At 53.8% G+C, this 88,332-nt stretch carries 79 protein-coding genes, 4 tRNA genes, 1 other RNA gene and 1 CRISPR repeat array; of the genes, 33 read left to right on the forward strand and 51 right to left on the reverse strand.

The window, feature by feature from the left end; translation table 11 throughout:
• Positions 1-213: 213 nt before the first annotated feature.
• A complete protein-coding gene (clpB, locus tag GM556_RS07035) occupies positions 214-2,814 on the reverse strand; it encodes an ATP-dependent chaperone ClpB (protein ID WP_155573856.1) in 2,601 nt (866 codons plus the stop codon).
• A gap of 195 nt (positions 2,815-3,009) precedes the next feature.
• Positions 3,010-3,612 carry a YqgE/AlgH family protein gene (locus GM556_RS07040; protein WP_099027405.1) on the reverse strand — a complete coding sequence of 201 codons (603 nt, stop codon included), beginning with the start codon at positions 3,610-3,612 and terminating at the stop codon, positions 3,010-3,012.
• Between the two features lie 84 nt (positions 3,613-3,696).
• Here GM556_RS07040 and GM556_RS07045 point away from each other — a divergent pair, with 84 nt between their 5' ends.
• Complete coding sequence (locus GM556_RS07045; protein WP_155573857.1) at positions 3,697-4,458, forward strand: SDR family NAD(P)-dependent oxidoreductase; 762 nt, start codon at positions 3,697-3,699, stop codon at positions 4,456-4,458.
• Positions 4,459-4,476: 18 nt separating this feature from the next.
• Here GM556_RS07045 and GM556_RS07050 read toward each other — a convergent pair whose 3' ends face one another.
• Together GM556_RS07050 and GM556_RS07055 are read right to left on the reverse strand one after the other, a co-directional pair.
• Positions 4,477-6,282 (reverse strand): DEAD/DEAH box helicase, encoded by a 1,806-nt coding sequence (locus GM556_RS07050; RefSeq protein WP_155579706.1) that lies wholly within the window; start codon positions 6,280-6,282, stop codon positions 4,477-4,479.
• Between the two features lie 132 nt (positions 6,283-6,414).
• On the reverse strand, positions 6,415-7,050 hold the full coding sequence (locus GM556_RS07055; RefSeq protein ID WP_370513609.1) for a class I SAM-dependent methyltransferase: 636 nt from the start codon (positions 7,048-7,050) through the stop codon (positions 6,415-6,417).
• Positions 7,051-7,187: 137 nt separating this feature from the next.
• On the opposite strand from GM556_RS07055, the gene dapF reads away from it, so the two are divergent.
• Genes dapF through ftsY form a run of 3 tightly spaced genes read left to right on the forward strand, consistent with a single transcriptional unit; the run spans position 7,188 to position 10,179 of the window.
• On the forward strand, positions 7,188-7,997 hold the full coding sequence (gene dapF / locus GM556_RS07060; RefSeq protein WP_155579674.1) for a diaminopimelate epimerase: 810 nt from the start codon (positions 7,188-7,190) through the stop codon (positions 7,995-7,997).
• Positions 7,994-9,220 carry a MiaB/RimO family radical SAM methylthiotransferase gene (locus tag GM556_RS07065; RefSeq protein ID WP_155579675.1) on the forward strand — a complete coding sequence of 409 codons (1,227 nt, stop codon included), beginning with the start codon at positions 7,994-7,996 and terminating at the stop codon, positions 9,218-9,220. The genes dapF and GM556_RS07065 overlap by 4 nt, the downstream gene beginning before the upstream one ends.
• Before the next feature lie 44 nt (positions 9,221-9,264).
• Positions 9,265-10,179 carry a signal recognition particle-docking protein FtsY gene (ftsY, locus tag GM556_RS07070; RefSeq protein WP_155573860.1) on the forward strand — a complete coding sequence of 305 codons (915 nt, stop codon included), beginning with the start codon at positions 9,265-9,267 and terminating at the stop codon, positions 10,177-10,179.
• 92 nt (positions 10,180-10,271) lie between these two features.
• Here ftsY and GM556_RS07075 read toward each other — a convergent pair whose 3' ends face one another.
• From GM556_RS07075 to GM556_RS07090, 4 genes are all read right to left on the reverse strand, one after another.
• Positions 10,272-10,655, reverse strand: a complete 384-nt coding sequence (locus tag GM556_RS07075; protein WP_155579676.1) for a hypothetical protein — start codon at positions 10,653-10,655, stop codon at positions 10,272-10,274.
• 90 nt (positions 10,656-10,745) lie between these two features.
• Positions 10,746-12,035, reverse strand: a complete 1,290-nt coding sequence (locus GM556_RS07080) for an adenylosuccinate synthase (protein WP_155573861.1) — start codon at positions 12,033-12,035, stop codon at positions 10,746-10,748.
• A gap of 49 nt (positions 12,036-12,084) precedes the next feature.
• The gene (locus tag GM556_RS07085) at positions 12,085-13,230 is read right to left on the reverse strand and encodes an ATP phosphoribosyltransferase regulatory subunit (protein ID WP_155573862.1); all 1,146 of its coding nucleotides are present in this window, start codon (positions 13,228-13,230) and stop codon (positions 12,085-12,087) included.
• Positions 13,227-14,411, reverse strand: coding sequence for a phosphoserine transaminase (locus GM556_RS07090; RefSeq protein WP_230873333.1), 1,185 nt, complete (start codon positions 14,409-14,411; stop codon positions 13,227-13,229). Before GM556_RS07090 ends, GM556_RS07085 begins: the two co-directional genes overlap by 4 nt.
• 107 nt (positions 14,412-14,518) lie before the next feature.
• Between GM556_RS07090 and GM556_RS07095 the strand changes: the two genes are divergently transcribed.
• Positions 14,519-16,204: a phosphoethanolamine transferase gene (locus GM556_RS07095; RefSeq protein ID WP_155579677.1), complete on the forward strand. Its 1,686-nt coding sequence runs from the start codon at positions 14,519-14,521 to the stop codon at positions 16,202-16,204.
• Here GM556_RS07095 and GM556_RS07100 read toward each other — a convergent pair.
• The 5 genes from GM556_RS07100 to GM556_RS07120 form a co-directional block, all read right to left on the reverse strand.
• A tRNA-Leu gene (locus GM556_RS07100) sits at positions 16,205-16,289 on the reverse strand.
• A 93-nt stretch (positions 16,290-16,382) separates the two neighbouring features.
• Entirely contained in the window at positions 16,383-17,288 is a 906-nt protein-coding gene (argC, locus tag GM556_RS07105) for an N-acetyl-gamma-glutamyl-phosphate reductase (protein WP_155573864.1), read from the reverse strand.
• A 20-nt stretch (positions 17,289-17,308) separates the two neighbouring features.
• A complete protein-coding gene (locus GM556_RS07110) occupies positions 17,309-17,818 on the reverse strand; it encodes a GNAT family N-acetyltransferase (RefSeq protein WP_370513610.1) in 510 nt (169 codons plus the stop codon).
• A 21-nt stretch (positions 17,819-17,839) separates the two neighbouring features.
• On the reverse strand, positions 17,840-19,519 hold the full coding sequence (gene ettA / locus GM556_RS07115) for an energy-dependent translational throttle protein EttA (RefSeq protein ID WP_099027417.1): 1,680 nt from the start codon (positions 19,517-19,519) through the stop codon (positions 17,840-17,842).
• Positions 19,520-19,635: 116 nt separating this feature from the next.
• A tRNA-Ile gene (locus tag GM556_RS07120) sits at positions 19,636-19,709 on the reverse strand.
• Positions 19,710-19,888: 179 nt separating this feature from the next.
• Between GM556_RS07120 and ppa the strand changes: the two genes are divergently transcribed.
• Complete coding sequence (ppa, locus tag GM556_RS07125) at positions 19,889-20,413, forward strand: inorganic diphosphatase (RefSeq protein WP_099027418.1); 525 nt, start codon at positions 19,889-19,891, stop codon at positions 20,411-20,413.
• Positions 20,414-20,547: 134 nt separating this feature from the next.
• Here ppa and GM556_RS07130 read toward each other — a convergent pair.
• Positions 20,548-20,622, reverse strand: a tRNA-Gly gene (locus GM556_RS07130).
• A 37-nt stretch (positions 20,623-20,659) separates the two neighbouring features.
• Positions 20,660-20,734, reverse strand: a tRNA-Gly gene (locus GM556_RS07135).
• A gap of 174 nt (positions 20,735-20,908) precedes the next feature.
• Here GM556_RS07135 and GM556_RS07140 point away from each other — a divergent pair.
• From GM556_RS07140 to GM556_RS07150, 3 genes are read left to right on the forward strand one after another with little or no spacing between them, the layout of a single operon-like run.
• Positions 20,909-21,829 carry a tetratricopeptide repeat protein gene (locus GM556_RS07140; RefSeq protein ID WP_155579678.1) on the forward strand — a complete coding sequence of 307 codons (921 nt, stop codon included), beginning with the start codon at positions 20,909-20,911 and terminating at the stop codon, positions 21,827-21,829.
• Between the two features lie 50 nt (positions 21,830-21,879).
• Positions 21,880-22,560: an LON peptidase substrate-binding domain-containing protein gene (locus tag GM556_RS07145; RefSeq protein ID WP_370513611.1), complete on the forward strand. Its 681-nt coding sequence runs from the start codon at positions 21,880-21,882 to the stop codon at positions 22,558-22,560.
• A 30-nt stretch (positions 22,561-22,590) separates the two neighbouring features.
• The gene (locus tag GM556_RS07150; protein ID WP_155573866.1) at positions 22,591-22,776 is read left to right on the forward strand and encodes a Trm112 family protein; all 186 of its coding nucleotides are present in this window, start codon (positions 22,591-22,593) and stop codon (positions 22,774-22,776) included.
• 22 nt (positions 22,777-22,798) lie between these two features.
• Here the strand turns inward: GM556_RS07150 and GM556_RS07155 are convergent, their stop codons facing one another.
• A complete protein-coding gene (locus GM556_RS07155) occupies positions 22,799-23,188 on the reverse strand; it encodes a hypothetical protein (RefSeq protein ID WP_155573867.1) in 390 nt (129 codons plus the stop codon).
• A 60-nt stretch (positions 23,189-23,248) separates the two neighbouring features.
• Here GM556_RS07155 and GM556_RS07160 point away from each other — a divergent pair, with 60 nt between their 5' ends.
• The gene (locus GM556_RS07160; RefSeq protein WP_155579679.1) at positions 23,249-23,908 is read left to right on the forward strand and encodes a tyrosine-protein phosphatase; all 660 of its coding nucleotides are present in this window, start codon (positions 23,249-23,251) and stop codon (positions 23,906-23,908) included.
• A gap of 25 nt (positions 23,909-23,933) precedes the next feature.
• Here the strand turns inward: GM556_RS07160 and GM556_RS07165 are convergent, their stop codons facing one another.
• From GM556_RS07165 to GM556_RS08635, 9 genes are all read right to left on the reverse strand, one after another.
• Positions 23,934-24,389, reverse strand: a complete 456-nt coding sequence (locus GM556_RS07165; RefSeq protein WP_155579680.1) for a helix-turn-helix domain-containing protein — start codon at positions 24,387-24,389, stop codon at positions 23,934-23,936.
• An 80-nt stretch (positions 24,390-24,469) separates the two neighbouring features.
• Positions 24,470-25,963, reverse strand: coding sequence for an apolipoprotein N-acyltransferase (lnt, locus tag GM556_RS07170; protein ID WP_230873327.1), 1,494 nt, complete (start codon positions 25,961-25,963; stop codon positions 24,470-24,472).
• 91 nt (positions 25,964-26,054) lie between these two features.
• Positions 26,055-26,885, reverse strand: a complete 831-nt coding sequence (locus GM556_RS07175) for a GNAT family N-acetyltransferase (RefSeq protein WP_155579681.1) — start codon at positions 26,883-26,885, stop codon at positions 26,055-26,057.
• Positions 26,886-27,006: 121 nt separating this feature from the next.
• Entirely contained in the window at positions 27,007-27,516 is a 510-nt protein-coding gene (locus GM556_RS07180; protein ID WP_155573872.1) for a Fur family transcriptional regulator, read from the reverse strand.
• Positions 27,517-27,626: 110 nt separating this feature from the next.
• Positions 27,627-28,046, reverse strand: a complete 420-nt coding sequence (locus GM556_RS07185) for a MucR family transcriptional regulator (protein ID WP_155573873.1) — start codon at positions 28,044-28,046, stop codon at positions 27,627-27,629.
• A 435-nt stretch (positions 28,047-28,481) separates the two neighbouring features.
• Complete coding sequence (gene rimI, locus GM556_RS07190; protein ID WP_155579682.1) at positions 28,482-28,979, reverse strand: ribosomal protein S18-alanine N-acetyltransferase; 498 nt, start codon at positions 28,977-28,979, stop codon at positions 28,482-28,484.
• 20 nt (positions 28,980-28,999) lie between these two features.
• Entirely contained in the window at positions 29,000-29,683 is a 684-nt protein-coding gene (gene tsaB / locus GM556_RS07195) for a tRNA (adenosine(37)-N6)-threonylcarbamoyltransferase complex dimerization subunit type 1 TsaB (protein ID WP_230873335.1), read from the reverse strand.
• Positions 29,680-30,318 (reverse strand): malonic semialdehyde reductase, encoded by a 639-nt coding sequence (locus GM556_RS08630; protein ID WP_196424789.1) that lies wholly within the window; start codon positions 30,316-30,318, stop codon positions 29,680-29,682. The genes tsaB and GM556_RS08630 overlap by 4 nt, the downstream gene beginning before the upstream one ends.
• A 6-nt stretch (positions 30,319-30,324) precedes the next feature.
• Positions 30,325-30,888, reverse strand: coding sequence for a NifU family protein (locus GM556_RS08635; RefSeq protein ID WP_155573919.1), 564 nt, complete (start codon positions 30,886-30,888; stop codon positions 30,325-30,327).
• Between the two features lie 186 nt (positions 30,889-31,074).
• Between GM556_RS08635 and fbaA the strand changes: the two genes are divergently transcribed.
• Entirely contained in the window at positions 31,075-32,184 is a 1,110-nt protein-coding gene (fbaA, locus tag GM556_RS07205; RefSeq protein WP_155579683.1) for a class II fructose-bisphosphate aldolase, read from the forward strand.
• 39 nt (positions 32,185-32,223) lie between these two features.
• On the opposite strand, the gene GM556_RS07210 is transcribed toward fbaA, so the two are convergent.
• Complete coding sequence (locus GM556_RS07210; RefSeq protein ID WP_155573877.1) at positions 32,224-32,532, reverse strand: hypothetical protein; 309 nt, start codon at positions 32,530-32,532, stop codon at positions 32,224-32,226.
• Between the two features lie 7 nt (positions 32,533-32,539).
• Positions 32,540-33,445, reverse strand: a complete 906-nt coding sequence (thyX, locus tag GM556_RS07215; RefSeq protein ID WP_155579684.1) for an FAD-dependent thymidylate synthase — start codon at positions 33,443-33,445, stop codon at positions 32,540-32,542.
• Between the two features lie 90 nt (positions 33,446-33,535).
• Here thyX and ssrA point away from each other — a divergent pair.
• From ssrA to GM556_RS07230, 3 genes are all read left to right on the forward strand, one after another.
• Positions 33,536-33,855, forward strand: a transfer-messenger RNA (tmRNA) gene (gene ssrA, locus GM556_RS07220).
• A gap of 113 nt (positions 33,856-33,968) precedes the next feature.
• On the forward strand, positions 33,969-34,562 hold the full coding sequence (locus tag GM556_RS07225) for an SspB family protein (RefSeq protein ID WP_155573879.1): 594 nt from the start codon (positions 33,969-33,971) through the stop codon (positions 34,560-34,562).
• A gap of 15 nt (positions 34,563-34,577) precedes the next feature.
• A complete protein-coding gene (locus GM556_RS07230; protein WP_155573880.1) occupies positions 34,578-35,675 on the forward strand; it encodes an AbrB family transcriptional regulator in 1,098 nt (365 codons plus the stop codon).
• A 70-nt stretch (positions 35,676-35,745) separates the two neighbouring features.
• Here the strand turns inward: GM556_RS07230 and GM556_RS07235 are convergent, their stop codons facing one another.
• Complete coding sequence (locus GM556_RS07235; RefSeq protein ID WP_155573881.1) at positions 35,746-36,612, reverse strand: hypothetical protein; 867 nt, start codon at positions 36,610-36,612, stop codon at positions 35,746-35,748.
• An 84-nt stretch (positions 36,613-36,696) separates the two neighbouring features.
• Positions 36,697-36,912, reverse strand: a complete 216-nt coding sequence (locus tag GM556_RS07240; RefSeq protein ID WP_155573882.1) for a hypothetical protein — start codon at positions 36,910-36,912, stop codon at positions 36,697-36,699.
• 199 nt (positions 36,913-37,111) lie between these two features.
• Between GM556_RS07240 and GM556_RS07245 the strand changes: the two genes are divergently transcribed.
• Both GM556_RS07245 and GM556_RS07250 read left to right on the forward strand, forming a co-directional pair.
• Positions 37,112-38,293, forward strand: a complete 1,182-nt coding sequence (locus GM556_RS07245; RefSeq protein ID WP_230873328.1) for a transglycosylase SLT domain-containing protein — start codon at positions 37,112-37,114, stop codon at positions 38,291-38,293.
• A gap of 26 nt (positions 38,294-38,319) precedes the next feature.
• The gene (locus tag GM556_RS07250) at positions 38,320-38,880 is read left to right on the forward strand and encodes a DUF1643 domain-containing protein (protein ID WP_155573883.1); all 561 of its coding nucleotides are present in this window, start codon (positions 38,320-38,322) and stop codon (positions 38,878-38,880) included.
• A 14-nt stretch (positions 38,881-38,894) separates the two neighbouring features.
• Here the strand turns inward: GM556_RS07250 and dld are convergent, their stop codons facing one another.
• From dld to GM556_RS07295, 9 genes are all read right to left on the reverse strand, one after another.
• Complete coding sequence (gene dld / locus GM556_RS07255; protein ID WP_155579685.1) at positions 38,895-40,610, reverse strand: D-lactate dehydrogenase; 1,716 nt, start codon at positions 40,608-40,610, stop codon at positions 38,895-38,897.
• Between the two features lie 167 nt (positions 40,611-40,777).
• On the reverse strand, positions 40,778-42,670 hold the full coding sequence (mutL, locus tag GM556_RS07260; RefSeq protein ID WP_155579686.1) for a DNA mismatch repair endonuclease MutL: 1,893 nt from the start codon (positions 42,668-42,670) through the stop codon (positions 40,778-40,780).
• 48 nt (positions 42,671-42,718) lie between these two features.
• Positions 42,719-43,255 (reverse strand): DUF3035 domain-containing protein, encoded by a 537-nt coding sequence (locus GM556_RS07265; RefSeq protein WP_155579711.1) that lies wholly within the window; start codon positions 43,253-43,255, stop codon positions 42,719-42,721.
• 82 nt (positions 43,256-43,337) lie between these two features.
• Positions 43,338-43,883 carry a signal peptidase II gene (gene lspA, locus GM556_RS07270; protein WP_230873329.1) on the reverse strand — a complete coding sequence of 182 codons (546 nt, stop codon included), beginning with the start codon at positions 43,881-43,883 and terminating at the stop codon, positions 43,338-43,340.
• Positions 43,880-46,849, reverse strand: a complete 2,970-nt coding sequence (gene ileS, locus GM556_RS07275; RefSeq protein WP_155579687.1) for an isoleucine--tRNA ligase — start codon at positions 46,847-46,849, stop codon at positions 43,880-43,882. The genes lspA and ileS overlap by 4 nt, the downstream gene beginning before the upstream one ends.
• A 67-nt stretch (positions 46,850-46,916) precedes the next feature.
• A complete protein-coding gene (locus GM556_RS07280) occupies positions 46,917-47,846 on the reverse strand; it encodes a bifunctional riboflavin kinase/FAD synthetase (RefSeq protein ID WP_155579688.1) in 930 nt (309 codons plus the stop codon).
• Positions 47,847-47,877: 31 nt separating this feature from the next.
• Entirely contained in the window at positions 47,878-48,180 is a 303-nt protein-coding gene (locus tag GM556_RS07285) for a twin-arginine translocase TatA/TatE family subunit (RefSeq protein WP_155573888.1), read from the reverse strand.
• Between the two features lie 108 nt (positions 48,181-48,288).
• Positions 48,289-48,765: a CHAP domain-containing protein gene (locus GM556_RS07290; protein ID WP_323670736.1), complete on the reverse strand. Its 477-nt coding sequence runs from the start codon at positions 48,763-48,765 to the stop codon at positions 48,289-48,291.
• A 26-nt stretch (positions 48,766-48,791) separates the two neighbouring features.
• Entirely contained in the window at positions 48,792-49,397 is a 606-nt protein-coding gene (locus tag GM556_RS07295; protein WP_155573889.1) for a regulatory protein RecX, read from the reverse strand.
• Between the two features lie 90 nt (positions 49,398-49,487).
• Here GM556_RS07295 and GM556_RS07300 point away from each other — a divergent pair, with 90 nt between their 5' ends.
• From GM556_RS07300 to GM556_RS07365, 14 genes are all read left to right on the forward strand, one after another.
• Positions 49,488-51,170 carry a D-aminopeptidase gene (locus tag GM556_RS07300; protein ID WP_155573890.1) on the forward strand — a complete coding sequence of 561 codons (1,683 nt, stop codon included), beginning with the start codon at positions 49,488-49,490 and terminating at the stop codon, positions 51,168-51,170.
• 159 nt (positions 51,171-51,329) lie between these two features.
• Positions 51,330-52,505 carry an aspartate aminotransferase family protein gene (locus tag GM556_RS07305; RefSeq protein WP_155579689.1) on the forward strand — a complete coding sequence of 392 codons (1,176 nt, stop codon included), beginning with the start codon at positions 51,330-51,332 and terminating at the stop codon, positions 52,503-52,505.
• 13 nt (positions 52,506-52,518) lie between these two features.
• Entirely contained in the window at positions 52,519-53,487 is a 969-nt protein-coding gene (gene argF / locus GM556_RS07310) for an ornithine carbamoyltransferase (protein WP_370513612.1), read from the forward strand.
• Positions 53,488-53,537: 50 nt separating this feature from the next.
• Positions 53,538-54,524 carry an Hsp33 family molecular chaperone HslO gene (locus tag GM556_RS07315; protein ID WP_155579690.1) on the forward strand — a complete coding sequence of 329 codons (987 nt, stop codon included), beginning with the start codon at positions 53,538-53,540 and terminating at the stop codon, positions 54,522-54,524.
• Positions 54,521-55,585 carry a hypothetical protein gene (locus GM556_RS07320; protein ID WP_155579691.1) on the forward strand — a complete coding sequence of 355 codons (1,065 nt, stop codon included), beginning with the start codon at positions 54,521-54,523 and terminating at the stop codon, positions 55,583-55,585. The genes GM556_RS07315 and GM556_RS07320 overlap by 4 nt, the downstream gene beginning before the upstream one ends.
• Complete coding sequence (locus GM556_RS07325) at positions 55,582-56,343, forward strand: hypothetical protein (protein ID WP_155573894.1); 762 nt, start codon at positions 55,582-55,584, stop codon at positions 56,341-56,343. The genes GM556_RS07320 and GM556_RS07325 overlap by 4 nt, the downstream gene beginning before the upstream one ends.
• Before the next feature lie 183 nt (positions 56,344-56,526).
• On the forward strand, positions 56,527-57,246 hold the full coding sequence (locus GM556_RS07330; RefSeq protein ID WP_230873330.1) for a gluconate 2-dehydrogenase subunit 3 family protein: 720 nt from the start codon (positions 56,527-56,529) through the stop codon (positions 57,244-57,246).
• A 6-nt stretch (positions 57,247-57,252) separates the two neighbouring features.
• Positions 57,253-59,046, forward strand: a complete 1,794-nt coding sequence (locus GM556_RS07335) for a GMC family oxidoreductase (protein WP_155573896.1) — start codon at positions 57,253-57,255, stop codon at positions 59,044-59,046.
• Positions 59,043-60,386 (forward strand): cytochrome c, encoded by a 1,344-nt coding sequence (locus GM556_RS07340; protein ID WP_155579692.1) that lies wholly within the window; start codon positions 59,043-59,045, stop codon positions 60,384-60,386. Before GM556_RS07335 ends, GM556_RS07340 begins: the two co-directional genes overlap by 4 nt.
• Positions 60,387-60,627: 241 nt before the next feature.
• Complete coding sequence (locus GM556_RS07345; protein ID WP_155579693.1) at positions 60,628-63,897, forward strand: efflux RND transporter permease subunit; 3,270 nt, start codon at positions 60,628-60,630, stop codon at positions 63,895-63,897.
• A gap of 8 nt (positions 63,898-63,905) precedes the next feature.
• A complete protein-coding gene (locus GM556_RS07350) occupies positions 63,906-65,096 on the forward strand; it encodes an efflux RND transporter periplasmic adaptor subunit (protein WP_370513462.1) in 1,191 nt (396 codons plus the stop codon).
• An 8-nt stretch (positions 65,097-65,104) separates the two neighbouring features.
• Positions 65,105-66,772, forward strand: coding sequence for an efflux transporter outer membrane subunit (locus GM556_RS07355; RefSeq protein WP_099027478.1), 1,668 nt, complete (start codon positions 65,105-65,107; stop codon positions 66,770-66,772).
• A 126-nt stretch (positions 66,773-66,898) separates the two neighbouring features.
• Entirely contained in the window at positions 66,899-67,993 is a 1,095-nt protein-coding gene (locus GM556_RS07360; RefSeq protein WP_155579694.1) for a catalase, read from the forward strand.
• 3 nt (positions 67,994-67,996) lie between these two features.
• Positions 67,997-68,545: a cytochrome b gene (locus tag GM556_RS07365; protein WP_155579695.1), complete on the forward strand. Its 549-nt coding sequence runs from the start codon at positions 67,997-67,999 to the stop codon at positions 68,543-68,545.
• 88 nt (positions 68,546-68,633) lie between these two features.
• Here GM556_RS07365 and GM556_RS07370 read toward each other — a convergent pair whose 3' ends face one another.
• The 3 genes from GM556_RS07370 to GM556_RS07380 all read right to left on the reverse strand — a co-directional run bounded on the left by GM556_RS07370 (position 68,634) and on the right by GM556_RS07380 (position 71,920).
• Complete coding sequence (locus GM556_RS07370; RefSeq protein ID WP_155579696.1) at positions 68,634-70,025, reverse strand: NAD-dependent succinate-semialdehyde dehydrogenase; 1,392 nt, start codon at positions 70,023-70,025, stop codon at positions 68,634-68,636.
• A 27-nt stretch (positions 70,026-70,052) separates the two neighbouring features.
• Positions 70,053-71,213, reverse strand: a complete 1,161-nt coding sequence (locus GM556_RS07375; protein ID WP_155579715.1) for an iron-containing alcohol dehydrogenase — start codon at positions 71,211-71,213, stop codon at positions 70,053-70,055.
• Positions 71,214-71,326: 113 nt separating this feature from the next.
• Positions 71,327-71,920, reverse strand: coding sequence for a TetR/AcrR family transcriptional regulator (locus GM556_RS07380; protein WP_155579697.1), 594 nt, complete (start codon positions 71,918-71,920; stop codon positions 71,327-71,329).
• A 113-nt stretch (positions 71,921-72,033) separates the two neighbouring features.
• Here GM556_RS07380 and GM556_RS07385 point away from each other — a divergent pair, with 113 nt between their 5' ends.
• The 3 genes from GM556_RS07385 (at position 72,034) to GM556_RS07395 (ending at position 75,151) form a co-directional block, all read left to right on the forward strand.
• Positions 72,034-72,765, forward strand: coding sequence for an AraC family transcriptional regulator (locus tag GM556_RS07385; RefSeq protein ID WP_155579698.1), 732 nt, complete (start codon positions 72,034-72,036; stop codon positions 72,763-72,765).
• 88 nt (positions 72,766-72,853) lie between these two features.
• A complete protein-coding gene (locus GM556_RS07390) occupies positions 72,854-73,756 on the forward strand; it encodes a dihydrodipicolinate synthase family protein (protein WP_155579699.1) in 903 nt (300 codons plus the stop codon).
• Between the two features lie 72 nt (positions 73,757-73,828).
• Complete coding sequence (locus GM556_RS07395; RefSeq protein WP_155579700.1) at positions 73,829-75,151, forward strand: esterase family protein; 1,323 nt, start codon at positions 73,829-73,831, stop codon at positions 75,149-75,151.
• A gap of 313 nt (positions 75,152-75,464) precedes the next feature.
• Positions 75,465-78,055: direct repeats of the CRISPR family, unit length 29 nt; unit sequence CGGTTCATCCCCGCGGGGGCGGGGAACAT.
• A 69-nt stretch (positions 78,056-78,124) separates the two neighbouring features.
• Here the strand turns inward: GM556_RS07395 and cas2e are convergent.
• The 10 genes from cas2e to GM556_RS07445 all read right to left on the reverse strand — a co-directional run bounded on the left by cas2e (position 78,125) and on the right by GM556_RS07445 (position 88,014).
• Entirely contained in the window at positions 78,125-78,424 is a 300-nt protein-coding gene (gene cas2e / locus GM556_RS07400; protein ID WP_155573906.1) for a type I-E CRISPR-associated endoribonuclease Cas2e, read from the reverse strand.
• Positions 78,424-79,374, reverse strand: coding sequence for a type I-E CRISPR-associated endonuclease Cas1e (gene cas1e / locus GM556_RS07405; protein ID WP_155579716.1), 951 nt, complete (start codon positions 79,372-79,374; stop codon positions 78,424-78,426). The genes cas2e and cas1e overlap by 1 nt, the downstream gene beginning before the upstream one ends.
• A complete protein-coding gene (cas6e, locus tag GM556_RS07410; protein ID WP_155579701.1) occupies positions 79,371-80,051 on the reverse strand; it encodes a type I-E CRISPR-associated protein Cas6/Cse3/CasE in 681 nt (226 codons plus the stop codon). The genes cas1e and cas6e overlap by 4 nt, the downstream gene beginning before the upstream one ends.
• On the reverse strand, positions 80,051-80,791 hold the full coding sequence (gene cas5e, locus GM556_RS07415; protein WP_155573908.1) for a type I-E CRISPR-associated protein Cas5/CasD: 741 nt from the start codon (positions 80,789-80,791) through the stop codon (positions 80,051-80,053). The genes cas6e and cas5e overlap by 1 nt, the downstream gene beginning before the upstream one ends.
• Positions 80,791-81,861, reverse strand: coding sequence for a type I-E CRISPR-associated protein Cas7/Cse4/CasC (gene cas7e / locus GM556_RS07420; RefSeq protein WP_155579702.1), 1,071 nt, complete (start codon positions 81,859-81,861; stop codon positions 80,791-80,793). The genes cas5e and cas7e overlap by 1 nt, the downstream gene beginning before the upstream one ends.
• 40 nt (positions 81,862-81,901) lie before the next feature.
• Positions 81,902-82,468, reverse strand: coding sequence for a type I-E CRISPR-associated protein Cse2/CasB (casB, locus tag GM556_RS07425; RefSeq protein ID WP_155579703.1), 567 nt, complete (start codon positions 82,466-82,468; stop codon positions 81,902-81,904).
• Positions 82,465-83,982: a type I-E CRISPR-associated protein Cse1/CasA gene (casA, locus tag GM556_RS07430; RefSeq protein ID WP_196424790.1), complete on the reverse strand. Its 1,518-nt coding sequence runs from the start codon at positions 83,980-83,982 to the stop codon at positions 82,465-82,467. The genes casB and casA overlap by 4 nt, the downstream gene beginning before the upstream one ends.
• 96 nt (positions 83,983-84,078) lie before the next feature.
• On the reverse strand, positions 84,079-86,604 hold the full coding sequence (gene cas3, locus GM556_RS07435) for a CRISPR-associated helicase Cas3' (protein WP_230873332.1): 2,526 nt from the start codon (positions 86,602-86,604) through the stop codon (positions 84,079-84,081).
• Positions 86,605-86,624: 20 nt separating this feature from the next.
• Positions 86,625-87,320 carry a hypothetical protein gene (locus GM556_RS07440; protein ID WP_155573912.1) on the reverse strand — a complete coding sequence of 232 codons (696 nt, stop codon included), beginning with the start codon at positions 87,318-87,320 and terminating at the stop codon, positions 86,625-86,627.
• 85 nt (positions 87,321-87,405) lie between these two features.
• Positions 87,406-88,014, reverse strand: a complete 609-nt coding sequence (locus tag GM556_RS07445; RefSeq protein WP_155579705.1) for a hypothetical protein — start codon at positions 88,012-88,014, stop codon at positions 87,406-87,408.
• Positions 88,015-88,332 lie beyond the last annotated feature (318 nt).

Below are 88,332 nucleotides of genomic sequence, written 5' to 3' on the forward strand. Positions count from 1 at the left end.
ATCCCTTCCAGTCTCTACTTATTAACCAATATTCAATTCTCAATGACCACCCAAACAACCCCAGAACTCCCGCCCCAGCGCCGCCGGTAGAGCGCCTTATACCCACACCACAAAACCCACGCAACCCGATTCCTTAAACTTTCTCAAAGTTTCTGCTCAAAAATAAAAAAACCGCCCAAAACGGGCGGTTTTTTACCAAGTTACCTCCTCCGCTTAGCTCTGAGCGGTGGCATGTCCATTTATGAGCAACCCTTGCTCATTAGCGGAGATTGTCACCTCATCCCCATCATGGATGGTCCCTTCTAACAGGAGGCCCGCAAGAGGATTCTGTAACTCACGCTGGATGACCCGCTTTAATGGGCGCGCACCATAGACGGGGTCATACCCAGCCTCGGCCATCCACTCCCGTGCTTTATCATCCAAAGAGAGGGTGATTTTGCGATCAGCCAGAAGATGCCGCAGGCGGCCAAGCTGAATCTCCACAATTTGCCCCATATCGGCCCGTTGGAGACGGGAGAACAGGATGATCTCGTCCAGACGATTAAGGAACTCCGGCCGGAAATGCGCCCGGACAACCTCCATCACCTCATTACGGACGGACTCGGTGGATTCGCCATCCTTCTGATGCGCTAGAATCTCAGAGCCGAGATTGCTCGTCAGCACGATGATGGTATTGCGGAAATCCACCACACGGCCTTGCCCGTCTGTCAGACGGCCATCATCAAGCACCTGAAGTAAGATGTTAAAAACATCCTCATGCGCTTTCTCCACCTCGTCAAAGAGGATGACCTGATAAGGACGACGCCGTACGGCCTCGGTCAACACACCGCCTTCATCATAACCGACATAGCCCGGAGGGGCCCCGATGAGACGAGAGACGGAGTGCTTCTCCATAAACTCGCTCATATCAATCCGCAGCAAGGCGCGTTCATCATCAAAGAGGAACTGCGCGAGCGTCTTGGCAAGCTCGGTTTTACCCACACCGGTAGGGCCGAGGAACAAGAAGGAACCAATCGGGCGGTTGGGGTCCTGCAAGCCCGCACGCGCACGACGCACTGCGTTAGAGACAGCAACCAAGGCTGATTCCTGCCCTACGACACGCTCCCGCAAGACGGATTCCATACGCATGAGTTTGGACCGCTCACCTTCTAGCATCCGGTCCACGGGCACACCTGTCCAACGGGAGACAACCGCAGCGATGCCCTGGTCTGTCACCGTATCGGCAAAAAGGCCGGTTTCATCCGCTTGTGCTTCAGCCTGCTGGGCTTGCTCAATCTGACGCTCTAGCTCAGGGATGCGGCTATACATCAACTCAGAGGCCCGTTGGAGATTCCCCTGACGTTGCGCAACCTCAACCTCTGAGCGTGCATGGTCGAGTTCTTCCTTATATTTCTGCACAGCGTTCATGCGGTCTTTCTCCGCATGCCACGCTGCACTCATCGCATCGGACTTCTCTTGTAGGTCGGCAAGCTCCGCCTCCAACGCTTCGAGCCGCTCACGAGAGGCTGTGTCATCCTCTTTGCGAATCGCCTCACGCTCAATCTTGAGCTGGATGATGCGGCGGTCTAGCTCGTCCAAAGCCTCGGGCTTGCTGTCGATTTGCATCCGCAGGCGGCTCGCGGCCTCGTCAATCAGGTCGATAGCTTTATCGGGGAGGAAGCGGTCCGTGATGTAGCGGTTGGACAGCGTGGCAGCTGAGACCAAAGCGTTATCGGTAATCCGCACCCCATGATGCAGCTCGTACTTCTCCTTAATCCCGCGCAGGATGGAAATTGTATCCGCCACAGAGGGCTCACCCACAAAAACCGGCTGGAAGCGGCGTGCGAGGGCGGCATCCTTCTCGATATATTTGCGGTATTCATCCAGCGTTGTGGCCCCAAGGCAGTGCAACACACCGCGGGCGAGTTCTGGCTTGATGAGGTTGGAAGCATCCATCGCCCCGCTAGAGCGACCGGCCCCAACAAGGGTGTGCATCTCATCAATAAAGAGGATGATTTGCCCCTCGGCACTTTCAATTTCTTTGAGGACGGCCTTCAGACGTTCTTCAAACTCACCTTGATATTTCGCACCGGCAATCAATGCGCCCATATCGAGGGAAAGCAGCTTCTTATTGCGCAAAGCCTCTGGCACATCGCCATTGACGATGCGTAGAGCCAGCCCCTCCACAATGGCGGTCTTACCAACGCCGGGTTCGCCAATCAGTACCGGGTTGTTCTTGCTGCGGCGTGCCAGCACTTGGATAGCACGGCGAATCTCCTCATCACGCCCGATGACGGGGTCCAGCTTACCTTCCTGCGCTTGGGCTGTGACATCGCGCGCATATTTCTTCAACGCATCGAAGTTATTTTCAGCCGAAGCTGAATCAACTGTACGGCCTTTGCGTACAGCGGCAATGGCCCCTTCCAACGCTTGAGCGGACGCTTTGCCCTGCCGCAGAGCCTCCCCGGCGGGGGTTTTGCTCGCAGCAATGCCCGCTAAAAGACGGTCCTGCGCGACATAGCTATCACCGGCGGCTTTGGCAGCAGCCTCTGCACCATCTAAGACGCGTACAAAATCCGGTGTTGGTTGAGGTTGTGACGCCCCACTGCCTTGCACGGTTGGCAATTTCGCCAAGGCGGCATCATTAGCGTGTTGAACAGATTTAGGGTCACCCCCTGCTGCACGAATCAGGCCCGCAGCGGCCCCTTGCTCGTCATCCAACAGGGCCTTGAGCAAATGCTCTGGCGTTAATTGCTGGTGATAATCACGCAGAGCAATGGTCTGAGCCGCTTGAATGAAGCCTTGGCTCCGCTCTGTAAACTTCTGAATATCCATAATCTTGCCTCTCCGTCTCGCCCCATTTTTGGCAGCGATGAATGTCCAGCCTGCCCCATTATGGCGACATGCTGTGCCTAAAATTTAGGCACGATGACGCCTATTTCAAGAGGGCGTTCCGAGATTATCCCCGCATCAATTATGTGAGCCGAAATGAGGCTTATGGCAATGGAAGGGCAGCTTTGCGTGTTACGCTTAGGCCTCCCCTACAGATGCAGAGAGTGAAGCGGGCTCCAGCCCTACGCTGGCTAAAGCGCGTTGCCATTTTGAGGAAGGGTCCACGTCAAAGATAATATCGGCCTGTGCCGGGGCGACATACCACGCATTGCCGTGGAGAATCTCCTCCTCCAACTGTCCGGCCGCCCATGCTGCATGACCAAGAAGGAGCATAGCTTGCTCTGGCCCCCGCCCTGCGGCGAGTTCTTTAATCATCTCAAGGCTTGCGCTGACCTCTGCCACGGGGCCTTCTTCCGCCAGAACGGAGAGACGACGCTTAGCCCCTTGCTCGCCTAAAGAGGTGGGAGTGTGGAGGACAAAGCCACGTCCTGGCTCTACCGGCCCACCAACACCGACACCAAATAAGCGTTGTGGTGGGTTGGGTGAGACATCAAGCTGTCTGAGCAGCTCGCCAATATCTGGGTGGGTGAGACGGCGATTAACAATCATCCCCATCGCCCCAGCCTCCGCAGAGTGCGCGCAGAGATAAATGACGGTTTGAGCAAACTCCGTCCCCGCCAAAACAGGGCTGGCAATGAGCAAACGGTCCGTCAATATCTCATGAGGGGCAAGAATCGGCATGAACACCTCTTACAAACAATATGAGCAGCCATCATAACAAGATATGGTGCTGTTTTTTACACATCATAGAGCGGAGTGCGCACTATGTCGCCATCACAGATTATTCTCGTCACAGGGGCTACGGCAGGCTTTGGCCGTACAATAGCCACGCGCCTTGTTAAAGAAGGGCATCGTGTCATCGGGACAGGCCGCCGGGGTGAGCGACTTGCTGCCCTCCATAAAGAATTGGGCGCGCACTTTCTCCCCCTCACATTAGATATGCAGGACCATGCCGCCCTGCGCGCACTGCCAGACAGCTTGCCAGAGGAATGGCGGGCTATTGATGTCCTCATCAATAATGCCGGTCTTGCTTTGGGTGTAACCCCTGCCCAAGAGTCCTCCATTGAGGATTGGGAGACCATGATTGGCACCAACATCTCCGGCCTTGTGGGAATTACCCACGCAATCTTGCCGGGTATGGTGGCGCGTAACCGTGGTTATATTATCTCCATCGGCAGTACGGCAGGGCATTACGCATATCGCGGGGGGAATGTTTATGGGGCGACAAAAGCCTTCGTTGCCCAATTTATGAAGAATCTACGCACAGACCTGCTCGGCACGGCCTTACGCAGCACAACTATTGAGCCCGGTCTTGTAGGCGGTAGTGAGTTTAGCAATGTGCGTTTGCGTGACGATGCCAAAGCCCGCGCTGTTTATGAAAATGCAACGCCACTCATGCCTGCTGATATTGCCGAGACCGTCTCATGGTTGATTAACCTCCCCGCCCATATGAATGTAAATCATTTAGAGATTATGCCTGTCTGCCAAGCATCGGGTGGTTTAGCGGTCATCAAAAAGGAGGGGTAAGCCCCCTCCCTTATGACATCAGCTACGGCGGCGGGAGGATTTCTCCCCATTACGCGCGGGGCCAGAACGACGCTTTGAAGACGGGGGACCACTGCGGCCCTCTCGTCCTTCCCGCCCCTCACGACGCCCCCCACCGCCGGGGCCGCCAAAACGCCCTTTCGAAGGGCCAAAACGGCGGCCCGGCGGGCCACCACGCCCACGGCGCGGGCCTGCCCCACCAGCGGGGGCCTCGGCAGGCTCGATAGTGACTTCATCCTTATCCGCCCCAGCGCGACAGGCATTAAACCGCGCGACTTTTTCATCAGAAATCTGGAACAACGTATCCTCTTGCTGGATGCAGATGCTGCCAATATCGCGCTTCTGCACCCCACCGAGGCGGCAAATGAGAGGGATCAACCATTTAGGGTCAGCCTTCTCGCTACGGCCCACACCAAGGCGGAACCACGAACCGGACATATCATGCCCACGGCCCGTGCCCTCGCGCACCGCCCCACGAGTTGGAGGCTCCACCGAGACAGGACGAATATGCTCCACGCGCGGTAAATGCGCTTTATGAAAGCCCACTAACGCACGGGCTAAATGAGCGGCATCAAACTGCTCGACTAGCTTTGCCACAATCTCCTCTGGGACAGAGGCATCAACCTCGCCTGTCAAGATCGGGTCTTCTAACAAACGTTGAGCGTCTTTCTCGGCAATGGCTTCTGCTGTAGGGACAGGCTCCCACTCTGCTTTAACGCGAGCTTGGGCGAGCACGCGCTCCGCTTTGCGCCGTTGGTTAAACGGCACCATCAACACGCTCACCCCCTTACGCCCTGCACGGCCTGTCCGACCAGAGCGATGCAAGAAGGTATCGGAGGATGAAGGCACGCTCGCATGCACAACAAGCCCCAAAGCAGGGACATCAATCCCACGCGCTGCGACATCCGTTGCCACGCATACACGCGCTGCCCCAGAGCGTAGGCTCTCAATCGCGCGGGAACGCTCATTCTGACCCATTTCGCCAGAAATGGCGACCGAGGCAAAGCCACGCTCTAGCAAGGCGGCTTGCACCTGATTCACCAAAAGCCGCGTATTGCAGAACACCATAGCGGTTTGGCTCTCATAATAACGCAGCACATTAACGAGCGACCGCTCCACCTCTTGCGGGGCTGTAACCACGCAACGATGGGTGATATCGGCATGTTGCTTTTGGCCGGAGACGGTATCAATCCGCTTAGCCTCTTTTTGATAACGCCGTGCCAGAGAGGCAATTTCCCGCGCGATGGTGGCGGAGAATAAAAGGGTGCGGCGGTCCTTAGGGGAGGCGTCCAGAAGTTGTTCTAACTCCTCCCGGAAGCCCATATCCAACATCTCATCAGCTTCATCCAGCACGACAACGCGCAAAGCTGCGAGATTGAGCTTACCACGGGAGAGATGGTCACAAAGCCGCCCCGGTGTGCCAACAACAATATGCGCCCCACTGGTAAGGGCGCGGGCTTCCCGGCGGGCATCTGTCCCGCCGATGCAGCTCGCAATACGCGCGCCCGTCTCACCATATAGCCAAGAAAGCTCTGCCTGCACTTGCATAGCAAGCTCCCGCGTAGGGGCGATGACTAAAGCAAGCGGTGCTTTTGTAGGGGCCATCTGGTCCCCCTCACCCAATAAATCGGAGGAGAAGGCTAGACCAAAAGCAACCGTCTTGCCGGAGCCTGTTTGTGCGGAGACGAGCAGGTCCCGCCCCTCCAACGCTGGCTCTAATACGGCCTCTTGCACGGGCGTTGGCTGCTCATAGCCACGCGTTGCGAGGGCGCGAGTTAAGGCGGGATGGGTATCGGGAAAAGGCATCGTCAAAGAACACTCGGTCATACACGGGCTGTTACGAACCAAAATATAACAGCTAGAAAAGCGGTAAATACTCCTTTACCTGCCACAAAGCCAGAGAAGATCACCACCAAATTAAAAAGCAGCGCGTCCGCTTCAACTTCCAGCGGGGCAGCGGCCTATCACAGCATGTACAGTATCTTGCCATGCAGTAAGGTCTTCTGGGGGGACAACCTCGCCTGTATCAAGCTCCACAAAGCCTGCACGCTGCATTAATGCGCTGGTGAGGCGTACGCGGTCCTCTGGCTCCAACGCTTGCCAAATGGCCACGGCTTTGGCAGGGACGAATCTGCCGGAAAAACTGATAATCAGCGGGGCACCGGGGCGGAGGATGCGGCGTATCTCCTCCAAAACCTGTTGTGGCTTAGTGAGATACGCCATGCCATCACATAGCAACGCCCCATCAAAACTCGCATCATCAAATGGTAGGGATGTATCTTGGTTGAGGTCCTGCTCCTTAAAGGACGTTAATGCAGGATTCGCCTGCAAGGCGGCTTTATGAACATCAATCCCGATGAACTCTTGGAAGGTCGCATCCTCTGGCAAATGGCTCATCGCCCCGCACATAAGGTCTAAACTACGCCCCCCTACTGGTAGGGCTGTACGATACAGGGCTGTAATGGCTGTACGCGCGCCCATATCCATTAATGAATCTAAATCCTGCCGGGCCCAGAAGCTTTTATCTGGCTCGGCTGAGGCTTGTGTAAATGCTTTCTCGTGTAAGCCTTGCACGGTGCTCCCTTCCTTTACTCGCTAGGTCGGTCATTATCATAGATAAAGAAAAAATGCGCTCACTATAACGGGGCATTTTACCCCAGCCCCACAAGCTTATAAAAGAGAGCCATCTCATCCATCTCTAGGAGGGCCTTATGGGCATGTCCTTTACGAAAATGCACGGATTAGGGAATGATTTTGTCATTCTTGATGGCAGAAGGACCCCCCTTACCCTGCCCTCCACCTTGATAAGCCGTTTATGTGACCGCCAACGCGGCATTGGCTGTGACCAGCTCGTCACGCTCTCCCCGCCCACACGCGCCGGGGCGGATGTGTTGGTCCGCTTCTTCAACCCTGATGGGTCAGAGGCGGGGGCGTGTGGTAATGCCTCCCGCTGTGTTGCGGCCTTATTAGGGGGGAACCCTACATTACAAACCCAAAATGGCCTCCTCCCCACATCACAAAAAGACGGGCTTGTTTCTGTCCTCATGGGTAAGCCTCATCTGGACTGGCAGAGCGTCCCCCTCGCCAATGCGTGTGATACAGCCCATCTCCCCCTTTATGATGGGGCTGCATGCTCTATGGGCAATCCCCATCTCACGCTCTTTTGTTCTATCGAAGATGCCGCCACACTTGGCCCTGTTTTGGAGACGGACCCGCTCTTTCCCGAGCGTGCCAATATCGGCTTTGCGGACATACAATCCCCCACCCATCTGCGCTTGCGTGTGTGGGAGCGCGGAGCGGGGCTGACCCTTGCTTGTGGCTCTGGTGCCTGTGCGGCTGTTGTCAATGCTGCTCGGCGCGGCCTTGTGGAACGGACCTGCCTTGTCAGTATGGAATGTGGCTCTCTCACCATCACATGGCAGGATGATGACTATGTGCTCATGACAGGCCCCGCCCAACATGTGTTCACCGGTACGTTAGATGAGACATGGCTGGCAGAGGGACAGGCCCCCGCCCTATGAGTGTTACACTTCTCACCTTTGGCTGCCGCCTAAATGCGCATGAAAGTGACGCGATGGAACATCTTGCCCGACAGGGGTTAGGGCAAGAGGGGCACACCATCATCGTCAATAGCTGCACTGTTACAGCCGAGGCCGAGCGGCAAGCCCGGCAGGCTATTCGCCGCGCTCATCGGGAGAATCCCTCAGCGCGCATCATTGTAACTGGATGTGCCTCCGAGCGTGCAGCAGAGGCTTGGGCCGCTTTACCCGGTGTTGCGAAGGTTATCCCCAATACGGAAAAGACACATCCCTCCACATGGGGTTTGCCGGAGGAGGCAGGTCGCACCCCACCGCCTTCCCGCTATATTCGGGCGTTACTGCAAGTACAGCAAGGCTGCGATAATGATTGCACTTTCTGCGTGATTCCAGCTGGGCGGGGGCAATCGACCTCTATGCCCTTAGCGGACATCATCCCCAAAGCGCGTGCCCTGACAGAGGCAGGGCATTGTGAGATTGTCCTTACAGGGGTGGATATTGCCTCATGGCAGCATGGGGGACAGGGGTTGGGGCAGCTCTGCCGTCATCTTTTGGATGAAGTGCCAGAGATTGCCCGTTTGCGGCTTTCCTCCATCGACCCCATGATTCTTACCCCTAAAGAAGGCGACCATGCTTTATGGCAGCTCATCGCTGATGAGCCACGCTTTATGCCGCATCTGCATTTATCGCTCCAAGCGGGGTCAGACCTCATCCTCAAACGCATGAAACGCCGCCATAATACGCAGGATGTCGCAAAGTTAGTGCAGCATGTGCGCCGCTTGCGGCCTGATGCAGGCTTTGGGGCGGATGTGATTGCGGGCTTCCCAACGGAGACGGAGACGTTATTCCAAGAGACATATGAGTTCCTCGCCGAGCAGGCTATCCCTTTCCTCCATGTCTTTCCCTATAGCGAACGACCTGGCACGCCAGCAGCACGCATGCCCTCTATTCCGCGTGCCATTCGCCAAGAACGTGCAGCGAAACTTCGCCACTTAGGCCATGAGGTGAGAGAGCAGTTCCTCCGCCGCTTTATTAGGCAGGAAAAAACAGTCCTTATGGAAAGCCCCACAAGCGGCCATACGCCAGAATTCGCCGCCTTTACCCTCACCTCTGCCCCACAAAACATGCCCCCTACTCAACGCGGGCGGTTAGAGCGCATCCGCATCCTAAAGGTGCAGGATGGTCTTTTATTGGCAGAAATCCTCTAGGGAGGGCTTGACGGCTCCCCCTTTCTCACACCAAGTCGTCTGCTATGGCTGGATTTTTCTCACGACTCAAACAGGGTCTCTCCCGTTCAAGCGCGCGCCTTAATGCGGTGTTTGTAAAACGGCAACTTGATGATGCCACTCTTGAAGAATTGGAAGATGAGCTGATTGCGGCTGATCTGGGCCCGGCAGTTGCGGAGCGGATTATAGAGCAGTTCCGCCAGAAAAGCTTTGGGGAGGATATTACCCCAGAGGAAATCCGCCAGACCCTCGCCGCAGAAATCTCTCGCGTGTTGGAGCCTGTGGCCCGCCCCTTTGCGCTAGACACCACAAAAAAACCCCATGTTGTGCTGGTAGTGGGTGTTAATGGTGTGGGCAAGACGACAACCATTGGCAAAATCGCACATCATTATCATCAAGAGGGGAAATCCGTGATGATGGTGGCCGGCGATACCTTCCGCGCGGCGGCGGTAGAGCAGCTCCAAATCTGGGGGGAGCGCACGCACTCACCCGTTATAGCGGGCAAGGCGGGAGGAGATGCTGCAGGCCTTGCTTATGACGGGCTAAAGCGCGCAACAGAAGAGCAAGCCGACCTTCTCCTTGTTGATACAGCTGGACGATTGCATAACCGCCAAGCTTTAATGGATGAATTGGCCAAAATTATCCGCGTGATGCAGAAGTTTGACCCCACAGCCCCCCATAGTGTGTTGCTTGTCCTAGATGCCACAACAGGCCAAAACGCCCTAGAGCAAGTGCGCGTCTTTCGCGACCTCGTCAATGTCAGTGGGTTAGTCGTCACTAAGCTGGATGGCTCTGCCCGTGGGGGTATTGTGGTCGCCTTGGCCGAGCAATTTAAGTTGCCGGTTCATCTCGTTGGTGTTGGCGAACAGGCAGAGGACCTCCGCCCCTTCTCCGCTACTGATTATGCCCGTGGCTTAGTGGGTGACGTACCAACGCAATAACCACCCCTATTGATAAAAGGATATGACATTAAAAAAGGAGTGCCTCCATGACGGGCACTCCTTTTTTCATCCTCCCCTCTTAAAAAGAAGGATTAGTCGGCTACGCCGCTATGGGTGGAAATCTTGGATTCCGCAAATGTATGGTGCCAAACATGCCCTTTATCATCAAAAATAAGCAGCACTGTTTTGGCCTTCCCATGCCTACCATTAGAGAAAGCTGAGTAATAGGGAATGTAATTCTCCCCATTCTCGTGCAGAGTTTTAAACTCATACTTCCAGACCTCACGACCGCCATCAGTGTAATTAATCTCCAGCGGGTCGCCAAACATGGTCTTAACCTGATCCTTGGTTGTCACACCATCTTGGATTTTTTGATCAATCGTTGCAGCCGTCTCATTCTTAATGGCCCGATTGCCGTAAGATGAACAACCTGCCAGCACAAAAGCCATCGCCCCTGCACATAATAATTTCCGCATCGAACTTACAATTCCTCTCAATAGAAGATTCATGCCATACCAGCCCAGTTATATAACGGGCTGGCACTCACATAACACAATTCCGGCCATTCAGCCCTCAAATGGGTCCGTTACCAGAATTGTATCCTCACGTTCCGGGCTTGTGGAAAGCAGCGTAACAGGCGCGCCAATCAATTCCTCAATCCGGCGTACATATTTAATCGCCTGAGCGGGGAGCTCTGCCCAAGAACGCGCACCGCCCGTTGTTTCATCCCAACCCGGCATGGTCTCCAAAACTGGCTTCACACGGGCCTGCGCACCCGGTGCGGAGGGGAAGTGCTCTATCCTCTGCCCATCTAGCTCATACCCAACGCAAATGGAGACCTCTTTCATACCATCGAGGATGTCCAGCTTTGTTAGCGCAACACCACTTACGCCCCCAACGCGCACGGCCCGGCGGACCATGGCCGCATCAAACCAACCACAACGGCGTGGGCGGCCTGTCACAGTGCCAAACTCACGCCCGCGCTCGGCCATGCCTTTGCCGACATCATCAAATAATTCAGACGGGAATGGCCCCTCCCCCACGCGGGTTGTATAAGCCTTAGCAATCCCCAACACAAAACCGACCGATTTCGGGCTCATCCCGCTCCCAGAAGCAGCAATCGCCGCCACTGTGTTGGAGCTGGTCACGAAAGGGTAAGTCCCGTGGTCCACATCCAGCATGACAGCTTGTGCGCCCTCAAACAGGATGCGCTTCCCAGCGCGGTCGGCCTCGGCAAGACGGTCCCACGCACGGCAGGCATAAGGCAGCAAACGCGGGGTAATTTCTTTAAGGAAGGCGAGGATCGCCTCCTTTGTGAAGGTCTCTGCCCCCAAGCCGGCTAAAAGCGTATTGTGATGGAGCAACAGCTCATCAATCTTCCAATCCAGCGTGTCAGGCTCGGTCAGGTCACAAATGCGGATGGCACGGCGAGCTACTTTATCCTCATAAGCAGGGCCAATGCCGCGGCCTGTCGTGCCGATTTTATGGGTACCACGAGCCTGCTCACGCGCGCGATCCAACGCCCCATGCACAGGAAGAATCAAAGGAGCTGTCTCGGCTATCCAGAGTGTTTCTGGCGTGACGGTTAGGCCTTGCTCTGTCACGCGGTCAATCTCGCTCATCAAAGCTTTGGGGTCCACCACGACACCATTGCCGATGACGCCAATCTTCCCCCCGACTAAACCAGACGGCAGCAATGATAATTTATACACCTGATCATTAACGACCAGCGTATGGCCGGCATTATGCCCACCCTGAAAACGCACAACAATATCGGCACGGCTGGACAGCCAGTCCACAATCTTGCCTTTACCCTCATCGCCCCACTGGGTCCCGATTACGGTAACATTGGCCATAAGAATGCTCTTCCTTCAACGTCTCATAATGACGATCCCTACCCGCTTATTAGCGCGGCAGGGGGGTGGGTTGTTCATCTTTCCAGATATGACTGCACCGTAAATGATGCGCCTCCTGCTCCATCGCACTTGATTCCCCAAGCGATGCGATGGTGGCATAGCCTGCCTCATGCAAGCTGGACAAGTCCTTCTGTGCCATATGGGGGGGAACAAGGCAGCGTTTACGCCGTGGTGGTGGCTCTGCCACCCTTAAAAAAGCATGGGGATGAAGTGTCAACCCACATGCTGGCTCATCCCCTGCGAGATAACGCCCCCCACGTCCCAATTCCTCACGAGAATGTAGAGCAAAGACCGTTACACATACTCCAGTATGATACCGCCACCCTCGGAAATCGACCGGGTCCACCGTCAAACGAGCCGTAGGTAGGCGTGCTAAAATCGCTGCCACATCTGCCCGTAAACGCGCCACAAAGGGGCGTAATTTATCAGGGAATGTCAGCGTCTCTAACTTCTGCAGCGCAATATGAGCCGGGCCGACAGCATCCATCATCCCTAAAAGCAACTCCGCCCATGCCCCACCATGCTCCCGCACGGCGGCGGCATCACGCCGGTCTAACGCATGGATAATCGCCTCACGCTCAGCCCCGCTAAAGCCATCCTCTATCAAGCTCCAAACCATAACAGGCATGGAAAGGTCAAAAGAGACATAAGCAATCCCCAATTTTGCGAGGGCCTCCGCCCCTAGAGCGATGACCTCGGCATCGGCCTCGGCTTTATCAGGGCCGATAAGCTCTATCCCCGCTTGGGAGATTTGACGCTGCCCCTCACGCCCCGGCGTGCCGATAACCACACAATCCCCCGCATAAGAAAGACGGAGCGGGCGCGGGCAATCCTGCATCCGCACCGCTGCAATACGGGCGATCTGCGTTGTCATATCCGGCCGCAATGCCATCATCCGATGCGAGGATGGATCTAACAAACGGAAGCTCTGCTCCGCCAAAGCCGCCCCGGACCCACTCAACAAGGAGGCCTCAAACTCTAACAAAGGGGGACGGACGCGCTCATAGCCATGGCAGGAGAATACATCCATCACCGCTGCAAGGCCGCGGGCCTCTGCCTCGGCCTCGGCGGGGAGGAGGTCCACAAACCCCATAGGCAACAAAGCCGGGTTTGATAAATCTGGTGTCTCCATCATGCCCGCACGGCCTCTTCTGCAACGCACCCATAAGCCCAATCTAACCACGGTAAGAGGGCCTCTATATCCTCTGCCTCAACCGTGGCCCCACCCCAAATCCGTAATCCGGCAGGGGCATCACGATAGCCAGCAAGGTCATAACCCGCTTGCTCGGCCTCTAAAAGGCTGGTCATCTTCTTAATCGCCGCAGAACGTTGGGCATCATCTAAAGCCTCAAACCACGGTGCGGTAATCTTTAAGCAGATAGAGGTACAAGAGCGTGTCTCTTTTGTCGCACTGAGGAAGGCCACCCAATCACGCTGAGCCACCCATGCCTCCACAAGGGCGAGATTCTTCCGTGCCCGTGCTTTCAGAGCCTCTAAACCACCAATGGATTCCGCCCAACGTAAGCTATCCAACGCATCTTCCACACATAACATGGAGGGGGTGTTGATTGTATCGCCGCGGAAGATAGCCTCATTCAGCCCTTTTTTATTCGTAAGGCGGAAAATCTTAGGCAAAGGCCGCTGGCTGCCCTCCTCCAACCGTTGTACGGCACGAGGGCTGAGTGCCACCATGCCATGCGCTGCCTCCCCCCCAAGGGCCTTCTGCCACGACCATGTCACAACGTCCAACCGCTCCCATGGCAGGTCCATCGCAAACGCAGCCGAGGTCGCATCGCAAATCACCAACCCTTCATGCTGGGCTGGCACCGCCTCAACCGAAGGGATGCACACACCTGAGGTTGTGCCATTCCATGTCAGTACAACATCACGCGACCAATCAATCTGCGTCATATCGGGCAGGGAGCCATAGGGGGCTTCCAACACGCGGAGGTCATCTAATGCGAGGACATCGCGTAAATCCTGCGCCCATGTGCCAGAGAAGCTCTCAAAAGAGAGGACATCCACACCGCGTTGCCCTGCTATGGCCCACAAAATCATCTCCACTGCCCCCGTGTCAGAGGCTGGGACAATGCCAAGTTGCCAACCCTCTGGCATACCAAGCAAAGAGGCTGAGCGCGTTATCACCTCATGCAGCCGTGCGCGCCCTTCTGCCGCACGATGAGACCGCCCAAGAAAAGCCCCTTTAAGGGCATCAGGCGTCCAGCCGGGGCGTTTGACGCACGGGCCAGATGAGAAATACGGTCGTTGCGGACGGCGGGAAGGCTTAGCGGGGGGCATAACGGGTTGGTTATCCATCATTACGGTAAAGGATCATCTTTTCTTAGGTGTCACACGCATCATGAGGGGTCAAGATAAGCGAAGCATGATTGGCAGAACAACGCCGATTGCGTAAGACACACATCATGATAAAACAGCCGCGCCGCCACACAAAGCGTCTCATAACCTTAGCTTGGTTAGGGCTTTACCTCCTCCTTAGCCTCTTTATCGCAAATAATTGTGAGCTAGCACAACATAGATTGGCTTTCTGCCTTGCGAGCCTCTTTGTACCGCTATGCGTTTTATCCTGCGGGCGTTTTTTAGCATGTTGCCTCAGTGTACCATTAGCGAGCCTTATAATCGCCAATCTTTATATCATCATCCATTATCACAAAATAACCTACGATATGTGTATGGCCATCGCCGGGACGGATGGAGCCGATGCGGCCACTATGCTGCGGACAATCCCTATCACGCCCTTTTTACTCGCCGGTTTGCTCCTAGGCGGTGTGCTATACACCACAGCACGAGCTGCGCGTTTTCGCCCTCTCCATGCTTTAATCGGCTTTATAGGCTGTGCGCTTACCTTCACCATTGCCTTACATCGCCCTCTTAATCGCGATGTTGCCGGACATTATAATGTCGCTATTACCTATGATGCTCTGCATCATCGTTACGTCAACAACCCGTATTTTGCAAAAAACCTCGCTTTTTACATCAATCTTCCCGGTTTTATTGGTAATTCCCTCGCCATTTTCGCACTTAAACAAGGCTATCAGCAAACAAAATCATACCGCCATAGCCTCACCTTTGCCCCGCATGAGCACATAAACTCCGCAATTCTGCCGGGGCGTGTTGTAGGAGAGAAAAACATCATCCTCATCATCGGGGAATCAGACGCAGCACGCCATCACGGCCTTTATGGCTATACAGAGCAGGACACGACCCCACACCTCCGCACCCTCGCCGCACAAGGCGCACTATGCGCCATGAGCAACGCCCATTCTGCTGCCAACATGACGCATAACGCTGTGCCGATGATGATCTCCTTCCTCACCCCGCAAGACCGCCGCGCTATCCTGACTGAGAAAAACCTCATCGAACTCGCTCGCGCCCATGGCTATAAAACCTTATGGGTAGGAAGCCATGAGGGGACATCCCTCTATAATAGTCCGATTGGCTATCTCTCCGGCTTTAGTGAACAGGTCGTTCGGCCCGATTACAGCACCCTCCCCCTCACCGTGCGTGAACATGACGATGAGAGCCTCCTCCCTGCTCTCCAACATCAATTAGAAATTTATCGGCAGGAGCCGGCGGGGCATTTTATTATTATCCATCTCATTGGTAGTCACGTTTCATACCGGGAGAAAACAACCCCAGAGGACCGGCACGCCCTACCCCGTGCTGGGAGCTATGACCAAGCCATCCATCATGTGGACCATCTCATCGCAACGATTCTTCAGATGGTGGAGCAGACATTACCCCATAGCACGCTCCTCTACAGCGCAGATCATGGGGAAATCCTCACCTCACCTGATAATGGCATGCATGGGGTTTATGATGGCGGGCAAGAGCAATATCGTATCCCTATCTATTTCGCAGGCCTACATCATGCCTCTTATTGCCAGCAAGCCGAGGCACTCCGCCAAACTGATGGGACATTCTCCCAACTTATGGAGAAATACATCCTTTTAACGATGATGGGGTATCAACTCGCCCCAGAGGCTCTACACGCAGCCCGGCAACAAGACCTCATCTTACATTCTGATGGGGAGACTTACGATTATAACCGGCTTCCCGGCCCCAAAGCCCCGCAACGGCTTGGGAAATGATGGTGCGAAAGAGGGGACTCGAACCCCTATGCCTTGCGGCGGTCGATTTTGAGCCGACTGCGTCTACCAGTTCCGCCACTCTCGCCCATATTATCCTGCGTTCATCCGCAGGTGATGACCCGCTTATAAAAGATTCCGCCACAAAGGACCAGAGGTGAAGAGAAAAAATCTTACCGGGTCACTCTTTCCCGCTCATCAACAAGATATTACGCATCGCTGCACCTGATGCCCCCTTGCCTAAATTATCTAGCCGCGCTGTCAACAATGCCTGCCCGCTATGCCCGCTCACCCGCAGCTCCATATCATCACGGCCAGCAAGAGCATCAGCGGCTAATTTTGGCTCAGACTCTACAACGCGGATTGTTTGGGCATCCTTATAAAAAGCCTGCAAAGCCGCTGTAACATCCTCAATCATCGGGACACCGGGGAGAGAAACAAGATGCAAAGGAATGGACACTATCATCCCTTGAGGGAAATGCCCCACTGACGGCACAAAAAGCGGATTGCGCGTCAACCCGCTATAATGCGTCATCTCCGGTAAATGTTTATGTTGTAGATTTAGGCCATATAAAAAGAAAGGCGGGCCACCTTCCGCCTCTTGCTGCTCAATCAACGCCTTACCACCGCCGCTATACCCTGAAACAGCATTGATGGAGATATGAGCATCCATCGGAATAATCCCCGCCTGCACAAGCGGGCGTAATAACGCGATCGCCCCCGTGGCATAACAGCCGGGGTTACTCACAAACCGCGCTTTACGGATACGCTCTGGTTGAGTCGAATCCAGCTCTGGCAAGCCATACACCCAATCCGGATCCACACGATGAGCCGTACTCGCATCCAAAAAGCGCGTCTTGGTCCCGTGCCCTAAGGCCACAGCCTCACGCGCGGCATCATCAGGCAAACACAGCACGGTAATATCGGCCTGCGCCATAAGCTCTTGGCGGGCTTGAGGGTCCTTCCGGCGAGCGGGGTCAATGCTTAATAAAGTCAGAGCATAACGTTCCGCTACGGCCTCAATACGGCGGCGAATCCCAAGCCCTGTTGTTCCTGCCTCGCCATCAATAAATATGCGCGTCGTCATCCAGGCTGCTCCCTCTGGCCTTACCAATAGAACGGCGTCTGTCTTCTTTCATACACCAACATGGTGTGCCCGTCCCGCTCGAACTGGTCAAGAAGGCTCATGCCAATACTGCCCAAAACAAGACGTGAAGCGCGATTATCTTCCCGCGCAACCGCCACAACACGCTCTATCCCCGTATCCAACACAAAATTGAGAGCAACAGCTGCGGCCTCCCGTGCGATTCCCCGCCCTGATGCCCATGGGAACAACGCAAAGCGCAGGCCCAGCCCGCGCCCATCGGGCCGCTCATGCACGCCCGTCATCCCGACAAAGCGATTCTGCTCGATGATGGAGAAAATACCAACGCCACGCTCGGCCCAAAAGGCGACATCCTCAGCCATCTCAGCCTCAGCTTGGGCGCGACTCCGCACCCCGCCCAGCATAGAGCCAAAGGCCGCACCATCAGCCTTTAAGCGGGCCATATCCTCCATATCCGGCCAATTTACAGGCCGGAGGAGGAGGCGCGCCGTCCGCAGCTCACTGCCTGCCACAATGCGCCGCCTTATAACGCATTAGCGCGCGATGGGACGATAACGAATCCGGCTCGGCTCCGTTGAATCCGGGCCTAAGCGGCGGCGTTTATCTTCCTCATATTGCTGGAAGTTACCCTCAAACCATTCCACATGGCTATCGCCCTCAAAAGCGAGGATATGCGTGGCCAGACGGTCCAAAAACCAACGGTCATGGCTGATGACCACAGCACAACCAGCAAAGGATTCCAACGCCTCTTCCAAAGCGCGAAGGGTATCAACATCTAGATCGTTTGTTGGCTCATCCAGCAGGAGGACGTTGTTATCCTCTTTAAGCATCTTTGCCAGATGCACGCGGTTACGCTCACCACCAGAGAGGACGCCAAGACGCTTTTGCTGGTCTGGCCCCTTAAAGTTAAACGCCCCAACATAAGCACGGGAAGGTACAGCCCGCTTGCCAAGATGGATAACATCCGTCCCGCCGGAGATTTCCTCCCACACGGTTTTGCTATCATCAAGGTCGTTACGGGACTGGTCAACATACCCCAACTTGACGGTATCACCGATTTTCAGCGAGCCAGAATCAGGCTGCTCTTGGCCGGTAATCATCTTAAAGAGGGTCGATTTCCCCGCCCCATTAGGCCCAATCACCCCAACAATGCCCCCCGGGGGCAGCTTAAAGTTAAGGTTATCAATCAACTGCCGATCACCAAAGCCTTTGCAGAGATTCTCAGCCTCAATAACCGTCTGGCCTAGACGAGGGCCAGGTGTGATGACAATCTCCGCCGTGCTGCCAGCAGCATCCTGCCCTGCGGCCAGCATCTCCTCATAGCGCGTAATACGGGCTTTGCTCTTGGCCTGACGGGCTTTAGGCGAGCTGGAAATCCATTGTTGCTCAGCAGCGAGGGCACGCTGGCGGGCACTTTCTTCTTTCTCTTCCTGCGCGAGGCGTTTGCGTTTTTGCTCCAACCATGAGGAATAATTACCCTCGAATGGATAACCACGCCCGCGCTCAATCTCCAAAATCCAGTTCGTGACATTGTCAAGGAAGTAACGGTCATGGGTGATGACCATCACCGTGCCTTTATACTCACGCAATGTCTTTTCCAGCCACGCAACACTCTCGGCATCTAAATGGTTGGTCGGCTCGTCCAGCAGGAGAATATCGGGTTTCTCCAACAACAAACGGCATAGAGCCACGCGGCGTTTCTCACCGCCGGAGAGCTTATCAACAGGGCTATCGGCTGGGGGGCAACGCAGCGCATCAAGAGCAATCTCTAAATGACGGTCCAGCTCCCAGCCATCTTCTGCATCAATCTTCTCTTGAAGTTCGGCCTGTTCTGCCAAAAGAGCCGTCATCTCATCATCAGACATCGGCTCAGCAAACTTCATGGAAATCTCATTGAACCGCTCAACAGCCTTCTTCAACTCACCAAAGCCTTGAGCAGCGTTCTCACCAACGGTCAAGTTCGGGTCGAGCTGCGGCTCTTGCTCCAAATAGCCGATGCGCACACCTTCAGCCGCCCAAGCCTCACCGCCGAACTCTTTCTCAATCCCTGCCATCACTTTAAGCAGGGTGGACTTACCCGCACCATTCACACCGAGGACACCAATCTTCACCCCCGGCAGGAAGGAGAGCGTAATCCCCTTAAATACCTCGCGGCCGCCCGGATAGGACTTTGTGACGTCCTTCATGACATAAACATACTGATAGGCGGCCATGGTAGCGGTCTCCCTCTTAAACGCGCGACAAGAATACAGAAAGCAGGGCCCTGCCCCCTGTTACCTTGGGGCGTTCTCCCAAAAATACAAATACGCCCCCTTATGGAAGCATCATCTGCGCCCGGCAGGACTCGAACCCGCAACCTAGCCGTTATGAGCGGCCAGCTCTAACCAATTGAGCTACAGGCGCATAGACATTCCGTCATGTCGCCCAGACGCACTTTTTTTGCAACCCCTTCCGTATGAAAAACGTTCTTTCTTCCCTCTCCCACCCCCTCATAATGGCTCTGTAATACACATATACAAAGCCGAATGTATCCTTTATTGATAGGTTCATCCGCCTACATAATCAGATCAATGGAGCTTGGCATGGACGTTAGCAAAATTTCCCCCGGTAAAGATGTCCCTAATGACATCAATGTCGTTATTGAGATTCCTCAAGGCTCTCAAGTAAAGTACGAAGTTGATAAAGAGAGCGGGGCTGTTTTTGTGGATCGCTTCCTCTTTACCCCCATGGCTTATCCTGCCGCTTATGGCTTCATCCCCAATACACTCGCCGCTGATGGCGACCCGGTGGATGCCCTTGTTCTCACCCCGGCTGATGTCCTCCCCGGTAGTGTTATCCGTGCCCGGCCTATTGGCGTGCTGAAGATGGAAGATGAAAGCGGGCAAGATGAGAAGCTCATCTGTGTGCCGCATGATAAAATCCATCCGCAATTCAGCACCGTGCAGTCTTTGGACCAACTGCCAGAGATTACCCTTAAAGCCATCGCCCATTTCTTTGAGCGTTATAAGGACTTAGAGCCTAATAAATGGGTAAAAGTCGCTGGATGGGGCGATAAAGCAGAAGCCGGCAAGGTGATTGAAGCAGCCCTCGCCGCAGCGAAGAAGTAAGTTCTAAGCACATTCTTCTTATAAAAGCGGGCTGTCTCTAAAAGGGGCGGCCCGTTTTTTATAAAAGCGTGCTACGCGCAGCATAGCCATAAAAAAACCACCTTGCCCTTAGCAACGTGGTTCTTCTACCGGTCTGGAGCGGGCGAAGGGATTCGAACCCTCGACCCCAACCTTGGCAAGGTTGTGCTCTACCCCTGAGCTACGCCCGCATCAGATTCTCTACCAACAACCCAAACTTTTATCATTTGGAGCGGGCGAAGGGATTCGAACCCTCGACCCCAACCTTGGCAAGGTTGTGCTCTACCCCTGAGCTACGCCCGCATCGTTGGTGGGAGGCTTATGCCCCAAAGCTATCCCTGATGCAATCCCTTATGAAGATTTTATTTTCTAAAATCAAACGGCCATCCCCTTACAACATGGCTCCCCTGCCTGTGCAAAAAGGGAGAACCATCCTAATATTAAAGGAGATTTTTCAGGCCATAAAGTTCCACCATCATGACAGATTCTCTCTTTTCTTCTCACACGCCCGCTCATGCTGTGGATGTTGACCAAAGTAATTTTATGCAAAAGGTCGTGGAGGCCAGCACGACCACACCCGTTATTGTGGAGTTCTTCTCCCCAACATCATCTAGCGCGCAGCACGTCTCGCCCCAGCTCACAAAAGCAATTCAGGCTATGGAGGGGCGCATTACATTAGCGCGGGTCAATGTTACAACCAACCGCACGCTTATTACCCAGCTTGCCCAAATGGGCTTACCGTTACAAACGGTGCCTCTCCTTGTTGCCTTCTGGCAAGGGCAAGTACGCGACATCCTCCCTGGTAAAGCTTCGGAGTCGCAACTCAAAACATGTCTTGAGGCACTCCTTAAAGAAAGCGGACAAAGCTTACCGGCCTCCGCCCTTTTGGACGCAGCGAAAACAGCCCTCCACTCTGGAGAATGGGCCGAAGCGACCAACCATTATGCGAGCCTCCTCGAAATAGAGCCAGACTCCCCAGAGGGCTGGGCCGGGCTTATCCGCTGTATGATTGGCTTAAATGATCCAGAAGGTGCGGAAGAAGCTGCAAGCCAAATCCCTGAGCATTTACTGACCGCCCCGCTCATTACTGAGGCTAAAGCGGCCCTCCAAACCTATCTGGAAGGGCAAAAGGCCGCCGGTAAACTCTCCCATCTACGCCAAGCTGTTGCCCAATCCCCCGAAGATACGGCACTGCTAACAGAGCTTGCTACCGCCCTCAATGGTGCAGGACAGCGCGATGATGCAGCCCAGCTTTTGCTGGATATAATCGCACGAGATAAAGACGGGGCTGGGCAGGACGCAAAGGCGCAATTACTCAAACTCTTTGAGAGCTGGGGTATGACTGACCCTGCTACGCTCGCTGCACGGCGTAAGCTCTCCTCGCTCCTTTTCTCATAACATTCTTAACATGCTGAGCTAACGTTATATTCACAAGGGGGACTGTGCGCGTGCTAAGACAACCACCACCGGAAAATACGCAAACAACTCTCAGTAAGCCGCGCCATGTCCCTGCCTTGCAGGACATCACCCTAGCAGACTTGCCCCCACGCGTTGGCCTGCTCCCTCTCGCCGAGACGATTCTACTGCCCCAAGGGCAGCTTCCACTCACCGTTTTTGAGCCGCGCTATCTCGCTCTTTTAGAAGCCTCTTTGGCGCATCATCGTATGATTGGCATCATCCAGCCTCATATGAAGGCACGTTTTGGTGATGAAGCCCCCTTGCTGGAGACCATCGGTACATTAGGGCGTATTACCTCCTTTATGGAGCAAGAGAGCGGGCAGTTCTTCATTACCCTCACTGGGGTCTGTCGCTTCCGCCTCTTGCAAGACCAAACGACAGAGAGCGGCTGGCGAGAAGGACGCATCAATGCCATGCCCTTCTCTCATGACCTACTAGAACCCCCTAACTGCACGCTGGACCGCAACGCGTTCTCCAAAGCTTTAAAGGGCTATAGCCAACGCCATGAGCTATCCATCAAATGGGATAATCTAAAGACCCTCAATAACAGCACACTTGTGACTATGCTCTCGATGTTGCTGCCTTTCTCCTCACTCACAAAACAAGCCTTGCTAGAATGTAAGAATCCATGCGACCGTGCCCACAAGCTCCTAGAGGAACTCGCACATTAGGCATCCCGCCTGCATAATAGGATTTGGCTTATGACCTCAGCCCCACCATCCCCCGCCCTGATTGCGCGCCTTGTCTGCCCCGTGACAAAAGGGCCTGTCCATTATGATGCAACGCGTAATTGCATCATCAGCCCCCAAGCACAACTCGCCTTCCCTGTGCGTGATGGCATCCCCGTCATGCTGCCAGAGCAAGCAACCCCGCTTGAGGCTGACTAAACACGACTCGTAACCGTCATCTTTAAGGCTTCTGCCGAGCTTCTGGCGCACCATACATAACATCTGTCCGTGTCTCTGGCGGTGCCATTGGAACACCAGGTGCTCCCCCTGCCGCACTCCGCGGCGCACGGCCTGAGATTTCATCAGGTGTGGGTTGGATGGTCTGAACCACAGGCACCATCCCGCCCCAATAAACAGGTGGTGGGTGATGCACTTCACGAAATGGCTTCTTCGGGTAAGCTTCTGTCATATCCGCTTTGGGTAAATGACGATGGCTCTGCCCTTCATCATCCTCTCTTGCGCAACCACTAAGTACGAGGGCGCAGGCCAAAAAACATGGCCAGACTCCATAACGTACAGCCCAGCCGGGGGCAAAAATACGCATACAGGAAGGGCGAAAAAACCTCGTCATCTCCACCTTATAGCATGTCTATATGATTGACGAAGACCCATGAGCATGAAAAGAAAAAGCATGTTTGACGGCACTCTTTCTTCCCCGCGGCAAAGGCTCCATGCTTGGTTAGATGGTCTTTTTAAAGACCATGCTCTTTTCCGCCTTGTATGGACCAATCTAGCCCCTGTCATACCGGGGCGTGTCTGGCGGAGTAACCATCCCACACCATCACGCCTGAGACGCTGGCGCAAAACGCTTGGCTTAAAGACGGTCTTCAACCTACGCGGGCATCGCCGTTGCGGGGCAGATGCGTTAGGACGGGAGATGTGCCAGCATATTGGCTTGCCTTATCTTGATATGGCCTTTGAGAGCCGCAACGCCCCCCATAAGGACCGTATCTTACGCTTCCATAGCTTATATAAGCAGGCACAATTCCCCCTGCTTTTACATTGTAAATCCGGAGCGGATAGAACGGGCCTTGCTAGCGGCCTTATCATTCTTTTTGAAGGAGGAACGGCAGAAGACGCTCTCAAACAACTCCATTGGCGTTTTCTCCACTTTCGCCATTCCCGCACGGGTGTGTTAGATGCATTTTTTCTACTGTATCAAAAAACAGCCGAAGGCCACCTAAGCTTCCTCGATTGGCTTCATTATGAATATGACGAAGATGCGTTGCGCACTGCCTATCGCGCTGGCACGTTTAGCCATCTTCTTGCCACATCAATTAAGAAATCATAACAGAACTCTTTAAATCAATATGGTTTTATGGGCGAACAGCCATTTCCCTTATGAAATTAAGGATTTGCTGACGATTTCGCTCCTCCTTGATGCTATAATAAACCCTAGCGAGTTCTAAGGTTTCAGGCATCATGAGTAGTTCAATCCCTGCTATTTCTTTTTCTGCCATAGACGCCTCTACTTTCTCTGCAGTTCGCCCTTTATGGAAAGGTGTCTGCTCCTCATGCACGCCAACATTAGCAGCCGTTGTAAAGCCATCCAGCTCATCAAAAAAGAACCCAACCGGCACGCCTAAGATTTTCGCTATCTCATACAGGCGGCCTGCACCGATGCGATTCGTCCCGCGCTCATATTTTTGTATCTGCTGAAAGGTAATACCTAATGCCTTGGCCAGCCTCTCTTGCGAATATTTTCGCAAGCCCCGCAACAAGCGGATACACTTACCAACATGTGAATCAACAGATGAAGCTATATCAGCCATCACTCAACAACCCCGCTCCCCACAGATTAACCAACTCCCCTCCACGAAGTCGTTAGTAATTAGTTAATCCGAAAGCTACGTCAACGCGTCTTGACTAACGATTCGTTAATATGAACATGTTTTTGCTTCCTCCCGTATCCTCCCCACACAGCCATTAAAACTGACAAAATAGCTAACGTAAAAGGGCCCCAACGCCCAATATATGTAAAAACTGTCCATGCCTCTGCATCAGGTAAAACACGAATCAAAGTCTGCTCTTTACCCCATTTTGTATGGCCTACATCCCGCCCTTCTGCATCATAAATAGCAGACACACCCCGGTTATTAGCAAAAACTACGGGTAAACCCTCCTCCACAGCACGCATCCTGCCTGTTGCCAGATGTTGCCGTGGCCCAGCACTATTGCCATACCAAGCATCATTAGAAATTGTCAGTAACCACTCTGGCCGCTGACCAGACGCTACCACACTGCCAGAGAATATAATCTCATAACAGACCATAGGACCTACACGCCCTATCTGCGGCAAGTCCCACCGTGTTAAGCCCAGCCCCGGCACCACAACGGCCGGTAAAAGATGGAATGGTAGTATCCATGGTTCATATTCCCCAAAGGGGACAAGGCGGCTTTTGTCATAAATCGCCTCAATATGGCCATCTGCTGCAAGAGCGATCAAACTATTATACCAGCGACCCTTCCCCGCACGCCGGTCAGACCCCAACAGAACAGGGGCCCCTGCCGCAGCTGTTGCAATGGTTTGGCGTGCCCATTCATCCTCATCCAACAAACCGGGAAAAGCCGATTCAGGCCATATCACAACGGGGAGATGGCCCGGCAAATGCGCCCGTGCATCGGCCACGGCACGGGCTGTTAGCTGTAGATAAGACTCAAATTGCTCCGATGCGCCATCACGTTCCAGAACATCATCCTCAGGCACATTACCTTGCACAATGGCAATGGCTGGTTTGCCCCCTCCAGAATGATGAGCATGATGCTCAACACGCCACGCACCCCAGCCGCACCATAAAATAGTACAGACACATACACCCAAAGCAGCCCGCCGCCCCTGCCATAGAGCCAGCGATGCCAACACGACCATAAAAGTCAGCCCATCTACCCCTATAAGGGAGGCTGGTTGAATCAACACATCCCCCACATAACCGGGAAGCTCCAGCACGCTGCCAAGGGGATTCCATGGGAAGCCAGAAAAGTAAAAAACACGCGCCATATCGGCCAATGTCCAACTCCCGGCGAATAATAACAGGCGCGGCCATCCCTCTGGTACCAACCTGCATAAAAGAGCAGGGACTATAAATAAGGGGGCAATAAGCAAAGCCACACCGGGGGCTGCGAACGGCACAGCCCACCAAAACTCCTCAACACGCGTTAAGATAGCGTTCGTCAGCCAATATAAACCTGCTGTGTAAAACCCCATCCCGAACAAAAAAGCCCATAACGCCGCTTGCCGTTTAGTGGGGGCCAGACCGACCGCCTGATACAAAACCCCCAAAGCAAGAGGAAGAGCCGGGATAAAGCAAAGCGGCGGCAAAGATAACGCTGCTATACATCCCGCCATGATAAGATATAGGGCACCGCGCCACCCTCCCTTTTGCGGTAGGGAACACAATGCCTTTATCCTCATGTGAAGTACCTTTTAAGTGATGTTTTCAATCCAGCGCATCGCGCAGACGACGCTCATAATGCCGGTAATATTTATCGGCCAGCAACTCGCTTTTTACCAAAATAGCGACATCTGTTGTGTTGAACTGCTCATCCACCACAGCACCATCACCAACATACCCCCCTAAGCGCAAATATCCTTTAATTAAGGGGGGTAATTTGCTTAGGCAGCGGCGGCGGTCGAGCATCGCAGGGTCTGCACGCCGCATATCCACATAACGCTCTGGCAAGGCTCGTACACGCAAAGCAGGTGGGGCTAGATGGTTATGATAAAGCCATGTCAGCTCCTCATCCATCTCCTCCAGCGAGGTACCATGTAAGCTGGCACAACCAAACAAAATATCAATGCGATGCAAGAAAATATAAGAAGCAATGCCACGCCATAAAAGCTGCATCGCCGCACGACCACGATACTCCTTCGCCACGCAAGAACGCCCCACCTCCAGCAAGCGGCCAGAGAAATTTGTTAAGCAAGAAATATCATATTCATCAGCTGTATAAAAATGATCTTGCGGACCAAGCATATCAGAGCGCAACAGCCGATAAGTCCCCACCACAACGGGCTTATCTTCCCCAGAGGCGTGATCAACTACCAACAAATGATCGGCTATCTCATCAAACTTATCGGCATCTAGCTGCGTCTTGAGAGCTTCCTCACTTGGATGCGCCCCCATTTCCCCAAAGAAAACCCGATATCGCAAAGCCTGAGCGGCGCGAATCTCCTCCTCATTAGCAGCAAGACGAACGCCTAAACTCCCACCTCGCAACTCTTGAAAACCACCGTCACGATTAAGGGCAAGACCCGCCAATGTATCCATTTATTGCCGCGTCTTCTCGCTAGTAACCAAGTCACTCATATCCGAATCCACTTCAGGCGAGGAAGTTATCTCTTCCGCTCTCATATGCTCTAGCACGCTTTTCCTGGTCATATGAAATGACTCACTTCTCATGCCCAGATCGCGAAGCAACGGATGAGTTTTCACCGCCACTCGTGCGCCGCCCAAACAACTCAGCACGATGAGACATAAGATCAAAACCTAATTTAGCCGCAATCTTTGCGAGTAGTCCTACCAACTCATCATTTTCAAACTCAATAACATTACCGCTATCAATATCAATCAAATGATAGTGATGACCATTCTCACTCGCTTCATATCGCGCGCGGCCACCACCAAAGTCTCGCCGCTCTAATATACCTTTTTCTTCGAGAAGGCGTACTGTTCGGTACACAGTCGCTACAGAGATTCGACTATCCAAAGCAGAGGCGCGGCGATAAAGCTCCTCTACATCCGGATGGTCTTCAGCCTCCGAGAGGACGCGCGCGATTACACGCCGCTGGCCTGTCATTTTTAAACCATGCTTAACGCATAGGCGCGCAATGGGGGAATCCCCCACATCGCCGCCGGACGCAGCACTCTCGCGTCCCATTTTTTTTGTGCTCATCACCATACAGATGATTTACCCGATTATGATGGGGTTTGTCCAACACACATCATAATCGGGACGGTGCCCCCCTTGAGCCTTAATCTATCAGTGAGCCGTATAGAGCAATCGTGCCCTTATTGCTCAGTCTTATCCTCACGGCGGCGACCCAAACCAATGCGCCGTGCCAAAGATGAGCGATGATTCGCATAATTAGGGGCAACCATCGGGTATTCTGCTGGCAAGCCCCAACGCTCCCGATATTCTTGCGGAGTCATATTATAAGCAGTTTTAAGATGACGGCGCAGAAGCTTTAATTTTTTACCGTCTTCAAGGCAAATAATATAATCCGGGAAAACGGACTTCCGCGGTGGAACAGCCGGTACAGGCTTTTCCGGCTCTATATCAGCAGGGGCCCCCGCACTAGCCAACGCCCCATGAACGGAGCGAACAAGATCAGGCAAAGCCTCAGAGGCGACATCATGACTACTTACATAAGCGGTAATGATCTGTGCTGTAAGCTGGCGCAGATCCTGCATTTCTGTCTCAGATGACATAAATAGTTGACTCCTAAGAAATTCGCTTGGAACAATACCTGATTACCAGAAAAAGCACAACAATGAAAATCCCTTATGTTGTAATAGTGAAGCCTTATTGCTAACAGAGACCTGCTAACATGTTTATAAACTGTTCAAAATTACAGCTTTAACCTAACATCTTTTCAAGAAACACCATATCATAACATTCTATGGGGAATCTCTTTCACCTACTTCCCCCTTTTTATGGCTCTGTAACTTTTATTCAATAAACCTCTTTCGTCTTTTCCTATGAAAAGCAACACTCACAACATTCACTTTAAATGAAGAAAAAGCCAACTCACCGCGGCAACATATTGTCTTATAAGATAGAACGCGCCCAATCCTTGTGGACCGTATAGAGACGTAAAAAATTGTTAATTAATGTTTAAAACCAAACTTATCTTGCCCTAATCATCATACTGAATCCGTTAAGTACCGGAAAATACGAGCATCTTCACCATCTTGATAATAATGAGGCCTCACCGCTATCTGCTGGAAACCTTCTTGCTCATAAAGAGCGGCTGCGTGCTTATTACTCAAACGGACCTCTAAAAAGAGTGTCATCCCCTCTTGCCGCGCTTTATGCAAAAGGTGGCGTAACATGTATCGCCCTATGCCCCGTCTCCGCCATGCAGGATGAACACCGAGGCTTAATATCTCCCCTTCATCCAACACGGAACGACTGACGATGAAGCCAATCGGCAGATCCTCCTTTAGTTCATTATTTACACTCTGGGAGGCAACTTTGCAGGCCAACCACACCTCTGCACCGGGCATTGTAAAAATCTGCTCAAACGCAGCTTGTGACCACGGCTCATGCTCCGCAAAAACCGCATGATGCAAGGCAGATAAAAGAGCCGTTGCCTCTACCCCCACTTGCATCATCACAATCATAGCATGCTCGTAAGACAATAATGCACCATCATCCCCTCTCAACGCGGAGCTAGGCGAAGGCCACCAGCAGGAGGCCGTGCTTCGGGCGGGTCGATATAAAGGGGCTCTAACGCATAAGATTGCGGCGTTTGTAGGCCCTCAATCGCTGCTTGGAAAATGCCTTCCGCCGTGGGGGCGGCTAATGGCAACCGCTCACTCTCACGCCCTAACCGTGCCTCTCCCATCGCGCCTGTCAGATCCGGCAAAGCATCCTCCCCATACACGGCATCACCAGCAATGGCGGGCCATAAACCGGGGGATATCTCTTCCACCGGCAAGGCATAAACCGCATTACCGGGAGGGTCCACAAAAACACGTCCACGCCGTGCGAGGCAGAGAATCGTTGCATCCTTCCGTTGCAGACTCGCTCGCATGGCATCACCCAGACGAACCCCAACACCCTGACATGACCAGCCCCGTGCCAGCCCGGCGGCTAAAGAGAGAGAGGCGCGTAAACCAGTAAAAGACCCCGGCCCGATAATCGCTGCAAGCAAATCAGGCGGGTGAGACCAACCCGCTTGTGCTAATAGGGCCTGCACTGTAGGGGCAAAACGCTCTGACGCGCCACGCCCTGCTAAGCTCTGCTGGGCGATAACCGTACCGCCCTCCAACAAAGCGATAAGATTACTCAAGCCCCGACCAGCCCCAGCCCCATTTAAAACCAAGCACCGCTCGGGCTTCATAACCACAAGCAGGCCTCATCCATCGGTAAGCGAGGAGCGCGAGGGGGAGGCTCCATAGCCTCATCAGGATAGCCCAAAGCGACTAGAAAATTCGCCCGCCATCCTTTTTTACGGAAACATTGCTCCTCCACCATCATGGCATCAAAACCCGACATTGGCCGCACTGCCAGCCCTAAAGCCCGGGCAGCCATGATGAGATACGCCCCTTGCAACGTCCCATTGCGAAAAGCCGTCTCATCACTCAATCCTACATCGGCGGCAAACCAATCACGCAGACCCGGCAATGGGTTGAGTGTTTTAAGCTGCTCGAAGAATAAAGGATCATACCCCACAACCACCAATACGGGGGCGGCCATGGCGCGCTCTACATTACCAAGGGACAAAGCGGGGCGAATCGCCTCGCGCGCCTCTTGGGTTTGTAAAAACGCAAAACGTGCGGGAGAACAATTACCAGAGGTTGGGCCGAGTTTGAGCAAATCATAAAGCTGGTGCAACACATCATCCCCCACAGCCTTAGTGGAGAACCCTTCCGCTGTGCGGCAATGGGTAAAAAGCTCCTCCGCAAGGAGGGGGCTTTTAGGCTGCTCGACCTGCTGTCCGTCAGGCGTTACGCCTGATGGGGGGGATGTTGTCATGAACGTTTACTCCTCTACAGCTTCAACCGCCGTCACCTCTGGCACATAATGGCGTAACATATTCTCTACCCCGTGACGCAATGTCGCACGGGAGGATGGGCAGCCAGAGCAAGCCCCCTGCATACTAAGATACACGACCCCTTCGCGATACCCACGAAAGACAATATCCCCCCCATCACTCGCTACGGCGGGACGCACCCGTGTATCTAACAACTCCTTCACTTGGGCAACAATCTCGGCATCTTCTGGGGCAATATCAGCCTCTGGAGCAGCAATCTCACCTGCAAGAGCAGGAACGCCGCTTTTAAAGAAATCTGTCAAGGTAATGAGAATACGAGGCCGTAGCGTGGCCCAATCTGCCGCATCAGCCTTTGTAACAGAGACGAAGTCACTCCCTAAAAAAACACGCTTAATCTCGCCCAAACCAAATAACGCATCAGCCAGAGCAGAACGCCCTGCTACAAGGCCTGCCTCTGCAAAATCAACCGAGGGACGCGCCCCCGTCACATCGCAACCGGGTAGAAACTTCAATGTTGCGGGATTAGGGGTATCTTCTGTCTCGATCATCATAAGGGTATCTTGTGTCATAAGGGCCTCTCTTATCAGATACTCAACAGGCTGAGCATCTTTTTTATATACGCTAATGCTTTAACAATGACCTTTATAGTCCTATTTTTCTAGACTATATATCCTGCTAGCAAAACAGGCTATGCTTGTCAGCGTTGGCTTTTGCCCTCCTCTATAAAGAATCCTTAAATGTCTGCGTCTATATCTCCCCCCTCTGCGACAACACCCATCACACCCGGTGTTGTTACTGGGGCAGCGTATAAAGCCCTTATACAACGCTGCCATTTGGGCCGTTATGCTCTCCCTGCGGTGAATGTTAGTAGCTCGACCACGGCCAATATGGCCCTAGAGGCAGCGCGGCGGAATCGTGCGGATATCATCATCCAAATCTCTGCCGGTGGGGCGCAATTTTATGCCGGGCGCGGCTTGCCGGATAAGCAACAGGCTCACATCCTTGGTGCTGTTGCTTTAGCACGACATGTTCATCTTCTGGCGCGTCATTATGGTGTAGCGGTCATCCTCCATACAGACCATGCAAACCGGCCTTTATTGGGCTGGTTGGAGGGGCTGATTGAGGAAAATCGTCAGCATTATGGGCAAACAGGCCAGCCGCTTTTCTCCTCCCATATGCTAGACCTTTCTACGGAACCATTGGAGCAGAACATCGCTACCGCCGCCACGCTTTTGCAAAAACTAACCCCTCTCGGCATAGGGTTGGAAATTGAGCTTGGCATCACCGGTGGGGAAGAAGATGGCATCGGTACAGAGCTTACCGGCCATCATGCCGCAAAAAACCCAGAGCTTTATACAGAGCCGGAAGATGTTCTTACCGCATGGAAGGCCCTCTCCCCTTTAGGGATGCTCTCCATCGCGGCCTCTTTTGGTAATGTGCATGGCGTCTATAAACCCGGCAATGTGTGCCTCCGCCCCTCTATTTTGCGCGATTCACAGGCTCTTATCGCTACGACATTCCAAACCGAGCCTAACCCGGTCCCGCTCGTTTTTCATGGTGGGTCAGGCTCGGATGAGCAGGATATCCGCCACGCTGTGGATTATGGTGTCTTTAAACTCAATATCGATACTGATACGCAATTTGCCTATGCCCAGGGTGTTGCGACCTATATTGATGCTCATAAAGAAGCTTTTCGCCGCCAAGTGGCACCTGACACGGGACGGCCGCTCAAACATGAATATGATATTCGTAACTGGATGCGCGCAGGAGAAGAACACTGCATCGCCCGCCTCACACGCGCCTTTGATGTCCTCGGCAGCCGTGGGAAAAGCGTTGTCGCCTCTTAGACGCTAAAAGCTAGGAGCTAGAGGGGCGCATCATAGCCCTCAATGCGCCATATGAGGCGGTGTTTGTGGGACACGCTGGCAGGAGGCCGTCCCCACTGTAACATGCTCGCATGAAGGTAAGGGACCATGCCGCCCCGGCAAGGGCCAGAAAAGCTCTATCCCTAATGAAATAGCCACTAAAAGACCCGCTAATAAAGCCCACGGCCAAAAGCGCGGCTCACGACCTAAAAGAGGTGGAATCCCCTGCTCATATTGAAAACGCCGCCCCTCTGCCAACAAGGATTCAGAATCCTGCACAGGCCCGGTGGGGCGGTCCTCATCATCAAAAGGGGCGGGGGAGGAAGGCACTATTCCTTCAACCTTCCAACACGGCTTGCATTTCTGTCCATTCCCGCTTTGTCAGGCCAGAGCTTTCCTGCGTGACGACCTCACCAGCAAGACGGCGGCGTAAGACCTTCAACATCCCAGCGGAGAAGCTATAAGCCCCTAGGCGATATTCCTCAAACGCCTGAGCGGTATGAGGCACCCATGCCTTGAGAATCTCGATCATCTTTTGGGCATAAACGCGAATCTCATATTGCGCGTGGGAATCAGCCCGCAAGGCGAGAAAATGCATCAAATTATGCAAATCAATCTTCCAATACCATTGTGTATAGGTATTGAGGGTAAGGTTAATACGGGCAAGCTCCCGCGCTACGCTCATCCCTTCTGGGTCCAGCATCTCCTCATAATCGCCGTAACATTGCAGCGCATCACGTTGGAGAATGGCAAGCACCTGTTGTGCTGTCTCCGCGCTCAAGCTTTCACCACGGCCTTGATGATTCACCGTACTTTGCGCGGCAATATGAGCAGGCTCTGGGAGATAGAACTCTTTATCCAACACAGAGTAACGCGCGGAATATTCATTCACGCTGGCCATGCGATGGCGAATCCACTGCCGTGCGACAAAGAGCGGGAGTTTCACATGGAACTTAATCTCACACATCTCAAAAGGTGTGGAGTGACGATGCCGCATGAGATAACGAATCAGCCCCGCATCCTCAGATGTTTTACGCGTCCCCTTCCCATAAGACACACGCGCAGCCTGCACGACGGCAGAATCGCCGCCCATATAATCCACAACCCGGATGAACCCATGATCCAGCAACGGGAAAGGCTCAAACAAAATCTCCTCCATCGCAGGGACGGTAGGACGAACCGTTTTATGCGGGGAGGCACGCAACGCCGTAATTTCGGATTGTTGCTCGTCTGTTAGGGCCATGATGTCTCTCCTGCTCACCTGCTTAGCGGAAGCCTTGATGTAGCCTTACAACTGCCCCTCCTGCAAGCCTAACCAGTAGGCTACTCTCTTATCCTTGCTATCGGCGTTAAGAGAGCGTATATCTTCCCCTGCTGGAGGCTTCGGCCTTAGCTATGGCGATAAACGGTAAATGAAATAAGTGTTGTGGACCCGGGGGCAGTGCCCGGCGTCTCCACCATCAACCTTTTAGGTTGGCTTAGGGGGACGAAACAGGCTCGACACGCATGGTAAAGATTTACTTTTTGCCCGGCATTGTACCGCCGTTATCGGGCTAATTTTACAAGTGCCAACGATAACTCTGAGGTGCTCGCTGTTGCTGCATAAGCGATAAGCGCGGTCCGGGGGGCACCGGGCAACAGAAGCCCCCCACCCATCCCTTTTTAAATGTGCAAAACCGTAAAGAATATACGGCTCGACCCTTGCGATTTTATCGTAGCTGTCGCACACCTAGAGAGCTTTTTATGAAACAGGTGAGGGTCCCTCCATGAGTGATGATACCAAAGGCCCAGATGGGTTCGATCCGACCCCGCCCAGCAGCCTCCTCCCTTACGATACATGGCTTGAAGAAGCGCATCGCGAGGTCATGCTCAAAGCTTTAGAGCATATTAGTGTGCATGGCCTGCCGGGGGAGCATCATTTCTATATGACCTTCCTCACCAGATTTCCCGGTGTTGTCATCCCTGCTGCGTTGAAAGAACGCTACCCAGAGGAAATGACCATCGTGCTGCAACATCAGTTCCAAAACCTCACGGTGGATCGTAGTGCGCGCTCTTTCTCTGTGGGGCTTTCCTTTGGGGGGGTGCCCAGTACGCTGCATATCCCCTTTGCCGCCATTACAGCCTTTGCCGACCCACATATTCATCTCGTCCTCCGCTTTACACCTCATTATGAGGAAGAAGCTCCCCCAGCGGAGGTTCATAATTTCCGTCCCACACCGCATGAGCAAAAGCCTGATCATGCGGCAAAAGATGATACACCTACCCCCGCTGCCGAAGGTGCGGAAGTTGTCAGCTTAGCCGCATTTCGTAAAAAGCCCGCGGCACAACATTCAGACGATACCGATGATTCTGACCGCTAAGCAGGGGCTGAGCGTGTGAGCCGTTTTTCCTTCTCATGGAAATCTTACAGCCTAAGATGGGCAGGGCTTGTTAGTCTCTCCGCGCTTATCTCTGGGGTGTTTTTACTACTCCATCTCACAGCGGGGATGATGCTAGGGCCAATGATTGCTGGCATTATTATGTCGCTCAAAGGCCGTGCCGTAACTGTAAAGCCTGTATTCTTTACAATGGCCCAAGCCATTCTTGCTTGTGTGGTGGTCAATAGCATTACGCTCTCTGTCCTGCATCATATTTTCTCACACTGGGCGTTAGTCCTCCTTAGTGTGCTGTCGGTTATTGTAGTCAGCTTCGCCACTGGTGCAGGGCTTGCGTGGTTTGGTGTCATGCCGGGAACAACGGCCCTTTGGGGCACCTCCCCCGGTGCGGCTTCCACCATGGTCATGCTCTGTGGGGCCTTTGGAGCAGATGCGCGCCTTACAGCTTTTATGCTCTATTTCCGCGTTATTATGGTAGCTGTGGCGACCTCGCTTGTCTCATGGGTTGTTGTCCGTACCCATCATGATATTGGGATACCCCCTCTTACACAGGGCAATCTCCTCCCCACCCTCAGCCTTATCATCCTTAGTACGCTCATCAGCCTCAAATTACGGATGCCAGCTTTAGCCCTTTTGCTGACCATCCTCATCGGGACGGCCCTACAATTGAGCGATCTTTTACATATTAGCGCGCCATTCTGGCTGCGTATCCCTGCTTATCTTATTATTGGCTGGTCTATCGGGCTGCGCTTTACGGCCCCCGTATTACGCTATGCGCTGCGTTCCATTCCCGCTGTTCTGCTTTCATCCCTTACGCTCATTATCGTCTGTGCTTTACTAGCCTTTCCCGTTGCCTATTTTGCAAAGATTGACCTGCTCAGTGCCTATCTTGCCACCAGCCCCGGCGGGCTGGATACCATCATCGTCATCAGTGCTAACATCCCCATTGCGTTACCATTTATCATTGCAATGCAGACCGCACGCATGATTGCCGTTGTCACACTTGGCCCAACCATTGCCCGCCCCCTTGGCCGTTGGCTAGAACGCCACGCACGCACCCCTTTGAGCGAAAAGCTCATCCCACAAACAAAAGATTAAGCATAAAAAGGGGGCCTACCTCACCGGCAAGCCCCCATACCGTACTCCCTATAATAGAGAGCAACAAGTGTTAGCTTTCTGCACGCAGCGCATCAAACTCATCAACCATATCAAGGCTATAATCTGACTTTGCCTTCTCTAAATGAGACTCCCAAAGCGGGACGTAATAGCCATACCCGGCAGGGTTTTGGAAGAACCAATGCCGCCACGCATGGAAGACATGGTCATGCTCACGGTAAGCAGGGTCGTCCAGCAAATGACGCGCGGCCGGAGGCTTAGCGGCGTGGAAATGCACAATCGTTGCGCGTTCATCCACACCCCAATAAGGCTTCCAGTTGAAACGAGCTGATAGCGGACTCCAATGCGCATTATAGAAGATGCGCAATAGTTCTTGGTCATATCCTGCAATATGGTCAAGATTTTCACATAAGAAATCCACCATCGCGGGGAGGTCATTACGCATGCGCTCAAGGTTCATCACCATGACCCCGGAGTTCATGTCGCTATAATAATCCTGCTTCCCAAACTGGCCACAGGCCGCGAAGATGGCGGGCTTGCAGAACTCAAGCTGCGGGTCCTTCATGAACATCACATCGCAATCAGTATAAAGAACATACTGATCTTCCGTCTCCAGCAAGGGCAGCTCCAAGCGCATAAACGCCCCAGCAGCGGTAAGGATGTAATTGGGCCATTCCGGCTTTAAGCGACGCTGTGCGTCTAATAAGCGGTCATAAAAATGCAAACGGTGAAAGATAACCGTCACACCCGCAGCCCGCATTTCCCGCGTGAAGTCACATTCATTACCATCAAAGACCATATGTGGCACCAAGTTCGTATTCTCACGTGCGGAGCGCACGGCAACACGAATACAATCTATGAACCCATGGTCCGGGTCATTAGAAAGCGTTGCCTCTGTAATTGCAAAAAACCACTTCATTATTTAACGTCCCTTAAAGCCGTATAAGCCCTATCGAAATAGTTTGATCGCGCACCACTCTATGCCGATCTATTTAAAAGATGATTACCAGTTCTTAGAAATCAACCAAAACTCTTCTGATGTCAGGGTGATAGTGCCCTGATGCCCTGTCTCCGCAGCGGCTTTAGCAAGAGCATGGATCCGCTCTATCAAGAGAGTCTTACGCTGGGTCACTTCAGATGGCTCCTCTGCCTTTAGGGTCTGCAACGCCTGCTCTGCTACTTTCGCAACACGGCCTGCATCCAACGCGGCATATGACATCCTTCTATACCCCAATCTCTAAGTTCAACACATCACTACCCATAACACTGCATAGTCTTAACGACCTTATAGAAAATCAGAGCAGCGAAGGCTAGATTTATAAGTTAACATAATTTTTACTAAACGCACCTATTTATCTCCCTTTTTATAATTTCATGATAAAAAAACCTCCTTTACCGCCTTTGCACTGGACGCCTCCATGATTTGCACTGCTGCTGCCCCTGCACGTATGGTCCGTTTCTTTTTGGCTTTGCTCCTGCCTACTTTGCTGGCGGCCTGTGCCTCCCACCCAACCACACCGGCCATGCCTGTGATGGAGGAACAAGCTGATTATCGCGCTCATGCGCGCTCACATTACACACCTCCCGGGCCCCCTGATGACCCTTGGGGGCCTTATATTGAGGAAGCCTCCAACCGTTTTGATGTCCCCACGGAATGGATTCGCGCTGTCATTCATCAAGAATCGGGTGGGCATCTTTATGATAGTTCGGGCAATTTTATTACCTCTACGCCCGGCGCAATGGGGCTAATGCAGATTATGCCTCCCTCTTATGATGATCTCCGCGCCCAATATAATCTCGGCCCCGACCCTTACGACCCGCACGATAACATTTTGGCAGGCACGGCCTATCTCCGCCAAATGTATGATATTTATGGCTCCCCGGGCTTTTTAGCGGCCTATAATTATGGCCCCGGAAGTTTGGACCATTATCTCCGCCAAAATCGTGCCCTCCCACGCGAGACACGCAATTATGTTGCGGCCATTGCGCCTAAAATCGTTGGGATTTGGCCACGTCAACGCTCGCAAAATGACCTCATTGTCGCCCGCCACGACCGTACAGCGAGGATGAGCCGCCATTATAATCCAGAGGCTGCCCTACCGGCTGATGCCGCCCCAATCGCCGAGCAAGCCGTCCAAACTGCGGAGACGCAGGATATACGCGCCGCTTGGGCTTCACGCGGCTTCACGCCATCACCGGTAGAGCCGGTCGCTCCTCCACTGCAACACACAGCCCCCCAACGGGCAAAGCCGCGGCCAGAGGCCAATACGCTCCGCATCCGCTCTATCCCGCTAGCTGACGCCCCCACCAGCCGTACACGCGCTACAGATATGATGGCGGAATCCACCCATGATTGGGCCATTCAGCTTGGGAGCTATGCAGGGAAAAACCAAGCTCATATGACGGCCACAAAATTACGCCCCCGCATCACCCCCATTGCCGGTGAGGCCGTCATCCACATTATGCAAACACACACAAATCACGGCACGCTCTACCGCGCTCGTTTGACAAATCTTACCCATAGTCAGGCTGTCGATGCGTGCAGACGCCTCCATGGCATCTCCCCTTGTGTAACAGTCCCCCCCGGGGCCCATTTTTAAGCCTTCCCCATCTCTGGAGATGATTTATGGCTAAATCAACGCATCATGTCGGGACGGCTAAACCGCTGCGTTTGGCGGATGATGTCACCAGCACAGCCCGTTATGACGGACCGGGGGAATGCTACCGTTACACCCTACGCCGTGTGTGGGATGAGACAAAACCGCTCATTATGTGGGTGATGATGAACCCCTCTGTCGCCACAGAATATGGAGATGATCGCTCTGTTGCAAAATGCCAGCGTTATAGCCGTAAATGGGGCTATGGCGGGATGTTTGTAGGCAATAGCTTTGCGTATCGCTGCACAGACCAAAAACGCCTTTTGGAAGTCCCAGACCCTATTGGGCCTGAAACAAATCATTATCTTTTAGAGATGGCCGCCCATGCAGAGCGCATCGTGCTAGCCTATGGCACGCCACAAGCCAAAGCACTCCGTGCCCGTGGGCCTGAGGTTGCTTTGCTCTTACTGCGCGCGGGGTACGAGGTCACAGCCCTCAGGCTTAGCCGCAAGGGCCACCGGCCAGAACATCCGCTCTATCTGCCAGAAACCCTCACCCCCATCCCCCTTAGGGAAGACGATTTTCTCTAAAAGTTCTTCTTCCCTTAAACGCTCTCAGCAACCCAGTTTTTTTGCTTAGTCTGACGGCCAATGCCGGGATTTAGACAATTACAAGGGTCTAATTTGCGGTAATGCTCCACCATGCTTTGCGGGGCTTGGTAGAGATGGCCTACATTATGCTCAGCAGGATAACGAGCACCGCGTTTATCGAGCAGAGGCCACATCATAGTTTTTTCCACCTCCATCGGGTCCACACCGGCTTTAACCACATAATCCTGATGCATGACATGGCAGAGGAAGTGCCCGTAATAGAGCTTCATGACTAATTTATCGTCTATCTCTGGGGGGAGTTGCTCAAACCAATCCCAGTCATTACGGCGGAGGGCAATATCCAAAGCCATCATACCGCCCGTCATGTGGGCGTGGACGACATTATAACGATTAGCCGCCCCGGCTGCGGCAAAACGATGCAAAAAGGCTAATTTGCCTTCCTCTGCAGTACAGGTAAAGAAGGCCCCTTCACCCTCCCCACCCTCAGCAAAAAAGCGGTCTAACCATGGCTGCACCTGCTGCGCCAAACGGCCTGACACCCGTAGCATGAGGTGATGCTCATAGCGTTTATGATAAGCCATTAAACGCGCGGGGACTTGCGAGGGCAAAAGACGACTTACAGACTGCATCACCCGGTCGCTCAACCCATCAGGCACCCACTGAAACCGGCGAGATAGCGAATCCACCCACGCTTTCGCACGAAATAGCGCAGGTAGATGCTTCGTCCCCAAATAGCGAATCATCGCCACAGTATCCCGCCCGTAATGATCGGTGACCTCAAAAGCATCACGGTGCATATATTCACCAGCGATGGGAAGTTCCTCAAACTCTGTCAACAAGGCACGGCGCACAGTTTCCAGCGTTTTGGTCTGGTTTGTCCCAAGGTAAAATACGGCTGTCTCCTGCGCGGCGGGGAATGTATCTAACCGCACCGCAAAGACAATCAACTTCCCCGCATTGCCAGAGGCCTCAAATAAACGGCCGGGGTCTGCATTATACCGGCCCGGCGTCTCTGCATCGACCTGCCGAATCCGCGTTACATAATCATCATCATGGGCTTTTTGCTGACCCGACCAATCAACATCCTCTGGATGATATTGGCCATGCTCTAAGGCTTCTAAAACCTCCTCGGCCGTTTGCGCATTGGGGAAGCGTATGCCTAGATGATTGACCAGATGCAGCTTACCGTGTGCATCTACCTGACCATAAAGGGCCATCTCCGTATAGGCCGGCCCCCGCTGGACGAGTGCACCGCCGGAATTATTACTCACCCCACCCAAGACAGAAGCCCCGATGCAAGATGAGCCAATCACTGAATGAGGCTCCCGCCCAAGAGGCGCAAGCCGGTCCTCCAGCTCGTAGAGGTCTGCCCCGGGGAGGCAGACAACTTGCTTACCCTCCCCAAGAAGCTGAATCCCTTTTAATCGCCTTGTACTGATGAGAATGATGGGGCGGTCATAATCATCCCCATCGGGGGTGGAACCACCTGTCAGGCCAGTATTAGAGGCCTGCATTAAAATGATACGCCCTGCTGCTACCGCAAGCGTTGCCACATGCCATAGCTCGACCAACGAACGTGGAATCACGACCGCTTCCACCTTGCCATCACCAAAGCGAAAGCCCTTACGATACCCATAAGTGGCTCCCTCCGCTGTTAGGACGTTACGTTTCCCAACAACGGTTTTTAGGTCATCAACAATCGCGGTCATGTCATCCTCTTTTTAAGACATTCTTTTAGGAGGTTCCTTCCAGTCAAGAGAGGCCCCACCTCTGTGGCGTTAGTCTTACCGCTCTTTTCTGCCTAAAACCCATAGGGTGCGCCCCATAACTGCCTGAAAATATGTCAAAAGACTGTGAGGGGCCTGTTGATGGGACGTTATTTTACCCGGCCGAATAATGTCTCTAGCCCTGCGCGGTCTAACCGTAACCATGTAGGACGACCATGAGGGCAGGTATTAGCGCGCGGGTGCTGCTCCATCCCCCGTAAGAGAGCCTCCATCTCCTCCTGCTTGAGGATGCGCCCGGCCCGAATACTGCCATGGCACGCCATCCGCGCCATGATGGCCTCAAACCGGGACTCCAAACTATCCGTCTGCCGTGCTACTAAATCGGGCATTTGGGCGAGTTCTTCAGCTACATCGCGCAGCAACCCGGCAACATCACCACCGCTTAACGGGGCAGGAAGGCTACGGACAAGGATGCTCCCACTGCCAAAGGCCTCAATCTCTAACCCCAAACCGGCAAGCTCCTCCGCGCACTGCAAAAGGGCTATGCTTTCATCATGAGGGAGGTCCACAACCTCCGGCATGAGGAGAGCCTGTGCGGTTATAGCCCCCTCTGCAAAACGCGCACGCAAACGCTCATGCGTTAAGCGTTCATGCGCGGCATGTTGGTCGGTGAGGATTAAATCCCCATTCGGCGCGATGGAGAGAATATAAGTGGCGTGAATCTGCCCAATCGGCACACCGAGAGGATAAGAAGGCGGTACAGTTTGCGACTCTGATGAATCCGGCTGCACGGCCATCGCACGCTCATCCAACCCAGCAAATGCCGTAGTGTAAGAACGCTGCCCCTCTGCTACGCCCTCACCATGCTGGCTACGCCCCCCTTGCGGAGGCGTTAGACGCCGTACGGAAGGGCCAAACCCAAAATCTCGCGCAGGAATAGTGTCCAACCGTGGCTGGGGAGCGGATACTGCGTGGCTTTGGCTTAACTGGGCTGCCTCTTGCCCTGCATGGCGACCAATGACGCTAAGGTCTGCCTGAATCCCACCGCCTTCACCTGCCCCACGCGCAAGGGCACGGCCTACCGCCCCAATCACAAAGCCACGCACCTCGGCCTCATCAGCAAAACGCAGCTCCGTTTTAGCGGGATGAACATTCACATCCACACGCTCTAACGGTACTTGAAGATGCAATAAGAAAATGGGAAAACGCCCACGCTCTATCACAGGCCTATAAGCAACGCGCACCGCTGTTCTTAAAACGGGGTCCACCACGGGACGATGATTGACGAGCATGAATTGCCCTGCCCCCGTGCGCCGGCTCTCCCCCGGCCCACATAAATAGCCGCTTAACCGCATAGCCCCGCGTTGCTCATCCAGATGCAGCAAGTTATCCTCAGGCACCGCTAAAATAGAAGCAACACGGCCCGGCATATCTTGCGGCGGTAGATTCATAATCTCTCGCCCATCAAAGGTAACGCGAAAGGCACATTCTGGCGCGCTAAGGGCAATCCGGCGCATGACACTCTCAGCATGGCCGCTTTCAACCCGCACGGTTTTAAGAAACTTCCGCCGCGCTGGTGTGGCGAAAAACAAATCCCGCACCACAACGCGCGTCCCTACGCTGCCTGCCGCGGGGAAGGGGCCTTTCATCACCCCGCCTTCCACCGATAACTCCCATGCGGACTCTGCCTCTGCCGTACGGGATACTAAAGATAAGCGGGCACTCGCCCCAATGGAGGGCAAAGCCTCCCCACGGAAGCCTAAAGTCTGAATGGCTGTTAAATTATCATCAGGTAACTTGGAGGTACAATGACGCTGCACCGCGAGGGGAAGCTCCTCCGCATCCATCCCCCGACCATTATCGACAACCTCAATAACGTCACGACCACCACCGCGCAGAGCCACATCTATCCGTGTGGCCCCGGCATCTAACGCATTTTCGACAAGCTCTTTAAGGGCCGCAGCAGGCCGCTCTACCACCTCACCCGCTGCGATGAGGTCCACAACATGATCAGACAAACGGCGAATTACAGGCCGTGCCATATACCCTTCCCCGTAAGAAGGCCTCGTAAGAGAGGAGGGCAAACCTCCTTACTTCTTACCGCTTTTCTTTAAAGTAGGCGTAGCGCCTTCTGTAAAGCTCTGCCCTAAAGCCTCTGCCTTTTGGATGCGGCGATTTTCGGCCTCACCATCAACCACACTCCCCGCACGGCCCCCGCGCCAGAAGAGCAGACTATCCACAAAGCCTGCATCAGCATCACCTAGCTCGGCATTAGTCGGTGCATGTGAGGCAGTAGCCGCATTCTTTACAAGGGCTTCTTGGCCTGCACTATCCGCCCCAGCATTAGGATGCAAGGCCGCATCAGGATCCAGCGTCTCAAGAGCTTGCATACGCGGGCTTTCATCGGGACGGTTCGCACTGGCAGAACCCGGTAGAGCCAGTTTCTCCGATGGGGGCATGGAGAGGGGCGCACGCGTTGTGACCACATATTCATCCGGCAAACTACGCTTCAGGCCAAAGCCGCGCGCAACATCGCTACCAGAACAGCCCGCCAGCGCAAGCCCGACCGAGGCCGTAATCCCCAACCGAACCCCATAACGCATAATTGAAGGAGCAAAACGCCGCATGACAGGTTCCCGCATTGCACTGACAAGAAGATAGCTCAATCCTATAGCCGTCCTACCCTTAATGAGCAAGCCGCTTGTCATTTTATCCATGATGTGACCGCCTCTCTACCAAGAAAGAATCAAGCAGCCACAGCCCAACACCACACACAATGGCCGAATCTGCAATATTAAAAACGTACCAAGACCATTGCCCAATATGGAAATGGAGAAAATCCACCACAGCCCCGTAACGTAGGCGGTCAATCACATTCCCAATCGCCCCGCCAATAATCCCACCACAGGCAACACTTACCAACCGGCGGCGCGAACGTGCCAGCACACATAACAGCCCCAGTACAGCTAAAGCCGAAATGATGATAAACACCCATCGCCCATGCCCTCCAAACATGCCGAAGGTCACAGCGTGGTTCCACACCATCGTAAAATTAAGCCACGGGAAGATCACAACACTCCGTTTTGCAGGGAGGTCTAATCCCTGTAAAATCCATGCCTTACTGATTTGATCCACCAATAAGACGAGTAAAGCGACCACCACCCCAACACGCCGCCAACGCGGCGTAGATTGAGACGTCACAGGCGAGGAAGCCTTCGCCTCACTCTGAGGCTCCGGCCCGGTTGGGGACATCATGCGCTTACCGCCTCCACACAGCGCAAGCAGAGATGCGTATGTTCCTCATTCTGCCCCACATCAGGTAGGACACGCCAACAGCGCGCGCATTTCTGCCCATCTGCACGGCGCACCTGTACGGGGTCTGCATCACTACCCTCTTGTAGATGTACTTCCGAAGCCAAGCACAGCGTCGCCCAATCCACACCCTCCGAAGCCGCTTGCTCCTCCGGCGTGAGAGAAAGAATCACTTGTGCTTCCAGCGAGGAGCCAATAAGCCCTTCCCGCCGTGCAGCCTCTAACGCTGTATTCACCCGACGACGTACCTGACGTACCAGCTCCCAATGTTCGATTAAAACCGGGTTATGCCAGCCATCTTCAGGCACGAAGAAACGCTCTGCATGTACGCTACTTTCCGTCCCAAAACGCGCCTGCCATGATTCTTCTGCCGTAAAGACCAAAGCCGGGGCAAGCCATGTCGTTAAAGCACGATGGAGAATATCCAGCACGGTGCGTGCTGCACGGCGTTTAGGCGAATCCTTCGGGTCGCAATAGAGGCAATCTTTGCGGATGTCGAAATAAAAGGCTGAAAGCTCATTGTTGCAGAAATTATGCAGCAGCGGGTAAACGCCATTCCATTGATGAGTCTGCACCGCTTCTTGAATACGCTGATACAGCTCGTAAAGGCGATGAAGGATATATTGCTCCAAAAGCGGCAGGGCCTTACGCGCTTTCTCGGTCGTTTTATAGCGTAATGCGCGCGCGGCATCCTCTGGGAACAGCTTATGCAACACCTTATCAGCTGGGGCAGAAACATCCTCCCACCCAAGCGGGATAGCTTCCTCTGCCTCAAACCCCTCAAGCGCGCCAAGCAACCAACGCAGCGTATTACGCACGCGGCGATACAGCTCGCCTTGTTGTTTGAGAATCTCCTTACTGATGCGGAGGTCCTCATTTGTATCGGAGTTCAACACCCATAGGCGCAATACATCCGCCCCTAGGGTCTCTGTAACATCCTTTGGCCCGATTGTATTGCCGAGGGATTTGGACATTTTCCGCCCTTGGCCATCCAGCACAAAGCCATTGGTCACAACCGCCTTATAGGAGGCCTCACCTTCTGCCCCAACACTCTCCAACAAAGAGGATTGGAACCAACCGCGATGCTGGTCTGAGCCCTCCAAATACAAATCAGCAGGGTAATTCACCCCTTCCTGATGCAGAACAAAGCGATGGCTGCATCCACTCTCAAACCAGACATCGACAATATCAAAGACTTGGTCATAATCGTCCGGGTTGCGGCCTTCACCAAGATAAATGGCAGGGTCCGTATCATACCATGCATCTGCCCCACGCTCTTGGAAGCTTTGCACCACGCGGGCCATGACCTCCGCATCACGCAGCACCTCACCGGTGCGCTTCTCCACAAATACGGCAATCGGCACGCCCCAAGAGCGTTGGCGAGAAATACACCAATCGGGCCGTTGCTCAATCATGCTGGTTAAGCGGCGGCGCGCACTTGCAGGAACGAAGGTAATATCCTCCAACGCGTTAAGAGCTTTCTCCCGCAGGCCGGGGCCGCCCTCATCACCCTCACACGGCTCCATCGCGATGAACCATTGCGGCGTTGCCCGGAAAATCACCGGCTTTTTAGACCGCCAAGAATGAGGGTAAGAGTGGATAATCTCTGCCTGGGCCATCAAGCCACAAGCGGGCTGGCCTGCCTTCTGCGCGGCCTCGCGTACCTCGGTCAGCAAGCTGCATACAGGCTGCGTAGCCTTAAAGACATGCACACCACCAAGCTCCGGCATCCACTCCACATAAGTGCCGTTATCGCGGACCTCCTCCGTGACCTCCACCCCATGAGCGCGACAGAGCATAAAGTCATCATGACCATGGGCCGGGGCCATATGAACCAACCCCGTACCGGCATCAGTCGTGACAAACTCTCCCAGCAAGAGCGGCACGTCATAATCAAACCCACGCCCCCGCAAAGGGTGCGCAAACACAGCCCCCTCTAGGGCTTGGCCGGGCAAGCTATGCAGCACATTATAGGCGTTAAGGCCCGCTTCCTCCGCAAAAGCTGTAAGACGATCCTCAGCGATGAGCAGCTTGGCCCCCACAGGCACGAGGCTGCCCTCCTTCACGCTGGCAACCTGAATGACGCTATAGAGAATCTCCGGCCCTGCCGCGAGGGCACGATTGACGGGGATGGTCCATGGCGTTGTCGTCCAGATAACTGCGGAGACACCCTCTAGCTTATGGCCCTCTGTCGGGTCCTTCACATTCGGGAAAGCCACAAAAAGCGTTGTGGAGGTGATATCGTGATACTCGACCTCCGCTTCGGCAAGGGCTGTCTTTTCTACAGGGCTCCACATTACAGGGCGTAACCCACGATAAAGCCGCCCATTAAGCAAAAACTTGCCAATTTCTTCTACAATCTGGGCCTCGGAGGAGAAATCCATCGTCACATAGCGATGATCCCACTCTGCCTGAATGCCTAACCGCTTAAAATCCTCCCGCTGGGCCTCGACCCATTTTGCCGCATACTCACGACATTCCGCACGGAATTGGAGGACAGGCACAGCGTCCTTATCCTTGCCTTTTTTGCGATATTCTTCCTCAACTTTCCATTCAATCGGCAGGCCGTGGCAATCCCACCCCGGCATATAGCGGACCTCCGCCCCATCCATCCGATGCGCCCGGTTGATGACATCCTTCATCACCTTATTAAGCGCATGGCCGATATGGATATGCCCATTCGCATAAGGCGGGCCATCATGAAGGGTGAAGATACGCTCCGCCCTACGTCCTGCCTCGCGAATCTGCTCATCTAGCCCAGTCTCGGCCCATTGCGCCAAAATCTCTGGCTCCCGCTTGGGGAGATTCCCCCGCATAGGAAAAGAGGTTTTGGGAAGGAACACCGTACCGCGATAACGGTCTTGTTGTTCACGAAACAGGGTATCGGTCTTCTCGACAGACTCAGACATGGAATAGGCGCGCCCGCTTAATAGCTAAGAAAATACCCCTATTTATGGAGAGATGCCGCCTCTTTGGTCAAGCCCTTGTGGCAAGAACCTCCCGCGCTTGGGCAGCATCAAGAGCGATATGGGCTTTTAAATCATCCAAGGAAGCAAAGCGTTTTTCCTCCCGCAAAAGGGCAACAAGCTCTACTTTTAGTATCTGGCCGTATAGATCCTCATCAAAATCGAAAAGATGCGCCTCTAAGCGACTTTCCTGCCCATCATTAATTGTGGGACGGCGGCCAATATTCGCCACGCCGGGCACAAGACGCTCATCAGGTAAATGAACACGCACCACATAAACACCCCGTGCAGGCTCGATATGCTCACCAAGTGCGATGTTAGCTGTTGGGAAGCCAAGCTCGCGCCCGCGCTGGTCCCCTTTCACAACCTCCCCCGTAATAGCCCAATAACGGCCTAATAATTCTGCTGCTTTTTCAGGATAGCCTTCCTGCAATAAACGGCGAATCCGACTAGAGGAAATCGGCCCAGCAACATCAGCAAGAGGCGGGACGATGCTCACACCTACCCCATGGGCAACCAGCAAGGCCTCCAATAAGGCCACATCGCCTTCCCGCCTATGGCCAAACGCAAAATCCGCTCCACAGGCCACATGGGCCACATGCAACCCGCCAATCAACACATCGCGCACGAAGGCCTCCGCCCCTATATGAGAGAAAGCCTCATCAAAACGAGCCTGCACAACACAACTTACGCCTTGCTCCTCCAACGCCTGAGCACGCATCTCCGGGCTCATCAACCGAAAAGACGGGTCTTGCGGGCGAAACAGAGTGCGCGGATGTGGCTCGAAGGTCAAAACCCCTAAGCGGCAGCCGGGGCGGGCCATTTTTACGCTCTGCACAAGATGGACATGCCCCCGATGCACACCATCAAAATTACCAAGGGCAATAGCCGCCCCCCAACAGGAGGGCGGCACAGCCTGCCAATTTGTACAGAAAATCATAACAGCTTTACCGCCGTATCAACGCCACAGCTTAGGAGCGCGGAGGGTGCTGAGGTTCATCATCAGCCATGCGGACATCAGCATGTTGTGTAGGCTGGCCTTGTGGAGGAACATTCGGCTGACCGGCCTGCGGGGCCTGCGCTGGTGGGGCAAGACGCTCCTCCGTCTGAGCGGGAGAGGCCCCTTCTTTATCATCCTCTGCCATGCCTTTTTTGAAGGATTTAATCCCTTTGGCAAAGTCCCCCATCAAGCTGCTAATTTTACCCCCACCTCCAAATAGTACCAAAACTATAACGGCAAGGATTACCCAGTGAATCGGACTCATGCTGCCCATAGGACCAAACTCCCTTATAACATTAAGGCCTTCTCCATGTGGCAGGGCCAGCACGATTGTGCAACCCCTCCCCATACATGAAACACCTCAATAATGACGCAAGCCATCCTAACGCATTGGTAAAATAAAGCCATAGGTTGGGTAACGCTCACGCCCCATCTGCCCGGAGGGGGCCCACCATACACGCACAAGCGACCAATCCCCCCGTGCGGAAACATCCTCTACTAGCGCATGACGCTCTATCCGCCCGCCAACCCAGTTGGCATGGTCAACCTCAATTTGCCGCTGCGTACGGATACGCCGCACGACAGACACATGACCATTCGGGATGCGCTTACTTGCCTTAAAAACCAACACGCTCCCCACCGCAGGCTTATGGCTACGCGGATAATGGCCACGAGCCTCCCACCACCATGCTGCCGCCCGACCACGCAATTTGATTGCACTCACCTGCCGTGCATAAGGTGCGCATTGTACCGGGCCATGATAAGAGCCCACCGAGGAACTGCTACAGGCCCCAAGGGCGAGACATAACGACACGGCAAAAAGAGCCATAACCCGCCATGTTATCCCACGCATCACCATGATACTCCCCCTCCCTCAAGGCCGATTTATAAGGACCGGAATGCGATAATCATATCCTCAGCCTCCTCGCGCTCCATCGTCAAAGCGGCTTCAGCAATATCATGTGAAAATCCATTACGCGCAAAAATGGCTAGAAGTTTAAGCCGTTCCTTCTCCGGCCTATCAGGCCGTTGAAACGGCCCGATAGCACGCTTACGGGCCAAAATAAGAGCCGCTGTTAATTCTGCCTGACGGGCCTGCTCATCCCCAACCTCACCCAAACTTTCATCCAATGCCTGTTGGATGGTCTCTCGCTCCACCCCTTTCGCTTGAAGCTGCGCTTGTACGCCCCGGCGTGACCGACCCGACCGCGCCAGATAACGCGCTTTTGAACGCGAAAAGACAGCATCATCCACCGCGCCTAGCCGTTGCATATCTTCTATAATCTGCTCAATCCACGGTTGGCAGTCTTGCTCCTTGATAGTGATATCTTCGGCGAACATACCGGCCCGTAAAGCCCGTATGCCCCAGCGTTTTACACGCCGTTGCAACATCTGCCGCAAACTTTGCCGCGTGGTGGCAAAGCGGGCCAGATGTGCCAAAGCCGCCTCGCGTAGTTTTTGATAGTCCGGTGCTGGTGGAAGGTCAGACATGCTTTCAGCCTATAGCCTGTCTTGCTCTAAACGTCCAAACTCCCTGCTTAATCACCGCCTGCCCCTAGCCCCGTTCGTGAAGGGACATTTATGTCTGCTCCTCATCCCCACATCTCCCGCTCTGAACGTATAAAGAAGGCTATTACCGCTATTCAGCACCGTTATCCCGGTCCGGGTGGGGCCGTGGCGGTCCTCCATGAAGGGAAGGTTATTGCGTGCCAGACATGGGGCTATGCGTCACTTGAACGCCGAATCCCTTTCACCCCAACAAGTTTGTTTCGTATTTGCTCCATCACCAAACAATTTACCTGCGCGACTATGCTCGCCCGTTATAACGACCCCGAAATCCTCGCCCCTTATATTCGTAAACGCCTCCCCCATCTCCTCTCTGACCCACCAAGCATTGCCCACTTAGCCCATAATCAATCGGGCTTGCGCGATTATTGGGCTGTAGCGATGCTCCATGGTGCAGCGATTGAAGGGCATTTCAGCCCTGCCGATTCTGAGAGAGTGATAGCGGGGACGCGCTCGCTCCATTTTATACCGGGGACATCCTATTCCTACGTGAATCAGAACTTCCGCCTCATTTCCGAAGCGATGGAGGAAGAAAGCGGGCTAAGCTTTGCCTCATTACTCCAAGAGCATATCTTTAAGCCTGTAGGCATGGACCATGCCATCCTCGCCGCCGAGACAACCGCCCTCCCAGACGGGACAACCGGTTATGAAGGCACAAAGGAGGGAGGCTATTGGCCTGCCCGTAATCATATTTATTGGACAGGTGATGCCGGGATGGCAGCCTCTCTTGAAGATATGATCGCATGGGAGCGGTTTATCGACCAACAGCGTGATGACCCTCAAGGCCTCTATAACCGTCTCTGCCCTATTGTACAGTTTGATAACGGCCATAAGGCCCCCTATAGCTACGGCCTCCAGCATGGTAAAATCGCAGGCTACGACATCACCTCACACGGGGGAGCCTTACGCGGTTGGCGGTCTAATCGGCTGCATTGTGCTAAGCAGCGTTTATCCGTGGTTGTGCTTTTCAATCATATGGCCCCAGCCCAACAGGCCGCGGCGGATCTGGCTCATGCCTTCTTAGGTGACGAAGCCGCTAAACCCACCCCCAGCCCTGCACGCTCCTGCCCTACATCCCCCCATATGTTAGAAGGCCTCTGGCTAGATGAGGAAACAGGGCTCTCCGCCCGCATCAGCGCAGCAGAACCGGGGAAATTGCAGCTCCGCTACCTTATGCTGCCGGAAACACTGGATATGATTGACCCCCACCTTGCAGAGAACGGGTCTGTCACGCTGCGGCATATCCACGATAAAACCATGCATACAACGCCGCCTAATAGAACGGAAGGCGCGCATATCCTCATGATTCGCCCGGGGGAAAATCGTCACGCCCTCCTCCGTCCCTACCCCACAACGCCTCAACCCTCCCTAGAGGATCTCACCGGCCTTTATGACTGTGAGGAGCTTGATAACGCCCGCATTACCATTACAAACCAAGGGGGCTTATTATATGGAGGCTTCTCTGGCTTTTTAGGCACTGGACGGATGGAACGGCTAGAACATTTAGGCCCGGATTTATGGGTTCTCCCCTGCCCGCGCGCTTTAGACCATACCGCCCCCGGTGATTGGACACTCCATTTTGAACGCCGCCACGGCCATATCCATCAACTCCGCATTAGCTGTTGGCTGGCCCGGAACCTGATTTATCAACGTCTTCCGAAACATGAAGCGGATAATATAGCCAGAACACCGGCTTAAAGAGCCCTTTTCCCGCATAGAGGAATTGACGCCAGCTCTTTCTCCACGCAGTATAGCATCCTATCCCCCCTGCTCTGCTCCTTCAGACAGGGGCGTTTTCCGTTGGATTAACGGGGACTGGATAGCCATTGTTTTGTCAAAACCGGGAACGCGTCCATCATGATCGCCTCCATCATGCCGAACTATAAACGCTTCGACCTTGCTTTTGAGCATGGCGAGGGCCTCTGGCTTACAGGCACAAATGGACGACGTTATCTTGATTTCGGGGCGGGGATTGCCGTCTCCTCCCTCGGCCATAGCCATCCTGCCCTTGTGGAAGCGATTACCGCACAAGCAAAGAAGCTCATCCATGTCTCCAACCTCTATCAGGTGCCGCAAGCAAAAGCCTTAGCGGACCTGCTCGTAGCCCATAGCTTTGCGGATTCCGTTCTCTTTTGTAACTCTGGGGCAGAAGCGAATGAGGGGCTAATTAAGCTTATCCGCCGGGCACAGTATAAAAACGGCCATCCTGAACGCACGCGGATTATCTGCTTTCATCATGCCTTCCATGGTCGGACATTAGCGACCATCTCCGCCACGGGAAATCCCGCTTATTTGGAAGGTTTCGGCTCCCCCGTAGAAGGGTTTGACCATGTCCCCTTTAACGATATTGAGGCCGTTCGCGCAGCAATCACAGACAAGACCGCTGGCATCCTCATAGAGCCTGTCCAAGGGGAAAGTGGCATCCGTGCTGCAGAGCCTGCGTTCTTACGCGCTTTACGCGCTCTTTGTGATGAAAAAGGGCTGTATTTAGGGATTGATGAGGTCCAAAGTGGGATGGGCCGCACCGGTACATTCTTTGCTTTTGAACATGCTGGCATTACGCCAGATGTCGTCTCCTCTGCCAAAGGGATTGGCGGGGGCTTCCCCCTTGGGGCTGTTTTAGCCCGTGCAGATTTAGCCCAGCATCTCACCCCCGGCACGCATGGCACAACCTATGGGGGGAACCCTCTGGCCTGTGCAGCGGGCTTTGCTGTCGTCAGCGAAATCCTCCGCCCCGGCTTCCTAGAGCATGTCCGCACAACAGGCGCGGCCTTTGGAAAAATGCTCGAGGCTTGTGTTACAGACCATCCCTCCATTTTTGAGGAAGTACGCGGCATTGGGCTGATGCGGGGTTTGCGGTGCCGCATCCCTGTAGGGGAGGTGCTTGAGGCTGTTATGGCAGAAGGGCTCCTCGCCATTGGGGCGGGCGATAATGTATTGCGCCTCGTCCCCCCCCTCATCGCCACAGAAGCAGATTGCGCGGAGGCTTGCACCCGCATCGGGCGTGCAGCTCACGCCCTAAGCAACCAATAAGGAGAGCAGTAGCGTGAGCAACGATTATACCTCATCCCCTCGGCACTTCCTGGATATTAAAGACCATTCCACCGAGACCTTACGCCATATTCTGGGCCTTGCGGCCCATATCAAGGCTCTACAGCAAGAACGCAAACGCCCTCTCTGCCCTGGTCTGCCATTAGCCGGACGTGCTTTGGGGCTGATGATGTCCCGCCCCTCCACCCGCACGCGTGTCTCTTTTGAGGTGGGGATGAAGCAGCTTGGCGGGACGGTTAATGTCCTCTCCCCTGCGGATATGCAGCTTGGCCGAGGCGAGAGCATTGCCGATACGGCGCGTGTCCTCTCCCGTTTTTTGGATGTTATCACCCTCCGCACGGGGACAGATGCGAACCTTCGGGAGCTTGCCCGCTGGAGTGATGTGCCCGTCATTAACGGGCTAACGCCAGTCTCCCATCCTGTGCAGATTTTGGCCGATATTCTCACTTTTGAGGAACATCGCGGCTCCATTACCGGCAAAAAACTAGCTTGGATTGGCGATGGCAATAACGTCGCCACCTCTATGATTGAGGCCGCCGCACGGCTAGGCTTCTCCCTGCATCTCGCCACGCCAGAAGGGGAGTTTATGCCCTCTGAGACGGCTGTAAACTGGGCGCGCGCACAGGGCGGTGATATTCAACTCACCCACGACCCGCGCGAGGCTGCCGCGGGGGCTGATGCCATCGTCACCGATACATGGGTCAGCATGGGGGATAAAGATGCTGAAAAACGCCATCAAATCTTCCGCCCTTATCATGTTGATGAAGCCCTCATGGCTCTCGCAGCACCGGAGGCCCTGTTTATGCACTGCTTGCCTGCCCATATAGGGGAGGAAGTCAGCAAGGTCGTGTTTGAAGGCCCGGCCTCTGTTGTGTTTGATGAGGCAGAAAACCGCCTACATGCCCAAAAGGGATTGCTGCTCTGGTGCTTGGGGGAAGATGACCTCTCCGCTTATCAGGGCTGAGAGGGCACACCCCTCTCCCCTCTATCGGGGCCAAAAGGGAGGATAGGACCATGACAAACCCGGTGACAGAAACCACCCCTACAGCCACGACCCGCCCGCAGGATGTGCCAGACCTGACGGTTGCCCATGCGATTACGCCCTTCCATCTCGGCCATGTGCCTGTTCGGGGGCGATTAATTACGCTTGGGCCATTGGCTGATGCCATCCTCTCCCGCCATGATGAACTTCCGGAGCCTGTGCGCGCCCTTGGAGGCCAAGCCCTTGCCTTGGTAGCGGCTATGGCAACGGCTTTAAAGTTTAAAGGCTCCTTCTCCCTACAAGTTAAAGGCGATGGACCGGTCTCGCTCTTTCTGGCCGATTGCACCGATACAGGGGCGTTGCGCTTTACCGCCCGCATGGCAGAGGACTACACCACCCCCCTGCCTGAAACCGCTCCGGGCTTGCTTGGCAAGGGGTATCTGGCCTTTACAGTGGACCAAGGGCCAGAGACGGAGCGTTATCAAGGGATTGTTGGGCTAGAGGGTAAAGACCTCGCCGCCATGGCGACGCACTACTTTCAAACCAGTGAGCAACATGATTGTGCCATCCAACTTTTCTCCCGCTTAACAGAGAGCGGGTGGCAAGCGGGGGCGTTGGTACTAGAGCGTCTGCCCGATAGTGACCCCGTTGCCGGTAATGATGACCAGCAACATTCCGAGGCGACCATCCAAGACCTCTGGGAGACGGCTTGCACCTTTGCTCATACCCTAAAAGCGGATGAATTATTCGACCCTGCTCTTTCAGCCTCTACCCTTATCACAAGGCTCTTTGGCACATTGGGGGTAGAGCTTGCCCCGGCGAGGCCGCTCTCCTTTGGGTGCCGCTGTAGCCGTGCCCGCCTGCAAAGGGTGTTAGAGCGTTTCAGCACGGATGACCTTGACCATATGGCCCAAGATGGAGTGATTTCTATGGAATGTCATTTCTGCAACACGGCCTTCACCTTCCCTCGTGATAGCCTTACGCATCATACAAACACACTCTCTGCCGAGACGCCATGACGGCAGCACGCCCCGCAGAGCTCCACAGCCGGGGACAATCCCTCACGCGGCTTTATCCCGGCTGGGAGAGGGGGGAACGCCTCTCCGGCCCTGCGGGTGTGGATGCTCTAATTCTACATCACCCTAAAACAAGGCAAGAGGCGTGCTGGTGGCTCTCCCCTGATAATGAGCTCTTAGCCTGCCATGCCCTTGCCCTGCGCGGCACATGGCGGGATACGCTCATCAAAACATTGGACCCCACTTTACAAACCATCAGCGCAAGTTTGCTGGATGGCACAGCCCCTCTGCCCACAGAGGAAGCCTTACAAAACGAGACACTTGCCCTGCTCCGCACATTGCCTGCAACAGGACGGCTACAGCTCGTCACGCTCTGGTTCCAAACCATGCGCGCGGCTCTGCATGTTATTCCCCCTGCAACGCTTTTAGAGCATGATGAGGAAAGCCCTTTCTCTAAAGACCTCCTCCAAAAGCTCCTCCGCACACGCCCAGCGGGGCCGCATAGTTTAGCATGCTCCCCTTTTCATGGGGGGATTATCCGCACAAATCTCACTATGATATTGGAGCAAGCTGTTGCATGCCGATTTACAGATGACAAAGAGGGCTTAACTTTCTACCTCTTTTGGCCCAATCAAGATGCCGATGAAAGCCCTGTTAAAGACGCCCCCCCTATTCTTTACCTCCCTCATGCCTCTCTTTTGGTGGGAGATAGCACGCTTACACCCCTTGTCCCGGCTTTTTTACTCTCATGGTTTATCGGAACACCACAATGCGTTGAGGACCTCAAACAGGCCCGGCCCTTCACGTTAGAGGATTATGGTGTCGGCCATGCTTCTGCCTTATGGGATAATAGCGTCTCTAGCCCAAAGAAGGCTGGACAAATCGCCTCTAGCTTTCCATTCTCATCCCTATTATGGGAACAATCTGCTCTCTTGCGGCCTCTATCGCCCTTAGAGGATACAGTGCCGGGTGACGTAACGCCCACACCCGCTAGAAAACAGACAAAGAAACCCTATCAGCCTCGTAAGAAGAAACGTAAAAAAGGACGCAAACGCCGGTCATGACCATAAAACGCTTTACCCCTCTCATGCGCTTCTGGCCGTGCATGGCCCTCCTTTGCGGGCTGGCCTTTTTATCAGGCTGTGCCTCTGATGATGGCCATGAGACCTTCCCAAAAACAGATTATAGCTACCTACCGCCGCTGAATCTGAATGTCGGCCAAATCGCCATCAATAATCAAGTCCAGCCGGGTTATGATGATTTAACAGAACGTAGCCCTGATGACCCCGCTCAGGACCTGCAGCTCATGGCGCATCAAAGATTACACACAACGGGAACCTCCGGCACGGCGCAATTTATCGTCACCCAAGCTGAGATGACGAAATCCCATCACAGCTTTAGCGGGACTTATGGCGTAAAGCTTACGGTGGATGACCCAACCCATCAACGCCACGGCTTCATCACCGCACGCGTCCATCGCACTATTGAGGCCTCCCACTCTTATAGTCTGGAGCGCAACCTCCATACACTCAACGCAGCCCTTATGGATGATATGAATGTCGAGCTGGAATACCAAATCCGCAATCATCTTGCCTCTTGGTTGACTGACGCCACCGGCACGCCACTAAGTGCTACTACCGTCCAAAGCCAAGACCTCTCTAGTACAGAACTCCCCGCGTTGGAGGGCAGCACACAACAACATGCCCCCCTCAACAACACGGTTCCCTCTGCTCCTCACCCCACCTCTACAACATATGAGAGCACAACACCGACAAAGCTCCATTCCCCACCGCCGGGTGTTCTCTCCCTACCACAACATTAAACCTACCTCCTCGCTATAAGGTGAGTACATGACAGCAGATTCACTTGTCTTCTGCGAAGATTTTGCTCACCTTACCGCAGCTTTAACCATCTTTTCATCTCCTCAGGTCCGCCCCACGCGATGACATCATCCCCCTCTCACTCCACTGCCCCATCCCGTACTACATTATCGAGGCGGGGATTTATGAGGGGGACTAGTGCGCTTTCTGGCTCATCATTACTAAGCCATACAGCCCAAGCCCATGCTGATTTAGAGCCCCAACAAACCAAAGAGGCGGAGAATGACCCCGCCCATTATGTGCCGCATTTCTTCACAGCGGAGGAATATCGCTTTCTCTGTTATGCGTGTGAGCGGCTTTTCCCAGAAGATGAAAACGGACCCGGAGCAGTCGCCCTAGCTGTGCCGCGTTTTATTGATAAACAAATGCAAACCCCTTACGGACAAGGGGACCTCTGGTACCTCAACCCTCCATTTGTCAATGGTCCCCCAGAACTTGGCTACCAACTTCCCTACAGCCCGCAAGAGCTGTATCGCCGTACGATCGAACCTATTAATACCCATTGTTTGATGACCTATAACGCCCTCTTTGCAGACCTCTCCACCGCACAGCAGGATGAGGTTCTTCATAAGCTTGAGGACGGCGTCTTGCAGTTTAATGATATTCCCGGGGCTGTCTTTTTTGAGCAATTACGCACCAATACGTTAGAAGGTGCCTTTGCCGACCCCCTCTATGGCGGTAATGACGCTATGGGAGGATGGAAGATGATGGGCTTCCCCGGTGCGCGGGCCGATTTTATGGATTGGGTCAACCAGCAAGGGGCCCCTTATCCGCTTGGCCCTGTTGGTATGCCCCCTAATGTTGCCCCCTATGGCCCTGATGCGCTTCATGATGAGGAAGATTAACCACGCATGACAGACCACGTTACACCGCCTAAAAAGCCAGATGTTCTCATCATCGGGGCTGGCTGGGCTGGCAGCATCATGGCAAAAGAGCTAACCGAGGCTGGCCTGCATGTTACCATGCTGGAGCGCGGACATGACCATAGCACGGCCGTAGAGGGCGCGTATCCTGAATCGATTGATGAATTACGCGGGGCGATACGCAAGCGTCTCTTCCAAAAACTCGCACGTACCTCTCTGACCATTCGCAACCGTCCCGACCAAACAGCCCTTCCCTACCGCCAACTTGCCGCCTTTCTTCCCGGAGAGGGCGTAGGCGGGGCCGGGCTACATTGGTCAGGCTGTCACTTCCGCACCACAGAGGATGAACTGCGCCTCCGTAGCGTAACACAAGAGCGATATGGGCGTCGCTTCATCCCTCACGATATGCATTTACAAGATTACGGGGTGAGCTATCAGGAGCTAGAACCCTTCTTCGATAAAGCCGAGAAAGTCTTCGGCACAGCGGGCGATGCCGCCTCAGTACAGGGAATCCCTACAGGGCGAGGGAATATATTCGCCCCTGATCGTTCCGCTCATTTCCCACTGCCGCCGCTGGCTGATACTTTCTCCGCCAGCCTGTTCCGCAGAGCTGCAACCGAGGCCGGGTATCACCCTTACAGCATGCCTGCCGCTAATGCCTCCCAGCCTTACACCAACCCATATGGCTGCCAGATGGGACCGTGCAATTTTTGCGGTTATTGCAGCGGTTATGATTGTTATCTCTATTCCAAAGCGTCCCCGAATGTGAACATCCTCCCCGCCCTGCGGCAGGATAAACGCTTCACCCTCATCACACAGGCGCAAGTGTTGGAAATCCTCTTAGATGATGACCGCAAGACCGCCACAGGCGTACGGTATATTGACCTCACAACACAATCCGAACAGACAATGCAGGCTGACCTCGTCATACTGAGTGCCTTCCAGCTCCATAATGTTCATCTCATGCTCACCTCAGGCATTGGCCAACCTTATGACCCAGTAACGCAAACGGGGGTGATTGGCCGTAACTTCACCTATCAAACCATTACCTCCTCCCGCGTTTGGCTACCTAAAACGCACTTTACCAACCAATTTGTTGGTGCTGGCGGCGGGGGTGTTGCCATTGATGACATCAACCATCCCGGCCTAGACCGTGGGAAAGCAGGCTTTATTGGTGGCTCACCCATTTGGGTAAACCAAGCAGGGACAAAACCCATCAATGCCGCCCTTAGCAGTGGTGGCAAGGGCGCACCCCGCTGGGGACACGCCTATAAAACAGCCATGATTGACCAATATCGCCACTCTCTCAGTATTGATGCCCATGGCAGCAATATGGCTTATCGCGATGTGTATTTGGACCTCGACCCCACATGGCGCAACGCCTATGGCCAACCCATGTTACGCATGACCTTCACATGGAAGGAGAACGACATCCGCATGAATCAATATGCCGTCCAGCATATTGGTCAGATCGCCAAAGCCATGGGGGCCACTAAGATTGCCCTCAATAGCCTCCAACATGGCCAGAACTTTGATAGCCGCCTCTATCAAACCACGCACCTTAATGGCGGGGTTATCATGGGGGAAAACCCCAAAACCAGTGCGGTGAACCGTTATCTACAAAGTTGGGATGTCTCTAATCTCTTTGTCATTGGCTCTAGCGCATTTCCCCAAGGGTTAGGCTATAACCCTACCGGGCTGGTGGCCGCGCTGGCTTATTGGTCGGCTTACCATATCCGTCATACTTACCTCCGTAACCCCGGCCCTATGGTAACCGCATGACCCACATCTCCCGCGCTTCCTTTTATGCGGCCCTTTATGCAGCATTAGGGCTGCTTGCCATTTTTTCCTCCCCCCTCACCATAGCTCGAGCAGACACCCCCATACCGTCTGCTTTGCTAGAGGAAGGCCATTATCAAGCTATCCTCGGCGATTGCGCTGCCTGCCATACAGCACCGGGCCGCCCTGATTATAGCGGGGGCTTACCCTTTGAGCTGCCCATCGGCACGATTTATTCAACCAATATTTCGCCAGATCCTGTTCATGGCATTGGCCGCTATAGCGAGGCAGAGTTTGCCCGCGCTGTCCGGCTTGGGGTGCGTAAAGATGGCTCCACACTTTATCCCGCTATGCCGTACCCCTCCTATGCGCGGCTAAGTGATGCGGATATCCACGCGCTTTATGTTTATTTTCAACATGGTGTGGCCCCTCAAGCGGTAGCTCCGCCAGAGAATAAAATTAAGTGGCCGCTCTCTATGCGTTGGCCACTACGCGTTTGGCGGTGGCTCTTTGCCCCTAGCATTCGCTATGCCCAGCAACGCACCAATGGCCAATTCACTGACCCAACCTTGGCACGAGGGGCCTATCTTGTCGAAGGGCCGGGCCATTGCGGGGCCTGCCATACACCACGCGGCATCGCACTGAATGAAAAGGCCCAAACAGCCCAAGATGGCCCGCTCTTTCTCTCCGGCGGTGGGGTTGTAGAACAATGGGTTGTCCCCTCCCTGCGGCAAGAAAATCGCACCGGCCTAGGCCGTTGGAGTGAGCAAGATATTGTGGACTTCCTCCGTACTGGTCGCGCTCGCCCCGGTGCCAGCTTCGGAGGCATGACGCCTGTTATCATCCACAGCACCTACGCATTTACAGATAACGACCTCCACGCGATTGCGCGCTATTTACGCACACTAAGCCCCGCCCGCCCAGAAGCCCCTTGGGTTTATGACCCAAGCACGGCAGACGCCCTACGCCGGGGTGATATCACCCAACCTGGCGCACAAACTTATCTGGACCGCTGCGCAGCTTGCCATCGCAGCGATGGGGCTGGTTATGGCACGGTCTTTCCCCCTCTAGCAGGAAACCCTGTCGTGATGACGGATAATCCCACCTCGCTCATCCATATCATCCTCGCGGGCGAGACAATGCACCCCCTCCCTACCGCGCCCTCTGCCTTTACGATGCCCGCTTTTGGCGATGCGCTCTCTGACAAAGAGGTCGCAGAGCTTGTAAGCTTCATCCGCCATAGTTGGGGCAATCACAGCAGCAGCGTTAGTGAAGGCGAAGTACGGCGACTCCGCCAGCATCTGGCTCATCCCACTACAGCACCGACCCTACCGAAGAACTAAAGCAACCAGCCTTCCTTTTAGGTGACATTCTTGTAACATAAACTCATGAAACTACGCTTTATCTGTAGAGGATATGTGAAATGGAAGGAGCTATCTTCTCTCATTTTATTCCCTATACCCCCGGCTTACAAAGCCGTCATAAACTTGACTAAAACAGTATTTAATACGCCGCTCCGTCATTTTTGTTTAAATTAAGACTAACACTCTTTTGCCTCTGCAATAACAGGAAACCACCTGCATCATGAATGCCATTGTCATCACCGCGCTCAAGCGGCCTCTGACCTTTGTGGTCTTGTCGATCTTGATTGTGATGTTTGGGGTAATGTCTGTTTTTAAAACACCAACAGACGTCTTCCCTAATATCAAAATCCCGGTCGTCTCAGCGGTATGGACCTATGGTGGGATGCTGCCAGAAGAGTTTGCTGGCCGCATCATCTATAATTACGAACTCATGGTGACCTCTACCGTAGAGGGCATCGAGCATATGGAGTCCAACTCCTATTACGGGCGCGGGATTGTCACCATCTTCTTCCAACCCGGGACGGAGATTGGCGAAGCAGAGGCAGAAGTAACCGCAATCTCTCAAACAGTCATCAAGCAGCTGCCGGTGAATATCCCAGCCCCGATGATTATGCGGCTGGATGCCTCCTCTGTCCCCGTGATTTCACTGCAAATTACCTCCGACAAGCAAACACCATCCGACCTTTATAAATTAGCGATGATTCGCGTCCGGCCCCTTCTCGTCACGGTAGAGGGCGCGGTGGTACCGCACCCTTATGGCGGGATGGATAGTTTTGTGATGGTCACGCTGAATCAAGACCAGCTCCGCGCTCATCACCTCTCAGCGATGGATGTGCAAAATGCCATGCATAATCAAAACATCGTCCTCCCCGCTGGTGACCAAAAGATTGATGCTGTGGATTGGATGGTCCAAACCAACGCCACCCCTAAGAGCATGAAGGCTATCGGCAATATCCCCGTCAAACGCGTAGGCAATGCCGTCATTTACGTGCGTGATGTAGCCGATGTGTATCGCGGCGGGCATCCACAAACCAACCTTGTGCTGGTCAAAGGCCGACAAGGCGTTGAGGTTGTCGTCATGAAAAGTGGTGAGGCTTCCACGCTAGATGTCGTGGATGGTGTGAAAAAAGCCCTCCCCCGCCTACGGGCCGTCTTACCAGATGATGTCAATGTCAGCATCCTCACAGACGCCTCCATCTTCGTGAAAGACGCGATTAAAGATGTGGTGCGGGAGATGGTCACAGCGGCCTTCCTGACCGGGATTGTGGTGCTGCTCTTCCTTGGCTCGTGGCGGTCCACCGTCATTATTGCCACCTCTATCCCGCTGGCCATTCTCTGCTCTGTCATCGGGCTAAGCTGGGCTGGTGAATCCATCAATGTCATGACCCTTGGCGGGCTGGCTCTCGCTGTTGGTATCCTCGTTGATGATGCCACGGTGATGATTGAAAATATCGATACCCATCTTGAGATGGGTAAAGAGCTTGAGCCTGCTATTATTGATGCAGCGAATCAAATTGTCACAGCGACCTTTGTTTCCACCACCTGCATCTGCATTGTGTGGCTCCCTCTCTTTGAGCTTGGAGGGGTAGCGGGGTATCTCTTCCGCCCCATGGCAGAAGCGATCATCTTTGCGATGATTGCCTCTTTTATCCTCTCCCGGACACTCGTCCCCACCATGGCGAAATATCTGCTCGCTAATCATAACCATGGCCATGATATTCCAGATAGAGAGCAGCATATTGCCGATAGCAACGCCGCTGCTATAGCCGCAGGCCACCCTGCCCAACGTGGAGATGGGACAGATAGCCATAACCGTTCCGCTCCCCTACCAGCACGCAGCGGCTTTATGGGAGCTTGTATCCGCTTCCAACAAAGCTTTGAGGAAAAGTTCAATCTCTTTCGCGATAGCTATTACGCTCTCCTCGTCCGCTGTGTGGAGCAACGTAAGCTCTTTGTCGGGGTGTTCTTAGGGCTTTCTGTCCTCTCTTTGGGGCTCTACCTCACTGCGGGACGGGACTTCTTCCCGGAGACAAAATCCAACGCTCTACAAATGCATATGCGTGCCCCACTAGGCACACGTATTGAGGTTGCAGGGCGTATCGCTGCCCTCGTCTCTGACCGTATCGAGCGTGACCTCCCCGGCCAAGTGGAAGAAATTGTCAGTAATTGCGGCCTGCCAGAAGGGGCACATAATCAGGCCTTTATCCCAACACCTACCATCGGCACGCAAGATTGCGACCTGACCATCGCCCTCAAAAATGAGGCCTCCCCGGTATGGGATTATCGTGCCCTACTGCGTAAAGACCTCTCCGCGCAATTCCCCGGTACGGTCTTTACCTTCCAACCAGCGGACCTGACAGCCAAAATCCTCAATTTTGGCTCCCCCGCGCCGATTGATATTCAAATTAACGGGCCAGATATTGCCGATAATTACGACTATGCGCGTAAAATCATCGCCCGCTTACGTCATATTCCCGGCACGGCGGATGTGGTCATCCAGCAAACGATGAAAACACCCACCTTGATGATTCGTGGTAACCGGACCTTCAGTATGGCCACCGGCCTCACCGAGGCCGACCTCGCCAATAACCAGCTTATGACACTCTCCGGCTCCAGCACGGTGGACCCGCAATTCTGGCTCGACCCCAGTAATGATGTCACCTTCCCGCTCAATACCTACGTCTCTCAAGACCAGCTCACCCATTTGAGCGACCTGCTGACCATCCCCGTCGATAAAGGCGATGGCAACCCAACCGGGACGGGGGACCAGTTGCTCGGCAGCATCAGCACTGTTGTGCCAACAGGCACACCGGGCGAGGTCTCACATTTTAACTCCATGCCCGAAGTTGATATTTACGTCTCGACCGAAGGGCGCGACCTTGGGGCTGTGCTGGTAGATGTTAAGCAGGTCATCGCCGATACCAAGCCCCTCCTGCCCAAAACAGCTGCAACAGACATCCACGGGGCAGCGGTGACGATGTATAGTGCTTATAGCCAACTCGTCCTCGGGCTGATGGTCTCCATCGTGCTGATTTATCTGCTCATTGTCGTGAACTTCCAATCTTGGACGGACCCTTTCATCATCATCACCGCCCTACCCGGCGCGTTAGCGGGGATTGCATGGGCCTTATTCCTCACCGGGACACGCCTCTCCGTCCCGGCTCTGACGGGGGCCATTATGTGCATGGGGACAGCAACGGCGAACTCCATCCTCGTTGTATCCTTCGCAAGAGAGCGGATTGAGCTCCACGGCGATGCCCTACGCGCTGCAACAGAGGCCGGGCGAGAGCGTATCCGCCCCGTGCTGATGACAGCCCTTGCTATGATTGTGGGGATGATCCCCATGGCGACCTCCAACTCCACCAATGCTCCCTTAGGCCGGGCTGTTATTGGTGGGTTGATTGTCGCCACACTCTCCACGCTCCTGTTTGTCCCCTGTGTTTACGCCATCATCCATAACCGTACTGCCTCTCATAAGGAGACCATCTAATGGCCAGCATGTCTCGCAACCGTAAATTACTGCTCGGCCTGATTGCCTTAGTGCTGGGCCTTTACATTGCCTCATTATTGATAGGCCGCATCGCCCATATGGCCCATCTCCATAACGTAGCGGAGGAAAGTGCCGTCCCCAATGTCGCGGTCATTCTGCCTCATAAGGCTGATAGCAAGGTAAGCCTCACCCTCCCCGGCACGATTGACGCATGGTACCAAGCCCCCATTTATGCTCAGGTCTCTGGCTATGTGAAAATGTGGTACAAGGATTACGGGGCTGTCGTTCATCAAGGCGATGTCTTAGCCGAGATTAACGCCCCCGCTTTGGATGCCCAATATGCCCAAGCGCGTGCTGACCTCGACGCCCAACAGGCCCGCTATAATCTGGCCTCTGTCACGGCTAACCGTTGGCGGGCCATGGGCAAGTCCCAGGCTGTATCGGGCCAGTCTGTCTCTGTTGCCACAGCGGATGAAAAAGCCGCCCTCGCTACATTAGAGGCCGCCCAACGTAACCTGGACCATTTCGCCGCATTGGAGAAGTTTAAGCAAATTGTCGCGCCTTTTGATGGCGTGGTAACGGAGCGTTCCATCAATGTGGGGGATTACGTCAATAGCGGTGGGGGCCAGCTTAATGCCACCGGTGGCGCGTCTGAGCTGTTCACCGTGGCAGATACACACCGGCTGCGCTTGTTCGTCTCCGTACCGGAAATCTTCTCCTACATGCTGACAGACGGCCTCACAGCGCACATCCATGTCCCGCAATATCCGGGCCGGACTTTTGAAGCCAAGTTCCTCACCGCCTCGCTCGGTTATGACCCTAACACACGGACAGCCGTCTCCGAGTTCACCTTGGAGAATAGCGACCATGCCCTCTGGCCAGGGACCTTCGCCTCAGTCGAGCTGAAAGCCAATAATAACGCGGCTCATTTGCTGAAAATCCCCACCGGTTCGCTCGTCTTTCAAGAAAAAGGCATGCAAGTTGCCACGGTGGATGCAAAGAGCCATGTGCATTTTAAAAATATCCGCGTTGGTAAAATGGCTGATAGCTCTACAGAGGTCCAAGCGGGGCTTAATGCTGATGACCGCATCATCAATAACCCACCGGCTGACCTGCTAGAGGGCGACCCCGTCCATATCGTCACCCCTGCGCGTGGTTATAACCAAAGCGGCTGGGAAGAATCCGGGGATGATGACTAATGCCTAGCATGACAACCACACCCTCCACCCTCGCCAGCCCTGTACAAAAAACACGCCATTGGCTGGGACGGTTTGCCCGCCATACAGCCCTTGGGAGTGGCCTGCTGGCCCTCACCGCCCTGGGCGCGTGTGACCTCGCCCCACGCTATGAGCCTCCGCATTTTGTCGTACCTGATAGCTGGCAGGGCCAAGCCCCTTTTGCTGTCGCCCAGCCAGCTGATGCCACCTTACCTACAAACTGGTGGACCCTCTTGCATGACCCGCTCCTTGATAAGCTAGAGGACCGCGCCATCGCCGAGAATGGCGACCTCCAAGCTGCGGCGGAACGCTTCCTCCAAGCACGCTCTTTAGTCGCTAAAGCACGCGCGGGCCTTCTGCCTCATCTCAGCCTTGATGTAGGCGGGTCTGATAATAAACAATCAGCCGATAGGCTCTTTCGTAACGGGGCTACGCTAACCCAAACGCAAGAGGAATATGCAGGCCTGGCCTCATGGGAGCCAGATATTTGGTCCTCCATCCGTAACCGGGTGAGAATAAACCGGCAAGCTGCTCAACAATCGGCGGCACAATTTGCGATGGCACGCCTCAGCTTGGAGGCCGAGCTTGCAAGTGATTACATCCAGCTGCGCGGCTATGACGCACAGATTGCTATCTATCAACAATCCATCGCCTATTATCAGCGTGCGCTTAATGTCACACGCACACAACTGAAATATAAAGCCGCCCCCCGGTTAGACCTCGCCCGTGCAGAGGCACAGCTCTACACCACACAAGCCGCGTTATATGACATCCAAGCCGCCCGTGAGGTGACAGAACATGCGATTGCTGTCCTGACCAATAGTGCGCCTTCTAGCTTCCATATCGACCCGGTAACGGCGTTGGACTTCCACCAACCTTCAATCCCCACCGGGGTGCCATCAGCCTTGCTGCAACGCCGGCCTGATATTGCCAGTGCAGAGCGGGAAATGGCCCAAGCAAACCGTGCTATTGGCATTGCGCGCGCCGCCTTTTACCCGCATTTCTCCCTTAATGCGGATGCAGGCTTTGAGGCCAATGGCTTCAAGCTTGCCAATCTTGCCAACTCCCTCTGGACATATGGCGCACGGATGAACATCCCCCTCTTTGATGGTGGGATTCACCGTGCTGAGCTGCAGCGCTCTTGGTCAGCCTATCGGGAAACACGGGACCAATACCGCACGACCGTCCTCTCGGCCTTCCGCGAGGTGGAAGATGGCCTCTCCCGCACCAATCGCCTTGCGTTGGAGAACCAAGCCCTCCAAAAAGCTGTTAATGCGAATATGGAGACCCAGAATATGACCATGACGCTCTACCAAGGTGGGGTCGGCACATATCTGGATGCTATCTTCAGCCAAGAAAACACCCTCCGCAGCCGCATTGCGCAAGTGGAAGTTGCTACACGGCTTTACCAAGCAGATGTTGCTTTAATCCGCAGCCTTGGCGGGGGCTGGGATGTAAAAGACCTCCCCAGTATGGGTGAGACCCTCTCGGTCGGGGCCTTCCAATATGAAGGGCTGCACCACCCCAAACAGGTGGGTGATGTCCATGCCTCCGAACATCCCGAAGCGCATGAGGACCTCACTCATGATGCCCCCGATGCTGTAGGCCGTGGCACCAATGCTCATCTCAAACCGTTGCCCATTGGGGCCATGCCGTAACGCAACACCCGCCCCATCGTGATGGTCTCACGTCATGATGGGGCATAGTCTTTTCTTCCTATTACCCCATACATCTGATAAGCCTGAGAGCACATTCCTCATCTTTTGCGAAGGAGATGCTCTCTTATGGCGCGCTCCCCCCATTCAGCGAGTCCAGCCCGCTGGGCTGCTGTCATTCTGCCACCTTTATGCTTGGGTGGCTTTCTAGCGTGGTCGGCTGGCTTATTAACCCCGGCCTCCATCTCGCCCTCCCATTTTATGCAACGCTTCCATAATGCTGGGGCCCCTAATACAGGATTCCGCCGCGCCCATGCCAAAGGGATGTGTGTAACAGGCTGGTTTGACCCCTCACCAGAAGGCCGCGCCCTCTCCCATGCAGGGGTCTTTAAAGGGGAGCATCTTCCCGTTATCGGGCGTTTCTCACTCGCACCCCCGCTGCCTTATTTGCCCGATAACCCTAACATAGCCCGCAGCTTAGCCTTGCAGATTCGCACGCCTTCGGGGGATGATTGGCGCATGGCCCTTGTTGATGTACCGTTACAATCCATGCGGGACATTGCTGATGCTTACGCCTTCTTCAAAGCCGCACGGTTAGACCCTGTAACCCATAAGCCAGACCCGGAGGCAGTTAAGGCCTATGCCGCCCAACGCCCTTGGCTAAACACCGCCTTTGAGCAAGCAAAAGCCCATCAACAAACATCCGACCTGACAAACGATACTTATAACAGCCTGGACAGCTTCATCCTGACAAATGATGCGGGGAAGAAAACAGCCGTCCGCTGGGCTGTACAGGCAAAAGAGCCTTTCCGCCCGGCTGAGGGGAGCGGTGCGAATGATGGCAATTACCTCTTCAAACGCTTAGTGCAAACGCTAGATGAACGCCCCCTAAGCTGGGATATTGTAGCCACCATTGCCCGTGAGGGCGACCCGGTGAACGACCCCAGCCAACCTTGGAATGACGCAGACCAAAAAGTTACCGTTGGCACTGTAACCTTCACCAAAGCCTATAGCGAGGATGAAAATCCCTGCGGCCCTATGGTCTTTGACCCCACCATCCTCCCAGAGGGCATTAGCGTCTCGCAAGACCCCTTACTCGCCCTGCGAGCCTCGGTGTATATGAAGTCTTACGCAACACGCTCTGCTGAGCATAAAACGCCGAGCATGGTCACCCCTAACGATGTCGCCAACCCGACCCTCACATCAGACGAGAAGGGCCAGTAAGCTATGTCACTTCCGCAAAATACGGGTAAGGCTGCGCCCTTCCCTCGCCTCTCCATCATGCTTCATTGGATCATGGCCGCACTCATCCTTGTGATGCTCTTTGTCGGGCTGTTTATGGCGCATATATCGAGCATCCATTATGCGGGCCTCTTTACATTGCACCGCACGGTCGGGTTCCTCATCCTACTGCTCGTGGTCATCCGGCTTATTAACCGCTTTACCAATCGCACACCGCCCCTCCCGGCAGACCTCCCCGGCCCCATGAAGCTCGCCGCCCATCTCTCCCATATCCTGCTCTATGGCTTCATGTTCGCCTTACCGCTGGTTGGCTGGGCTATGCTCTCAGCCGGGGGCTACCCCATTACCTTATGGGGCGGTTGTCACATTCCGCCTCTTATGGGCTTTCATCCCCATCTATGGGGTGCGCTACGCTGCCTACACAGCCTGCTCGCCTATGGGCTCATCCTACTCATCCTCGCCCATATCGGAGCGGCCCTACTACACGGCGTCATCCGCCGCGATGGTGTCATGGGCTCCATGTTAGGGCGGTAACCAATCCCAATTTGGCACAAAACACATAAAAAAGGCGGCCCTTTTACAGGACCGCCTTTTCCTTTACCCAAACGGTAAGTAGTAAGCCTCAGAAAGGAGCATCAATATCCACGATATTGATGAGCTTGTGATTCACAAACTCCTTAATACCAAGGTCGATAAGCTCCCGGCCATAGCCGGAGCGGGCAATCCCACCGAAAGGTAGCTCGGCCTTTGTCCCGGTTGGGTGATTGATGAACACCATACCAGTACGGATTTTTGCAGCCACACGGGCACCACGGGCTTCGTCCTTTGTAAAGACAGAGCCACCAAGCCCATAAGGGGAATCATTAGCGATGCGAATAGCATCAGCCTCATCTTTTGCCCGATAAAGCTGCGTGACCGGGCCAAAGAACTCCCAATGGCGTGCCTCATTCTTCTCATCCAGCCCTGTCATAATCATCGGCTGGAAGAATGCCCCCTGATTGGGGATAGGCAGAGGAATTGTCTCAACCTGTGCCCCATGCTTTTTGGCCTCTTCCACCTGGGCACGCAAATCATCAGCCGCTTTTTGGGAAGAGAGTGGCGCATAATTGGTGCTTGGGTCTAACGGATCACCGGCCTTCAGCTCAGAGATGCCTTTTTTATACAGCTCCACAAAACGGTCATAGAGGCTATCCACCACGATGATGCGCTTGGCAGACACACAAACCTGCCCTGCATTCCAATGGCGGCCAAACACAGCCCATTTGACAGTCTTTTCTAAATCAGCATCATCCAGCACGATAAAGGCATCACTACCGCCTAATTCCATCGTGGCTTTCTTCAACGCTTTACCGGCAATCCCTGCCACGACCGAGCCAGCCCCTTCCGAGCCTGTCAGGGCCACACCGCAGCTACGCGGGTCATTCAGCACCATTTCCGTATGATGACGAGCCAGATAGAGATTCTGGAACAAGCCTTTCGGTGCCCCTGCTTCCTCAAACAACTCCTGACACACCGCCGCACATTGCGGCAAATTACCAGCATGTTTGAGGATGACCGCATTCCCTGCAGAAATCTGCGGTGCTGCAATACGCACCACCTGATAATAAGGGAAGTTCCACGGCTCAATCGCCAGAACAATGCCCTGCGGCTCATACACAATCTTTGGTCGCCCAATGGCAGGGTTGGAGACCTTCAACTCCTCTGGCTTCAGAAGGTCTTCTGCATGCTCGGCATAATATTCGCAAATCTCGGCTGAGAGAATGACTTCTGCTTTGCCTTCAGCCAGCACCTTGCCCATCTCTAAAGCAGCAAGACGCGCTAATTTATCAGCATCCCGGCGCAATAAGGCTCCAAGAGCTTTTAAAACCTTCGCCCGCTCAGCAAAGCTTGTTGTCCGCCATGCCTCATAAGCCTCATACCCCCGGGCTAGTGCCGCTTGGACCTCTTGGTCCGTTGCCTCGGGGAATTGTTTGAGGACCTCATTCGTATAAGGGTTTGTTGTTGCGTAAGCCATAATATACCTCTTTCTCTTGCCCTAATTTTATAGAGCGCGTTCCAACACTTTGCGGCTAATTTCTGGGGTAATTTCCTCCCCTTCCCCTAAGGCTGTCATGCCGTGGTCTTTTAGCTGCGTGATGATAGGCTCAATCCCCTCATGGCCAATCTCATAAGCTGAGAGACGAACAGGAATATCCAACCCTTTAAAGAAGGCCTCAATCTGAGCAATCGCCGCATCAATCCGCTCATCCTCAGAGCCATCCTTTAGCCCCAGAACACGCGTTGCATATTGCAGCAGCTTCGCCCGCTTCTGCTCCCGCCGCTCCTTCAACATAGCCGGCAGAACAATGGCTAGAGTACGGGCATGGTCAATGCCATATTTCGCCGTGAGCTCATGCCCGATAGCGTGCGTTGCCCAATCTTGCTTCACACCAGCCCCAATCAGACCATTAAGAGCCTGTGTTGCGACCCACATCAGATTTGCCCGCAGGTCATAATCATCAGCAGGGGCTTTTGTGATGCGCTGTGCAATATCATGCAGACTGAGCAAAAGCCCTTCTGCGTAACGGTCCTGCACCATCGCATCTTGCGGCAAGGTCATATAAGCTTCCATCACATGGACGAACGAGTCCGCCACACCATTGGCCACCTGACGCGGCGGCAAGCTGAAGGTGCGTGTAGGGTCCAAAATGGAAAAAGTCGGGAACACATGCGGGTCAGAGAAGGCAAGCTTATCGCCTGTTTCCTTGCGGGAAATCACAGCAATATTGTTCATCTCCGAGCCCGTAGCAGGCAAGGTAACAACCGTCCCCAAAGGCAGAGCCTTTTTAACCGTCTGCCCCTGCTTTAACAGAATGTCCCACGGCTCACCTTCATAAGGTACAGCAGCCGCAACAAACTTGGTGCCATCCATAACGGAGCCACCACCAACTGCGAGGAGGAAATCCACCTTCTCTTTACGCGCAACCTCAACAGCCTTCATGAGGGTTTCGTAAGTCGGGTTGGCTTCAATCCCCCCAAACTCGCAGAAAACTCGCGACCCAAGGGCTTTGCGTACCTCTGCCAATGTGCCGGTCTTCTCTGCACTCGCCCCACCATAAAGGATAAGCACGCGCGCTTGCGGGCTAAGCTGCTCGTCCAGCTTGGCAATCATCCCTTTGCCAAAGAGAATCTTTGTCGGGTTATAAAACTCAAAATTATCCATAGCATCCTCGCTGATTCTGGACATACACTAAAAATAGACCGGTCATCTCGAAAATGAAAGGGGGGCATCCTTAAAAACCCTCTCATTACAAAAAACTCATATTAATAACCCTATTAGGAGGCTAATAGCTGCCGCGTTGCCACAAACGCATCCTCAAAAGCGGTTTGTTTATGCGTGACCTTAACAAGCAAGGTCGCCCCTAACCATGTTTGATATACAACAGATGCCGCTAAACGCGCAGGTAGAGCTTTTGTGATAGTCCCATCCTGTTGGCCTTCCTCCACCATACAGGCAAGCCGCGCAATAATGGCCGTTGTCCCTTCCTCCAAAATCAACCTCATGCGCTCGGAAAGGTCGGAGACTTCTGCCGCTAATTTAACGACAAGGCATTTCTCGTTCAAACAGCCATGTTGCTGCGCGTCCACCCAGCATTGGCAATAAGCGGATAATTTCTCAAAGCCCGTCTTGCCCCGCTCGGCAATCAGAGCATCCAGCTTTTGGAGATATTGCTCATTATACAGCTCCAACAATGCCGCACCGAAATGCTCCTTCGATTCAAAATAATGATAGAAGGAACCTTTAGGAATCTGCGCCGCCTCTAAAACTTGGCTTAATCCCACAGCGGAAAATCCCCGCTGGCTTATAAGCGGGCGGGCCGATTCCAAAATACGCCGACGCGCTTGCACATGCTTCCCTGCCACTGTCATGCTTTCATCCCCTATCAAAAACAAGCCTATCTGTCCAGAATTGAAATAGACTGGTCAGTCCACATCATTCCTCTGGACGCTCCCGCGCTCCCCTCAGTATCATACGCGCTGCTATGCCTGCTTCATTCACCCCGTCATCTTCTTCATCCTCTGGGCCGCTTTGGCATTATTGGCGCATACATCACCCTGATATTCGGGAGATGAGCATGGCATATGGTGCAAAACTGGCCCTCCCCTTGCATTTTCATCAAGAAGACCAACTCGCTTTCCTCCTAACGGGGTGTCGTCATTTCCTATTTCCTCATCGCAGCGTCACTCTTACAGCGGGGCAGGCTTTGCTCATCCCCGCTGGTACACCGCATCTCTCGCGTGATGATGACCCTGCCCGCATTGGGGACATATTATGCCTCAATCTCTATCTCACACCCCACCATTATCACGACCCAGCCGATTGCGCGGCCCTCCTCCAACAATCTGTTGGGGAACGCCCCACTCACATCACCATCATTCCCGCACCGGCTTTACCCCTCCCTATGCAGGATGGCACCCCCCTTCATTCTATCCAAACCCTTGCGCGAGAAGCTGGAATGAGTCGGGAGGCCTATTCCCGCCGCTTTCAACGCCAATACGGCGTAACCCCGCAGGCTTTTCGGCTTCTATGCCAATTAAACGAGGCTAAAGCACAACTCCGCACAGGGATAAACAACGTGCAAGCGGCCATGAATACGGGTTTTGCGGACCAAAGCCATATGGGCCGGCTCTTCCACCGGACCTTTGGCACCACACCGGGCCGCTATCGTCAGGACCCCACCATACCTCCAGTTACCCCCGCGCCGCTTTTATAAAACAAATAAGGTCACATTCCTTCTATACCGTGGTGCGGCCTCTCTAGCATGATGACGCACCCATTCTGTCTCATCATGAGGATAACTTATGAGCATCTCTTTCCACGGCCTGAGTGCCTTTCCCATTACCCCTATGCAGCAGGACAAACCCGATGAGGCACGCTGTGCTGCCCTCATCACCCGGTTGGTGGAGGCCAAAGTGGATTCCATCGGGGCCCTCGGCTCTACGGGGAGTTATGCCTTCCTCACCCACACGGAGCGGGAAAAACTAACACGCTTGGCCGTCAGCCATGCGGGTAGCATCCCCGTCCTTGTCAGCATTGGGGCTATTCATCTACGCGATACACTCCTACTTGCTGAAGATGCCCAAAAAGCCGGGGCAAAAGCCCTTCTTCTCCCCCCTATGAGCTACTTCCCCCTACGAGATGAAGAGGTCTTTACACTTTATGAGACCGTCAACCGCCATGTCTCCGTCCCACTCATTGTTTATGATACGCCCGGTACAACGCAGTTCCATTTCTCCGATGCGTTAATGCAGCATATTTGCGAACTTTCGCATGTCCGTTCCATTAAGCTCCCTAGCGGCTCCCCCACCGCTGAGGAAGCTGCTGCACGGATGGCACGCCTCCTCCCCACCCTGCCAGAGAGCATCACCCCCGGCATTAGTGGCGACCCAACCGCGGCCCAAGCCCTCATGCATGGCGCACGCATATGGTACTCCGAATGGGGCGGCTTGTTCCCTCGTCTAGCCCGTCACCTCACCGATGCGGCCCTTGCTAAAAATGAGGCTGAAATAACCCGCATTGAGGCGATATTCGCGCCTTTCTGGGCTATGAGTGCCCGTTATAATGGTTCACTACGCGTTATCGCCTCTACTGCGGAGATTATGAATCTAACAGGGCCGGGCGCGCTCCCACGCCCATTGCAAGGTGTCTCGCAAGACGATTACGACCAGCTCGCTACCCTCATCCACACACATCAACCCGTGTAAACTTCACCCACAGGCCCCGGCATAACGAACGGGGCCTGTATGTTTTGACCCAATTTATGATAGCGTGGGGCTATGTTCATCCGCTCACACGCCCCCATCTCTCTGTTAGCTCTCACTGTAAGAGCCGTGCTGGCTTTGGCCATCTTATGTCCTGCACTTGCTATCGCAGGCCCTTGTATGCCGCTAGACGCCCTCCACCCCCCGCACGCTAATACGACAGACCCCACCCAACCTTTCTATATCGATACATCCGGCTTAAGCGGCAGCGGTGTTATGCCCATTCATGACCCGCATAACCCACTTTATCCCCCTGCGACCGACCTCCCCGATGCCACACTCCCACCCCTCACCCAAAACGGTAATTACATCCTAGGCCCTACCCACACACTCCCCGCAGAGTGGAACAACACCCAACCCGCACAAGGCCGCTTGATTCACTTCACACTCTCATCCTCTCCTCAAAGCGGCTATAACCCCGGCATCGCCCGTGATGAGGCAGAGCCCTGCGCAACGGGGGTTCGCAATATGTCCACCAGCCACGCAGGCGACCCCTCACGCCTAGACGTCCCCGGTGCCCATCCCGCCCCTTGGCACCGTAGCGTTGATATTTATATCCCGCCCCATACACCAACAGACCATCCCCTCCCCTTTCTCATATTTGGTGATGCGGGCGATGACGGTATTTATCCGGGGCATGACCTATTCTCTTTGGTTGATGCCCTCATCAAAGCGCATCGCATCCCTCCGATGGTCATCATTGGTGTTGGTTCCGGCGGGGGTGATGCCCAAGGCAGCGAACGCGGGCGCGAATATGATACGATGTCCGGCGATTATGCCGATTGGGTCGAGGCCCATATCCTCCCTCTTGTAGAGGCAAAGGCTCACCTCCATCTCTCCCATAACCCTGATGACCGCGCGACCATGGGCTTTAGCTCTAGCGGGGCCGCCGCCTTTGCCATGGCGTGGTTTCGTCCCACGCTGTACCATCGGGTCTTGGCCTATTCTCCCTCTTTAGTGAATCAACAATGGCCATATAACCCCGCTCTACCCGGTGGGGGCTGGCAGCTCCATTCCCCATGGGCAGGCACACCGCAGGCTATACCACCCCACCCCGGCGCGGCCCTCATCCCAGCAAGCCCACGCCTGCCTTTACGCATTTGGTACGAGATGGGCGACCAAGACCTCTTTTACCCCGTGCACCCTATGCCTGATGGGATGCATGATTGGGTCCTCGCTGGCGAAAATCTCGCCCGTGTCCTTGCGGCAAAAGGCTATGCGTATCAATTTATCATCTCACGCAACGCCCAGCATGTCGATGGCCCCACAATAGACCAAACCCTCCCAGAAGCCCTAGAATGGCTTTGGCGGCCAAATCCCACACCCCGTCACAACTGACGATGAAGCAACGACCCTAGGTAAGTATCCCCGCAAGGCGGGGAAATGAGTCTGCCAGATCCCAAAGGGTCAAAAGATCGACCTGCACGATTTATGTGCAAGAACGCAGCAAACAAATCTTGAAAGGTATGACTTGCGAAACCATAATACGTGGGGTGAAGAGATCGCTTCAGTTAAAAAACAATCTCTCCACTGAACCTACAAACGTTTAATCAGTGGGTGACTTCAGAGCGGCCCCTAACGCCTGAAGCACCGGTATCTCCCGCGAAAGCGGGGGATACCGGCCCCAAATCTCTAAAAAACTACTGCATCACAATCCATCCCCGCGGGGGCGGGGAACATTTCGGATTAAGACTAACCATCTATCCACACTCCGGTTCATCCCCGCGGGGGCGGGGAACATTAAGATTAATAAGGTCATTCTGGCAGCTCCTGCGGTTCATCCCCGCGGGGGCGGGGAACATAAGCGCGAGGGTGAGCAGCCTCTGGCAATCCACGGTTCATCCCCGCGGGGGCGGGGAACATAATTATTTGAGGGATTGTATGCGGCTGATGACCGGTTCATCCCCGCGGGGGCGGGGAACATGGCTCTGGCGTTAATGAAAGATACGGGTCAGTCGGTTCATCCCCGCGGGGGCGGGGAACATTATAAATCGTCTGCTTTTCCTAAAGTGGATTACGGTTCATCCCCGCGGGGGCGGGGAACATCCGAATTTGTGGATAGAATTGTAAATCTGCCTCGGTTCATCCCCGCGGGGGCGGGGAACATTGCGGGGGTAAATCCCTCCTGCCGCATGAAATCGGTTCATCCCCGCGGGGGCGGGGAACATTGAATTGACGCCTGATTGACGCCGCCCCATTCCGGTTCATCCCCGCGGGGGCGGGGAACATGAATTTAGATCGTTATTAATGAACGATGAATACGGTTCATCCCCGCGGGGGCGGGGAACATGTCTTTTCAAACTAGAGACCAAACAACTGCCACGGTTCATCCCCGCGGGGGCGGGGAACATCTGTGTTAAATATCCCTCGTTAAAAATATTTCCGGTTCATCCCCGCGGGGGCGGGGAACATTTAAAGTATTGAGGTGAGTAGATTTTGCCAAACGGTTCATCCCCGCGGGGGCGGGGAACATGCAATTCCGGAATATCAAGATTGAGGGAGTTGCGGTTCATCCCCGCGGGGGCGGGGAACATTACCTGTCAGGAGAAGTGGAGAAATTTCTTTCCGGTTCATCCCCGCGGGGGCGGGGAACATTATCCCTCGTTAAAAATATTGCCCGTTACCTGCGGTTCATCCCCGCGGGGGCGGGGAACATACGTCTAGTGAGTGCAAAGATATGGCCAAGCGCGGTTCATCCCCGCGGGGGCGGGGAACATTAAATGTCTCAATATAAGGAAGGAACAAATCACGGTTCATCCCCGCGGGGGCGGGGAACATACCTGATTAAGCAAATCGCTATTTGTATTTTGCGGTTCATCCCCGCGGGGGCGGGGAACATTGGGGAGGCTATAGTTTCTCGATAACTATGGTCGGTTCATCCCCGCGGGGGCGGGGAACATCCTTACTACACCTCCGTATGTAGGCCCCCAAACGGTTCATCCCCGCGGGGGCGGGGAACATTAATGTAAAAGATGGTTGTATGGGTGTGGGAGCGGTTCATCCCCGCGGGGGCGGGGAACATCATGGATAACCCCATATAGCATCCTACAAATACGGTTCATCCCCGCGGGGGCGGGGAACATAGCAATTAAGAAGGGAGGGGGTGAAAATCCCCCGGTTCATCCCCGCGGGGGCGGGGAACATTCAATGCCGTTATTAGCCTGTCCTAAATAAGTCGGTTCATCCCCGCGGGGGCGGGGAACATAATCTGTCTATGACCATACGTGTCATAGAAAACGGTTCATCCCCGCGGGGGCGGGGAACATTCAATAATATATTCCCCAAAACCGTTCGGGCCCGGTTCATCCCCGCGGGGGCGGGGAACATCCTCACCTCAGGATTATTAGAATTATTGTATTCGGTTCATCCCCGCGGGGGCGGGGAACATATAAGCAATAACAAAATCGCAATCACCCTCTACGGTTCATCCCCGCGGGGGCGGGGAACATACAAACCAAGAATTAGCTCAGAGTGAAAGCACCGGTTCATCCCCGCGGGGGCGGGGAACATATAAAGTCATGTCCATTCTGTGCCTGGGGGGCCGGTTCATCCCCGCGGGGGCGGGGAACATCCATGACATGCTTATGCAAGTCTTTTATGACACGGTTCATCCCCGCGGGGGCGGGGAACATAAATGCTCCAATAGCAGCACCAGCAACAGCGGCGGTTCATCCCCGCGGGGGCGGGGAACATTAAAGTGCAACTATTTGTAGCAGTAATCGTTGCGGTTCATCCCCGCGGGGGCGGGGAACATACTAACGTGTCAATCCCATAGAAGCCAAAATTCGGTTCATCCCCGCGGGGGCGGGGAACATTTCTCCTAATTTAATATAAGTGAAATTATTACCGGTTCATCCCCGCGGGGGCGGGGAACATAAGGGAAGGAAGACAATTTTTAACGAAAAAGTCGGTTCATCCCCGCGGGGGCGGGGAACATTTCGCCTAGAGGGAGCGGGAAAACATACGGTTCGGTTCATCCCCGCGGGGGCGGGGAACATACACCTGATGGTCTTGAAATACTCAACGACTACGGTTCATCCCCGCGGGGGCGGGGAACATTAGACGGGGCCATTTCGTGAAAACCAAAGGCTCGGTTCATCCCCGCGGGGGCGGGGAACATCAAATATAAAGACGATATTTTAGAATTGATATCGGTTCATCCCCGCGGGGGCGGGGAACATACGGTGGCACGATGACAATTCTCCCCTATACCCGGTTCATCCCCGCGGGGGCGGGGAACATACTTCTTAAAACCAACTGTATTATAAATCTTTTTCAATTGTCAAAGAGCGTACCAACATAAATTATATTTTAAGAATTATCACCTCCCTCCTGTTCCGGGCGAAACGAGACAAGCTCTAACCCATCAAAATCAACGGGCATGCGGCGGTTCCGCCCTGCGGTGCGAAAGGCATAGCCTTGGTCGTTAGGCACATGCCAGACCATGACAGCATCTCCCAGCCCTAAGCCAGCGAGCACTTGCTCCCATATCATCTCCCGTGTGCGAGCGGAGTAATCACCCACATAAACACCAGCGCGTATCTCCACCAACCAAGCGGCAAGGCGACCACGCAACCGCGGCGGGGCATTCGTAACCACGACAACAAGCATTAGCGGTGCCCGGGGTCGCCAAAGGGTTCATCCTCAAACGCGACGGGTACGGCCTCTGGCGGAGGGTCAGGCCGAGGCAAGCCACCAGCGGAGAGAACCTCCTCTATGGTAGGGATAATCTTCTGCAATAAACGCTCTTTGCGGAACTTATCCCGGCAAGCGAGCCTTACGGCACGATCTGGTGCCATATCTAACCGGCCCCGCTCTGCTTTACCCGCAATGCGAAAAGCCTCTGGTATGACTGTATCCATCTTAAAAATATCAGCCACATCATACACAAAGGAGAGCGGCTTCCCGCTATGGAGAAACCCCACCGCTGGGGCATAACCAGCGGCCAATACAGCGGCCTCGGACAAACCATGCAAGCACGCTGTCGCGGCGGAAAGACATCGATTAGGAATATCGGAGCCATTCCAATCTTTCCGGTCATAAGAGCGGCGTTTCCAGCTCACGCCATATTGTGCTGCCAAAAGAGCGTACCCTTCCCGCACGCGCGCGCCCTCAATGCCGCGTAATTGCTCGACCGATCGCCGTGCTGGTGGGTCCTCCTTAAAGCGCAGCTTGTACATTTCCCGCACAACGCGCAAACGCGCTTCGTCATTCAACGCCAAACTTGCTTGCCAGAGCAGGCGATCAGACCGCGCTCCACCGGGTTGGCCAGCCGAATATAACCGTACCCCCGCCTCACCTACCCATGTGATGAGCGTCCCCACACGCGCGGCTAAACATACTGCTGCGTGAGAGATACGCGCCCCCGGCTCCAGCATAATACCTGCTAATCCACCAACGGGGATTTGCGTCCGTGTGCCGTCTGCATTCACAGCAACGAAGGCACCATCCAGCACATCAAGTTGGGCACGCTCAACAAAGATGAGCGAAGCACGGTCTTTAAGCGGGATCGGCTTTGGCGGGGCAAGACCGGGTAACCCACCCTTCCCCGCCCCGCTCATATAGCCCGCCGGATGAGCATAAGCCCACACCCAAAGGCCTTTGCGCGGCCAAAGCCTTTACCCATCCTCTCCAAAAAGGCTTGAGGGTCCGTGACCTCTAACTGCCCTGTCAGGTCCAAGATACCGAATTCTGGCTGCTCTTTGCCACGCCGTTTATCAAAACGTGGCAGCCGTTCCACACGGTAATCCTCAACCTGCATATTTTCCAACACAAAGCCAGCACTCTCACCTTGGCGGGCGAGCCATGCTTTGCCTTCTTGCTGTGCGAGGTCCATACGCTTTACTGCTCGTTCCTCTTTCGCCACGGGATAAAGCGCATCCAACACAACATCAACACGCTTGCCCGTATCACGCTTCATCCGTGTTGCGTTGACTTGTAGTTGAAAGCGCAACCGGTCCCCCACCTGCAACTGAGGGGCAAAAAGCTTGACCACCGGTTTTTCAAACAGCTCATTATCATCCCGTGGTGGGCGCGGCGATAAAGTGATAAAACTCCCATCGCTCTCTGCCCGCCAGAGGAAATCCCGCTTTTGGTCGGGGTCTGTCGCAAAAGCAGACCATAACATATTATGCTGAGCAGACCGCCTGTGTCCCGCATCGGGCTGTTTTAACGTATCCTCCAAAACACGCACGACAGGACTACGCGAGAGGCGAATACGGCTTAAATACCACTCCATTAGCGCGCCTCCCCCTTTGTCTCTCCGGCTATTTGTGCCTTAATCGACACCGAGCGCAGAGCAACCTCGCGCGCAGCAAAATGCCAGCGTTGCCGGTCTAACGGCACATCGTGCACAATCTCACGCGGGGCGTGTTCATCACTATGCGCGCCATCCACCACGAGGGTGCGTGCCTCTAATTTGCCCTCCTCCCCAAAGGACGAAAACCAATGTGGCACCCTAGGCACTATTATATGCCCCAAAGCGTCCTCCACCGTATCCGCTTCTACGATTTGCGGGTGTGGTGGTGCAGCAAGCGGGCATGATTTCCGCCCTAAATAGAGCGTAAAACACGGCTTCTTTAAGGCAGCTTCTATAACCTTCAAGCCTTCACCCTGTACGGCGATGCCATAGAACACCCCCGCCCGGTAGTCACGCAGCGTAATGCTCGTCTCTACCTTGTCCCCCGCAGCTAACAAAGCCTCCGGGCGCGAATTGGGCTTCTTCACCGCAGCGGATGGCACAGCTTGGATTGTATGAAAATCCCGCACCCCCTCACCGCTTGCAAAAATCGCCACATCAATCTTTAACGCATCTAACAGTGAGAAATCACCATCACGCGGAATGCCTAAGGCTGCCCCCATCAAACCAATAAGGGCGGAGCGACCGGGCCAGAGCAGCGACCCGCGCCGCTCATGCCCGGCAAGTTCGCCCATCGCCCCAAGAGAGGCTGCGAGCGAAAACACCAGATAAGAAGACATCACGCACCCCGCGCGGCTTCGCCTGCAAATGCAGCAATCTCTTCCAATGTCGCGCCATCATCATGACCAACATGCAGCTTAGCTTCTGCCTCCCAGCATGGACCATAGGCTTTATCAATCGCCTTACGGGTAGCTTCCAATTTCGTAACGGATTCACCCAGCAAGTCCTTGCCTTCCACAGCCTTAAAGAAGGCACCAGACAAATCACGCGGGGCTTGCTCGCCACGCTCTGCCAAAATGTAATGAGCGCGTGGATGATGAGCAAAGCTGTTCTGCTTACCGCTAGGCGTCGCTTGCGCTAGACCTTTTGCCAAGGCCTCCAACGCTTTAACAGCAAGCTCTTTATCACCCGCTAGATTTTCAATCAAAAGGTCCACATTCACGCAAACATAGTGATAGAATACGCCAGAGCCAAAACCGGTCTCGCCAATATGCGCGGCCCCTGTCTCATCTGCTTTATTGAGGTCATCCACCGCAGAGAACCAGTCTTCTTGCTCTATAGACCGGTGCGTCGTAAAAGCGTGAGCCACTTGCACAGCGGCATCCCGATTGAAGTCCGCATCAGAGGCCAGCATACGCCCAAACATAGCCACATCCACCGCACCATCAGCATTCCGAAGAACCCGGTTTTTAAGGTCTTTATCCTTCGGTAATTTCTCACCTGCAGCCGCAGATTCAGCCAATTCATAGGCCAATTTCTGTTCTTCTGGAGAAATAAAGGCTAGTGTCGTAGCAAGCTTATCGCCGGACTCTTTCCCTGCAGATTCTAATTTACCGAAAATACCCGCAACCTCTTCAGCAGTTTTATGAGCAACCGCCTCTTTGATGCCATTCTTCACTAAATGTTCGACCAACTTACCGTAAAGACGCTTCGTCCGCACCCCCATATGACCCGCAAGATTCTCCGCAAAGAAGGCACTCTCCCGCAACGCGCGCTTGATCGATTGTGAGGAGTGCCGCAAACGCGTCTCACCACCAATCACAGCCTGCTTCGGCCGCCCCATATCGTCACGATTAGGATTAGATGGGCCATATGTCGTCAAAAGGTGGAATTGTACAAAAACAGTCATGCTAAAACACTCACTCTATCCATCAGGTAAAAACAGAAACTCAAGCTTGGCTAGGCTCAGCCTTCTTTTCAGAGCCAAACGGAACCCCGAAATAGTCCAAACACCAGCGCGTACGCGTTTGATCGCCCCAAAACATCATATCCCCTGCAAGGCGCGCCACATTACATTTCTCATCCGCCGAAGTGACGGCACGCCGCAATAAAGACGCGACCTCATCTCTCTCTGCCGTGATTAATTGCTTAAAGCGCATATGCGACATCACAGGGGTTTCATCTGCGCCCTTTAACCGCTTCGCTAAGCTATCGGGCACATTGTGACGCACAAAGCTAATAACATGCAGCGTCTGAGCAAAAGGCTTTAGCTGATGCTCTCCTAAACCCAGCGTAACAACCAGCCTAGAGACGGTCGGCTCAAACAAAATATCAGGATATGTACTGCGGCGTAACCGCGCACTTAAGGCACGCGCTGCACTTTGCCGTGCGTCACGACTACCCGCTTTTTGGGCTTTACCCTCCGCCTCATCCTCAGACTGGCCCTGCACGCGCGGGGCGATATAATTCCTCCACCATTGGAAAATTTCCTCCCCGATTGATCGTTTCTCACTCATGCCGCTTGCCCCTTCTTCTGCGCTTTTGTTGTAGGAACAGGAAGACCTAACTTCTGGAACAATGAAGCCCCTGTTTTTTTGCCATGGCCATGTAACGCTATGCTCAAGAACTTCCGCGCCTCTGCGATCGCCTTCATCTCCTTCATGCCACGCTCAGAGAGTCCTGGTTTGGCTAAGACATCAAATTGAGACAAAGCTTGATCCCGCATCTCACCCAACCACGCCTCGGCAGGGTTACCACCTTCGGCTATGTCGCGAAAATGCTCATAAAAAGCCGGTTCCGTCTTGAGATAAAACTCCTCCCGCTGCGCGTCACGCGCTTCCCCTTTATCCAAAAGAGACGCTAAAGCCTGATGCAGCATAGAGGCCACCATCTCCGCGGCCTCGATGAAATCAGCTAACCGGAACAAGGCCTCATCAGATAAACGTCGCATGGGCTGTGCAGAATACACAAAATCCCTTGGGCTCATATTATTCATAGCCCAACCCGCTACGAGTACGGAGACTTCCTCGCTGGAATCATCCTCCCCTCTATCTCTGCAACGCCATTCTTCTAGGACCAAAGCGAGCGAGGCGAGCCCCTGCTCTCGCTGGGTTTTGTCACCCGTTTGCATCAACAGGCCCAACCAATTACGGTACCCAAACCGACCCGCACGCGGGTGCCGGGGAAGTGGCATTTCTCCGGACTTCATACGATAATAAGGACTAAGAGGATGCTGCCACCCTTCATAATTCGTCCCATAAGGTTTTTGGATAACCCCCGTTATCCCCTGTTCATCCCCTACAAGACGTAGGCGGCGGGGCATGCCAAAAAAGGCTTCAACCGTAAAGGGAGGAGCCTTTTCATCCTTACCATCATTAGGCCGTACAGGCCCCTTCCCCTTCTCTGATGTTCGAGTCGGGCGCATCCACGGGAGGTCCTTCATCATAGAAGGCTGGCCGAATGGCACATTCAACCACACTAAATCCCACAATGTTTTGCCGGGGTCTAAAATCGTCACGAGCGGGCCACCACCACGCATAGAGGTCCGATTCCCCGCACCACCAGCAGGCGCAAAATCCTGCAAGGTGTAAAGAGCCATGGCCGCTTCTGGCAACGTCAAACACTTATATCGATGCCGGTGGACCATAAGGTCCAGATTTTTCCGCATCGTCTGGCCGCCAGCACTATCGATAAATAACATATCAACAGGATTAGGCGCACCATCAAGCTTGTCATAATCCTGCAAGAAACGCGGCCCATCCCCCATTAAAAAGAAAGCCGGAGCATAAGCCTCCAACGCGGTCCTTAATCCCTCCGGGTCGGGCTTTGTACGTGCCTTCCAATCCTTCTTATCAGAAGGCGGGGTTGCCATATAAACAAGCCCAATTAATAGCTCCAAGCACGCAACGTTAAAATCAGGCCTAGGCCAATCGGGGAATAGTACATCACTCTCCGCTATTTGCCACGGGGCAATCACCCGGCGGCCCTCTTTACATTTTACAGGAATCCACGGATCCGTGATGAGATTCAACAACGCTAAGCCCTCACAAACTATTCAAACTAACCGTAAAGAGAAATCTTACCCAGCAATAGCCATATAGACACAACTCTGTGTTGATAATAAATACTATCTCTTTTCATCCTCTTTATTGTAGAATACTAACCCGTTATCTCTGTCATAATGCAGTCCCGCACAAATATCGCCTTCAGGCTCCTGCACAGGGCATAGCGTAACGCTGGCTTGCCTCCATTGAGGCCAGTCTTTCTTAATAGCCTGAATCGCTGGGGCAGCTTGGTCTGGCAATTCAAGGTGCGCTACTTTAGCAACCCGCACAGAAAGCTCCGATAAGTGCCATAAAGCCTTCTCATCACCATTGGTACTGCCATCAGCCTGCGCCCAAGGGCGTAAGCCTGCCTCTGTATAACGCGCTAACATTAATGTTCTCGTCTCATCACCCAGACGTGTCGGATAACGCGCATCATCCGCTCCATTGCCAGCCTTACGATAGCCATCCCCTAAAGCGACAATATTTTGATAAGCTAAATTATTAGCCGCTGAATCCTTACCCCATCTTTCATTTTCCGCGTTCTCTAAAACGGACGGTACCGGCTCGGCTTCATCCCCATGAACAGCCTCAATAAGACTCCGCAAGCCTTCTGGAGCTTCAATTTGCCCCGTGCGGAATAGAACAGAGGCCGTTCTCCACATATCAGGCAGGGGGTACACCCATTCCCCCTTACCCAAAGCCCCTTGTAGCCAACGCTCACCCTCTATCACCGCAGGGTCAGGTGAAAGAACCTTCAAGATTGGTGCGGGTACGGGCCGATTTGCGGCAGGACGACGGTCCATATGCCGCCATAACCGCCCGACACGCTGTATTAGAGAGCCCATAGGCGCAAGGTCCGAGACCATGACATCAAAATCTAGGTCTAACGATGCCTCAACAATTTGTGTCGAGACCAAAACAAACCCGTCACGCTCAGTGCCATCACGCCCCACGCGGGATAGGACCTCTTGCTCCAAACGCTTACGATCGCATAACGCAAAACGCGCATGCAAAAGCCGCGCCTCTATCCCTTGCTGGCGCAAAACCTCTACCGCGGCAATAGCATCATCAACCGCATTGCGCACCCATACACAAGCCGCTCCCTTTGCCGCACATTCGGTAAGATAATGCACGGCTTCATCCATAGTGCCGAGACGTTCTACCTTTACCGAGCCTTTTTGGGGGCGTTCATCCGCTGCAAAAGCAGTAACGGCCTCACCACCTGCTACGGTTATCGCGGGGTAAGCATAAGACTGCGCCTCACCACCATATGTGGCCAGTAATTTTTCCCGCCACGTTAAAGGCAATGTCGCCGTTAATAAAATGGCCGAGCCCCCCATCGCCCGATGCATTTTCAACAAAGCCACTAGCTCTTGCGCGATATAAGGCTCACCCATCTCGTGAACCTCATCCACCACTATAATTTTTGAGGATAAGCCATAATGCCGCAATGTTTGAAACCGCACGGGAAGAACCGACAACAACGCTTGGTCAATCGTCCCTACACCAACATCTGCTAACAAAGCGCGCCGGTTATCATGGGCCAACCATGCGGAGCTCGTAACCTTATCATGTGGTACATCCTCGCCCGTACGGCTTTGCCCCAACACTAAATCTTGAAAAGGGACCGAAAGACCCGCCCGCCCATGCGCAAGAGTAAGGGTTGGCTTGTCAAACATCTTGCCAATGCTTTGTTTAACACGCTCAAACATCGCATCGGCCGTTGCCATAGTGGGGAGGGCAAAAAACAACCCTCGCCCCTTCCCAGCCAAAGCCATACGTTGCGCCAAAAGCAATGCCGCTTCCGTCTTACCTGCCCCAGTTTCTGCCTCCAAAATGACCAAACTAGGACCATCCGGCAAAGGCACATCAACACACGCGGTTTGTAGCGGACGCAGCGCAAAGGAAAATAACGCCTCATCCCGCGCGCTTGTGCTGCCAAGCCCTACCTCCTGCACAGCTTTACGCGCTGTCTCACGGGCTTTCTCTAAATATGCTTGCGGCTCCAACCCCGGGGCTACCGGAGGAAAATAAAGCGTGTTCGACCCAACCCAATCCGCCGCTGTGCAGAAACCCGGTAACCACCATGATAAGCGGATAGCATCCTCCTCATTCAGCTCCGCTAAAGAGGCTTCCGGCCAAAGCGTGCGGAATAGCTCCAAAACCTCCGCCGCACTCTCCGCTCCCTTACCAATGGCTTTAAGACAATTATAACGGACTCGCCCCTTTAAACTTTGCTGAGAAGGACGACCATGATGTCCAGCTATAGACGCATATAAATAACGCCGGACATCTTCCTCACCACCAAGCCATTCCTCCAGATACTCATCTTTTTCATACAGGAAGATTTCTGTGAGTTCCCAATGCCGAAACTCCTGAGCTATCCCCTCCCGCAACATAGCGCGAAAGCTCTCGCTAAACTTACCGAGGTCATGCAACCCAACAAGAGCTACAAAAGCCTGTTTAAGAGGCGGTGAAAAGGGGAAAGGCTCAATAAGCACTTCCGCCACTGCTGCGACATCAAGGAGATGATAAAGCGCGGGATGCTCAACATCGCTATCAGGGAGAGGGCTTTTAGCAGGCCACTCCATAACAGACTGCATCATACCCTCTCCCCCTTATGTATTTATTTTGCTTGAACAGGATAGAGAAAACTATCCATCAAAAAGGGCGTAATTGAAAAGACAAAAATATTACGATCCCCAAGCTTGGATGATTCTTTTGGTTTATCAAACGCGTACCCGGTCTCTACATTCTTCAATTTAAACGTATATTGTTTACTGAAAAACTGGTCACTCTCGCTAAAGGGCTTCGCTGAGGCGTTAAATGTAAGCTTTACGCTTTTATCTTCTGCCTTAAATGCTTGTGCATCGAAGCTAAAAGCCATCTCTGAACTATCAATCTTACCTTTATTATTGTCGGACATCTGTACAGGCAATGTGTTAAAGGGCGTCACATCCTCTGCCACTTTCTCTATGTCATATCCTTGATTACGAATCATATTGATAAAAACACGCTCACGCATGTTCCGGCCCTTCCAAAACTCCTCTTTAGTTGCCGCCGTAATAGAGGTCGTCCCAGCAGGAAGAGCCCTAAAGGTCTGCACCAAACCCAAAGCTTGCCGAATATCCTTCATACTCGCCCGTGCTTTCTCTGCTGGTACGGAGATGCGATATACCTCCACAACCACCAGCGCGCTAGCCTCTGTCCCAAAACCGGAGGGCTGATTATCCGCCGCCGCAATCTTAAACATACCATCAGCCTGCGCTGGCATGGCACTTAATGAAAGGATAAGGCCCAATAGATAGATAAGTTTTTTCATCTCAACATCTTCCCTGACACATCGCTCCATATTAGTAACAAACCTACTCACAACCCTTATATATGTCCAGAAAAGAGCAAACACTTCACATTGATATCCCTTCTTTTTTAAGAACATCATGCAAATACGCAGTTAACGCTAAATTAGTCTCCTTCCTACAAACAAGAAGACGTATAAATATTTTTATGATCATTAGAAGAGATACTAAAAGAAAAATAACATCTCCACCTATAGAAATAACAAAATCTGAAATCAATAACGCAATAACATATAAAATTACATATAATATGAACTCCCTAAAAAGAAACCTAACATAATCACCTGCTATAAAAATGGATTTTATCCCAAAATAAGCACTTTGCTGCGAATTAATATTATACAACATCAAATACGTGCTGTTAGGGTCTCCCTTTTTCCCTCCCCGTATCAAAATAGCTTCCTGTCCATCCCGACATTTAAACTTTATATTACTAACATGCACTTCCTTCCCATTGGGTGAAACGATCCAAAAGGTTTGATACCGCCTTATAAAAGACGATACCCCCCAATCTCCATTTCCCACATTACGAGACGAAAAAGAGTTACCCTGATTATAAGAAAAGAATGTTGTTTCATGCCATTGCTTTTGCCCACGAACAACGCCCCTCTGATAATCAAACCAGACGGGCGTACCCCTTATCATATATTCCATCATCTCTATTCCTTATTAGAACTTACTCTATAAACTATTCCTGAAAACAAAATAAAATCAACACTCTTATAGGGTATACTTAAAATCAAAAAGGATCGAACTCACTATTTTAGCAAGTGATAACCTAAATAAGGAAAACTTATACTGTGTTTATACAAGAGTAAGCTTCATCAGATTTTACTGACCTGCAATGCGGGATAAGCTTATCACAGAGGCAAGGGTATGTTTTAGTGGTGTGTGGGTTTAGGGATTTATCTGGGATTTGTGTATGGTATTTATTGGATGCGGGGGTAGGATTTGAACCTACGACCTTCAGGTTAT

This window comes from Bombella sp. ESL0378, from assembly GCF_009725845.1.
Classification (GTDB): Bacteria; Pseudomonadota; Alphaproteobacteria; order Acetobacterales; family Acetobacteraceae; genus Bombella; species Bombella pollinis.

What these genes read in the sequence shown, in the direction of transcription:
- dapF (WP_155579674.1), top strand. Translation starts at nt 7,188, where the DNA reads ATGGGCATGTCCTTTACGAAAATGCACGGATTAGGGAATGATTTTGTC.
- GM556_RS07380 (WP_155579697.1), bottom strand. Translation starts at nt 71,920, where the DNA reads ATGACAGTGGCAGGGAAGCATGTGCAAGCGCGTCGGCGTATTTTGGAA.
- GM556_RS07315 (WP_155579690.1), top strand. Translation starts at nt 53,538, where the DNA reads ATGACAAACCCGGTGACAGAAACCACCCCTACAGCCACGACCCGCCCG.
- GM556_RS07140 (WP_155579678.1), top strand. Translation starts at nt 20,909, where the DNA reads ATGACAGATTCTCTCTTTTCTTCTCACACGCCCGCTCATGCTGTGGAT.
- GM556_RS07300 (WP_155573890.1), top strand. Translation starts at nt 49,488, where the DNA reads ATGTCTGCTCCTCATCCCCACATCTCCCGCTCTGAACGTATAAAGAAG.
- GM556_RS07175 (WP_155579681.1), bottom strand. Translation starts at nt 26,885, where the DNA reads ATGGATACATTGGCGGGTCTTGCCCTTAATCGTGACGGTGGTTTTCAA.
- GM556_RS07245 (WP_230873328.1), top strand. Translation starts at nt 37,112, where the DNA reads ATGATTTGCACTGCTGCTGCCCCTGCACGTATGGTCCGTTTCTTTTTG.
- cas6e (WP_155579701.1), bottom strand. Translation starts at nt 80,051, where the DNA reads ATGGAGTGGTATTTAAGCCGTATTCGCCTCTCGCGTAGTCCTGTCGTG.
- GM556_RS07080 (WP_155573861.1), bottom strand. Translation starts at nt 12,035, where the DNA reads ATGGCCAATGTTACCGTAATCGGGACCCAGTGGGGCGATGAGGGTAAA.
- GM556_RS07370 (WP_155579696.1), bottom strand. Translation starts at nt 70,025, where the DNA reads ATGGCTTACGCAACAACAAACCCTTATACGAATGAGGTCCTCAAACAA.
- GM556_RS07225 (WP_155573879.1), top strand. Translation starts at nt 33,969, where the DNA reads ATGAGTGATGATACCAAAGGCCCAGATGGGTTCGATCCGACCCCGCCC.
- mutL (WP_155579686.1), bottom strand. Translation starts at nt 42,670, where the DNA reads ATGGCACGGCCTGTAATTCGCCGTTTGTCTGATCATGTTGTGGACCTC.
- GM556_RS07075 (WP_155579676.1), bottom strand. Translation starts at nt 10,655, where the DNA reads ATGCGGAAATTATTATGTGCAGGGGCGATGGCTTTTGTGCTGGCAGGT.
- GM556_RS07250 (WP_155573883.1), top strand. Translation starts at nt 38,320, where the DNA reads ATGGCTAAATCAACGCATCATGTCGGGACGGCTAAACCGCTGCGTTTG.
- GM556_RS07165 (WP_155579680.1), bottom strand. Translation starts at nt 24,389, where the DNA reads ATGGCTGATATAGCTTCATCTGTTGATTCACATGTTGGTAAGTGTATC.
- cas1e (WP_155579716.1), bottom strand. Translation starts at nt 79,374, where the DNA reads ATGAGCGGGGCGGGGAAGGGTGGGTTACCCGGTCTTGCCCCGCCAAAG.
- tsaB (WP_230873335.1), bottom strand. Translation starts at nt 29,683, where the DNA reads ATGAAGCCCGAGCGGTGCTTGGTTTTAAATGGGGCTGGGGCTGGTCGG.
- GM556_RS07180 (WP_155573872.1), bottom strand. Translation starts at nt 27,516, where the DNA reads ATGGTGATGAGCACAAAAAAAATGGGACGCGAGAGTGCTGCGTCCGGC.
- GM556_RS07395 (WP_155579700.1), top strand. Translation starts at nt 73,829, where the DNA reads ATGTTCATCCGCTCACACGCCCCCATCTCTCTGTTAGCTCTCACTGTA.
- GM556_RS08635 (WP_155573919.1), bottom strand. Translation starts at nt 30,888, where the DNA reads ATGATGATCGAGACAGAAGATACCCCTAATCCCGCAACATTGAAGTTT.
- GM556_RS07265 (WP_155579711.1), bottom strand. Translation starts at nt 43,255, where the DNA reads ATGCGGCGTTTTGCTCCTTCAATTATGCGTTATGGGGTTCGGTTGGGG.
- GM556_RS07090 (WP_230873333.1), bottom strand. Translation starts at nt 14,411, where the DNA reads ATGGATAACCAACCCGTTATGCCCCCCGCTAAGCCTTCCCGCCGTCCG.
- GM556_RS07355 (WP_099027478.1), top strand. Translation starts at nt 65,105, where the DNA reads ATGACAACCACACCCTCCACCCTCGCCAGCCCTGTACAAAAAACACGC.
- GM556_RS07330 (WP_230873330.1), top strand. Translation starts at nt 56,527, where the DNA reads ATGAGGGGGACTAGTGCGCTTTCTGGCTCATCATTACTAAGCCATACA.
- GM556_RS07375 (WP_155579715.1), bottom strand. Translation starts at nt 71,213, where the DNA reads ATGGATAATTTTGAGTTTTATAACCCGACAAAGATTCTCTTTGGCAAA.
- lnt (WP_230873327.1), bottom strand. Translation starts at nt 25,963, where the DNA reads ATGGCGGGATGTATAGCAGCGTTATCTTTGCCGCCGCTTTGCTTTATC.
- ileS (WP_155579687.1), bottom strand. Translation starts at nt 46,849, where the DNA reads ATGTCTGAGTCTGTCGAGAAGACCGATACCCTGTTTCGTGAACAACAA.
- fbaA (WP_155579683.1), top strand. Translation starts at nt 31,075, where the DNA reads ATGTCTGCGTCTATATCTCCCCCCTCTGCGACAACACCCATCACACCC.
- GM556_RS07290 (WP_323670736.1), bottom strand. Translation starts at nt 48,765, where the DNA reads ATGGTGATGCGTGGGATAACATGGCGGGTTATGGCTCTTTTTGCCGTG.
- GM556_RS07045 (WP_155573857.1), top strand. Translation starts at nt 3,697, where the DNA reads ATGTCGCCATCACAGATTATTCTCGTCACAGGGGCTACGGCAGGCTTT.
- GM556_RS07065 (WP_155579675.1), top strand. Translation starts at nt 7,994, where the DNA reads ATGAGTGTTACACTTCTCACCTTTGGCTGCCGCCTAAATGCGCATGAA.
- GM556_RS07095 (WP_155579677.1), top strand. Translation starts at nt 14,519, where the DNA reads ATGATAAAACAGCCGCGCCGCCACACAAAGCGTCTCATAACCTTAGCT.
- GM556_RS07040 (WP_099027405.1), bottom strand. Translation starts at nt 3,612, where the DNA reads ATGCCGATTCTTGCCCCTCATGAGATATTGACGGACCGTTTGCTCATT.
- GM556_RS07085 (WP_155573862.1), bottom strand. Translation starts at nt 13,230, where the DNA reads ATGATGGAGACACCAGATTTATCAAACCCGGCTTTGTTGCCTATGGGG.
- GM556_RS07305 (WP_155579689.1), top strand. Translation starts at nt 51,330, where the DNA reads ATGATCGCCTCCATCATGCCGAACTATAAACGCTTCGACCTTGCTTTT.
- GM556_RS07280 (WP_155579688.1), bottom strand. Translation starts at nt 47,846, where the DNA reads ATGATTTTCTGTACAAATTGGCAGGCTGTGCCGCCCTCCTGTTGGGGG.
- argC (WP_155573864.1), bottom strand. Translation starts at nt 17,288, where the DNA reads ATGACGACGCGCATATTTATTGATGGCGAGGCAGGAACAACAGGGCTT.
- GM556_RS07440 (WP_155573912.1), bottom strand. Translation starts at nt 87,320, where the DNA reads ATGAAAAAACTTATCTATCTATTGGGCCTTATCCTTTCATTAAGTGCC.
- GM556_RS07340 (WP_155579692.1), top strand. Translation starts at nt 59,043, where the DNA reads ATGACCCACATCTCCCGCGCTTCCTTTTATGCGGCCCTTTATGCAGCA.
- GM556_RS07335 (WP_155573896.1), top strand. Translation starts at nt 57,253, where the DNA reads ATGACAGACCACGTTACACCGCCTAAAAAGCCAGATGTTCTCATCATC.
- GM556_RS07160 (WP_155579679.1), top strand. Translation starts at nt 23,249, where the DNA reads ATGTTTGACGGCACTCTTTCTTCCCCGCGGCAAAGGCTCCATGCTTGG.
- GM556_RS07360 (WP_155579694.1), top strand. Translation starts at nt 66,899, where the DNA reads ATGGCGCGCTCCCCCCATTCAGCGAGTCCAGCCCGCTGGGCTGCTGTC.
- cas3 (WP_230873332.1), bottom strand. Translation starts at nt 86,604, where the DNA reads ATGATGCAGTCTGTTATGGAGTGGCCTGCTAAAAGCCCTCTCCCTGAT.
- GM556_RS07350 (WP_370513462.1), top strand. Translation starts at nt 63,906, where the DNA reads ATGTCTCGCAACCGTAAATTACTGCTCGGCCTGATTGCCTTAGTGCTG.
- cas7e (WP_155579702.1), bottom strand. Translation starts at nt 81,861, where the DNA reads ATGACTGTTTTTGTACAATTCCACCTTTTGACGACATATGGCCCATCT.
- GM556_RS08630 (WP_196424789.1), bottom strand. Translation starts at nt 30,318, where the DNA reads ATGACAACATCCCCCCCATCAGGCGTAACGCCTGACGGACAGCAGGTC.
- clpB (WP_155573856.1), bottom strand. Translation starts at nt 2,814, where the DNA reads ATGGATATTCAGAAGTTTACAGAGCGGAGCCAAGGCTTCATTCAAGCG.
- cas2e (WP_155573906.1), bottom strand. Translation starts at nt 78,424, where the DNA reads ATGCTTGTTGTCGTGGTTACGAATGCCCCGCCGCGGTTGCGTGGTCGC.
- ettA (WP_099027417.1), bottom strand. Translation starts at nt 19,519, where the DNA reads ATGGCCGCCTATCAGTATGTTTATGTCATGAAGGACGTCACAAAGTCC.
- GM556_RS07295 (WP_155573889.1), bottom strand. Translation starts at nt 49,397, where the DNA reads ATGTCTGACCTTCCACCAGCACCGGACTATCAAAAACTACGCGAGGCG.
- dld (WP_155579685.1), bottom strand. Translation starts at nt 40,610, where the DNA reads ATGACCGCGATTGTTGATGACCTAAAAACCGTTGTTGGGAAACGTAAC.
- GM556_RS07185 (WP_155573873.1), bottom strand. Translation starts at nt 28,046, where the DNA reads ATGTCATCTGAGACAGAAATGCAGGATCTGCGCCAGCTTACAGCACAG.
- GM556_RS07320 (WP_155579691.1), top strand. Translation starts at nt 54,521, where the DNA reads ATGACGGCAGCACGCCCCGCAGAGCTCCACAGCCGGGGACAATCCCTC.
- GM556_RS07285 (WP_155573888.1), bottom strand. Translation starts at nt 48,180, where the DNA reads ATGGGCAGCATGAGTCCGATTCACTGGGTAATCCTTGCCGTTATAGTT.
- GM556_RS07235 (WP_155573881.1), bottom strand. Translation starts at nt 36,612, where the DNA reads ATGAAGTGGTTTTTTGCAATTACAGAGGCAACGCTTTCTAATGACCCG.
- casB (WP_155579703.1), bottom strand. Translation starts at nt 82,468, where the DNA reads ATGAGTGAGAAACGATCAATCGGGGAGGAAATTTTCCAATGGTGGAGG.
- GM556_RS07385 (WP_155579698.1), top strand. Translation starts at nt 72,034, where the DNA reads ATGCCTGCTTCATTCACCCCGTCATCTTCTTCATCCTCTGGGCCGCTT.
- ppa (WP_099027418.1), top strand. Translation starts at nt 19,889, where the DNA reads ATGGACGTTAGCAAAATTTCCCCCGGTAAAGATGTCCCTAATGACATC.
- GM556_RS07325 (WP_155573894.1), top strand. Translation starts at nt 55,582, where the DNA reads ATGACCATAAAACGCTTTACCCCTCTCATGCGCTTCTGGCCGTGCATG.
- GM556_RS07150 (WP_155573866.1), top strand. Translation starts at nt 22,591, where the DNA reads ATGACCTCAGCCCCACCATCCCCCGCCCTGATTGCGCGCCTTGTCTGC.
- GM556_RS07365 (WP_155579695.1), top strand. Translation starts at nt 67,997, where the DNA reads ATGTCACTTCCGCAAAATACGGGTAAGGCTGCGCCCTTCCCTCGCCTC.
- cas5e (WP_155573908.1), bottom strand. Translation starts at nt 80,791, where the DNA reads ATGTCTTCTTATCTGGTGTTTTCGCTCGCAGCCTCTCTTGGGGCGATG.
- ftsY (WP_155573860.1), top strand. Translation starts at nt 9,265, where the DNA reads ATGGCTGGATTTTTCTCACGACTCAAACAGGGTCTCTCCCGTTCAAGC.
- thyX (WP_155579684.1), bottom strand. Translation starts at nt 33,445, where the DNA reads ATGGCCCTAACAGACGAGCAACAATCCGAAATTACGGCGTTGCGTGCC.
- GM556_RS07240 (WP_155573882.1), bottom strand. Translation starts at nt 36,912, where the DNA reads ATGTCATATGCCGCGTTGGATGCAGGCCGTGTTGCGAAAGTAGCAGAG.
- GM556_RS07345 (WP_155579693.1), top strand. Translation starts at nt 60,628, where the DNA reads ATGAATGCCATTGTCATCACCGCGCTCAAGCGGCCTCTGACCTTTGTG.
- GM556_RS07050 (WP_155579706.1), bottom strand. Translation starts at nt 6,282, where the DNA reads ATGCCTTTTCCCGATACCCATCCCGCCTTAACTCGCGCCCTCGCAACG.
- GM556_RS07445 (WP_155579705.1), bottom strand. Translation starts at nt 88,014, where the DNA reads ATGATGGAATATATGATAAGGGGTACGCCCGTCTGGTTTGATTATCAG.
- GM556_RS07390 (WP_155579699.1), top strand. Translation starts at nt 72,854, where the DNA reads ATGAGCATCTCTTTCCACGGCCTGAGTGCCTTTCCCATTACCCCTATG.
- GM556_RS07155 (WP_155573867.1), bottom strand. Translation starts at nt 23,188, where the DNA reads ATGACGAGGTTTTTTCGCCCTTCCTGTATGCGTATTTTTGCCCCCGGC.
- lspA (WP_230873329.1), bottom strand. Translation starts at nt 43,883, where the DNA reads ATGATGTCCCCAACCGGGCCGGAGCCTCAGAGTGAGGCGAAGGCTTCC.